This window comes from Thalassospiraceae bacterium LMO-JJ14 (genome assembly GCA_021555105.2).
In the GTDB taxonomy this organism is placed as follows: Bacteria; Pseudomonadota; Alphaproteobacteria; order Rhodospirillales; family Casp-alpha2; genus UBA4479.
The window spans coordinates 1,954,675-2,070,017 of record CP134604.1; the positions used below are offsets into that span (position 1 = coordinate 1,954,675).

General features: G+C 56.4%; 64 protein-coding genes (2 of these 64 only partly in view). 39 read left to right on the plus strand and 25 right to left on the minus strand.

The genetic code is table 11. The features are described from left to right. A protein-coding gene (locus L2D14_09405) for an AAA family ATPase (GenBank protein ID WNJ98098.1) crosses the window boundary here: on the plus strand, window positions 1-622 show its 3' portion. Its footprint begins 917 nt before the window's first position; 622 of the gene's 1,539 nt are visible here — the last part of the coding sequence; its start codon lies beyond the left edge, outside the window; it ends in the stop codon at window positions 620-622. 75 nt (window positions 623-697) lie between these two features. Then, window positions 698-1,561, plus strand: coding sequence for a universal stress protein (locus tag L2D14_09410; GenBank protein WNJ98099.1), 864 nt, complete (start codon window positions 698-700; stop codon window positions 1,559-1,561). A 55-nt stretch (window positions 1,562-1,616) separates the two neighbouring features. Here L2D14_09410 and L2D14_09415 read toward each other — a convergent pair whose 3' ends face one another. Both L2D14_09415 and L2D14_09420 read right to left on the minus strand, forming a co-directional pair. Beyond that, complete coding sequence (locus L2D14_09415; protein WNJ98100.1) at window positions 1,617-2,372, minus strand: enoyl-CoA hydratase; 756 nt, start codon at window positions 2,370-2,372, stop codon at window positions 1,617-1,619. 16 nt (window positions 2,373-2,388) lie between these two features. Next, the gene (locus L2D14_09420; GenBank protein ID WNJ98101.1) at window positions 2,389-3,306 is read right to left on the minus strand and encodes an ROK family protein; all 918 of its coding nucleotides are present in this window, start codon (window positions 3,304-3,306) and stop codon (window positions 2,389-2,391) included. A 180-nt stretch (window positions 3,307-3,486) separates the two neighbouring features. Between L2D14_09420 and L2D14_09425 the strand changes: the two genes are divergently transcribed. The 3 genes from L2D14_09425 to L2D14_09435 are packed head-to-tail and all read left to right on the plus strand — an operon-like array spanning window position 3,487 to window position 5,948. Then, complete coding sequence (locus L2D14_09425) at window positions 3,487-3,960, plus strand: helix-turn-helix domain-containing protein (GenBank protein WNJ98102.1); 474 nt, start codon at window positions 3,487-3,489, stop codon at window positions 3,958-3,960. Beyond that, window positions 3,957-4,862 carry a hypothetical protein gene (locus L2D14_09430; protein ID WNJ98103.1) on the plus strand — a complete coding sequence of 302 codons (906 nt, stop codon included), beginning with the start codon at window positions 3,957-3,959 and terminating at the stop codon, window positions 4,860-4,862. Before L2D14_09425 ends, L2D14_09430 begins: the two co-directional genes overlap by 4 nt. A gap of 33 nt (window positions 4,863-4,895) precedes the next feature. Then, window positions 4,896-5,948 (plus strand): MBL fold metallo-hydrolase, encoded by a 1,053-nt coding sequence (locus L2D14_09435; protein WNJ98104.1) that lies wholly within the window; start codon window positions 4,896-4,898, stop codon window positions 5,946-5,948. Between the two features lie 21 nt (window positions 5,949-5,969). Here L2D14_09435 and L2D14_09440 read toward each other — a convergent pair whose 3' ends face one another. Beyond that, a complete protein-coding gene (locus tag L2D14_09440) occupies window positions 5,970-6,287 on the minus strand; it encodes a metalloregulator ArsR/SmtB family transcription factor (protein WNJ98105.1) in 318 nt (105 codons plus the stop codon). Between the two features lie 179 nt (window positions 6,288-6,466). Between L2D14_09440 and L2D14_09445 the strand changes: the two genes are divergently transcribed. Then, window positions 6,467-6,694 carry a sulfurtransferase TusA family protein gene (locus tag L2D14_09445; protein ID WNJ98106.1) on the plus strand — a complete coding sequence of 76 codons (228 nt, stop codon included), beginning with the start codon at window positions 6,467-6,469 and terminating at the stop codon, window positions 6,692-6,694. Between the two features lie 21 nt (window positions 6,695-6,715). Here L2D14_09445 and L2D14_09450 read toward each other — a convergent pair whose 3' ends face one another. Genes L2D14_09450 through L2D14_09460 form a run of 3 tightly spaced genes read right to left on the minus strand, consistent with a single transcriptional unit; the run spans window position 6,716 to window position 12,323 of the window. Continuing rightward, window positions 6,716-7,861: an FAD-binding oxidoreductase gene (locus L2D14_09450; GenBank protein WNJ98107.1), complete on the minus strand. Its 1,146-nt coding sequence runs from the start codon at window positions 7,859-7,861 to the stop codon at window positions 6,716-6,718. Window positions 7,862-7,863: 2 nt separating this feature from the next. Then, a complete protein-coding gene (locus L2D14_09455; protein WNJ98108.1) occupies window positions 7,864-11,157 on the minus strand; it encodes an efflux RND transporter permease subunit in 3,294 nt (1,097 codons plus the stop codon). Continuing rightward, window positions 11,154-12,323 carry an efflux RND transporter periplasmic adaptor subunit gene (locus L2D14_09460; GenBank protein WNJ98109.1) on the minus strand — a complete coding sequence of 390 codons (1,170 nt, stop codon included), beginning with the start codon at window positions 12,321-12,323 and terminating at the stop codon, window positions 11,154-11,156. The genes L2D14_09455 and L2D14_09460 overlap by 4 nt, the downstream gene beginning before the upstream one ends. A 199-nt stretch (window positions 12,324-12,522) precedes the next feature. Between L2D14_09460 and L2D14_09465 the strand changes: the two genes are divergently transcribed. The 7 genes from L2D14_09465 to L2D14_09495 all read left to right on the plus strand — a co-directional run bounded on the left by L2D14_09465 (window position 12,523) and on the right by L2D14_09495 (window position 19,496). After that, window positions 12,523-13,161 (plus strand): TetR/AcrR family transcriptional regulator, encoded by a 639-nt coding sequence (locus L2D14_09465; protein ID WNJ98110.1) that lies wholly within the window; start codon window positions 12,523-12,525, stop codon window positions 13,159-13,161. A 56-nt stretch (window positions 13,162-13,217) separates the two neighbouring features. Beyond that, window positions 13,218-14,543: a c-type cytochrome gene (locus L2D14_09470; GenBank protein WNJ98111.1), complete on the plus strand. Its 1,326-nt coding sequence runs from the start codon at window positions 13,218-13,220 to the stop codon at window positions 14,541-14,543. Between the two features lie 18 nt (window positions 14,544-14,561). Then, window positions 14,562-15,491: a histone deacetylase family protein gene (locus tag L2D14_09475; GenBank protein WNJ98112.1), complete on the plus strand. Its 930-nt coding sequence runs from the start codon at window positions 14,562-14,564 to the stop codon at window positions 15,489-15,491. Window positions 15,492-15,562: 71 nt separating this feature from the next. Then, on the plus strand, window positions 15,563-15,832 hold the full coding sequence (locus tag L2D14_09480) for an exodeoxyribonuclease VII small subunit (GenBank protein WNJ98113.1): 270 nt from the start codon (window positions 15,563-15,565) through the stop codon (window positions 15,830-15,832). A gap of 11 nt (window positions 15,833-15,843) precedes the next feature. Beyond that, the gene (locus L2D14_09485) at window positions 15,844-16,731 is read left to right on the plus strand and encodes a polyprenyl synthetase family protein (GenBank protein ID WNJ98114.1); all 888 of its coding nucleotides are present in this window, start codon (window positions 15,844-15,846) and stop codon (window positions 16,729-16,731) included. Between the two features lie 94 nt (window positions 16,732-16,825). Continuing rightward, complete coding sequence (gene dxs / locus L2D14_09490; protein WNJ98115.1) at window positions 16,826-18,751, plus strand: 1-deoxy-D-xylulose-5-phosphate synthase; 1,926 nt, start codon at window positions 16,826-16,828, stop codon at window positions 18,749-18,751. Window positions 18,752-18,755: 4 nt separating this feature from the next. After that, complete coding sequence (locus tag L2D14_09495) at window positions 18,756-19,496, plus strand: TlyA family RNA methyltransferase (GenBank protein ID WNK01670.1); 741 nt, start codon at window positions 18,756-18,758, stop codon at window positions 19,494-19,496. On the opposite strand, the gene L2D14_09500 is transcribed toward L2D14_09495, so the two are convergent. Next, entirely contained in the window at window positions 19,493-19,828 is a 336-nt protein-coding gene (locus L2D14_09500) for a rhodanese-like domain-containing protein (protein ID WNJ98116.1), read from the minus strand. The genes L2D14_09495 and L2D14_09500 overlap by 4 nt on opposite strands. Before the next feature lie 195 nt (window positions 19,829-20,023). On the opposite strand from L2D14_09500, the gene L2D14_09505 reads away from it, so the two are divergent. From L2D14_09505 to L2D14_09515, 3 genes are all read left to right on the plus strand, one after another. Then, complete coding sequence (locus tag L2D14_09505) at window positions 20,024-20,341, plus strand: cyclic nucleotide-binding domain-containing protein (GenBank protein ID WNJ98117.1); 318 nt, start codon at window positions 20,024-20,026, stop codon at window positions 20,339-20,341. A gap of 123 nt (window positions 20,342-20,464) precedes the next feature. Then, window positions 20,465-21,787 carry a tetratricopeptide repeat protein gene (locus tag L2D14_09510; protein ID WNJ98118.1) on the plus strand — a complete coding sequence of 441 codons (1,323 nt, stop codon included), beginning with the start codon at window positions 20,465-20,467 and terminating at the stop codon, window positions 21,785-21,787. Window positions 21,788-21,795: 8 nt separating this feature from the next. After that, window positions 21,796-22,653: a DnaJ C-terminal domain-containing protein gene (locus tag L2D14_09515; GenBank protein ID WNJ98119.1), complete on the plus strand. Its 858-nt coding sequence runs from the start codon at window positions 21,796-21,798 to the stop codon at window positions 22,651-22,653. 2 nt (window positions 22,654-22,655) lie between these two features. Here L2D14_09515 and L2D14_09520 read toward each other — a convergent pair whose 3' ends face one another. Then, window positions 22,656-24,026 (minus strand): YihY family inner membrane protein, encoded by a 1,371-nt coding sequence (locus L2D14_09520; protein ID WNJ98120.1) that lies wholly within the window; start codon window positions 24,024-24,026, stop codon window positions 22,656-22,658. A gap of 168 nt (window positions 24,027-24,194) precedes the next feature. Between L2D14_09520 and fabI the strand changes: the two genes are divergently transcribed. Then, window positions 24,195-25,007, plus strand: a complete 813-nt coding sequence (gene fabI / locus L2D14_09525; GenBank protein ID WNJ98121.1) for an enoyl-ACP reductase FabI — start codon at window positions 24,195-24,197, stop codon at window positions 25,005-25,007. Window positions 25,008-25,020: 13 nt separating this feature from the next. Beyond that, a complete protein-coding gene (gene aroC, locus L2D14_09530; protein ID WNJ98122.1) occupies window positions 25,021-26,091 on the plus strand; it encodes a chorismate synthase in 1,071 nt (356 codons plus the stop codon). A gap of 7 nt (window positions 26,092-26,098) precedes the next feature. On the opposite strand, the gene L2D14_09535 is transcribed toward aroC, so the two are convergent. Continuing rightward, on the minus strand, window positions 26,099-26,704 hold the full coding sequence (locus tag L2D14_09535) for an SOS response-associated peptidase (GenBank protein ID WNJ98123.1): 606 nt from the start codon (window positions 26,702-26,704) through the stop codon (window positions 26,099-26,101). Window positions 26,705-26,797: 93 nt separating this feature from the next. Here L2D14_09535 and L2D14_09540 point away from each other — a divergent pair, with 93 nt between their 5' ends. The 3 genes from L2D14_09540 to L2D14_09550 all read left to right on the plus strand — a co-directional run bounded on the left by L2D14_09540 (window position 26,798) and on the right by L2D14_09550 (window position 35,157). Then, window positions 26,798-27,556: an SDR family oxidoreductase gene (locus L2D14_09540; GenBank protein ID WNJ98124.1), complete on the plus strand. Its 759-nt coding sequence runs from the start codon at window positions 26,798-26,800 to the stop codon at window positions 27,554-27,556. A 24-nt stretch (window positions 27,557-27,580) separates the two neighbouring features. Beyond that, a complete protein-coding gene (locus tag L2D14_09545) occupies window positions 27,581-30,910 on the plus strand; it encodes a tetratricopeptide repeat protein (GenBank protein WNJ98125.1) in 3,330 nt (1,109 codons plus the stop codon). An 89-nt stretch (window positions 30,911-30,999) separates the two neighbouring features. Next, complete coding sequence (locus L2D14_09550; protein WNJ98126.1) at window positions 31,000-35,157, plus strand: hypothetical protein; 4,158 nt, start codon at window positions 31,000-31,002, stop codon at window positions 35,155-35,157. A gap of 6 nt (window positions 35,158-35,163) precedes the next feature. Here L2D14_09550 and cobA read toward each other — a convergent pair whose 3' ends face one another. Next, a complete protein-coding gene (gene cobA / locus L2D14_09555) occupies window positions 35,164-35,937 on the minus strand; it encodes a uroporphyrinogen-III C-methyltransferase (protein WNJ98127.1) in 774 nt (257 codons plus the stop codon). Between the two features lie 115 nt (window positions 35,938-36,052). On the opposite strand from cobA, the gene L2D14_09560 reads away from it, so the two are divergent. The 7 genes from L2D14_09560 (at window position 36,053) to L2D14_09590 (ending at window position 57,644) form a co-directional block, all read left to right on the plus strand. After that, complete coding sequence (locus L2D14_09560; GenBank protein ID WNK01671.1) at window positions 36,053-37,099, plus strand: COX15/CtaA family protein; 1,047 nt, start codon at window positions 36,053-36,055, stop codon at window positions 37,097-37,099. A gap of 101 nt (window positions 37,100-37,200) precedes the next feature. Then, window positions 37,201-38,133, plus strand: a complete 933-nt coding sequence (locus tag L2D14_09565) for an exopolyphosphatase (GenBank protein ID WNJ98128.1) — start codon at window positions 37,201-37,203, stop codon at window positions 38,131-38,133. Window positions 38,134-38,174: 41 nt separating this feature from the next. Beyond that, window positions 38,175-39,662, plus strand: coding sequence for a S41 family peptidase (locus tag L2D14_09570; GenBank protein WNJ98129.1), 1,488 nt, complete (start codon window positions 38,175-38,177; stop codon window positions 39,660-39,662). A 401-nt stretch (window positions 39,663-40,063) separates the two neighbouring features. Then, entirely contained in the window at window positions 40,064-42,937 is a 2,874-nt protein-coding gene (locus tag L2D14_09575) for a molybdopterin oxidoreductase family protein (protein ID WNJ98130.1), read from the plus strand. Beyond that, complete coding sequence (locus tag L2D14_09580; GenBank protein WNJ98131.1) at window positions 42,934-43,680, plus strand: 4Fe-4S dicluster domain-containing protein; 747 nt, start codon at window positions 42,934-42,936, stop codon at window positions 43,678-43,680. Before L2D14_09575 ends, L2D14_09580 begins: the two co-directional genes overlap by 4 nt. A gap of 3 nt (window positions 43,681-43,683) precedes the next feature. Next, window positions 43,684-44,628 (plus strand): DmsC/YnfH family molybdoenzyme membrane anchor subunit, encoded by a 945-nt coding sequence (locus tag L2D14_09585; protein ID WNJ98132.1) that lies wholly within the window; start codon window positions 43,684-43,686, stop codon window positions 44,626-44,628. A gap of 149 nt (window positions 44,629-44,777) precedes the next feature. Beyond that, on the plus strand, window positions 44,778-57,644 hold the full coding sequence (locus tag L2D14_09590; GenBank protein WNJ98133.1) for a LamG-like jellyroll fold domain-containing protein: 12,867 nt from the start codon (window positions 44,778-44,780) through the stop codon (window positions 57,642-57,644). A gap of 67 nt (window positions 57,645-57,711) precedes the next feature. Here L2D14_09590 and L2D14_09595 read toward each other — a convergent pair whose 3' ends face one another. Beyond that, window positions 57,712-60,024 carry a PAS domain-containing protein gene (locus L2D14_09595; GenBank protein WNJ98134.1) on the minus strand — a complete coding sequence of 771 codons (2,313 nt, stop codon included), beginning with the start codon at window positions 60,022-60,024 and terminating at the stop codon, window positions 57,712-57,714. Window positions 60,025-60,292: 268 nt separating this feature from the next. Here L2D14_09595 and L2D14_09600 point away from each other — a divergent pair, with 268 nt between their 5' ends. The 3 genes from L2D14_09600 to L2D14_09610 all read left to right on the plus strand — a co-directional run bounded on the left by L2D14_09600 (window position 60,293) and on the right by L2D14_09610 (window position 63,381). Next, the gene (locus L2D14_09600; protein WNJ98135.1) at window positions 60,293-60,937 is read left to right on the plus strand and encodes a transglutaminase-like cysteine peptidase; all 645 of its coding nucleotides are present in this window, start codon (window positions 60,293-60,295) and stop codon (window positions 60,935-60,937) included. Window positions 60,938-61,152: 215 nt separating this feature from the next. After that, entirely contained in the window at window positions 61,153-62,739 is a 1,587-nt protein-coding gene (locus L2D14_09605; GenBank protein ID WNJ98136.1) for a peptide chain release factor 3, read from the plus strand. A gap of 18 nt (window positions 62,740-62,757) precedes the next feature. Continuing rightward, complete coding sequence (locus L2D14_09610; GenBank protein WNJ98137.1) at window positions 62,758-63,381, plus strand: gamma-glutamylcyclotransferase; 624 nt, start codon at window positions 62,758-62,760, stop codon at window positions 63,379-63,381. Between the two features lie 36 nt (window positions 63,382-63,417). On the opposite strand, the gene L2D14_09615 is transcribed toward L2D14_09610, so the two are convergent. Continuing rightward, a complete protein-coding gene (locus L2D14_09615; GenBank protein WNJ98138.1) occupies window positions 63,418-64,320 on the minus strand; it encodes a hypothetical protein in 903 nt (300 codons plus the stop codon). 45 nt (window positions 64,321-64,365) lie between these two features. Beyond that, window positions 64,366-65,244 carry a DMT family transporter gene (locus tag L2D14_09620; GenBank protein ID WNJ98139.1) on the minus strand — a complete coding sequence of 293 codons (879 nt, stop codon included), beginning with the start codon at window positions 65,242-65,244 and terminating at the stop codon, window positions 64,366-64,368. An 81-nt stretch (window positions 65,245-65,325) separates the two neighbouring features. Here L2D14_09620 and L2D14_09625 point away from each other — a divergent pair, with 81 nt between their 5' ends. Then, on the plus strand, window positions 65,326-66,732 hold the full coding sequence (locus L2D14_09625) for an MATE family efflux transporter (protein WNJ98140.1): 1,407 nt from the start codon (window positions 65,326-65,328) through the stop codon (window positions 66,730-66,732). A 2-nt stretch (window positions 66,733-66,734) separates the two neighbouring features. On the opposite strand, the gene L2D14_09630 is transcribed toward L2D14_09625, so the two are convergent. The 4 genes from L2D14_09630 to L2D14_09645 form a co-directional block, all read right to left on the minus strand. Beyond that, on the minus strand, window positions 66,735-67,082 hold the full coding sequence (locus L2D14_09630; GenBank protein WNJ98141.1) for a TraR/DksA C4-type zinc finger protein: 348 nt from the start codon (window positions 67,080-67,082) through the stop codon (window positions 66,735-66,737). Between the two features lie 2 nt (window positions 67,083-67,084). Further along, complete coding sequence (locus tag L2D14_09635) at window positions 67,085-68,383, minus strand: HlyD family type I secretion periplasmic adaptor subunit (GenBank protein ID WNJ98142.1); 1,299 nt, start codon at window positions 68,381-68,383, stop codon at window positions 67,085-67,087. After that, the gene (locus L2D14_09640) at window positions 68,380-70,059 is read right to left on the minus strand and encodes an ATP-binding cassette domain-containing protein (GenBank protein WNJ98143.1); all 1,680 of its coding nucleotides are present in this window, start codon (window positions 70,057-70,059) and stop codon (window positions 68,380-68,382) included. Before L2D14_09640 ends, L2D14_09635 begins: the two co-directional genes overlap by 4 nt. Before the next feature lie 120 nt (window positions 70,060-70,179). Then, entirely contained in the window at window positions 70,180-72,921 is a 2,742-nt protein-coding gene (locus L2D14_09645; GenBank protein ID WNJ98144.1) for a TolC family protein, read from the minus strand. A gap of 369 nt (window positions 72,922-73,290) precedes the next feature. Between L2D14_09645 and L2D14_09650 the strand changes: the two genes are divergently transcribed. Continuing rightward, on the plus strand, window positions 73,291-76,221 hold the full coding sequence (locus L2D14_09650) for an ABC transporter substrate-binding protein (GenBank protein ID WNJ98145.1): 2,931 nt from the start codon (window positions 73,291-73,293) through the stop codon (window positions 76,219-76,221). Window positions 76,222-76,251: 30 nt separating this feature from the next. Beyond that, window positions 76,252-76,695 (plus strand): hypothetical protein, encoded by a 444-nt coding sequence (locus L2D14_09655; protein WNJ98146.1) that lies wholly within the window; start codon window positions 76,252-76,254, stop codon window positions 76,693-76,695. A gap of 24 nt (window positions 76,696-76,719) precedes the next feature. On the opposite strand, the gene speE is transcribed toward L2D14_09655, so the two are convergent. Continuing rightward, a complete protein-coding gene (gene speE / locus L2D14_09660) occupies window positions 76,720-77,589 on the minus strand; it encodes a polyamine aminopropyltransferase (protein ID WNJ98147.1) in 870 nt (289 codons plus the stop codon). Beyond that, window positions 77,579-77,995 carry an adenosylmethionine decarboxylase gene (gene speD / locus L2D14_09665; GenBank protein WNK01672.1) on the minus strand — a complete coding sequence of 139 codons (417 nt, stop codon included), beginning with the start codon at window positions 77,993-77,995 and terminating at the stop codon, window positions 77,579-77,581. Before speD ends, speE begins: the two co-directional genes overlap by 11 nt. Window positions 77,996-78,312: 317 nt before the next feature. On the opposite strand from speD, the gene L2D14_09670 reads away from it, so the two are divergent. From L2D14_09670 to argS, 3 genes are all read left to right on the plus strand, one after another. Next, a complete protein-coding gene (locus L2D14_09670) occupies window positions 78,313-78,684 on the plus strand; it encodes an S-adenosylmethionine decarboxylase (GenBank protein WNJ98148.1) in 372 nt (123 codons plus the stop codon). A 74-nt stretch (window positions 78,685-78,758) separates the two neighbouring features. Next, window positions 78,759-79,604, plus strand: coding sequence for an ion transporter (locus L2D14_09675; protein WNJ98149.1), 846 nt, complete (start codon window positions 78,759-78,761; stop codon window positions 79,602-79,604). Next, window positions 79,604-81,370 carry an arginine--tRNA ligase gene (gene argS / locus L2D14_09680; GenBank protein WNJ98150.1) on the plus strand — a complete coding sequence of 589 codons (1,767 nt, stop codon included), beginning with the start codon at window positions 79,604-79,606 and terminating at the stop codon, window positions 81,368-81,370. Before L2D14_09675 ends, argS begins: the two co-directional genes overlap by 1 nt. A 6-nt stretch (window positions 81,371-81,376) precedes the next feature. Here the strand turns inward: argS and L2D14_09685 are convergent, their stop codons facing one another. Further along, entirely contained in the window at window positions 81,377-83,110 is a 1,734-nt protein-coding gene (locus L2D14_09685) for an EAL domain-containing protein (GenBank protein WNJ98151.1), read from the minus strand. Window positions 83,111-83,363: 253 nt separating this feature from the next. Here L2D14_09685 and L2D14_09690 point away from each other — a divergent pair, with 253 nt between their 5' ends. Beyond that, window positions 83,364-83,972, plus strand: coding sequence for a DNA-3-methyladenine glycosylase 2 family protein (locus tag L2D14_09690; GenBank protein ID WNJ98152.1), 609 nt, complete (start codon window positions 83,364-83,366; stop codon window positions 83,970-83,972). A gap of 10 nt (window positions 83,973-83,982) precedes the next feature. On the opposite strand, the gene L2D14_09695 is transcribed toward L2D14_09690, so the two are convergent. The 4 genes from L2D14_09695 to L2D14_09710 form a co-directional block, all read right to left on the minus strand. After that, window positions 83,983-84,729: a dienelactone hydrolase family protein gene (locus L2D14_09695; GenBank protein ID WNJ98153.1), complete on the minus strand. Its 747-nt coding sequence runs from the start codon at window positions 84,727-84,729 to the stop codon at window positions 83,983-83,985. A gap of 111 nt (window positions 84,730-84,840) precedes the next feature. Then, window positions 84,841-86,241 (minus strand): HlyD family type I secretion periplasmic adaptor subunit, encoded by a 1,401-nt coding sequence (locus L2D14_09700; protein WNJ98154.1) that lies wholly within the window; start codon window positions 86,239-86,241, stop codon window positions 84,841-84,843. Between the two features lie 12 nt (window positions 86,242-86,253). Further along, window positions 86,254-88,380: a peptidase domain-containing ABC transporter gene (locus L2D14_09705; GenBank protein WNJ98155.1), complete on the minus strand. Its 2,127-nt coding sequence runs from the start codon at window positions 88,378-88,380 to the stop codon at window positions 86,254-86,256. Then, entirely contained in the window at window positions 88,377-90,626 is a 2,250-nt protein-coding gene (locus L2D14_09710) for an ABC transporter transmembrane domain-containing protein (GenBank protein WNJ98156.1), read from the minus strand. The genes L2D14_09705 and L2D14_09710 overlap by 4 nt, the downstream gene beginning before the upstream one ends. A gap of 360 nt (window positions 90,627-90,986) precedes the next feature. Here L2D14_09710 and L2D14_09715 point away from each other — a divergent pair, with 360 nt between their 5' ends. Continuing rightward, window positions 90,987-99,308, plus strand: a complete 8,322-nt coding sequence (locus L2D14_09715) for an Ig-like domain-containing protein (protein WNJ98157.1) — start codon at window positions 90,987-90,989, stop codon at window positions 99,306-99,308. A 118-nt stretch (window positions 99,309-99,426) separates the two neighbouring features. Here the strand turns inward: L2D14_09715 and L2D14_09720 are convergent, their stop codons facing one another. Beyond that, window positions 99,427-115,343, minus strand: partial view of a LamG-like jellyroll fold domain-containing protein gene (locus L2D14_09720; GenBank protein WNJ98158.1) — the 3' portion only. It continues 5,182 nt past the right edge of the window; the window shows 15,917 of its 21,099 coding nt (coding positions 5,183-21,099); its start codon lies beyond the right edge, outside the window; it ends in the stop codon at window positions 99,427-99,429.

Consider the following 115,343-nt stretch of genomic DNA (forward strand, 5'->3'; position numbering starts at 1 on the left):
GGCTTCGCAATCAGACCCCGAAGGAGTGGCTCGCGAGGCAACTACGGCACAGCGTTATCTGGACCTGGCGGAAACCTATTTGAACGATCACAGTCCCCAGATGGTTGCCGTCGGCGGCTTGTCCGGGTCGGGGAAATCACGTCTGGCACGTGAAATCGCCCCCTATATCGGGCGTGCGCCTGGGGCGCGAGTGGTCCGCACGGATGTCGTCAGAAAACGCCTAAGCGGCACGCATCCCAATGAAAGCCTCGGAGCGGAGGGATATACCCCGGAAATGACAGTCCGGACGTATCAAACATTCATCGAACAAGCACGCGATGCGATCAACAACGGGCAGAGTGTCGTGCTGGATGCCGTCTTTGCCAAACGCGAGCAGCGGCTGGACGCCGAAGCACTGGCCGATGAATGTAAAATCCCGTTTACGGGTATTTGGGTAGACGCGCCGGAGGAGGTACGCATCCAAAGGGTCTCGACACGCAAACGTAACGTTTCCGATGTTACGGTCGAGGTCGCGCAGCAGCAGTCAGGTTATAATCTGGGTGATATGACCTGGGCGCGCATTGATAGTTCCGGAAAGAAAAGCGAAACAGTCAAGCAGGCCATTAAGGTTCTGAAAATTTAACCGACGCTTTGCGAATTGCCGCGAAAAAGCGCATGATATTAGACAACAATAATTCAAGACAGGTAGAGGTGCTCAATGGTCAATACGATCCTGTGTCCCCTGAGTGGAGCTCCGGAAAACGAACAAGTTCTGGATAAGGCATATTCGGTCGCCAAAGATCTGAAAAGCCATCTTGAGGTTCTTCATGTCGAGCCGGAAGCCAAGGAATCCATCCCGTTATTGGGGGAGGGGATGTCGGTCGCCATGGTCGAAGACATGATCAATATGGCGGAGAAGGAAGCCTCTGAGCGGGTTTCGCGTGCCCGAAAACTCTTCGATGAAAGTGTCAAACGTCATAACGCGAAGGTTGCTGACAAACCCAGTGGCGAGAAAATGATGACGGTCTCGTGGCGTCATGAGCATGGCCGCGAGGATGAGGTGGTTGCTCGCATTGGCCGCCTTAACGACCTGATCGTTGTTGCCCGGCCCGGCGACAGTGACGATGTCCTGACGCCGATGACCCTCAACGCCGCGATTTTTGAAAGTGGCCGTCCGGTTCTCGTCGTGCCGCCGGGGGCATCGGAATCCAAGCGCAAACGCATAGCGATTTCGTGGAACGGCAGCGTACAATCGGCACGGGCAGTATCGACTGCAGTGCGCCTTCTGGAGCAGGCGGACGCGGTGATGGTGCTGACCGCCGACAGCTTCAGAACATCGGGTGCACGTGGTCCTGAACTGGCGCAATATCTTGAATGGCACGGGATCGTCCCGGACACCAAGATTTTTGAAGCTCCTGCTGGAAGTGTGGGGCCGCGGCTTCTGGAAGAATGCGAGAAATTCGGTGCTGATCTGTTGGTGAGCGGGGCATACACGCACAGCCGCATGCGGCAGTTGATCCTGGGCGGCGTGACCAAGCATGTGCTCGGCCATTCCAAGATACCGATGCTGATGGCGCACTAGAAGCCAGTAAACCTTCGTTGATGAAGCCCCCGGTTCGGTTGCTTGTGGTCGCGGATTAGGTTTTCGGCCGCAATACCCGGGCCATGAATTCTGCCGGCTCGGCGCTGTTATAAGAAGCGGCAAAAGCCTCCATGCTCTCAGCGATGGCCTCGTCAATGGGCAGTTCATCCCATGACTGGTTGAGGCGTTTTTGCGTTCTGACGGCGCCGGGTGCAGAGGCGAGAATCGCCGCAACCGCCGTATCGACAGCGCCATCCAGAGCTTCCGGTTTCACCAGTTTCTCGACGAAGCCCCAGTCATAGGCGGTTTTCGCATCGATGACCTCACCGGACAGCACCAGCCAGCCGGCCCGGCCCCGGCCCATCAGGCGGGGCAGCAGCACCGCCTGAATGACGGAGGGAATGCCGACGCGAACTTCCGGCATGCAGAAGCTGGCGTTCTCACTGGCAACCCGAAGATCGCATGCCGCCGCCAGTTCCATGGCGCCGCCGATACAAGCACCCTGCAGCCGGCAGATTACCGGCACGGGGATGTCGAAGACGGCCTGAATGGCACGGCGCAGGTTATCGATGAAGGCGAATGCGGTGTCTTTGGTCAGGGACGACAGTTCGGTTATATCGGCACCGGCGGAGAAGACCTTGTCGCCCTCGCTTCTCAAAACCACAACCCTGAGATCCTTATCGGCAGCAAGGGAAGCCGCAGATGCGGCAATGCCGTTGACGATTTCCGTGTTGAAGGCATGACGCTTTTCAAAGCGCGATATGACGATTTCGGCAACGCCGTTTGGTTTCTTTTCAATCTTAACGCTCATGGATGTTCACTACTTTCTATTCGTTCGGCCATAACCAGGCGGCGCCTCTGACACCGGAACTGTCGCCGTGCCGGTTCTTGACGATGGGGGTCTCGCAGACATCCGAGAAGACATATTGCCCGAGTGCCTTCGGCAGGACGTCGTAGATGATTTCAAGGTGCGACAGGCCGCCGCCGAACACAATGATGTCCGGGTCGAGGATGTTGATGACGCCGGAAACGGCCCGGGCCAGACGGTCGACATAGCGCTGCAGGCTTTCATGGGCGAGTGAGTCACCCCTTGCGGCAAGGGCGACGATGTCATTTGCCGGCATGTCGCCGCCGCCGCCGGCCTTGTGGTCGCTGCTAAATCCGGGGCCGGACAGAAAGGTTTCGATGCAGCCGTTCTTGCCGCAATAACACTTCGGCCCCGGATGTTCGGAGAGCCCGCCAATGGCTTGCGTCCAGGGCAGGGGATTGTGTCCCCATTCGCCGGCTATGGCATTCATCCCGGCATGGGCCTGTCCGTTGATCGCCAGCCCCCCGCCGACGCCCGTTCCGAGAATGATCCCGAAGACCATCGCGCAGCCCTGTCCGGCGCCGTCGACGGCTTCGGACACGGCGAAACAGTTGGCATCGTTGGCAATGCGGACGGGTCGTTTGAGGGCGCTTTCAAGGTCGCGGTCCAGCGCATGCCCGATCAACCATGTCGAGTTGGCGTTCTTGACCAGACCCGTCCTGGGTGACGTCGCGCCGGGAATGCCGACGCCAACCGGTGTTTCCGGTGCACAGCCGGCGTCTTCGGCGACAACCTCGACAAGACCGGCAATGGCCCGGACGGTCGCGTCATAATCATCGCGCGGGCTTGCTATCCGTTGGCGCGCGCGTTCGCGGCCATCGCCGCCGAGGACGATGGCTTCAATCTTTGTGCCGCCGAGGTCAATGCCAATTCTCACCTGAAAACACTACCTCATGGAAAAGTCGGAGGGGAGACCCGGAATTGTATCAAAACCCTATATTTTGTTGGTTGTACGAGATGTGGGTTTTTTGTTAACCATTATATACAAAGATTAGTTAAAGCGGATTCGGCTTTGGCGATAACTGGGCATTCAAATGGGTATTCTGGGGTTTTCGATATGATGGACGACGTGATGCGGGCTGCGACGCCGGAAACAGACGTTCCTGCAGCCTGGGCGGCTGACATGGTTGACGTCCGGCCTGTTTTCAGAGGGCTTACGGACGGTGGCATAGCAGGTAAGGATATCGCCCGGATGTTGGGGGTTGCGCCTTCGACCGTCAGCAAATGGCGCCGTGGTACGGCCCGCCCAAACGAAGACGCCATTCAGTTTCTGACCCTGATCCTGGCGGATGTTATCGGCGCCAAGGAGCGTACCCTCGATGCCATGGACGGGGTCCCCCTGGCTTGGCGTCTTGGGCGCGAGAGCGAACTGGCTGCCATGCGTCAGTCGCTTTTGCAGCAGGAAGCCATCAATCGTGCGCTTAAACCGATTTCGCTTCGCGACGGTGCACGGATGTTCAAGGAATGGCTGGAGCGCGCGAGCACGCCCATGCGCCCGATGCGCCCGCAAAATGTGAGGGTCGTGGCGTGAGTTCATCCGCTTTCAATGCGCTTGGCCTCTCGCAGGAAGGGCTGCAGACGGCGCTCGGTATCAAGCAGAGTTACAAAAATCGAGAACCGCTGATTATCCCGGGCGATGAAGACCGGCTATTGGTGCCGGAAAATCTGCTGAACAGGGACATAGATTTGTCGGGCCTGGAAGATCCGCTGGCTTTGGCGATGGTCTGTTCGCGTGATCCGGAAGGATCAATGGCGCTGGCGGCGACGGCAAGGCTTTGCCCGCTCGGCAATTCCACGAAACTTGTCCGCGGCGTGGTCGAGATCATCGGCGAGACGTCCCGTCACGAGCTTGTGCGCGAATGCCTGAAGTATGTCACCGACCATGCGTTTGAGCCCGACAGCATCGGCAAAGTCAGGCAACATGCGTCGAAGATCGTCACGGAAAGCCGTCAGCAATATACGGCGGCATTGCGCGAAAACCTCAAATCGCTGCTGGATGGTGAAATCGCGCCCCGGCAATTCGTTCGTGAATTCTTTGAACTCACCGAAGCCGGAAATTTACGGCACGATATCCGCAAAAAACTGATTCTCAGCTTGCTGCTGTCGTCATCTGTCCGGCCGTCCATCAAGTTCCTGATGCTTGAGAATTTCGAGCGCATTCCGAAACAGGTCAAACTCGGTATAGTGTCAGCCGTACTCAAGGCAGAACCGACACGTCATACAGAGATTATCAAGGAAGAGCTGAAATACATCATCAATCAGGAACGGATCATCCGTGAAGGACATGACATTAACGGCCGTCCGGCGCCGGATTCTGTCATTTTAGCGCATAAGACCAGAGCCGCCGATTATGTGCCGGAAGAATTTCCGATGCCGTTTCCAGGCGAGCAGCATCCCGAGCGTCCCCGTCCGGCATTTGCGATGAAATCCTGACGGGACTGCCTTAACGTCTATTGCAAATCACGCTTGAGACGCTACAAACGCGCCATGACTTATGTACCCGATTACGTCTTTGACGGCGAGCCGGCACTTGGTGAAACCATCGAGGTCCTGCCGGGCATTCACTGGCTGCGCATGCCGCTGCCCTTCAAACTGGATCACATCAATCTTTGGCTGCTCGAAGATGGTGACGGCTGGGTCGTCGTCGATACCGGCATTTGCCGCGACGAAGTCAAGGCCGCCTGGGAGATTCTGTTCAGCGGAGTTATGCGCGAACGGCCGGTCACGCGCATTGTCGTGACGCATTTTCACCCGGATCATGCCGGCCTTGCCGGGTGGTTTTCAGCGCGGTTCAATGCGCCGCTGATCATGCCGCTGACGGAATGGACATTCGGCCGGATGCTGTCGATGGACAGTGAAGAGCATTCCGCGGACGCATTCGGAACCTTTTATAAACGGGCTGGCTTTACCCCGGAAATGATGAACTCGGTTGCGCGCCGTGCCAGTGGATACAAACATAACATTGCGCCGTTACCATCGTCCTTTCACCGCATTTCCGATGGGGAAAGCATTAATATTGGCGGCCGAAAATGGCGTATGATCGTCGGCCGCGGCCATTCGCCGGAACATGCCTGTCTTTATTGCGAAGAAGCGGATGTCCTGATTTCCGGGGATCAGGTGCTGCCGAAGATCAGCCCTAATGTCAGTGTCTGGCCTCAGGAACCGGAAGGCCGTCCGCTTGAACTGTATATTGATTCGATCGCCCGTCTGCGGTCCGAAGTGAGCGGCGACCCCTTGGTGCTGCCAAGTCACAACTGGCCGTTCAGGGGGGTCCATGCGCGTCTGGACGACCTGGACGCGCATCATGTGGAGCGATTGAACGAAACGGTCGATGCCCTGCATGTACCGAGCACCGGTGTCGAAGTTCTTTATCGTCTTTTCAAGCGTGAACTGGACGAGCACCAGACGTTCTTTGCCATTGGCGAGACGCTGGCGCATCTGCATCACCTTGTCGACGATGGCCGCGTCACACGTATCTGCGGGGAGGATGGCGTGGATGTTTTCTCGCGGGCGGCCTGAGCTTCGCGGGGGTTAAGCGGATTAGATAAGCTTTGCGTCCCGGAGCGCCTTCAGGACCTGCATCGCGACATTGCCATAAAGTGAATAATAGATTGTCTGTGCATGGCGGCGGGTCTTTACCAGCCCTTCCTGGCGCAATCTGGCCAGATGCTGGGATAGCGCAGACTGGCTGAGGCCGGTTACATCTTCCAATGCCGAAACGGAGGCTTCTCCACGCGACAAGTGGCAAAGGATTTTGAGGCGGTGTGGGTTGCCCATTGCCTTGAGGACGTTGCTGGCACGTTCTCGCGGATTGAAATTCAAAAATTCAGGTGATTGACGTGTCGCTAGAGTGGGCATGGTCTTCATCTTGTTGCTGTATCGACTTCATGTCGGCATTGCGAATGACTACACTGGCGGATACGTATTTGGCCAAACACAGTTTCGTGACCTGCGCGACTCAATTTTTGCCGTGCTCTTGTAAATCCCTGTGAATTAATCGAATTTACGTCTAATGGAAATTGCTCTGGGGCCGATAAATGAACACCATTCACCTTGACCTGAAAGGGCTCAATTGCCCGCTGCCGGTCCTTCGTGCGAACAAGAAAATGAAGGATCTCATGCCCGGCGATGTTCTGGAACTCGAGGTGACCGATCCTGCAGCGCCAAAGGATTTCGAGATATATAGTGCGACGACAGGCCATGAGTTGGTGAGCAATAATGAAGATGGCGGCGTATTTTTTATTGCCCTGAAAAAGCGAAGCTAGATCCAGCCAGCATCAAGTACTTCACTTCACCAGCCTCGCCGGTGATATCACGCTGAGATCGACACCTTTGTCGATTACCTCGCCAGGGTCGGGGATGTTCAAAATCCGGTGCGTTGCAAGCCTGGCCATTGCGTCCGATGTCGTGATGCCGTAACCGCCTTGCCCAGCGAGCCAGAAGAATCCCTTGGCCCGCGGGTCGAAGCCCAGCGCCGGGACGCCGTCATCGAAGAAGCTCCGCAGCCCCGCCCACTTGTTGTCGATCCGCCGTATTTGCATCGTCGTCGCGTTTTCGATGCGATCGACAGTGACGGCGATATCGTACTCGTCAGGTTGTACATCGCATGGCGGCATCGGTGTCGCTTCTTCCGGCGAAGCAAGAATGCGCCCGGCATCCGGTTTGAAATAAAAGGTTTCGTCGATGTCGTTGATCATCGGCCATGTTGAAGTGTCGTGTTCGCTCGGTGCCTGAAAAACAAGCGCCGTGCGCCGCTTCGGCTGGATCCCCAGCGGCGACAACCCGGCCATCTGGGCAATCTCGTCGGCCCAGGCCCCGGATGCATTGATGACGACTTCGGCATTCACGGTGCTGTTTCTCGTTTCGAGGCGCCATAGGCCTGAAGTGCAATCTGCAGCAAGGACGCCCGCATCCGTTAGGATGACGCCGTCTCTGGATTTGAAGCCTCTCAGATAGCCTTCGTGTATCGCCGCGACGTCCATGGACATGGCGTCAGGCTCGAGAACACCGACGGCAGCCCATTCCGGTTTCAATACAGGGACGAGGTTACTGACGGCATCACCTTCAAGATATTGAATAGTGGGAGTTAAGGCGCGGCATTGCTCGAAAAGATTGTCTGCCTTTTCGCGCCGGTGTTCGCCGCCGATCAGCATGAGCCCCAAGGGATGTAGCAGCGGATTGTCGGCAAACCCGGACGGCGGAGCATCGAAGAACGACCGCGAAGCCGCCGTCAGCGCACGGATCACCGGTGGCCCGTATGTCTCGGTATAAACGGCGGCCGAGCGGCCCGTTGAATGGTACCCGGGACGGTCTTCGCGTTCGAGCAGAAGAATATCCCTGCCGCTGCCCAGTTGTTCTGACAAGCGATAGGCGAGCGAAGCGCCGGCAATGCCCGCGCCGATGATGGCAAACCTTACATTATGTATAAGCACGTTTATTCCGCAGCGTTGGGTTCAGCCTGGGGCTTGTTCGGTGTCGGAGAGGTAATCGTCGTGCTATCGGCTGATTTGTCCTCGATAGCCGGAAGGCCGCTCTTGCGGTCATCGGCGTCCTGATCGGCCTTTCGCTGCATGCGCTCATCACGGTTGCGCTCGACAGCGGCACAGAAAAGCGACATCAACGGCGGAATGATTGCCAGTGTCAGAATTGCGGAAAGCGACAAGCCGCCAAGGACCACCGACCCAAGGCCGCGATACAATTCCGATCCGGCACCCGGGAATAACACCAGCGGCATCATGCCGAAGACACTTGTCGTCGTCGACATGAAGATCGGCCTGATCCTGTTCGAGGTGGATTCCATGATGGCGTCGGTAACGAACATACCTTCCTCGCGCATATGATAAAGCGTCTGGTGTACAAGAAGAATGGCGTTGTTGACGACAATCCCGATCAGGATCACGAAACCCAATAGCGTAAGCATGTCGAGCGGCTGGAACGTGAACTGGTTCATCACCGCCAGCCCCAGTACACCGCCGGCTGTCGCCAGTGGCACCGACAGCATGATGACCATCGGATAGACGAAACTTTCAAACAGGACGGCCATCACCAGATAGACAATAACGACGGCAATCAACAGATCGAATTTCATATGCGCCCAGGTCTGGTTCAGGCTGTCGGCCGTTCCCGTCATGCGCAACTGGACACCCGGCGGCAGTCCTTGTGCCTGCAATTTATCAATGACGCCTGTTTGCAGTGTGTCGAGAGCCGTTTCCAGCGGGACTGAATCCGGCGGTCGAATTTCAAGCGTCACGGTCCGGAGTCTTTCCAGGTGATTTATCTGCGTAGGGCCCGACGTGACAACGATATCGGCAAGCTCACTCGCAGGCAGAATGATGCCCGAAGGGGTGGAAACGGGCAGGTAGTTGATGCCCTGAGTCTCCGTTACCTGATTATCTGGCCCCTTGATCTTCAGATCGATGCGTTTGTTGCCGACGGTAATCTCGGCAACGCGCAGACCGTCGTTGAATGCATCCAGTGTATCGGAAAGTTGCCGCGCGGTAACGCCGTTATCCGCCAGTTTTACCCGGTTCGGATAAACCCGTACTTCAGGCGCGCCCAGTTCAAGTCCGGGTTTCGGTCGCAATTGCGTCCCTTCGTTTCTGGGCAGGACCTGCTCCACCAGACCGACAGCCTGTACGGCAGTGCCGAGGATGGTTTCAAGGTCTTCACCCATCACATTCAATTCAATAGAGCGCGAACCGCCGATGCCGCGCCCGAACAGCGAACGCTGGGAAATAAGGCCGAACGTGCCCGGCTCCTTGAGGGCCGCCGACTTGAGGATCGGGATCAGATCCTTGACCCGATCCGGATCGTAAGCCGATGCACCCAGGAATGTGATGCCGCGCGTGGCGACAAAGAAGAACCGGTCAACCAGCGGTGCGCCATCGGCACGTTTTCCTTCCGGGTTATTCTCGGCCAGCAACGGAATCATTTCGGCCTCGAATTTGGAGGCAATGTCTTCCGTGGTGTCGAGGTTGTAGCCTGGTGGCGGTGCAACGACGCCGAAGATCAGGTTCCGATTGCCGTCCGGCAAGTATTCGAGCTTCGGAAGCAGGGCATATGTGGTAAAGGCGCCTGCACTGCAAAGGACCAGCACGGTTGCGATCGAAAGCATTTTGCTGGCGATGACGCGGCGGGTAAACCCAATCACGAATGCATGGAAGCCCTCGGCAATATTATCGATGCCGGGGATGCGACGGCGCGTAATGCTGTGTTCGTCCGGACCGCCGAGCAGCTTTTTCGACAGTGCCGGAATGACCGTGATAGCCACCAACAGCGATAGCATCACCGACACCGAAAGTGCCACGGCGATATCGCGGAACAACTGCCCGACCTCGAGATCCATGACAAGAATGGGGATGAATACCATGACGGTTGTCAGCGCGGACACCAGGACCGCGACCCAGACCTGTTTGGCCCCGAGGTATGACGCCTCGACACGGCTATAGCCTTTTTCGCGCAATCTGAAGATATTCTCGAGCACGACAATCGCAGCATCGACGACCATGCCGACGGCAAATGCAATGCCGGCCATCGAGATCACGTTGAGTGAACGGCCAAGGAAAGCCATGGCGACAAAAGCACCAATGACGGATACCGGGATGGCCATCGAGACAATCAGCGTTGCGCCGCCCGAGCGCAGGAAAATCAAAAGGACAAACGCGGCCAGCAGGCCGCCGATGACGATGTTCTGCTGCACCAGACTGATCGAGGAATCGATGTACACCGTCTCGTCATAGACCTGGATGAGCTGAAGTTGCTGGCTCGGCAGAAGTTTATCGTTCAACTCAGTTATGGCGGCGCGGATGCCGTCCATTGTTTCAATCACGTTGGCGCCGGTTTCACGCACGGTGTTGATGGCAATTGCAGGGCGTCCGTTCACACGAATACGTGCACTCGGATCGGAGTAATCAAAAAGCACCTGCGCGATGTCGCCGACGGTGACACGGGCAACACCGACACCGGTGCCGTCGCTTTGCGAGCGAATGACGACATTTTTGACATCCTCGAGCGACGTGAATTCGCCTTCGGTGCGGACAATATAGCGGCGCTTGCCTTCATCGACGTCACCGGCGGAAACAGATGAGTTTGCGGCACGCATGGTGTCGACGACGTCGGACACCGTGAGTCGATAACGCGCCATGGCATTGGGGTCGACACGGACGACCATCTCGCGATTGGCGGCGCCATACATGTTCACACGTGAAACACCGGTTACCCGTTCAAGGCGGTCCTGAATGACATCTTCGGCATAATCGCCGAACGTGTGGATAGCCTGTTCATTGTCTCCGGTCCGTACCAACACGAACCAGGCAATCGGATTGTCTTCCGAACTGGCGGTGCGGATCGACGGCTGATCGGCTTCATCGGGATAATTGCTGACGCGGTCGAGACGGTTTGCAGTCAGCAAAAGTGCCCGGCTCATATCCTGACCGACGGTGAACTCCATCGTAATGCGCGAGCGGCCGTCCTGGCTTTCCGAGGATATCTCCTCAAGCCCTTCAATCCCCTTGAGGACCTCTTCCTGCTCGTTGGTGATTTCGCGTTCGATTTCAGCAGGTGCGGCGCCCGGCCAGATCGTTTCCAGACTGATGATCGGTTTGCGGACGTCAGGTGTCAGCTGAATCGGAATTTTGGCAAGTGCAACAGCACCGAACATGACGACCATCAGAACCGCCGCCAGAACGGCGATGGGCCGCTCAATCGATAAGCGGATCAAGCCGTTCATGATGCTTTGTCCTTTGCCGCCGGGGTATTGCTGTTTTTGATCGGCTCGCCGGGGAACAGCCGCTCGTTACCCCGAATGACGACTTCGTCGCCCTCCTTAAGGCCATTCTCAACGACAAACCGCTGGCCGATCGCCTGGCCAAGCTTGACCGGTGTAAAGGTTGCCTTGCCGTCGGCATTGAGCACGACAAGCTGTGTGCCACCGCGATTCAGGATGGCGTCCTTGCTGACGGTCACGACATCACGGATTTCGCCGGCCGGAACATAAACGGTCACGGTCTGATTGGCTGCCTTGGAGCGGACAGGGCCGGTGAAATCGGAAACAAAGCGGACGCGGCGGGTCCGTGTGCGCGGGTTTTCGTCGGGGATCACGGCGCGGACGATGGCTTTCAGTTCAGAGCCGTCTTCCATGACCGCCTTCAGTTCGCGACCCCGGTCAAGACCGTCGATCCGGATTGCCGGGACATCTGCCTCGATTTCAAGATTGTTGTCGTCAAGCAGGGTGACGGTGGGATCTCCGACGCGAAGATACGCCCCAGCCTCGGAATGACGCTCCGTGATGATCCCGTCATAGGGGGCATGAATAACGGTGTTGGCGAGGGCGATCTCGCCCAGTTCCAACTCGGCCTGGGCGGATTTCAATTTGGCACTGGCTTCGCCGACCTCGCTCTTGGCACGGATGGTTTCCTGCTTTTTGTCGCTGAGACGTGCCGGCGAGAAGGCAGGGGAATCCTTCAGACCCTCAAGCCGTTTCAATTCCTGCTCCAAAAGCTGCATACTGGCGCGGCTGGTTTCCAGGCTGGCCTGGGCGCTGGCGACATCGGCTTTGCGGCGATTGCGCTCCCAGACAAAGGAATTGTCGACGAGCAGGGCGATGACATCGCCGGCGGCGACCCGGTCGCCGACTTCAACCATGTATTTTTCAACCGGGCCGGCGACGCGCACCGCGACGACTCCCGTCTGATGGGGAACAAACCGGCCGATGACAGGGACGGTCTGACGCAGCGGTTCTGTGCGGACAGTATCCATGCCGACAGCTTTCGCCTTTGGGGCGGCGGCTGCGGGTTGCTCCTTCGCATCTTGAGCGTGCAAAGGGGGCATGACGAACATTGAAAGCGCCAAAGCAGCAAAAACCTGTCCGATATTGCGGTATCCGAACGTCGTCATCTTCATTTTCCCCAACAGGCAACCAAAGCCAGTCTAAGTGCAAAAAAATACCCTGACGGCAAGGCCAGGCAATGCGTATATGAGACAATCCTGAAATTAGACTGGACGGTCCAGTCTAATTTAATTTAGTTTAATTTCTAAGGCAATCGAATTGTGCCTTCACGTCATCACATCTGCATGCACGGGAGACTATTCAAGAGTGGCGGTTTCATTGGAAAAATCGGCAAATCAATTGTCTCCGGCATCGGCTGCAAAACATGAAGCCATTGTCTGTGCGGCAGCCCGTGTTTTCATGTCGATGGGCTACGGTGCGGCGAGCATGGACCTGATTGCTTCCGAAGCCGGTGTGTCAAAGCAGACGGTTTACAGTCACTTCGGCGCTAAAGAGGCATTGTTCGAGGAAATCGTCAGCAGTAAGTGCAAAGAATTGATGCGGGCGAACGGCGGACACGTCATGCGGGATGCTCCCCCCGAACTCATGCTTTTTGAAACAGCCAGGTTGTTTCTGACACTTGTGTTGAGCAAGGAAAGCATCACACTTTACCGGACGATATTGTCCGAATGCGAACGTTTTCCTGAACTCGCGCAGGCATTTTATCGGGCCGGACCGAAATCAGCGATGGAAAGCCTGGCGGCAGACCTCGATGTATTGGCATCGCAGGGAAAGTTGAAAATAGAAGATCCAAAAGCCGCTGCCGGCTTGTTTTTCGCCATGCTGCGCGGCGATTTACACATGCAGTGTATCCTGGCGCTGCGCGAATTACCGGGTCCAGACGAAATCTCGGAAAAAGCACGCGCCGCAACGGATGTCTTCATCCGTGCCCACCGGCCGGACTGAGCGGTTGGGTAGGGCCGTTGTAATTGTGTCGCAATTGCATTGAAAAAAATGTTTGCGTGGCCAAAATATCCCTTATGCGAATGCTTAAGCATCTGATCTTCGCGACAGCGACCTTTCTGCTTCTTTCTGGCGAAGGAAATGCAGACCTGATTGGGCACGGCGGCATGGTCAGGAGCGTCGATGTATCGACCGATGGCAAACTTGTCATAACCGGCAGTTTTGATTTCTCGGCGCGGGTATGGAATTTCGGCGATCAAAGCGAACTTGCCGTGCTGGACCTTCATGAGGGGCCCGTAACAAGCGTCACATTCGACCCGACAGGTAAGCGAGCACTGACCACGAGTGACGATTATCGGGCGATTATTTGGGATCTCGCCTCATTTACGCCAATTCACAAATTAACAGGTCACAAGCACAAGGTGATGACTGCTGCTTTTTCGCCGTCCGGCAAGTTGGCCGCAACGGGGTCGTGGGACAAATCCATCAAGATATGGGATTTGCAATCCGGCAGTGAAATCAGAGCTTTGCAAACCAACAGCCCGGTCAACGCCGTGATCTTTACTCAGGACGGAAAATATCTGCTGAGCGGCGGCCATCATCCTGTCATTGAACTCTGGAATGCCGATACGGGGGATATTGCCGGAAAGCTCGAAGGCCATTTGATGGGGGTCACCGCGTTGAGCCTGTCACCGGACGGAAAGCAACTGCTGTCGGCAAGCATCGACAAGACCATTCGGCTCTGGGATCTGGAAAAGATGGCTGAAGTGCGCAAACTCGATGTGCGCGACGGCCAGGTTTACGACGTGGAATTTTCACCCGACGGCAAGCGTGCATTAACCGCGGGTAAGGACGGCTATATCGTTGAATGGGATTTATCCAGCGGCAATCCGGTCCATGAAATCGCAGCACATGAACGCATTGCCTGGGCCGCGACATACACCCCGGACGGACGGTTCGCCGTTTCTGCGAGTTCCGACGAGCAGGCAAGAATTTGGCACATCGAGACAGGTGACAGGATCGGGCAAACCTATATCGCCGAAAACGAACCGCAGCCATGGCTGGAGAGCAATCATCCCGGGGCCAGGCTTTTTACCAAGTGTGCGAAATGCCATGCGCTAAGCGCCGACGGTCCTGCACGTTCGGGCCCGCATTTCGGGGGCCTCTTTAACCGCGAGGCCGGTGCTGTGGAAAACTACCGGTACTCTGCTGCGTTGACAGGCGTTAAGTTCCGTTGGGACGAAAAGAACCTTTTCCGGTTGTTCAGCGAAGGGCCGGACAAGATGCTGCCCGGCACCAAAATGCCGGTACAACGTGTAACCGATAACAAGCAGTTATCGGATCTTGTGGACTATCTCCGTGCCCTGACGACAAAGGGTAACTGACCCCGAAAGGGCACTTGCATGACGACTTTTCTTTATTCCCATCCGGCCTGCATCGAGCACGATCCTGGCGAATACCATCCGGAACGCCCGGATCGGCTACGCGCCGTCATGGCCGGGCTGGAGGACGAAAAATTTCAGCATCTGCATCGTGAGGAAGCACCGGTCGTCGACCTGGCCGACGTCAAGCTGGTGCATAAGGCAGAATATGTCGACATGATCATGGATAATGTGCCGAGCGAGGGGCGCGTCAGGCTCGACCCCGATACGGCAATGTCACCGAAATCGGGTGAAGCCACGCAGCGCGCTGCAGGTGCCGGGGTTGCTGCCGTCGATGCGGTTATAGCCAAGCAGGCGAGGAATGCCTTTTGCGCGGTCCGTCCGCCGGGTCATCACGCCGAATCTTCGCAGGCCATGGGCTTCTGTCTTTTCAATTCGGCTGCGGCTGCAGCTTTTCATGCCCGTGCCAAGCATGGTCTGGAGCGTGTCTGCGTGATTGATTTCGATGTGCATCACGGCAATGGCACGCAGCACAGTTTTGAGCATGTGGATGGCTTGTTTTACGGCTCGTCGCACCAGTACCCTGCCTATCCGGGGACCGGCTCCACCTCGGAACGCGGCCAGTACGGCAATGTCTGCAATGTGCCGCTGGCGCCGGGGACGGGCTCGAAAGGTTTCCGAGACGGGTATGAGGAAGTCATGCTGCCGGCGATCCGTGCCTTCAATCCGGAACTGATCATCATTTCGGCCGGTTTCGATGCGCACAAGAACGATCCACTGGCGCAACTGGAGCTGGAGACCGCGGATTACCGCTGGGTCACAGACAAGCTGCTTGATGTGGCGGACGAGGTCTGTGACGGGCGGGTTGTCTCGATGCTGGAGGGTGGCTACGACCTCGATGCCCTGCGTGTCAGTGTCATGGAGCACGTGCAATCGCTGATGGAGCATTGACAGCTTGCCCGTACCGGCCTTGACGCCTAGACTGCGCGCCGTTTTCGAATTGCCGAAAAGAGGTTGTCCGTATGGCCAAGGACAAAGCCGCAGAGCACGAAAAAATTCCGGACGAAATTGCCGAAATGAGCTTCGAGGCAGCACTCGAAGAGCTTGAGGGTATCGTGCGTGAACTTGAAGCCGGTGAAGGGGATCTCGACACCTCGATCAACGGGTACACTCGCGGTGTTTTCCTGAAGCGTCATTGCGAGGCCAAGCTCAAGGAAGCGGAAGCTCGCATCGACAAGATCGTTGTCGGCACAAACGGTGCGGTTGATACACAACCCCTCGACGACGCCTGAAGGACACCCTCATGACTGAACTCGAACGCGCGCTCGCAACGTGCGCTGAAAATATTGAAAAAAAGCTCGATCGGTTGTTGCCGGAAACCGATACGCCAGAAGCCCGGGTGATCGAGGCGATGCGCTACGCGACGCTCGGCGGCGGCAAACGAATCCGGCCTTTCCTTGTGACGCAGTCAGCCGCGCTGTTCGGCGTTTCCGAGAGCCGCGCCTATCGTGCGGCCTGTGCCCTTGAAATAGTGCACTGCTATTCGCTGGTTCATGATGATCTGCCGGCCATGGACGACGATGACCTGCGCCGCGGCCGTCCGACGGTACACAAGGAATTCGACGAGGCGACGGCCATCCTCTGCGGCGATGCCCTGTTGACGAAAGCATTCGAGGTTCTGGCCGACCCGGAAACGCACGACAATGCCAGCGTCCGTGCGAACCTTTGCCTGGCATTGGCCAAGGCGTCCGGTGAACATGGCATGGTCGGCGGTCAGATGCTGGATCTGGTTGCGGAACAGGCTCAACTTGATATTCCGGAAATTACAAGGCTCCAGCGCATGAAGACGGGGGCGCTGATTGCGGTTGCTTGCGATATGGGGGCGATGATGGGGCAGGCTTCCAATGCGGCCCGCCAGGCCCTGCACCATTATGCGCACGATATAGGATTGGCATTTCAGATTGCAGACGATCTTTTGGATGTCGAAGGTGATGCTGACGAAGTCGGCAAGCGGACAGGCAAGGACGAAGCCGCCGGAAAAGCGACATTTGTATCGCTGCTGGGTGTTGAACGAGCCCGCGAACAGGCCCATTTACTGGCAAAACAGGCGGCGGCTCACCTTGAAATGTTCGATGAAAAAGGTGAGCATTTAAAGCATCTTGCGAATTTTATCGTGACTCGACGCAATTAATTGCCGAAATACTGAAAATTCGTGTGCTTTTTTATGACAAATCTGAGAATCTGGCCGGATCGACGGACGACTGAAGACAAAAGGGACTGCACCGTTGGACAAGATTAACGAAACGCCGCTACTTGATACGATCAACTACCCGGCGGACACCCGTGACCTGTCAATGGAACAGTTGCGCCAGCTTGCCGACGAGCTGCGCCGCGACACGATCCGCAATGTATCGATTACCGGTGGCCATCTGGGTGCATCCCTGGGCGTTGTCGAATTGACGGTGGCCGTGCATCACGTCTTTAACACGCCCGATGACCGTTTGATCTGGGACGTTGGTCACCAATGTTATCCGCACAAAATCCTTACCGGTCGCCGCGACCAGATGCTGACCCTGCGACAGGGCGACGGTATCTCCGGGTTCACCAAACGGAGCGAGAGCGAATACGATCCGTTCGGTGCGGCACATTCCTCGACCTCCATTTCTGCCGGCCTCGGCATGGCGGTTGCCAGTGAGCTTTCCGGTAAAAACAATAACGTGATTGCCGTGATCGGCGACGGTGCGATGACAGCCGGCATGGCGTATGAGGCGATGAACAACGCCGGCTCCATGGATGCCCGTCTGATCGTTATTCTGAATGATAACGACATGTCGATTGCGCCGCCCGTCGGTGCCCTGTCGGCATACCTGTCGCGGCTGATCTCGTCTAAGACTTATCGTTCGGCCCGCCATCTCGCGAAAAACGTTTCCAAGCGCCTGCCGCGCCAGATCGAGACCGTTGCCCAGCGCGCCGAGGAATATGCACGGGGCATGGTGACCGGCGGGACGCTGTTTGAAGAACTTGGCTTTTTCTATGTCGGGCCGATCGACGGCCATAATATGGATCACCTGATCCCGGTTTTGAAAAATCTTCGTGACGATTCCGAAGATGGTCCGGTGCTTTTGCATATCGTCACCGAAAAAGGCCATGGGTATAAGCCTGCCGAGGAATCCGCCGACAAATATCACGGCGTCTCCAAGTTCGATGTCGTTACCGGCAAGCAGCATAAGCCGAAACCGAACGCGCCCAGTTATACCAATGTTTTTGCAAAGGCATTGATCGAAGAAGCAAAGCACGACGACAAGGTTGTCGCCATTACCGCAGCCATGCCGTCCGGCACCGGCGTCGACAAGTTCGGCGACATCTACCCGGAACGCAGCTTCGATGTCGGCATCGCCGAGCAGCACGGCGTGACCTTCGCCGCCGGCATGGCGAGCGAAGGCTACAAACCCTTCGCCGCAATCTATTCAACGTTCCTGCAGCGCGCCTATGACCAGGTCGTGCACGATGTTGCGATCCAATCGTTGCCGGTGCGTTTCGCCATCGACCGGGCAGGTTATGTCGGCGATGACGGATCGACCCATTGCGGCGCATTCGACATTGCCTATCTGGCGACGTTGCCGAATTTCGTCATCATGGCGGCCGCTGATGAAGCCGAGCTTATGCACATGACGCGGACAGCGCTTTCCATTGATGACCGCCCGTCGGCGTTCCGCTATCCGCGCGGTGAAGGCGTTGGCGTCGAGCTGCCGGAACGGGGAGAAATCCTTGAAATAGGCAAAGGTCGTGTTGTCCGCGAGGGCAAGACGGCGGCGATCCTCAGCTTCGGTGGACGCTTGCAGGAATGCATCAAGGCGTCCGAGGAACTCGCGTCCCGCGGTTTGTCGACGACCGTCGCCGACGCGCGTTTCGCCAAGCCGCTCGACGAGGATCTGATCCGCGATCTGGCCCGCAATCACGAAGTGCTTGTGACCATCGAAGAAGGCGCCGTCGGCGGTTTCGGCTCGCACGTGCTGACGTTTATGGCCAATGACGGTCTGCTGGAAAACGGCCTCAAGGTTCGCGCCATGATGATGCCCGATGAGTTCTTCGATCAGGACAAGCCGGCAAAGCAGTATGAGCGTGCCCGCCTGAATGCATCACACATCGTCGAGACAGTGATGACCGCGCTTGGCCGCGAGAGCGAGCTGAGTTCGCCCGTCAGGGCGTAATCCCATCGCCAAGGTCCGCCTGGATCAATTGCTGGTGGACCGGGGACTGGTTGAAAGCCGTTCCCGCGCTCAGGCCCTGATTATGGCCGGACTGGTCTATTCCAAGGAACGCAAACTTGAAAAAGCCGGGCAGCAGATGGCCCCGGACAGCGAGCTTGAGGTGCGGGGTCAGGACCACCCCTGGGTCAGCCGTGGCGGCTTGAAATTGGCCCATGCACTTGAGCATTTTCATATCGATCCAAAAGGCAAGGTCTGCATTGATGTCGGCGCCTCCACCGGCGGATTTAGCGATGTGTTACTGCAGAACGGGGCCGCACGGGTTTATGCTGTCGATGTCGGCCATGGACAACTGGCATGGAAGCTGCGCTCCGATGACCGTGTGAAGGTTCTCGAGAAAACCAATGCCCGCTATCTAACCAATGAACAAATACCCGAGCTTGCGGATATCGTTGTCTGCGATGCCAGTTTTATCGGCCTGAAAACGGTTCTGCCGGCGGCGCTTTCGTTGACAAAAGACAACGCCCGGCTTGCAGCATTGATCAAACCTCAGTTCGAAGCAGGGCGCGAACATGTCGGCAAGGGCGGCGTTGTCCGCGACCCGGACATCCATGCAGCCGTTTGTGAAGACATCCGTGCATGGCTTGATGGCATGGAAGACTGGACCGTCGAGGGTATCGTGGAAAGCCCGATTAAAGGTCCGGAAGGAAATATCGAGTTTCTGATCGTTGCGGGGAAATCTACTTAGCCGCGTTCGTAAGGGAACCCAGATTGCGCCCAGGCAACGATGCCGCCGTTCAGGGAATACGCCTCGTCAAGCATGCCTTGGTGCAGCAGGTAATCGGCGACTTGAAGTGAGCGCATGCCGTGCGCACACATGACGATGACTTTTTTCCCGGCTTCCTTGGGAATATTATCAAAATTGAATGAGGACATGGCGTTGTGTGTTGCGCCCGCAATGCGTGCTTCAGCCAGTTCCTGATCTTCGCGGACATCCAGCAGCACGGCGGTTCCGGCGTCGAGCCATGATTTTGCGGTGGCGGCGTCGATTTCCTGAACGCTTGGAGTAGCTGGTGGCATGGGCGCATCCTGTCTTGAAATTAAAACACTGAAAAAAATAACCGATACAAAGGCCAAGAGCACAAGGTTTCTATCGTATATCCAAAGGAAGCAATATCAACGGTGCTGGTTGGAACATTCTGCAAACGCTGTAAGATGCACTTTCGAACTCATTCTCAATATCCTGGCGAGGGGTGAATGGAGTCACGGCATTTCATGAAGGGTGAAATTCTCTTCGAAGAAGGAAAAAAAGACGACATTGCCCTGGTTATAAAATCCGGTGACGTCGTCTTGTCCCGAAACACCCGGTCCGGCTGGAGCAAACAGGTGGCGGTGGTCGAAGCGGGGGGAATCATCGGTGAAATGGCGTTGATCGATAACACGACGCACTCGGTGACGGCGATGGCCTCAAGCGATGGAGAAGCTTTGATCTTTACCAGGGAAGACTATTTGGCTCGCCTCGGTCGAACGGATAAAGTCATGTCGCTTATCATTAAAACGCTAACCCTGAGGCTTCGCTCGACGTATTCCTGAGGTCCGGCGATGAGCACTTTGAGACCCTGAAAAAAATGTTCCGATATCAGCTAGGGGCTGTCACGCGGGGACGTTTCCCCCTAAGCTTCCAAGCACCGGTTTGTTAGTTGCAGGAGTTTGTTGATGTTTCAGGATTGCCGTGGACTGGAAATCACGGCGGCGTCGGAGGATGCCGTTAAAGCCTTCGATGCGACGATCGTGTCGTATCTCGGGATTAACCCAAACGCCGGCCCGAACCTGAAGGCAACCCTCGATGCCGATCCCGATATGCCGCTGGCGCATGCCCTGAAAACCTATTTCTTTATGCTGATGGCGACCGGCCCCTTGCAGATACGGGCGCAAAAAGCAGCCGCAGACGCCCGCAAGCTTGCCGAAAATGCCAATCCACGTGAACGAATGCATATCGATGCGGCCGAACACTGGGCGAATGGACGCAAGCGGGCAGCGATCGCCATGTGGGAAGCCATTCTTGTCGGTAATCCGCTGGATGCGCTGGCGCTGAGACTAGCACACCACGGGCATTTTTATGAAGGCGACGGGCAGAATTTGCGCGATACCGTGACCCGACGCTTGTATGCTTGGTCGCCGGACGTGCCCGGCTATGGGTATGTCAAAGGCATGCAGTCCTTCGGTTACGAGGAAACGCATAACTACGATGCGGCGATCAAGGCAGGCGAAGAAGCCGTTGATATAATTTCCGAGAACCCGTGGGCGATTCATGCCGTTGCACATGTCTATGAAATGCGCGATCTGCCGGATGCCGGTATCGCGTGGATAAAGAAGAACCAGCCTGGCTGGATTACGGCCAACAACTTCCGTTATCACGTCTGGTGGCACCGGATGCTGATGCATCTGGACCGGGCCGAGTACGATGACGTCTTTCGGCTGTATGATGAGGATTTATGGGATCCGGAATCGGATGAATATCTTGATCTCATCAATGATGCAGCGGTGCTCTTGCGGCTTGAACTGCATGATCAGGATGTCGGTGCGCGCTGGGAGGCTCTGGCCGAAAAATGCAAGCTGCACAAAACCGATCAAGCACTGGCCTTCATCGATGTCCACCATGCAATTTCGCTTTCCGCCGTGGACGGTGATGATGCGCAGGATCTTCTGGATGCGATGCAGGCTTATGCTACGACCAAGGGCGACGATAATGCATACGTGACGCAGATGCTCGGATTGCCGCTGGCACATGCACTGGTCGCGCACCGCCATGGGGATTACGGTTACGTCGTCGATACGCTGCTGCCGATCCGCTACGAACTACACAAGCTTGGCGGTTCGCATGCACAACGCGATCTTTTTTCCATGGTGCTGATCGATGCGGCGCTTAAATCCAACCGGATTAATGTTGCCAGAATGCTGATTTCCGAACGGCTTGGCCGTCTGCCGGACAACAAATGGACACGCGACAAGGCCGCAGCTGCGGAGCGGGCCATCTGAATACGCACATGGCAGCAAAAGAAAAAAGTGGCGATCCTTACCGTGTTCTTGGTGTTGCAACTGATGCCAGTGCGGAAGAGATCAAGAAATCTTATCGCCGTAAGGCGCGCGAGATGCATCCGGACCTCGACCCCGGCAATCCATGGGCGGAAGAGGAATTCAAGGAACTCTCAGCCGCATATCAGATATTGTCGGATCCGGTTCGCCGTGCCCAGTACGACCGTGGCGAGATCAGTGCCGAAGGGCGAAAGCGGCGCGCAAAGTCCGCCGATCAGCCTAAGCCTGAAAAGGAAAAGCCGCGAAAATCCGGATTTGAGGGTTTCTTCCGCTCACGGTCGGCCCCGGATATCGATGGCGTTGATGTCAATTATACCTTGAATGTCGGTTTCCTCGAAGCCGCGCGGGGGGCAAACACGGAATTGAGCACCACGCACGGCGCCGTGCTCAAGGTCACCGTGCCGCCGGGAACCGTCAGCGGTCAGGTTCTGCGCTTGAAAGGGCAGGGCATGCGGGGGTTCGGTCAAGGACGCGATGGTGATGCCCTGATCGAAGTGGCCGTTGATGAACATCCTGTATTCAAATGCAAGGGTCGTGATATTTATACCGATGCCCCGGTGAACCTGGATACTGCCGTTCTTGGCGGCAAAATACAGGTCGAGACTATCGACGGCATGGTCAATGTCAGAGTGCCGGCCAATTCAAACACCGGCACAAGGCTTCGTCTGAAGGGGCGAGGTCTTGCTGATGGCGGACGGAAAAGCGGCGAACGCGGCGATCATTTCGTCACGCTGGTGCTGACCTTGCCGAAAAAAGCCGATCCGGATCTTACCGAATTTATCCGCAAACGCGCTGATAATCTGGAATAGGCTCAGCGTTCGCTGCCGACCTCCCGTACGACCGCGGTAGCACCTTCATCTTCAAGGATATCCCGCAATGAAATGCCCAGCACGCTTCTGTTGGAATTTCTGAGTTCGTTGACGCGTTCCTGCAGTCGCTGACGCCAGGGCTCGCCGCCTTCGATGATGGCATTTTCCGCAAAACCCAGTCCCAGAGCGTGATAAAGGTCGAAAAGAGTCACGGTCTCGGGATCACGGGCGAGAATCCATCGGTTTGCGGCAGTCCGTTCAACATAGTGACCGGCGCGGAGCTGATTGAGGATGCGATCTATGGCTTCGCCGCCGCCGCCGATTGTTCTAAGGATGTGACTGCGGTGAACGGCCCCGCCACCATCCCTGCTGGAGTCGAACAGGACAGCGAGGATCTGCACGGCAATGACAAAGCGCATGCTGGAGCCGACAGCCGACGTCAGCGGTTTTCCCCCGGCAGACTGCCATTCGCTGACACTCGCCGTCAGTACGGCGCCCATCAGGACCAAAAGCCAGGATAGATACATCCAGACCAGGAAAATCGGCACTACGGACATGGCCCCGTAGATATTCTGGTATGTCGGAAACGTGATGATGTACCAGCCGAACAACTTGCGGAGCACCGTGAACCCGATACCGGCGACGATGCCGCCGACGAATCCTGCCGTCATGCCGACCGGTCTGTTCGGGATGATGATGTAAAAAACCGACAGCAAAAGAATCATCATGATGGTCGGGAGGAATGTCCCGAAAAAGGCTGCGGATTCCCCGCCTGTATCGATGCCGATCCATTGAGTTGCCGCAAAGAAATAGGTGGAGAGAGAGAAACTGGCCCCTAAAAGCATAGGCCCAAGCGTCAGTAACGCCCAGAACACCAGAAGTCGGGGCACAAACGCACGGGTTCGGACGACGCGAAAGATTGCGTTCATGTCCGCTTCGATGGTGCCGAGTAGCAGAACCGCCGTCGCCGCGAGAGCGACGATCCCGACGGCGCTCAGGGTTGTCGTGTTTTGCACGAAGCGGTTGAAATAATGCTGCGTGGCATCGGCTGTTTGCGGCAGGAGATTGGCGAAAAGGGCTTCCTGCAGGGCTTCGCGCACGCCGGAAAAGACGGGGAAAGCGGCCAGCATCGAAAATGCAATCGCCGTCAGCGGAACGACGGCCAGGAGCGATGTGTAGCTCAGGCCGGCGGCCATGCGCAGACAGCGGTCTTCGGCGAAGCGATTGCCGACGAATCTCGAAAATGCCCCGACTTCGTTCAGGACGACCTCTATACCGGCGACATTTTCCTTCTCCGCTTCGTCCGGAAGGATATTCACTGAATCGTCCGGATATCCGCCGTTATGCTCATCTTCGGTTGAGTTTTCCCGCATTCGGCGCTCCATCCGATTGACGCATTGTTCGCCTTATTATATGGCAAAGCCCCTGCCGCGAAACATATTGTGCGATGACATGGTTTGATCGGAATTTTGCGTGTAGCATGTCTCCGAGGGCAGATTCCCGATGCGGGAATATGGTGAGTAAAAGACGAGGATAAAAAAATGGGTCAACCTGCACCTTTGATGCAAGGTAAACGCGGCTTGGTTATGGGTGTTGCGAATGATCGCTCTATCGCATGGGGGATCGCCAAGGCGGCACACGAACAGGGAGCGGAGCTGGCATTCACTTTCCAGGGCGAAGCCTTGCAAAAGCGGGTGGTGCCGCTTGCGCAATCCGTTGGTTCGGATCTGGTTTTACCCTGTGACGTCACGGATGCCGCCAGCATTGATGCCGTTTTCGATACCTTGAAAGAAAAATGGGGCGGGATCGATTTTCTGGTCCATGCGGTGGCCTATTCCAACAAGGAAGAGCTCAAGGGCGCGTATATCGATACCACGCCAGAGAATTTCGAACTGACCATGAACGTCAGCTGTTATTCGTTCACGGCGGTCTGCCAGCGTGCACGTCCGTTGCTCAACGAAGGCGCAAGCCTGCTGACGCTTACGTATTACGGGGCCGAGCGGGTGATGCCGCACTACAATGTCATGGGGGTCGCCAAGGCGGCGCTTGAGGCCAGCGTGCGCTACCTTGCCGAAGATCTCGGCAAGGACGGGATTCGCGTCAATTCACTGTCTGCCGGGCCAATGAAAACGCTGGCTGCCAGCGGGATCGGGGATTTCCGTTATATCCTGAAGTGGAACGAGTACAATTCGCCGCTGCGCCGCAACGTCAACATGGACGACATCGGCGGTGCCGGAGTTTACCTGCTGTCATCGCTGTCGAGCGGCGTGACCGGCGAAACGCACCATGTCGATTGCGGCTATAATATCGTCGGCATGAAAGCCGTCGATGCGCCCGATATCTCTGTCGTCTGACTTGAGCTGAGCCATGTCGCACAACACTTTCGGCCATCTTTTCCGGGTGACGACCTTCGGCGAAAGCCACGGCCCTGCGCTGGGCTGTGTCGTTGACGGCTGTCCGCCTGGGCTTGAGCTGAGCGAAAGCGACATCCAACCGTATCTGGACAAGCGTCGTCCCGGCCAGTCGAAATACACGACGCAGCGCCAGGAAGCCGATCAGGTCAAAATCCTGTCCGGTACGTTCGAGGGCAGGACGACCGGCACACCGATCGGTCTGCTGATCGAAAATACCGATCAGCGGTCCAAGGATTACGGCGACATCAAGGACAAGTATCGTCCCGGCCATGCCGATTATACCTATGATGCCAAATACGGCTTTCGCGATTATCGGGGCGGCGGACGCTCGTCGGCGCGCGAAACCGCGATGCGGGTCGCAGCCGGGGCCGTGGCGCGGAAGATTCTCGGCGACGGGATCGTTATACGCGGCGGACTGATCCGTATGGGCGACAAGGCCGTGCCGGACGGCGTGCGCGACTGGGATGCGGTCGACGACAATCCATTTTTCGCCCCCGACGCTGCGAGTGCCGGGGTATTTGCCGATTATCTTGATGGCATCCGCAAGCAGGGATCGTCCGTCGGCGCGGTTATCGAGGTTATAGCTTCTGGTGTGCCGGCAGGCTGGGGGGCGCCGGTTTATGCCAAGCTGGATTCCGAACTGGCGTCTGCGATGATGAGCATTAACGCGGTCAAAGGCGTCGAGATCGGCGCCGGCATGGATGCGGCCCGGCTGACGGGCGAGGAAAATGCCGACGAAATGCGGTTCGTGGACGGCAAGCCGGTGTTCACGTCAAACAATAACGGCGGCGTTCTGGGCGGTATTTCAACCGGTCAGAATGTGGTTGTCCGATTTTCCGTCAAACCGACGAGTTCGATCCTGTCGCCGCGCGCGACCATCGACAGAAGCGGCAATGAAACCGACATCGTCACCAAGGGTCGCCACGACCCTTGTGTCGGCATCCGCGCCGTACCGATTGGCGAGGCGATGATGGCCTGTGTGCTGGCCGATCAGTTCCTGCGCCATCGTGGCCAGTGCGGTTAGACGTCGGTTAACCGAACAAATCCGCCTGCGCCGGGGGCGGCGGCTTCTCTTCTTCGAACAGAAGATTTCCTTCATAAGGCACAAGAATGCCGGAAACCTCAGCGAAAGGCTGTGCACCCAGCCATACATCGATCGTGGGCGGGTCGAGAATTACCGGCATGCGATTGTGGATGTGCGCAATCTTCGGCGTCGGCGTGCAGGTGATGATCGTGAAACGTTCACCATCCGTCAGCCCGGCCATGCCGAAGACGGGTTCCCCCAAAACCGAAATCCGGTTCTTGAGCTTTTTGCCGCTGTCCGTCTTGCGCCATTCGAAATAGGCACTGGCGGGAACGATACAGCGTTTATCCAGCAGTCCGCGAAATGTCGGCTTCTCGCTGAGCGTCTCGCTGCGCGCATTGATCATCGGCTGCTTCGACCAGTCAACGCTAAGCCCCCACGGCTGCAGAAGGGGGATGTTCCCCATGCCGATGATCAGCGACAGGTCGGTCGGGCGCAACGCAGCCTTGTTCGGCAACGGCGGGTCTTCGTCGAGGCCGAATGCTGATGAAATGTCGCCGGGCGCGGCATTGAGTTCGAAGTTCGAGCACATGAGCCGATCATAAACATTCACGGCACCCCGTCACCGTTGGAATCATGATTTTCTATTGGCGCACAGGGCTTTCAAGCTCTGGCCAGAGGTGCCGCTTTCAAGTACCGTCTGCACATGAACGACACTCATTCAGACGACGAAGATCGCAAGACCGTTATCATCACCGGTGCCAGCCGCGGCATCGGTCATTATACGGCCCGGCTTTTTCTGGAACGCGGCTGGAACATCATCACGTGCTCGCGTGACGAAGCGCCCGAGGCCTGCAAACGCGAGCCTAAGTGGACCTGCCATATCCCGACCGACCTGGGCGATGACGCCAGCATTCAGAACTTCATCAAGGAAGCGAAAAAGGCGCTCGGCGGCCATCCGCTGCATGCGCTGGTCAACAACGCCGGCATGTCGCCCAAGACCCCGTACAAGGAACGTCTGGGCATCCTCAATGGTGATCTCGATGCGTGGCATGACGTGTTCGAGCTGAATTTCTTCGCCCCGCTGAAACTGTCACGGGGTTTCGCCAGCGATCTGCATAAGGGCAAGGGGGCGATCGTCAATGTCACATCGATTGCCGGACATTACATTCATCCGTTTGCCGGCTCGGCCTATTCCATATCGAAAACCGCGCTTTCGGGCCTGACGCGCGAAATGGCGAACGAGTTCGCGGAACTGGATGTGCGCGTCAATGCCGTGGCACCGGGCGAGATCGAAACCGAGATGGTCGGGCCTGAATACGATCTGCTGATCCCGCGCATTCCGCTGCAGCGTATGGGAACGCCGGCGGACGTCGCGGGGACGATTTATTATCTTTGTTCGGAAGACAGCCAGTACGTTACCGGTACCGAGGTTTGGGTGACCGGTGGCCAGCACCTGTTCTGATCCGCATTACCCGGGGGAAGGTTTATGGCGGTTCATGTTAAGCCGGTGAAGGTCAGCAAGGCCGCTCAGGACGGCGCTGAAAATGCGGTGCATTTCTATCGCCGCGACATCGATGCCCGGCCACGCTCTGCCGGTTCGTTTCTGGGGGCATTCGTCAAACACAGCGGCGTATCGGGTTTTTTCTGCCAGTCGCACGACCCCGAGGATTTCGACGACTTCGTCAGCCGTGTAGCCAAGGCCGATACCCAGCAGCGCGAATGCCGTTATGTCGCGCCGGGTGACCGCAAGGGCTTTCGGGATGCCCCGTTGTTACGGCTGTCCGGACCGGATATCGGGCCCCTGATGTGGCGGCGGCGCACCTTTGGGCAGCGTCATTATTCCATTGTCGGTGAAATCGAAAACCTTGGGGCGGCGGCAACGCAGGCGGCACTGTGCGATTTGCTGATCGCACCAGCGCAACATTGGGATGCGGTGGTCTACCCGTCGAAAACGGTCAAGCAGACGGCAGAGCGCCTGTTGCAAATGCAGGCGGAGTACCTGGGTTTCAGGATGGGCGGGGAACACAGCTTCGGCGGAGTTGGTTTCGTCATTCCGCCAGGTATCAATGCCGGAATGTATGAAGAAACGGCAGAAACGCAGGGTCTGCGAGAAGGCGTGCGGCGGCGGTTGGGCATCCGCGAAGAAGACTTCTGTGTGCTGACGACGGGGAATTTCGCATTCTATCAGCGTTCCCACCCGACGCCGCTGTATCTGGCGCTTGAAGCAACGGCGCGACGCACCGGCGTGCGTATTCACCTTTTGCAGGCGGGCTGGTTCGATAATGAGAAAATCGAGCGCGCCTACCGTGAGGCGATCCGTGAATTCGCCCCGGCGGTGAATGCGATTTTTCTGGATGGGCGCGAGGCTGATATCCGTGACCGGGTATGGTTCGCAGCTGATGCCTATGCCGCCTTCGACGATGCACTGAACCATGGCGTCGATACCGAAATGCTTGAGGCGATGGCCGCCGGATTGCCGGTTGTGGCGGCGGATTGGGGCGCCAACAGGGATATCGTCGCGAATGGCGAAAACGGCTATCTGGTGCCGACCTGGCTGCCGCTACCGGAAAGCGGCGGCGATCTGACGCTGGCGCCCGAAAACGAGATCATGGGGGCGGACGGGCTAAGGGCCGATACGTTTCTTGCCGGGACCGTCAGCCAGACGACGGTCATCGACATTCGTGCGGCAGCGGAAACATTCGAAGCTTTGGCCGGAGATATGGGGCACCGCCGTAAAATGAGTGCCGCTGCGCGCCAAGCCGCGCTGCAGACCTATGACTGGCCGGTCGTCATCCGGCGACATCAGGCATTATGGTCGGAACTTCGACGGGTTCGCGCCGATGCTGCGGAAATCGCACCGCCGATCCCCGGGCGTCCGGCGATCCCGCATCTGGATGATCCATTTTCCGTATTCAAGGCATATGCGACGCATGCCATCTCGGAACATGCCCGGGTGTCTTTGTCGCCCGGCATCGAACGCGGCGAAGGTGTGGCGAACCGCCTCAAGCGTATTCGCTCCAACCCCATCAATGATACGGCGGGGCACGCCCTTCTGGAACCCGATGAGCAAGATCACTGCCTGTCCCACCTGTCGGAGCGCGAGGCGGTTGAGGTCATTCAACTCGCCGAACTGCTGCCCGAAAAGCGGCGTTACCGCTTGCCCAGAACCCTGGGCTGGTTGGCGAAGATGGGCGTGGTCCGTCTGACGCCGTCGGCGCAGCCGGATAAACCCGGCCAAGAGGATGCGCAGGTCGGTGTTTCGATGGTCGATCTCGGGCTGACGGCACGCAGACAGGGGTCGGATAAGGCGGCGGCGGAATATTTTCAGAATGCCCTGGCGCAAAATCCGACCGACCCGCTTGCCAATCAATTCATGGGCGAACTATTGGCCGAAGCGCATCATCTCGATCAGGCGGTCAATTATTTTGAAAAGGCCGTTGCCGGCAATCCAACGGCCGTCGATGCCAGGCTCGACCTCGGCAAGGCGCTGTTCCTGAGGGGTGATCAGCAGGGAGGGATCGCGTATCTGCAGGATGCCGTGTCCCTGGCGCCCGAGAATGCAGACGCGCATTACCTGCTGGGCGCGGCTTACCGGCATGTGGGTGCCGCGGATGAGGCGGTCAAATCGCTGGAGCGCAGCCTGCGCCTGAGCCCGAAGCGGATCGAGGCGTTGGTGCATCTTGGGTATGCCCGAAAAAGTGCCGGCCGGCGGGCCGAAGCTTTGCAGGCTTTTAAGGATGCCTTACGGCTGGCCCCAGGAAACCTGCTCGCGCATGCCGGTGAAATGAGCCTCGCCGTCGAACGTGACGGGCGCAAACTTGTCGAACGCGATAGCAGGGCCCGCCGGGTTGCACTTCATTTCAATGGTGCGGAACAGTTCTACCCTCTGTCCGCACTGTTCAGGCAGGCACAATCCTCACATTGGCCGCTTCTCACATCGGATGGACGCGATCTCGTCGAATTCAAACCGGATGTCATCGTGGTCGGCGGGACGCAGACGGCGCAGGTGCGCGAACTGGTTCCCAATGCGCTGATTATCTCGGCACCGGTGTTTCTTGCCTCGCAAAACCGTTTCCGGGCGGCATTCGATGGCGCGGATATTGTTTGTGCGCCGGGGCAAATTGTCGGTGATGCCTGGGTTAAGCTGGGCCTTGCCGAGGCTTTGCAGGTCAGGGTCTGCGGTCATTTGCCGCTGGACCCGTTGTTCAGAGGCGATACGCTCCCAACGCCAAGGCCCCTCATGGATGCGTCGGCAACCGTGCTATATGCGCCCGGACACCGGCCGCAGCTTTCATCGGCGGGAATGCTTGGCGAGAATATCGTCGATTTGATCCGCGGTGCACGTCATGACGTCACGCTGGTGATCAAGCCGCACCCCGAAACCTTTATCCGCCAACCCAAATGGATTGAAACGTGGGCCAGAGCGGCACATGAACACGAACGAGTCTTTTTTGTCGACGACCCGGAAACCGACCTGTTGCCATACCTCAAAGCAGCCGATGTGCTGGTGAGCGATGTATCCAGCGTGGTTTTCGATTATCTGGCCGTCGACCGCCCGATTATTCTGCTGAAAAACCCGGAATATTCCGCGGACGAGGCCGCTTACGACCCGCAAGGGATCGAATGGCGTTGGCGCGAAATCGGCCGGGACGTCGCCCGAACAGAGGATCTGGCCCGTGCCGTCGATCTTGCCCTTAAAACCCCCGATGCGGGTATGGAATTGCGCACACGCTATCGTGACGCCCTGTTCGGCGAGACCATGGACGGGGCAACGGCCGAACGGATGGTTGAGTTGATATCAGAGTTATCCACTTAATACACAATATATGCATGAAATTCGGGTTTACGGCGCATCATATTGCGCCTTAACATTGATGACCCTGAAAATGCCCGGAGGTTGGGATCATGGCAGACAAAGCTGCCGGCAAGACGGACAATGCCGCCGAGAATCCGCAGAAAGGTATCGCGGACAGTCTGGATGCGATGATTACGGATGGCCATGACGTTATCCTTCCCTCATCCGGCGCGCTTGAAGACGTCCTGCTTGAGCCGCCGAGCCCATTGTGGATCCGCTGGAAACTGCTGCCGCTGGGTGCCGCCGCCGCGACGGCGGCCTGGTTCTGGTTCTCGTATCAGTTTGTCGAACTGAACCTCGGCTGGAATAATCTGGCGGCTTTGTTGCCTCATGAACTGGGCGGTCTTGCCGCCGGTGTCGCCACGCCCGTGGCGTTGTTGTGGGTCGTGGTTATTTCCTATCAGCGAGGCGCCAGCATCCAGCATGAAGCTGCCGCGCTGCGCTGGCAGATGCGTCAGATGATCTATCCCAGCGACCATGCGGAATCGCGACTGCGTGAAGTGACGGACTCGCTTCGCCAGCAGACCAAGGACCTCAACCGTGCGACCGAGGAAGCGATGCGGCGCGGCGAAGCCGTCAGCAAGCTGGTCCGCGAACGCGCACTGGAGCTTTCACGCGTCTCCGAAGATGCGGATTTACGGGCCCATGCAGTCGCCGACGCGCTGCGCCGGCAGACGGAAGATCTGGCACAGGCTAGCGATAATGCAACTGAACGCGCGCGCGATGTCGGCGAAGTGCTGCAGAAGCATGCTTACGATTTGACGGTATCCTCTGATCGGGCCTCGTCGAGAGCCGAGGACTTGACGGATGTCATCGGCAAACGCGCCCAGGAACTGTATCTGGCGGCGAACACGGCTTCGCAACGCGCGCAGGAAACTGCTTCCTTGTTCGACGATCGCACCGATGCGCTCAAGGAAAGTATGAACGAGGCCAACTCCCGTGCCGAAGATACGACAAGCACCCTGCAGGCAATCGGCGAAGCGGTACGTGACCGGATTGCCGAACTTGTCGATATTTCCGGCGAGGCGGACCGGCGGATGCGCTCCAGTGCGGCGATGCTAGGCGATAGCGCCGAAGACATGTCGAAGCGGAATACCGAGGCCTTGACGCAGATTGAGCGGATGCGTGATCTTCTGCAGCGTCAGGCCACCGATCTGGTGTCGACAGCGGACCGGGTGCAGAGCCGGACCAAGGATATCGAGGACAACCTAGCGCACCAGACGCATGTGCTGTCGAAAACCTCGGACAAGGTCGTTGCCGATGTGCAGGACGTGGGCGATGCGCTCCGTGAGGATGCCCGCCGGCTTGAAGCGACATCGCAACAGGTGACGGAACGTGTGCGAGGTACCGGAGAGGCCTTCCGCCTTCAGGCACGTGAAATGTCAGAAGCGGCAGATACAGCAGCGGAACGGGCCGAGAACGTCGGTAACGTGCTGCGGCGCGATTCAGATGAGTTGTCGACGATCACGGAACGTGTGCTTGGCGAAGTGGCGCGCGTCGGAGAGGAGATGCGCCGCCGCTCGGCACAAGTCGACGAGACGACTGAACGTTCCATCGAGCGCTTTAGTGAAGCCGGTGATGCGCTTGGCGAACAAGCGGGTAACATGGCGCGCACCGCCAACCAGAGTGTTCTGCGGCTTGATGAGGCTGGGGAAGCCCTGCGCCGCCGTTCGGCCGATATCGACACCGTTGCCGATACCGCGGATGCGCGGCTTTCAAGATTGAGCGAATTGTTAAGCGATACCGTATCCGAAGTCACTCAGTCGACGGACAAGGGGGTCGCCGACGTGACACGGGCTGCGCATGCTCTAAACCACAGTGCCTCTGCGGTCCGTCTCGGCGCTGAGGGGGTTTCCGAAGTGGCCAGAGCCACGAACGAGGACCTCGGCAAGGTTGTTGAAACCACGACACATGCGCAACGCACGATTTCGGACCTCGGTCGCCAAGCCAAGGATCAGGTGCAGGAATTGGGGGCTGTCTCTGCCAAGGCGGAGCAGGGCATCGAACGCGTCAGCGAAACCCTGCAGAACCACGCAGATAGATTGGCTCTGGTGTCGGCAAAATCAGCCAATATCCTTGCCGATGCAGGTGAAGTTATTCGTCGTGAAACCACGAATATCGATCATTCAAGCAACACCGCGAAGTCGCGGCTGGTTGCCGTCGGCGAAGACTTGAGCGAACGCTTGCGGGATTTGCTGTCGGCGTCGGATCAGGCATCGGCACAGATTGGCGCCGTTTCCGAAATATTCTCCAACAATGCCGGTCTGCTGGATAAGGTTTCAGATCTGGCGATCGAAGATATCGACAAAGTCGGCCATGTGCTTGAGAACCGGGCACAACAGGTTGCCCAGGCTTCCGACCGGGCGGCACAGCTTCTAAATCTTGTTACCGACCTGCTGCACAAGCAGTCCGAGGACCTGGGTACGATTTCCGGACGCGCTTATGCCGAAATCGAAGGTGTCGGCGATGTCATAAAGGAACGTGCCATACAGATCGATTCCGTCAGCGATACGGTGCGCCGGCGTCTTGTCGATGCCGGGGAAATCCTGCAGGCCGGTACAGGTGAATTGTCATCGGCCGCGGATCATGCAACCGGCCGTGTCGAGCTGACGGCGAATGCGATGCAGAAGAGCGCAACACAGATGCGCGAAACGTCGTCTGATGCACTTAGCAGACTCGAGGATGTCGGGCGCCGGCTGATGCGGGAAGTGGAAACCGCAACCGGTGCCACCGACAGGGCGGCAGAGAACCTTGCCGGTATTTCCGGTTCACTGAAGCAAAATCATCTCGAACTTGACAGTTCATTGGAGAAAACCCGCGAGCGTATGAGCGATGTCGGTCAAATTCTGCACAAGAGCTCGCAGGAACTGACAGGTACATACGAGTCAGCGACGGCGCATGTTCAACGGTTCTCAGATCTTTTGAATCAACAGGTGTCCGGTCTGACCAATTCATCCAACGAAGCGGCGGCGCGGCTGAGCCGTGTTGGTGAGGAAATGCAGTCCCGTTCGCATGAAATGAGTACGACTGCGGACCGGGCTTCGCAATTGATGGGGCTCGTTTCGGATGCTCTGCAGCGCCACAGCGGTGAGGTACAGCAAGCTGCTGAACGTGCTTCCAGTCAGGTTGAAACCGTAAATGTGGAACTGCGCGACGGAGCAAGGGACCTTAGTGATGCCTCGCAACGGGGGGTTCAGGAGATGGCGGAAGTCGGCCAGGCGCTCCGCGAGCGTTTCCAGGAAGTCAGCATTGTCGCCCGTAAGGCGACGGCGCAACTTGAAGAAGCGACCGACAGCCTCAAACATCGCGGCAATATTCTCGAGACGACCAGCGAAGACGCTGTCGAACGTTTGGAACGTGTCGGCGAAGTGATTGGTCAACGTGCGTCTGAAGCATCAATGGCATCCGATCTCAATGTGTCCAAGCTGACGCGGGCTTCGGAAGTCCTCAGGACGCAAATCCACGAGTCCGGCGACCGAACGGATTCCATTGTTGAGCAGTTAGAGGGCGGCACCGAGGGGCTGCGCCGTCAATTGCAGGATCTCACTACCACGTACAATCGCGCCGAACGCGGCCTTGAAGCGCTTGGTGAAGCGTTGGCACGCCGTGCTCAGGAACTTTCAAGTACGACGGATGTCGCACTTGGCAAAGTCGGGGCCTGGGACAAATCGGTCCGCTCGCACGTCGATGCACTGTCGAAGGCGACGGACGATGTGGCGCGCAAATCGCACGAAATAAATCAGGTCCTCGATAGTCGGACAGAGGAGGTGCGAACGGCTTCGAATGAAGCGTCGGCGTTGCTGGCCACTCTCACAGAACGGACTGACAAGACGAGCCTTGAGGAATTTACCCGTCAGGCAACATTCATATCAGAACGGCTGCAATCCTTGGCCGTCGATGTGAGCCGGGTGTTGGAAACGCAGGTCTCCGAAGAAGACTGGCGGCGCTTCAACAAGGGCGAGAAGGGGATATTCGTCCGCAAACTTCTCGGCTTCCGCGAGCGGGCCAAGCTGCAGCAAATCCGTCAGACTTATCAGGAAGACAGCACCTTCCGCGAATACGTTACGCGCTATCTCGAAGAGTTCGAAATGCTGCTTGATGAGGCATCCAAGCGCGACCCGAACAGCATGCTGCACGCGACGTTCCTGTCATCCGATATGGGCAAGGTCTATATGGTCCTGGCGCGAGCGCTCGATCGCGATATGTAATCTTATTTACAGGGTCGCGGCTTCGCCAAACCAGGTCAATTCTTCCGCGAGGGTCACAACACGACCGATCACGAACAGCGTCGCGCCTTTTATCTCGGCGGCGGCAATGGATTGCGGCAATGCCGACAGGGTTGTGATCAAAGTTTTCTGCGAAGGGCGGGTGCCCATGTTGATGACCGCAACAGGTGTGTCGTTGCTGAGGCCATTGGCGATCAACTTGCCGGAAATTTCCTGAACGTTGGACATGCCCATATAGACGACCAGTGTGGTTTCAGGGTCGGCCAGACTACGCCAGTCCAGATTTAACGGCTCATCGCCTTTGCTGTGGCCGGTCACGAAGCGGACCCCTTGCGCCAGACCGCGATGCGTCAACGGTATGCCGGCATAGGCGGCACACCCGGCGGACGATGTGATGCCGGGGACGACTTCGAACGGGATACCGTGGCTGACGAGATGCAGGGCTTCTTCACCACCGCGGCCGAAGACGAACGGATCGCCGCCCTTGAGACGCATCACTTTTTTCCCGACGCGGGCAAGATCGACCAGCAGATTGTTAATATCTTCCTGTGGCATGTAATGGTTCGATGCACGTTTCCCGGCAAAGATCTTTTCCGTTGAATCCGGGATCAGCGCCAGGATTGGTTTCGCGACCAGACGGTCATAAACAATGACATCGACTGAGCTCAGCAGCCTGTGCGCCTTGACGGTCAACAGGTCGGGGTCGCCGGGGCCGGCCCCGACAAGCATCACCGGATGAATACTGATGTCACTTTCGTTCATATTTTAAACAGTGCCAAAATTACGGATAAAAAAACCACACATCGGCGTTTATCGCGGATCAAGGATGGACAAACAAGGCCCGATCCTCTACCTGCTTGATCACGAAATGAGGAATATGAACGTGTCTTCCCAAGCTCCGCGCGGACAGACGGATAACGCCATACGGATCATCGGATTTTGGCTGATCACGATCTGTGTGATGGTCTTTGCGATGGTCGTTCTCGGCGGGTTCACGCGGCTCACAGAATCCGGCCTTTCGATGACAGACTGGCGTCCGGTAACAGGATGGCTCCCACCGCTGACTGAAGCCGCCTGGCAGGCTCAGTTCGATGGATACCGTGCTTCGCCGGAATACCTCAAGGTCAACGCGGGGATGAGCCTTGATCAGTTCAAGGAGATTTTCTGGCTTGAATATCTGCACCGGCTTTGGGGGCGGTTGATCGGATTGGCGTTTGCAATCCCATTCTGCGTTTTTCTGGTCAAGCGCTGGATCGGTAAAAAGTTGATGATGCGGCTGATCATTCTGTTCGTCTTGGGCGGGATGCAGGGGCTGATCGGCTGGTGGATGGTCAAAAGCGGACTTGTCGACCACCCGGATGTCAGCCAGTACCGTTTGGCCATTCATCTGATGATGGCGTTTCTTATTATCGGGATTGGCATGTGGTTTGCGCTCGATCTGCTGGAGCCAGTAGGCGAGGCCGCGCCGCAATTGCTTGTAAGGCTTTCTTCGCTGACAGTCTTGCTGGTTTTCGTGACGGCGTTCAGCGGAGCCCTGGTCGCCGGGTTGAACGCCGGTCTGATTTACAACACGTTCCCGCTGATGCTGGGGGAATTCTATCCGAGCGAAGGTTTTCAGATCAGCCCGTGGTATCTGAACTTTTTCGAAGACATCCCGACCGTTCAGTTCGACCACCGCTGGCTCGCTATTTCTACGTTCATTGTTGTGGTCATCACATGGTTTGCTTCAAGAAAAGCAGACCTGCGAACACGGCTGCGCGCCAACGTACTTTTCGCACTTGCCCTCCTTCAGGTTGCGCTTGGAATATCGACTTTACTTTTGGTCGTGCCGATCCCGCTTGCAGCGGCGCATCAGGCAGGTGCCGTGGCGCTTTTCGCCGGTTCAATCTGGTTCCGGCATGGCATAAATCACGGCTCAGCCTAGACAAAATGCAATAGACACTTGCCATACAGTGGCAGGCCGACCCACAATCTGCGATAAACTTTTCAACCGAATTTATAATGTGACAAGCAGGGAGGCCTCGGATGGGCGACAAGACATACAGACTGGTGACACGAAGCGATTTCGATGGATTGGTGTGCGCCGTTCTGTTGAAGGATTTAGGCATTATCGATGACATTAAATTTGTCCACCCGAAAGACATGCAGGACGGAACGATACTGATTTCGGACAACGATATCACAACCAATTTGCCGTATGTGGAAGGTGTTCACCTGGCGTTTGACCACCATCTCAGCGAAACCATCCGTATCGGCGACAAACCCGAAAATCATATTATCGACCCGAATGCGCCATCGGCGGCGCGGGTTGTCTATGACTATTACGGCGGTAAGGAAAAGTTCCCGAAAATTGCCGAGGACATGATGGTTGCTGTCGACAAGGGCGATAGCGCGCAGTTCTCGGAGCAGGAAATTCTCAAGCCCGCCGGTTGGGATTTGCTCAATATGCTGATGGACAGCCGTACCGGTCTTGGCCGTTTTCGTGAGTTCCGCGTTTCCAACTACCAACTCATGATGCAACTGATCGATTACTGCCGTGACCACAGTGTTGACGAAATCGTCGCCCTGCCGGACGTCAAGGAACGCATCGATTTGTATTTCGAACACGAAGGCAAGTTCAAGGAGCAGATCAAGCGGTGCTCAACCGTGCATAATAATCTTGTTGTCCTCGACATCCGTGATGAAGAGACAATTTATGCCGGCAACCGGTTCATGATTTATGCGCTGTTTCCAGAATGCAACATCTCCATCCATGTGATGTGGGGGCTGAATAAACTGAATACTGTACTGGCGACGGGGAAATCGATCCTGAACCGAACGTCTAAAACCAATGTCGGCGAATTGATGTTGAAATACGGTGGCGGTGGTCATGAAAATGCCGGCACCTGCCAGATCGATAATGACGATTCCGAGCGCGTGCTCGGCGAATTGATAGAGCAGATTAACAAGGACGGTTGAATTTGTCGTCTCGTATTCCCAGCGTGAAGCCGGTCAAACGCATGCCACGGCGCATGCCGAAAATTCTATTGGCCGGTTTGCTGGGCGTGCTTCTGTTTTCGGTGATTACGGCTTGCGTAACGAACCAGTCAGCCATCGGCCGTGTCGTTATGGCGATGAACGAGGGGGCCAGTCAGCTCCCTGAAGTTACGCGTCATGAACTTGAGCGGTTTGCCCGTGTATATGACACCTATGTCGTCGATGCATCGGATCGTGAACGGCTGGATTATTTTAACTTTGCCTACCGGCGGGTACGGGCCAATTATGTTTATGAGATCGATGATGCCAAGCTAATCAATGAAGCCATAGCCGGGGTCAAGGAACAGAAGGACGAGCCGGGCACTATGCCTGCGGAAAAGGTCGTCGAAAATGCCTTGCACCGTATGCTGAAGGGGCTCGACCCGCATTCGAGTTATTTGAATGCCGAAGAATTCCGCGACAGCTTTGCCAGCACCAAGGGTGAATTCGGCGGGTTGGGAATCCAGATCACAATGGAAAACGATCTGGTTAAGGTCATTGCCCCGATAGAGGATACCCCGGCTGAGCGGGCGGGTATTCTGGCCGGCGATCTGATCACTCATTGCGATGGCATTGCGATAAAGGGCAAAAGCCTGCGCGACGCCGTTCGCATGATGCGTGGCAAGCCCGGCGAAGCGATGACCGTCACCGTGCGCCGCTCGGGTGTTGAAGATTTTGACATCCGCATTGTCAGGGACATCATTGAGGTGAAATCAGTCAGGTATCGTATCGAAGGCGATATCGGTTATATCCGCATCACGCGGTTCAATGAAAAAACCAAGGAAGGCATCAATGCCGCGCTGAATGACATCACCGAGAAAATGGGTGCTGGATTGCGCGGCGTCGTTGTCGATCTCAGAAACAATCCTGGCGGTTTGTTGAACCAGTCCGTGATCGTCGCTGACGCTTTTCTTGAAGAGGGCAAGATTGTTGCCATCAAGGGCCGCGACGGTCGTGATGAACGGGCGTTCTATGCCGATCCGGGTGATGCCCTTGCAGGCGTGCCGATGGTTGTGCTGGTCAATCAAGGCTCGGCATCGGCATCCGAGATTGTCGCAAGTGCGCTGCAGTATCATGGCCGGGCGATCATTATGGGGCGGCGGACGTTCGGCAAAGGGTCCGTCCAGACGATTATGCCGATGCCGCTGGAAGGCGCGCTGCGGCTAACCACGGCGTTGTATTATTCGCCGGCCAATCAGACGTTGCAGGCTTTGGGCGTCATGCCGGACATAAACATCTATACGGATGCAGATGTCGACAATCCGGAAGCAGCCACGCGCGAAGCGGATTTGCCGGGTGCTATTCCGGCACAGGTTAACAGCCTTAAACGTCGAGAGCCTCGGATCGCGGAAGCGAAGTGCCCGGAAATCGGCGAAGCCAAGGATCGTATGCTCGGCTGCGCGATTGAATACCTCCATGCTGCAAGCGGGCAGGCATTTCTGAAACGCTACATTCCCGCTGGGCAGAGTTAGGTTCTTTCTCAGACCGCTAACTCATGGGGGTTCCACCCGCGACCGACGTCCATGTGACGAAGCCGGGTTCTGTAACGCACAGTAAGCCTGAGCGATTTCGCGGCGGCGCAAACAATCATCAAAATATGTTAATGTTACAATTATTATTAATTAGACTAATGAATAAACTTTTGGCAAAACCCTATGAAAGTTTTGATCCAGCACATTTATTATAGAAAGAGGATGCCCATGTTCGGTGCCGCCCCGTTTTTTTTACCGTCAAAGATACGCATGAAAATTTTGGCATCTGTTCGTTATATTATGGGCGGCTATCAGCCCAGCCGCACGTATATGCGCGGAGAGGGGCCGGCATGCCGAAAGGCAGCGTCCCGAAATGACGGTAACGACGCTGGTAGCATGGCATGAGTGGTCGGGATAACGTAGTCGATACGTCCCCCGCGGTTGCCGACGAGATTAAAACCACGACGTGCTACATGTGTGCCTGCCGTTGTGGCATTAAGGTGCACCTGAAAGACGGCCAAATCCGTTATATCCAGGGCAATAAAGATCATCCAATCAACCGAGGCGTTTTGTGTGCCAAGGGATCTGCCGGGATCATGACGCAGCATTCACCTGCGAAGCTGACGAAACCGTTAAAGCGTGTCGGCCCCCGCGGCTCGGGGGAATTCGCCGAAATCGAATGGGATGAGGCGCTGGAAATCGCCAGCGACTGGCTGGGACGCATCCGCGATACGGACCCGAAGAAACTGGCGTTTTTCACCGGCCGCGATCAGTCGCAATCGTTGACCGGCTGGTGGGCTAGTCAGTTCGGCACACCCAACCACGCTGCGCACGGCGGCTTCTGTTCCGTGAACATGGCGGCGGCCGGACTGTATTCGATTGGCGGGTCGTTCTGGGAGTTCGGCGAGCCGGATTGGGGCCGCGCGAAATATTTCCTTATGTTCGGTGTCGCCGAAGATCACGATTCCAACCCGATCAAAATGGGGCTCAGCAAGCTCAAGAACCGGGGCGCCAAGTTCGTTTCCGTCAATCCTGTGCGTACCGGTTACTCCGCCATCGCCGATGAATGGCTGGGTATCAAGCCGGGTACGGACGGTTTGTTCGTCATGTCGCTGATCCATGAACTCCTCAGAACCGGCAATATCGACGAGCAATATCTGGCGACGTATTCAAATGCGGCGTGGCTGGTCATTCAGAATCCTGGCGATGCCGATGATGGTCTGTTCGCCCGCGATGAAGAGGGGAACCCACTGGTCTGGGACGGCGAGAAGAAAGCTTGTGTTTCGGCCATGGATATCTCGGCGCACCCGGTACTGGCCGGGAATGTGACGTTGGAAGACGGTCGCGCTTGTATGCCGTCATTCCAGTTGATGGCAGCGCGCTATCTCGATGCAAAATATGCCCCGGAAGCGGTTGCGGAGCAGACGGGCATTCCGGCTGAAACCATCCGCCGGATTGCCGCCGAGATCGCACATGTTGCCTTCAAGGAAAGTATCGAAATCAATACCCCTTGGGTCGATGCGTATGGACGAAAACATGACAAGTTCGTCGGCCGCCCCGTTGCCATGCATGCCATGCGCGGAATTTCCGCACACTCGAACGGCTTTCATACATGCCGTGCCATACATCTGTTACAGACCCTTATCGGCAGCGTCGATTGCCCGGGTGGCTTCAGGAACAAACCACCGTTTCCGAAGGCGATCCCGCCGGCGCTCAAGCCAGCTGGCAAGCCCGGTACGGTGCACGCGGGGCAACCACTCGGCGGACCGCCGCTTGGATTTCCGACCGGTCCCGAAGATCTGATCGTCGATAGCGAAGGCAAGCCCGGCCGCATCGACAAGGCGTTCTCGTGGGAGTTTCCGCTGTCCTCGCATGGATTGATGCATATGGTCATCAGCAATGCATGGAAGGGTGATCCATACCCGATCGATACCCTGTTCATGTTTATGGCCAACATGAGCTGGAATTCGTCGATGAACACATCCGGCACCATCGAGATGTTGACCGATGTCGATGAACAAACGGGAGAGTATAAAATTCCTCGGATCATTTATTCCGATGCTTATTATTCGGAAATGATCCCCTATGCAGATCTGGTGCTTCCGGATACCACATATCTGGAGCGCTGGGACTGTATTTCGCTTCTCGACCGTCCGATTTGCGAAGCCGATGCGGCGCAGGATGCCATTCGTCAACCGATCGTTGAACTTGATCGCGATGTGCGCCCGTTCCAGACCGTGCTACTGGATCTTGGTGCACGGCTCAAACTGCCGGGCATGACAGATGAGGACGGCAAACCCAAGTATCCGGGCGGTTATCCGGATTACATCGTCAATCATGAACGCGGCCCGGGTATAGGCCCGCTTGCCGGTTGGCGTGGTGAAGACGGCGATCAACATGGCAAGGGGGCGGTCAACCCAAACCAGTTGGAGAGATATATCGAGAACGGCTGCTTCTGGTCGCACCATTTGGATGATGACCAGAAGTTCTTCAAGTTCGCCAACAAGTCTTATTTGGAATGGGCTAAAAGTGTCGGCTTCATCGGCAGCAGTGAACCTATTGTGCTGCAGATATATTCCGAGGTTATGCAGAAGTTCCGCAATGCCGCACGTGGTCATGGCGATATCCAGCCGCCGGAACGTGAACGCGCGCGTATCGATGCTTATTTCGACCCGATGCCGATCTGGTATCCGCCGTTTGAGCATTCTATGATCGATCTCGACCAGTATCCGATGCATGCGCTGACACAGCGGCCAATGCATATGTACCATTCATGGGGTTCGCAGAACGCATGGCTGCGGCAGATTACCAATTCCAACAAATTGTATATGAACGCTGACGCCGCGGCAGAGCTTGAGATCAAGGACAACGACTGGGCCTGGGTTGAAAGCTATCACGGTCGCATCCGTGTCCAGGTAGCTTTGATGGAGGGCGTTGAATCCTCGACAGTCTGGACCTGGAATGCCATCGGTAAACGCTCGGGGGCGTGGAATCTGGACAATGATGCGGGCGAATCAAAGAAAGGCTTCCTGCTCAATCATGTGATATCAGAGCTATTGCCGCCACGCGAAGACGGGTATCGGTACGCCAATGCCGATCCGGTAACGGGACAGGCGGCGTGGTACGATCTCAGGGTTCGGGTCCGCAAGGCCGAAGCGGCGGAAGAGGCCGAGAGTTTCCCGCAGTTCGAGCCGACTCATAAGCCGGCCGGGCTCAAGTCGGTACCGGTTAAGCTGAGGTATGGCGCGGACTTCCGGAAAGGGCGCACGTCATGACGATGCTGCCCGCCACGACGCAAAAGAAACTCGGCCTGGTCATTGATCTGGATATCTGCGTCGGGTGCCATGCCTGTGCTGTAAACTGCAAGGAATGGAACTCCGGCGGCCATGCTGCGCCGCTGACCGATAAAGACCCGTACGGCGCGAAGCCGATCGGTGTATGGTTCAACCGCATCCATACCTTTGAAGCCTCTCCCGGAGAGGGGGAGCCATCGCGGACGGTGCATTTTCCAAAATCTTGTCTGCATTGCGAGGACGCGGCCTGTGTCACTGTTTGCCCGACCGGCGCCAGTTTCAAGCGCGAGGAAGACGGCATCGTGCTTGTCAACGAGAGCAAGTGCATCGGTTGCAAGTTATGCAGTTGGGCTTGCCCTTATGGCGCTCGTGAGTACGACGCCGACGAAGGTGTGATGAAGAAGTGCACGCTTTGCATTGACCGGATATATAATGAGAACATGGATCAAGTAGATCGAGTGCCGGCGTGTGTATCCACGTGTCCGGCCAGTGCCCGGCATTTCGGCGATTTCAGCGATCCTGATTCCGCCGTATCCAAGCTTGTCGCCGAGCGCCAAGGGTACGACCTGATGGCAGAAATGGGCTACAAGCCGACCAATAAATATTTGCCACCACGTCCACGCCGCAACAAGGCGGACGAAAATGGTATGCCGAATGAATTGCCAGCTACTCCCGGTGCCGACAACCCGATCCTGCGTTGGATCGACCGCGCGCTTTCGAGGTAAGTCATGCACCCAGCATTTTCCGTTATTTTCTTTACGACGGCATCCGGCGCCGGTTACGGCATGTTGATCGTCCTCTCGATGATGGCGTCGTGGCAGGTGGTGCCACTGGATAAAACTTTTGGCATTGTCAGTTTGGGGCTAGCATTTTTGCTTGTGACGTCGGGCTTGCTGTCCTCGATGTTTCATCTCGGTCACCCCGAACGGGCATGGCGGGCGCTGACGCAATGGCGTTCAAGCTGGCTGTCACGCGAAGGGGGGCTGTCCGTCCTGACGTACGTTCCTTGGTTTGCACTGGCCTATTTCTGGATTGTCGAGGGTGACTTGTCCGGGCTCGGCGGCATATCGGCGGGCATGTCCGCAGCGCTGGCATTGGCAACGATTTTTTCAACGGCAATGATATATCGCAGTCTGAAAACGGTACATCAGTGGTCGAACAAGTGGACGGTCTCGGTATATTTAATTTTGGGGCTTTCATCCGGTGCCGTCTGGGTCGCTGCATTGCTTTCGGTGACGGTTGGGATCGACAAACCATATCTTGCCTTTGCAGCGGTTAGTCTTCTGGTCGCCTGGCGTGTGAAACGGATGTACTGGCGGTTTATCGATACCACGCAGCACCCTTCAACGCCGAAATCGGCCACCGGGCTCAAAGGGGAAACGATCCGGCTGCTTGATGGGCCACACACGGAAGAAAACTATCTGCAACAAGAAATGGGCTTCAAGATTGCCCGCAAACATGCCGCGAAATTGCGCCGCATCGTGCATTTGTGCGCTTTCATGGTGCCGGTGCTGCTGCTGGTGGTGGCCTATCTGTTGAGTGGGCCGTCGGTTGTCGTGGCCTGCTTTGTTGCCGCAATATGCATGAGTGCCGGTATTGTCGTGGAGCGCTGGCTTTTCTTTGCCGAAGCGCGCCATGTGGTATCGCTGTATTATGGTGCAGAAACGGCCTGAATTAAGATCACGATTGTGATCTTGATGCTTGGACATGTTGACCGGATGCCGGATTTCGTCGCATATATGTCCTTATAAAAGAACAATAATAAATATATTCAACCGCAGTGAACGACGAAAAAGCGTTATCGTTCATAGGGTTGCACAAAATGGCTGATGAAATCCTGGCTGGCGGCGAAGCCGTTCAAACCGGTGAAAATGCGTTCTCAATTGATGGTTCGCAAACCGGTGATATTAATCTCCCCGAAAATTTATCTGTAGCTGATGCAGATTTCTCCTTTGAAGGAGGCGATCTCGTCCTGACCTTCCCGGATGGCACGACCGTCACGGTAGAGGGCTATCAGGACAATCCCAACCCGCCTACGCTGATGTCCGCAGACGGCGCCGAAGTCGGCAGCGATGTGGTTTCAGCGATGGCCGATGCCGGCGCGCCTGCTGGCGGCGATGCCCCGGCCGGCGAAGGTGCTTTTGGTTTCATTCAGCCGGAACAAGCAGAAGCAATGCAGGCCGCTGAACAAAGCAGTGGCAACGTTACCGATAGCCCTAATGTGATCACCGGCACGGACGGTGAACCGATCGGCAACATCGAAAGCCTGCAGGGCGAGGTTTTTGCGATTCGTGTCGATGGAACGCGGGTGCGGCTTGAGCTCGGCGATCAGGTATTCCAGGGTGATATTCTGGAATCCGGCCCGGAAGGGAACGTCGGTATTCTGCTCGCTGACGAAACCACCTTCGCCATGGGCCCCGAAGGCCGCATGGTTCTTGATGAAATGATTTACGATCCGGCAACCCAGCAAGGCTCTGTGTCGATGTCGGTGTTGCAGGGCGTGTTTACTTTCGTTTCCGGCCAGGTCGCGAAAACAGACCCCGACGCCATGACCCTCGACACACCGGTCGCAACCATCGGTATCCGCGGTACGCAGGTCGGTCTCGATATTCGGGATGGCGAAAGCTTGAATGTCCACCTGATGGAAGAACGCTTCGGGTTTGTCGGTGAAGTCGTCGTCGTCAACGATGCCGGTGTTCAGGTTCTAAACGATGCCAATGCCTTTACCTCAGTAGCCAGTTTTGACGCTGCGCCGTCGCCGTTCCAGATCGTCGGTATTGAAGACATTCTGTCATCTTATGCCGATGAAACCCTTCGTTTCCTGCCGACCCGCAACAGCGAAGGCGAGCGCACCAGCGCGAATACTTTTGATGAGAACCAGGAAGTCGATGGTGAAAATCGTGAATCCCTCGATTTTTTGAATGATTTCCAGACAGATGCCGGTGGGCCGCAAGAACAGACGCCAGCCGATACGATCCGCGTTACAGGCGAACTGCAGGACCTGAATATCATCGAACAGGCGCGCGCCGATTTGAATGACGACAACCCGTTTATTGATGAGGAAAGTGCCAAACAGGTCAATGAAGCGAAGGCTGAAACTGTTGTCGAAGAAAACGTTGAGGAGATTGTTGAGGACGATGCAACAGTTGTACTTCCGTCCGACATTCAGGACCTCATCAACGCCGGTACTCTTAAAGGCGTAACAGTATCCGCTGACGGCAGAACCGTTACGGGCTCTGTTGATGGCGATTTTGACGCGACCGGTCTTGATTACACCTTTGTTCTCACGGGCGGCGAAGGCGATAACGTTATTACGACCGGTAGCGGTGACGATACCCTAAGCGGTACGGGAGGCGATGATGTCCTCAATGGCGGCGCTGGCGACGACACTTTCATCGCTTCGCCGGGCGCTGGCGACGACACCTATATCGGTGGCGAAGGCAATGATACGATCACCTTTGCGGCATCAGACGATGATCTGATTATCAACCTCACCAACGGAACGGCCCGTGATGACGCCAATTTCGGCGGGATCGGCAATGACACGATCATCGAGATCGAGAATGTCGTCGGCGGCAGCGGCGATGACATCATCATCGGCAATGAATTTGCTAACGTCCTCGAAGGCGGAGCCGGCGATGATTTCATTGATGGCCGGGACGGTCAGGACACGGCGGTGTTTTCCGGTACTTATGGTCAGTCGACGATTACGATCGTTGATGGCGTGTTACGTGTAACGGGGCCGGACGGCACCGATACTATTGAAAATGTTGAGAATTTTGCCTTTACCGAAAGCCCCAACATCGTTGTCGGTCTCGAAGACACCGCCATGAGTATCGATATTGTGGACCATTTGCCGGCAGCGGCGAACGCGACATCGATTGTGGTGCGTGGTCTACCGGAAGGCGCACAATTGCTGCCTGGCACGGAACTCGAAGACGGCTCCTGGCTGCTCGAAAGTGGCGATCTCGAAGGGCTTACACTCACAGGCGCAACGAATTCAGCCGAGGATTTCAGTCTCAGCATCAGCGCGTATAACACCGACTATCTCGATGCCGTAACCCAGGCTGCGGAAAACTATCTGGCAACGCAACTCGATCCGGAAACGGATGAGCCGCTGCAGACGCTTGAGGAATTCCTTGCTGACGGCGGTTCGGTGCTAGAACTCGCAAACGGCGAGGCGCAAGCATTTCTGACTGGCGAAGCCGGATCGGGGGTGGTTGCTGTCGAGGTCATCGGTATTGTCGATCCGTTCTCGATTACGGTCGATGGGATAGAACTGACAGCGGATGGCTCGGCATCGTCGATTACCTTTGCTGGCACTGAAGATCAGGAAGTCGCGCTCAACATTGCAGGCGCATTGACGGACACCGACGGCAGCGAGGTGATTTCCGTGAGCATCAGCGGTCTGCCGACGCTTGAAGTCCAACAGGTTACTACCCAAGTGCCGTTGCTGGATGAAGAGGGTGAGCCGCTGTTGGGTGAAGATGACGAGGCGCTTTTCGAAGAGGTCACCTCATGGGAACCGGTCACCGACGACGCAGGCAATACCGTTGGGGCGCACCTTGTTTACACGGATGCCGGTGGCAACGACGTTATTCTGCCTGCCAACGATACCGGTACGTACGAACTGACTGGCGCACAACTGAATAACCTGCGACTTGTCGGGGCTCCGGATGACAGCGCCGATTTCAGCCTTGAAATCACGGCGCAGGTTCAGGATGGCGAATCCACTGCCACCGTTTTCGGTTCGGCCACGGTCGAGCTTGCCGCCAAGGCCGATGTGCCTACGGTGAACGGCGGTGCTGAAGCAGGCATTGAAGATCAGCCGGTTAATATCAGCTTCGATATCGATAAGAACGATATTTCCGAGCATATTACCGATGTGACGCTGACCGGTATTCCGGAAGGTTCCAAGCTCAGCATTGCTTATACCGATCCCGATACGGGCGAAACATTCCCTCTTCAAATCCCGGTTGTCGGCGGTGAAGCGAATATACCGCTTCAGTTCCTTGGCGCCGATATGTCGACCGATGGCCTTGTTTTGACGCCACCGGCACATTTGAGCGGCAGTTTCGATCTTCAGCTTGAAGTGACCTCGACCGAGCCGACGAACGGTGATTCTGCAATTAACTTCTTCGATATTCCGCTGACGTTGACGGCCGTTGCCGACGAGCTTGGCGTGACAATCAACGATACGACCGTCGTCGACGGTGATGCGTTGAGTATCAATACCGGTGAGGACGGGACTTTTGCACTGGATATCAGTGCCTTGACTGCGGATACCGATGGTTCTGAGGTCATTTCAGTAACGATTTCAGGCGTGCCGTCCGGGGCCGTGCTCTCCGCCGGTACGGAAAACAGCGATGGCTCGTGGACACTGACCCCCGAGGAATTCGATGGCCTGTCGATTACGCCGCCAGTGGATTCAGATGAAAATTTCGACCTCACGGTGACTGTGACCAACGTCGACAACAATGAAGATACGGTCACATTGGAAGCAACCGTTTCTGTAGACGTGGAAGCAATCGCTGATGCTGCCAATCTGAGCGCAACGGATGCCGCCGGCATGGAAGACACACCGATTGCACTCGATATTGCATCGTCGTTGAACGATACGGATGGCTCGGAAACACTCTCGATCACGATTTCGAATGTGCCGGACGGTGCGACTCTGTCTGCCGGTACTGACAACGGCGATGGTACTTGGACGCTGGATCCGGCTGACCTTGGCGGTCTGACGATCACGCCGGGTTTGCATGTGTCGGGTGAATTCAACCTGACCGTGACTGCGACCACCACCGAAGCCGCGAACGGCGACGAATCCGTCGTCTCGCAACAAATTGGTCTTAGTATTACACCTGACCCGGATACGCCGGTCGTCAATGTAACTGCCTTGACCGGAAACGAAGATACGGACATTCCGCTGAATATTGATGCCGCTCTGGTCGATCAGGACGGCTCAGAAACGCTCAGCATCTCCATTTCTGGTGTGCCGGACGGAGCCGTGCTCAGTGCCGGAACCAACCTCGGCAACGGTGTGTGGGATATCGATCCCGCCGACCTCGCGAATCTGACAATCACGCCGCCTGCTGACAGCAACGTCGATTTCACATTGCAGGTGACGGCGACGGCGACCGAGAGCAATGGCGAGTTCATCGAAACCACGGCCGACATTCCGGTCAACCTGCTGGGTGTCGCAGACGCGCCGAACCTGGATGCGGGGGAAGCGCTGGGTCTCGAAGACACGATGATCCCGCTGAATATCATCACGTCGCTGAACGATACTGACGATTCGGAGACGCTCAGCATTACCATCGAAAACGTTCCCGATCTCGCCATCGTGTTCGTCGGTGGCGAGCGCGCCGACATGGTTGATGGCGTGATTACGCTGACGCCGGATCAACTGGGTGACGTCAAAATTTTGCCGCCTGCTGGATCTGACGAAGATTTCGATCTTTTGATCACCGCTACCACCACGGAAAACGATACTGCGGAAAGCGGCAACGGGCAGGGAGTATCCAGCGTATCCGGTACACTGAGCGTAATTGTACAGGAAACCGCCGATCCGCCGGCACTGATGCTGTTCGATACGGCAGGCAATGAAGATACGCCGGCGCCGCTGAACATCGCGGCGATCCTGACGGATGCAGATGAAACGCTCAGCGTCACGGTGAGTGGTATTCCGGAAGGTGTCACGCTTTCCGCTGGGACCTACAACGATGCGGACGGTACATGGACGCTTGAAGCCGGCGATCTTGCCGGGCTGAGCATGACCATGCCTGAGAACTATTCAGGTGACTTTAATGTCAGCGTCGAAGCCACTTCGACGACTGACGACGGCACGTTTGCGACGACGTCCGGCTCCTTCAATGTGGCAATCGCCGGTGTCGCGGATGATGCCGATCTGAACCTGACTGACATCAGCGCTGATGAAGGCACAGAAATTCCGCTGAACATCGATGCCGGGCTGGCCGATACGGATGGTTCGGAGACACTGAGCATCACGGTATCGAATATTCCGGAAGGTTCGATTCTGACCAATGCGCTGGGCGACGTCCTCTCGATTGTCGACGGCTCGGTTGAACTGACGTCAGGTCAGCTCGAAGGCCTGACAATGACGACCCCGCCGGGTATGGATACGGATTTCACCCTGCAGGTAACCGCGACCACCACGGAAAACGATGCGGACGCCACGGCTAACGGGCAGGGCGTTTCAAGTGTCAGTGGCGTGATCAATATCGACATGAATGCGGTTGCCGAAGTGCCGACGCTGGTGCTTCAGGATGCATCCGGGAACGAAGATCAGCCGATTGCGTTGGATGTATCGGCCATCGTCGCCGATGCGTCGGAAACGCTTTCGATCACGATTGCCGGCGTGCCCGACGGCGCCATGCTATCCGCCGGATCGAACAACAATGACGGTACGTGGACGCTGAGCCCAGCGCAGCTTGAAGGTCTGACCATTACGCCGCCGACCGACAGCAACGAGAATTTTCAGCTTGAAGTTACCGCGACGTCGACCGAACAGGATGGCACGTCCGCCAGCGCAACCGGCTCGATTAGTGTCGGCGTCACCGGAGTTGCGGATGCGCCAATACTGAATACGTCTGATATTAGCGGACTGGAAGATGGTGCGATTCCGCTGAACATTTCAGCAAATTTAACCGATACGGATGGCTCAGAGGACTTGTCGATTACCATTGCCGGTGTTCCCAATGGTGCTCAGCTTTCTGCCGGAACGAAAAACCCCGATGGGTCCTGGACCCTCAGTGGTGCGCAACTGGACGGTCTGACCTTAACCCCGGCTGCAGACACGTCTGGTAATTTCTCGCTGACGGTCACGGCGACATCCACCGAAAATGACGGTGACAGTTCCAGTGTCACGGGGCTGATGAACGTCAGTGTCGATGCCGTTGCCGATGCCCCGACCCTTATCCTGCATAATGCGGCCGGCTTCGAAGACGATGCTATTCCGCTAGAGATTTCGACCGCCGCCACCGGCGGCGACGAGATTGTCGGTGTGACGATCAGTGGTGTGCCGAACGGGGCATCGCTTTCCGCCGGTATCGATAACGGGGACGGCACATGGACCCTGACCGAAGCTCAGCTCGACGGTCTGACCATTACGCCGCCGGACAGCTCGAACGCGAACTTCAACATCGGTGTGACGGTCACCTCGATGGACGGCGACGATTTGGCCGAAACGAGCCAATCGCTGAGTGTCTCAGTGACCGCGGTTGCCGACAAGCCGACCCTCAATGTGCCGTCGCAAATCATTGCTGACGGCCTTGATGCCGTCGATCTGGATATCCAGAGCGCACTCAACGATCTGGACGGCTCGGAAAGTCTGAGCATCAACATCTCGAATATTCCAGATGGCGCCATTCTGAATATCGGCGACACCATCCTGAATGTCGTCGGTGGCACCATCGACCTTGATCCATCGCAGTTGAGCGGCCTGCAGATCACGGCGCCGCCAGGCTTCGACGGGAATTTTACCCTTCAGGTTACGGCGACGGCGAGGGACACGGATCCGGACAGCGATATTCCGACCGGTTTGGAAACCAGCATCAGCATCGGTTTCATTGATGTTGAAGTTGACGGTGTGGTCATCAACGATCCGGATGCACCGGAACTGAACCTTGAAGATACACAGGGTTTTGAAGACTCTCTGATTGCGTTGGATATAGACGCCAACCTGACGGATCCGTCCGAGACGCTGTCACTGACGATAACCGGCGTGCCGGCTGGCGCATCCCTGTCGGCAGGTACGGATCTGGGTAACGGGACCTGGTCTTTGTTGCCGGAAGAAGCCGCCGGTCTGACGATCACGCCGCCCGATGACAGCAATACCGATTTCGATCTGACGGTTACCGCAACCTCGACGACCGACGATGGCGAGGTCGCGACGACGACCGGCACCATTGCTGTTGATGTCGTCGGCGTTGCTGACGATCCGAACCTGAATGCTTCCGTTGGCGAAGGGGTAGCGTCCGGAGAAGGTATCCGCGATATCCCTGCTTTTGAACACGGGCTGTCAAATGTCGTCATGTACCTTGACGATGGAAATGGCAACATCGAGAAGGTCCGCGTTGAAGACTTCCCGGGCGGGGAAGGCGAAATTCATGACGTCAACGATATCGACCTCCTTGGGTTCATCAGTGAAAATTATCCGGGTACGGAACTTGTCGCCCTGACGGTTAAGGCCGGGAACAATGGCGGCCCGCTTGTCGGACCTGGTGAAGGTGAACTGTTCCTGATCGATCCGGGTGTTGCCGCCAGTGGTTTGCCGCTGCTGGACAGTGTTGATGAAACGCTGAGCTTTGACAATTCGTTCGCAGATCACCTTGGCGGCACCGTGAGTGACGGTATGACCGCATTCCCGCTCGATATTTCTGCTTCACTCAATGATCTGGACGGGTCTGAATCTCTGTCGATCACGATTACTGATTTGCCGGCCGGTGTAACACTGTCGGCGGGTGAACAGGTGGATGATAGCACCTGGGTCCTGACCGAAGCGCAGCTTGATGGGCTTCAGATCAATGTTCCTCAGGGTGTTGATCCGGATTTCGATTTCGATGTGACGGCGACGGCCACAGAAAATGACGGCGATACGGCTAGCGTCTCGACCACGGTTGGTATCGATGGTGACGATGAAGCCGAAGCACCGGATCTTGAAGTCAGTGCTGCTGAAGGCAATGAGGACAATGCTATCGCACTCGATATTTCAGCGGCCCTTACCGATACGGACGGCTCTGAAACGCTCAGTATCACAATTTCGGGTATGCCGAACGGGGCTGAACTGTCCGCAGGTACCGATAACGGCGATGGTTCTTGGACGCTGACGCCAGAGCAGCTTGCTGGCCTTACCGTGACGCCGCCGGAAGATTCCGATGTGGACTTCACGCTGAGCGTTGAAGCAACGTCTGTTGAGCAATCCACGGGTGACACCGCCGTAACCACAGGCACGATCCCGGTAACGGTGAATGCCGTTGCCGATGCGCCGAATGTCGCTGCCGGTGACGGTGACGGCGATGTCGGTCAGACCGTGCCGCTGGATATCCAGAGCATCCTTACCGATACCGACGGCTCGGAAAGCCTCTCCATTACTATTTCCGGTTTCCCGGAAGGGGCGAGCCTGAATGCCGGTGTGGATAATCAGGATGGGTCTTATACCCTGAATGTTGCCGATTTGGACGGTCTGGCGATTTCACTGCCGGATGGAGCCAGCGATGATTTCGACCTGTCTGTGACAGCAACGTCTACGGAACTGTCAAACCAGGATCAGGCATCCAATGTCGTCACGGCAGCGATCAATGTCGATCCGCTGGCCAGCGATGACCGCAACGTCGTTGAGATCGGTGAAGTTACCTCTGGCAACGTGCTTACCGGCGATGGTGACAGCGTTGATCCAAGCGGTGCTGCCGATGTCGGTTCCGAAAGCGGCAATAGCGTCGTTGATGTAAGCTTCGGCGGCGTCACCAAGAGCTTCACAAATCCGGAAGACGTGCAAAGTGACGCGGATGGCAACTTCATCGAAATCGCCGGCGATCACGGTACCCTCAAGATGTACGCGGACGGATCATACGATTATGCCGCCGACGAGAGCGAGGCGGTGTCGCATGTTGCCGGCCTTACCGGTACGGCAAACGGTGCCGCCGTTGAGGAAGCGTGGTCGGGCGTGCAGACCTTCGCCTTTGACTTCGGAACTTCGTATCTGAATGCAAGCGGGCAACTTGATCCGTCTCTGGCCGATGCCGAAATCTCCTTTGCTTCCAATGGGATCGGTGTAGAGGGGACGCAGAGTGGCATGCCTGCACCCGATCAGATCAACCATGACAACGATACCGGTCAGAGCGAAGCGCTCGGCATGAATCTGGGTGGTGAGACCTCGTCGGCGACACTGACGGTGTCGAACTTGTTCAATAATGAGGACGGTGGCGAGCAGGGTGTATGGCAGGCATTCGATGCCGACGGCAACCTGGTCGGTGAAGGTGTGCTGAATGCATCCACCGTCGATTACAGTGGATCCAGCAATGTCGGTACGGCAGAAATCGCACTGCCGGACGGCGCGCCGTTCCAGTATCTGGTCTTCACCGCAACCGATACCGGTGGCGATAACAATCAAAACGACTCGAGCGATTTCTTTATCCGTGCGCTGCAATTCGAAACGAATGCGGCGGAAGGCGGCGAAGATGCCTTTACCTATACGATGCAGGATGCCGATGGCGACACCGCGACGGCTACGCTGAGCATCGACGTTTCCGAAGAACAGGACACGACTGCGTCCGATCCGACACTCAATGCCACCGATGCTGCCGGTCTCGAAGACAATGCAATTGCTTTGGATATCGCAGCCGGTCTTGGCGATCTGGATGGTTCCGAGACGCTCTCGATCACCATTGCGGGTGTGCCGTCAGGTGCGGAACTCAGCGCCGGGACATTGGTCAGCGAAGGTGTCTGGTCCGTTCCGCCGGGCAATCTTGCCGGCCTGACGATCACGCCGCCCGACGATAGCAATGAAGATTTCGCATTGACGGTGACGGCGACTTCGACCGAAGCCAACGGCGGCGATACGTCAACAACGACTGCTACCATCAATGTCGACGTGACCGGCGTCGCCGATGCGCCGACACTGACGGCCAGCATTGGCGAAGGTGTCGAAACCTCGACCACAAGTGACATCACCATCACAAACATGGGTGAAATCAGCGCCGGCTATAACAACAGCTATGGCTACTACGTGAAGGACGAAGACGGCAATCCGGGCGAAGGCATGATTATCTGGTCAAACGCCAAGGAAGACATCGGCGATACCTTCACCATCGAAGGCGTTGATCCGGACAGCATCGGCTTCTTCGTTATCCCGAACGGCGGTAACGAAAACGGCAATCTTGGCAATGAAACGCCGGTGAGCTTTACACAGGATGAGAACGGCAACTGGCACGCGGTTGACGCTAACGGCCATACGCTCGGAGAGGCTGGTCCGAGTGTGCTGTTCGACGACACGGCTCTGAATAACAACAACACCGACTACACAACCGATAATGCGGTCGGAGGCAACCAGAATTGGGAAGATCTCTACGGTGGCGGCGATAACGACTTCAATGACGTTAACGTGAATGTCGAGGTCACGAACAGTTCTACCGGTGGCATGGTTGAATACCCGCTGAATATCACCTCGTCACTGACCGACACGGACAGTTCGGAATCGCTTTCAATTACCGTGGCCGGTTTGCCGGAAGGTGCCGAGCTTTCTGCGGGGACACAGAACAATGACGGCACGTGGACTCTGACGCCAGGGCAGCTGGCTGGTCTGACGCTGGCAGTTGCTGCCGGAAGCGCCGATTTCGATCTGTCGGTATCCGCAATGTCGACAGAAAACGACGGTGATACGGCCGTGACTTCGACAACCCTTGCTGTTGAAGTGCCGGCGTTCGATTCAACGGCGGACGGCGTCAATCTGACGGCCGGCGATGTCAGCGGAAACGAGGATACGGCAATTGCGCTCAATATCGCATCTTCCCTGAATGACACGGATGGTTCCGAAAGCCTGTCGATTACTATTAGTGGTGTGCCGAACGGCGCCGTACTCAGCGCCGGCACCAACAACAATGATGGCACCTGGACGCTGGACGACGGCGACCTGGACGGATTGACCATCACGCCGCCGGCCGACAGCAACGAGGACTTTACCCTTAGCGTGAGCGCAACGGGTACGGAAGGTGAAGGTGGCGAGACCTCAATCCAGACCGCCAGTTTTGACGTCGACGTTGTCGGCGTTGCCGATGGCGCCTCGGTTTCGGCAACGGCGACGTTGGCCGAAGGTCACAGCGGTGGCGGCTCCACGCAAACAAACGGTCAGACCGGATCCGGTTCAGGTCATGGCTCTGGCAGTGGTTCCGGTGAAGGCAGTGATCTTGTCGCCTTTTTTGAAGTGACCGAGAATGACGACAACGGTGAAATCAACAACAGCGAAGGCCGCAACGATGGTGAATTGCATGGTGTTACATTAAACCATGACAGCGACGGCCCGAGCGGTTCGTCCGCCGTGTTCGATGGCAACAACGATTACGTTGAAGTCGATCATCGCGGCAGCATGGAAATGGACTCCGGCACCTTCGTGCTTTGGTTCAACACCGAAAATGCGGACAGTAAGCAGGGTCTCTTCTCGAAAGATTCAAGCGGATATGACGGCGGCGGCCACCTGACGGCATTCGTTGACGACGGCCAGGTGCAGGTTCGTATGCAGAGCACCAATTCCAGCTTCATGGTACAGGGTGGCGACATCAGCAGTGGCGCCTGGCACCAGATGGCGTTTTCGTTCGGTCCTGACGGCATGCGGTTGTATGTCGATGGCAATCAGGTCGATAGCGACAACTATTCCGGTGGTATGTCGGGCAATGAAGAGCCACTTGTTTTTGGTGCCAATCAGTGGGCGAGCGGCAATGAAGTTGCCAACAATCTTCAGGACTTCTTCCGCGGTCAAATGGACAAGATGGCCGTATATGACCGGCCGTTGACGCCGACGGAAATCGCCAATCTGCACGATGATGGTGTGCAGCAGATGACCAACAGCGATGGCGAGGCACTGGTCTATGACCTCGATATCGAAGGCAGCCTTGTTGATGTCGACGGTTCCGAAACCCTCTCGTTCGAGGTCCGGGGCCTGCCCGATGGTGTCGAACTGTCCGCCGGACAGAGCGACGGCAACGGGACGTGGATGCTCGGTACCGGTGATCTCGAAGGTTTGACCATGACCGTTGATTCGAGCGTCAGCGAGAACTTCTCTATAGAAGTTGTTGCGATCGGTACGGAAAATGACGGTGATTCGGCTGAATCTTCGGTTGTTGCGCTTGAAATAGAAGTTGATATCGACGATCCGGTGGAAATCAATGGGACCTGGCAGAGCGAAACCCTTGAGGGTGGTAGCGGTGCCGACACGATTTCCGGCAATGGTGGCCATGATCAGCTTTATGGTGCTTCCGGCGATGACATTCTGAATGGCGGCGACGGTAATGACTCGCTGTTCGGCGAAGCCGGCGACGATGTGATGGACGGTGGTACCGGCCACGATTACATGTCGGGCGGTGCTGGCAACGATACGCTCAGTGCCGGTGACGGCGACGATACGCTAGATGGCGGTGCCGGTAACGACGACATGTTCGGCGGCTCGGGGCATGACGTCATGCTGGGTGGTGACGGAAATGACAACCTTGTCGCCGGTGACGGTGATGATCGTCTGTATGGCGGTGAGGGTGACGATAACCTCGATGGCGGATCCGGCCACGATCGTCTTTATGGCGGTGATGGTAATGATGTGATTAGCGGCGGATACGGAAACGACACTATCGAGGGCGGTCTGGGCGATGATGTGCTGACGGGTGGCACGGGCCAGGATCGCTTCGAGATGGATGCCCAGAGCGGCCACGACATCATCCAGGATATCATGGATCAGGATACCGTTGTCTTCGAAGGTCAGGAGTTCCATGCCGACGACATGATCTTCAACGAGAACGAAGATGGGGACGTGGTCGTATCCTTCGCCGGTGTAGAAGGCCAGTCGGTGACGCTGAACGGCGTCAGCATGGACGACCTGGACCGCAATGGCGATGGCGATATCAGCGACGGATACTCGATTACGGAAACCGACGGCCAGGTATCACTGACTATCGACACGAATTAATTTACAAGCTTATCAGATGCGAACGCCCCTCCGGCCGATTTGCCGGGGGGCGCTTTCATTATGAGGGTTATTCCGCGGCGTCTTCGATGGTGGGGTCGACCCGGAAATGCGCCCAGCGCCGCATGCCGCCCCGGTTTTCCAGATAGTTGATCAGAGCCGTTACCGGCTTCCTGTCGAACTTGCTTTCCGACATTTCCATCATGATATCGGAAACTTTTCTGAACGGCATGGCGCCGCGATAGGCGCGTGGACTGACCATGCCGACAAAGGCATTGGCGACGGCCAGAATCCGCGAGGTATGAATGATTTCTTCGTCCTTAAGGCCAAGCGGCCCTTTGCCGTCCCATGTTTCGCCGAACTGGCGGATGGTTTCCACAACTGGACCTTCGAAGGTAACGTGTTCTATTAAATCGACCGTCGTCAGGTAGGCATTAGAGACAAGCATCCGTTCTTCATCGGTCAGGTCCTCGGTCTTCATCAGCAATTCTTCAGGGACGAAAATCTTGCCGAGATTCATCAGGCTGCCTGAGATGTCGACGGTGCGCACGTCGATGTCCTCCATCCCCATTTCCTGAGCGATGGCGCGAGAAACTTCGGCAACGCGCGATGAATGGTTTGCCGAGAACGGATCGCGGCGGTCGACGACGCTGACCAGGGTATCGATCAGCTCCTTCATCATCTTTTCGGATCTGAGGCGCGCCAACTGTAATTCGGTGATGTCGTCGATGACCAGAAGACAGCCCGGCGGATAGTCGCGGTCGCCACGAAGTGGCAAGCCGTCTACCTTGACCATCTGATAGGCATTGTCGTCATCGGGATCGGTAATTTCAGGGTCGCCGAATTCGAACAATTTCTGCTGGCGTTCGAAATCATCGATGACTTTTTTCACAAGCCCACCGTATTCCTGTGCCTTTATCGGGCCGATAACGCTGGCCATGGTCTTCCCCTTGATATCCGTGATGGGAATACCGTTGGCCTCGGCAACAGGCATATTGGCAAATGTATAGACGGTGTTGCGGTCGACGGCGACGATCTGCGTCGGCTGGTTGTCGGTAACCATGCGCATGAACTTGGTCAGGTTCTCGAAACGCTCCAACATGACCTGTGCGCGATGCAGGGCTTCGGAAGCGCGGGCAGAGGCTGCGTTCTTCCAGACGAACAGGATCGTCAGGGAAACGATGACGATGATCGCGATAAACACACCGAGGATGAAGTTCAGCCGATTTTCAATCGGCCCCAGCGCCTCGTCGCGCGAGACCTTGCGGACCAGTATCCATGGTATCTGCGCAACTTCGCGAGATACCATCAGCACGCGGTCGCCGCTGTAATCAAGGTTGTTGACGAAGCTTCCCGGAATATTGATGGCTTCGGAAACCGCAAGGTTCGGCGATGCCAACGCCATGGTGCGTTTCAAGGCCGCCGTGCCGTCGCGTAGCGGCGACAGGTATTCGACCTTGCCGCCGGACTTTCTGACCAGCAGCGTTTCGGCGGTTTTCGTCAGCGTGCCAGGCTGAACGAGCTGGTCCCAAAGAGATGCGTCGATAAGGCGTATGCCGATTACAGCGCCAATCCCCTTGGCACCGGCGCCGCCGTCCTGCACGGCATAGACCGGCAAAGCAAAGCCGATGGTGGGTTCGCCGCTGGCGCCCAGATACATGTCGATAATAGCAGGGTCGCCATCGAGCGCCTTGCGCACAGCTTCCTTGATGCGCCCTGTGATCGGCGGCATGTCTGGCGTTGAGATGATCGGTTCGGCATTCTTGTCGACGAGCCCAAGGCCGGCAACGCCGACACGTTCTACGTTGGCGGCAATTTCGCCGACCGGTGGCGGTGCCTTGAAGGCCGTGCGCTCGGCCGTCGCTATCAAAAGATTTCTGAGGAATCCATGCGAGGCGCTGGCACCGATACCGGCACCCCCCGCGCCACTGCCATCCAACCCTTGAAGCAGCGAGTCGGCGGCTGAAAGTTCACTCGCAGGCGCGGCGCTCGGGTCGGTTGCGGGGGCAGCAGATGCCAGTTCGGACATGTAAAGTTGCAGTGACGCATTTTGCGTCAGTTCGCGCATTACCTTGAAATTGTCATCGATCCAGTCGTTGACGGCGCCAACCCGCGAATCGGCAACAATGCCGAGACGGACCTGCCAGGCTTGCGTCTCGCGCTTCAGTTCCTCATCGACATAGACTTTTGCAAGGATTGCCGCGCCGATAATCAGTGTTGCGATGAATGCTACGCCGGCGATGAAGAACTTGTTAACTTTACGTGGAGGGAGCGCATCGTTCGGCAATTCCTTCTCATCGGTCGCGCCGGCGGATGCACCGTCTTGCTTGTTCGGTTTTTCTGTTTCTTCTGTCACTTTCTTGCGGCGAAGACTTAACGCCATGCCGTACCCCCCAGATGATCGATCAGATTATCGTCCCGACGCATCAGGCATGATAACCGGTTATAAAGACAAGCGGAATCCCTTCATTTGCAGGCAAGCAGGTTGTGTTTCTGCGCACTTTCATGGATTTGCGATTGGGTATATATTCGTAGCTATGAGAACAAAATTCTCTTTTGTAATCAATAGTCTGCACCATGCTGCATATTGTGTGGCAGGTAATCGCTGCAAGGCCCTATGGCGTTATGTTTTGGTGGCTTCCATCATCACTATGACCGCCGTTGCAAGCGTGTCTGCCGCTTCAGCGGGCGAATCGCCACAACCGAGCTTTTTTAACACTGTTGAGGTTCGTTCGAAAAACCTGTCGCCGTTCAAGAAATGGCTGTCCGCTCTGGCTCGTTATTCCAAGGAGGCGAAGGCTCCGGCCAGGGTCCCCTGTCCGCCGGGCGATGAACTGCATATCTGCAGTTACGACGACTGGACGAACTTCCTGAAAACACTGAAAGGCAAGGCGCCGCTGGTGCAGTTGAACGAAGTCAACAACCGTATCAATCAGGCGAAATACATCACTGACTCGGCAAATTGGGGAAAGAGCGATTACTGGGCGACCCCGGCGGAGTTTATGGCCCGTTTCGGCGATTGCGAGGATTATGCAATCCTAAAGTATCTGTCGCTCAGAAGGCTGGGCTGGAAGGAAAACGACCTGCGCGTCGTCGCCGTCAAGGACCTCAACCTGAAGGTCGGCCACGCTGTTCTGATCGTGTTCTTCAAGCACCCTAAAACCGGGCAGATTCTGCAGCTTTTACTGGATAACCAGATCAAGACCATCGCCAACGCGGCAAGCATCCGCCATTACCAGCCGGTTTTTTCCATCAACAAGTACTTCTGGTGGCGGCACACGCCGGTCACGGGATGATAGGAACGTTCAGGGGTGTCGTGTATCAAGTCGCACATGTTTTATGATTAGAGCCCCTTCATTCCATGTCCAGAGTACGCTACGTGGCAGCGGTCGGGTGGCTAGATGCGGCCAGTCCGGGACCGCTAAATTGCCGCAGAACCGGCTTTTGCACGGAATCCGCTGGAATTTCCGGGGTTAATCACTACATTCCGGGATGTTAACCCGGAGACAATATGACTGACTTAGCGCGCGAAATCGCGTCCAGACGCACCTTCGCCATTATTTCACACCCCGACGCCGGTAAGACGACGCTGACGGAAAAGCTGTTGCTGTTCGGTGGCGCGATCCAGTTGGCGGGTGCAGTCAAGGCGCGTGGCGAGCAACGCCGTGCCCGGTCCGACTGGATGAAGGTTGAACGCGAACGAGGGATCTCCGTCGCTTCGTCGGTGATGACCTATGACTATGCGGATTGCACCTTCAATCTTCTGGACACGCCGGGCCACGAGGATTTTTCCGAAGATACCTATCGCACCCTGACTGCGGTCGATAGTGCCGTCATGGTGATCGATGCGGCGCGCGGGATCGAGACGCAAACGCGCAAGCTTTTCGAAGTTTGCCGCCTCCGGAACGTGCCTATCACGACGTTCATCAACAAGATGGACCGCGAAGCGCGCGACCCGTTCGAGCTTCTGGACGAGATCGAGCAGACTCTGGCCCTGGACGTTACGCCGGCAAGCTGGCCGATCGGCATGGGCCGGGATTTCCTCGGCTGCTATGACCTTTTAAACGACAAGCTGGTGCTGGTCTCGCGCTCCAAGGGCGAGCGCCCGGACGAAGGCGAGCCGTGCAACGGTCTTGATGATCCGAAACTGGATGAGCTGCTGCCCGATTACGCCGTCGCCAAATTGCGTGAAGAGGTCGAGATGGTGCGCGGTTTGTGTCCGGAACTCGATGAGAAAGCCTATGCCGCCGGTCACATGACGCCGGTCTATTTCGGCAGTGCCATCAATAATTTCGGCGTGCGCGAACTGTTGAACGGTCTGGTAGAGCGTGCACCGAAACCGCGTGCGCAAGAAGCTCGCGAGCGCGTGGTCGAGCCTGACGAGCCGAAGTTCACCGGCTTCGTCTTCAAGATACAGGCGAACATGGACCCCAAACACCGTGACAGAATCGCCTTCGTACGGGTCTGTTCCGGGCGCTTCAAACGCGGCATGAAATTGAAGCATTCGCGTTCGGGGAAAATTCTCAACGTGCATAACGCCGTGCTGTTTCTGGCACAGGACCGCGAGCTGGCCGAAGACGCGGTTGCAGGGGATATCATCGGTATTCCTAACCACGGCAACCTGCGCATCGGCGACGTGCTGAGCGAAGGTGAGGATTTGCATTTCACCGGAATCCCGAGCTTTGCGCCGGAACTTTTGCAGAAGGTCCGCCCGGACGATCCAATGAAAGCCAAGCATCTGGGTCGGGCCTTGCAACAATTGGCGGAAGAGGGGGCTGCCCGTGTCATTAAGCCGTCCGTCGGTGCCGACTGGATTGTCGGCGTGGTCGGAACCCTGCAGTTCGAAGTTATGGCCGACCGCATCCGCACCGAATACGATATTCCCGTCCGTTTCGAACCTACGGAGCTGATGACCGCACGATGGGTCGGCGGCGAGCAACAGATGTTGAAGAAGTTTCTGGACGGCAACAGGGCTGCTGTCGGTGTCGATCATGACGGAGAGCCGGTGTTTCTGGCGCGGAATGCCTGGCACCTCAACAAGGCGACGGATGATTGGCCTGACCTGCAATTCATGAAAACCCGAGAACAGATCGTTTAACAATCGTATGATCCGCAGATGAAACCGAATATAGAGTATACCCGCCTGTCAGAGGAAGAATCGCACAAGCTGTTGCTCGAAACCCGCGCGGCGCGCCCAAAAGACGAAGCAATGTGGGTGTTCGCTTTCGGATCGCTTATGTGGAACCCCTGCTTCGATCATGATGTTCAGGCCCCGGCGATGCTGCGCGGTTATGACCGCAAATTTCATATCTGGACGACACGGGCGCGCGGTACGCCGGATAACCCGGGGCTCGGTTTGTGCCTGGAGGATTGCTCGGGCATGTGCCGGGGGGTTGCCTACCGCCTCGTCGAAGATGATGTCGAAACCGCTTGGGAGCGCCTGTGGGAACGCGAGATGGGCAGCGGTATTTATCGACCGTCATGGGTTTCCGTGGAAACCGAGGATCATGGCCGTGTTGCCGCGCTGACGTTTATCGTCAATCGCGACCATCCACATTACGCGGGGCCGATGCCGAGCGAACGCATGGCAGCGATTATGGCGGGGGCGCAGGGAACCTATGGGCTGTGCCGCGATTACCTGGCCGGCACGATAGAAGAGATGCGCAAGCTGAACGTCATCGATCCTGAGTTGGATGCGTTATTGGCACAGGTGGATTCACTGGAAAGCGGTTCGGACTAAATTCAGGATAATACTGCGCTGCTTATTAGCCAGCGATTACCTGCACTGGGCGTCGGCGTCGATCTGGAATTCGCGCTTGTACCATGACGGCTCAATCGCAAGGCCGACTACACCGGTCAAATTCTGCTTTTTCGAAACACGGAAGGTTTTGGCTTCACCGGCATTAAGCTGCATTCGCCGGGCGCTGATCAACTGCCTGTTCGGCCCATCCATGCGGAACATGGAAAAGACCCCGGTACTCGGCCAGTCGCTTCCGGTGTTGGTAACAAGGAAAACGCTCACTCCGTCCTGGCAAAGGGACGTGATCTTCACGGAAATCGGCTTGATGTTCAGGCTGGCAACTTCATTTTCAAGGGTCACGATGGATGTATTTTTACCCAACGCATACTCCTTGGCTTTGGCTGTTTCCGTCGCGGCGGGGGATTGTTTCGCCACCGCCGTTTTTGCGGTGGCCTGAACCACAGCCGTTGTTTGCGGGGCAATGCTGCCGGCAGCGGTTGCGAAATTGCTCAAAGCTGCCATCGTCTGTTCTTCGGCAAGGCATTCCGCAGCGGCAAGCCACTGCTTGGATACATAGACATATTTGGCGATGTCCACCGGACTAGCCGACTTGGATTTTCCGCTGACCTTCAGAACAGCACCTTTACCGGCGCGTTGCAGGTTCTGCAGTTGCTGCAGATTATTGTTCAGGGCTACCAGATACGGGGCCCAATCGCCGCCATGCGCTTTGTTCACGTAGTTCTGCACCTGCGCATGCGTAAAGTTCCCGAGGTATTCGCTTTTCGGGAACGGATCGCACGCCGCGTGCGCCTGTGACGCCGCGACCAGGAACATGAAAACTGCAATAACGGAACGGCAAAGCGCCATTTGATACACCTCAACTTGAACAACGAGGCGAAATCTACATCTGGTTCCTGACGGTAGCCTGACGAAGTCCATTGTTTTTGTATCAAAATGTAACAACCAGATTTCGTAAACGATTGATTAATCTTTAATTTTTCGTTCACGATGGATGATGTAAAGGCCTGATCCTATAATGATGCCAGCCCCTATATACGTCCATATATCCGGTAGGGTCCCGAACAGGGTAAAGCCGATGATTGTCGACCAAATCAGGTTTGAATAGCTGTAAGGCGCTACCTGAGATGCCTCGGCATGGGTAAAGGCCTTGATCATGCAGAAATGGCCCAACGTGCCGAAAAGCCCGGCCAGTGCCATGACACCCCAGTCGAGGGGGGCAAACATGACAAAATGAAACGGTACGATCGCGCTCATGATCATGGCACCGAGCAGAGCGCTGTATAAAAGCGTTGTCAGGACGGAATCCTGCCCGCTTAACGCGCGTGTGCTCAGTTGATAGCAGGTATAGCAAGCTGCGGCTCCCAGCACCCAGAACGCGCCCTCAGCGAGCGCACCTTGTCCCGGACGGATTATGATCATGGCGCCGATGAAACCGACCAGCACCGACATCCAGCGGCGAATTCCGACTTTTTCCTTGAGCACGAACGGGGCCGCCGCTGTCAGCATCAAGGGGGCGGTAAACATGATGGCGCCTGCTTCGGCAACCTGGATGGTGCCGAGGCCGGTAAAGAAACAGAGTGTCGCGCCAAGCAGAAACAGGGAGCGGATCAGTTGAAAGGGCAGGCTTTGCGTTTTCAGAAGCTTGGGGATCTTCGGCGCCAGTACCACGCAAAGAATGACCACTTGAAAGAAATACCGGCCCCATACCGTCTGCAACGTCGGGTAACTTGCGACAAGGTATTTAGCGCACGTATCCATGCTCACAAACATCAGCATGGTCAGCAACATCCAAAAGATGCCTGCACGTGTATCGTTTTGGGGAATATTGCCCGCGTCAGCCATGCGGAGAACTCTACGCTTCCATAGAGATAAGTCAGTAAAAAGGTAATGCGTTTTCAGGACATTTGCTGTCTAACGTCCTGCATGGATACTGAACAGCCGCAAATCCGCACGCGTATCGAGATCGAAGGCCTTTCGGGCCGTTTGCGCCGTCATGGTACGGAACTCGTCCGACTTGCGGCGCCGATTGTCGTCTCACGTTCCGGTTTCCTGTTCCTTGTCATGGCGGATACGGTCATGACCGGGCATTTCAATGCCGAGGATCTGGCGTATCTGGCCATCGGACTGGGTCTGATCATGCCGATGATGATCACGTCGCTGGGTATGATCATGGGAACGCTTGTGCTTACGGCGAATTCGTTCGGTGCCGGACGCCTCAAGGATTGCGGCCCCGTTTGGCGGCGCTCGCTCAGTTATGCGCTGATATTGGGCGGCTTTTGCGTTGCCATCGGTTTTTTCGGTCGTGAACTCCTTAACCTGACCGGGCAGACTCCTGACGTTGCCCTGCATGGCGGCGAGATCATGTGGATTATTTCACTGGGCCTGCCCGGGCATCTGCTGTTTCTCAGTTCCGTTTATTTTCTGGAAGGGATCGGTCGCCCCAGCCTTGGCATGGTTATCATGGTCGTGGCGAATATCCTGAACCTTGGTCTGAACTGGCTCCTGATCGACGGGCCATGGCTCAACGATCCCATGGGGGCCGCAGGGGCTGCATGGGCAACAACGATGGTCCGTTGGTTTATGGCCGTCAGCCTGGCCCTCATTGTGTGGAATTTGCGCGGGCATCAGGCTTTCGGTATTCGCGATCCGTTGAGCGGCGGATTTCGGGCATGGCAGGAACTCCGGCGGATCGGCTATGCCATCGGGCTGAGTGTCGGCGTTGAAAGCCTGGCATTTGCCTGTCTCAACACTTTCGCTGGATGGCTTGGCAAGATGTCACTGGCGGCGTACGGGCTGACACTGAATTTGATGGCACTGGCATTCATGCTGGCCATCGGCATTGGATCGGCGACCGCCGTCAGGGTCGGGATTGCCTTTGGACGCGGTGACATTCCCGATGCGGCTTTGGCCGGCTGGACGGGACTTGGCGCCAATGTCGTGATCATGATGATGGCCGGTGCCGTGGTGTTCGGTTTTGATAGTACATTGGCGGCTTTCTATACCGACGATCCTGATTTGCTGGTCGAGGCCATCGTAACCGTCGGGTTTATCGCGTGGATTTTTATTCCGGACGGTGGACAGGCCGTGATGGCGAATGCACTGCGCGGACGCAAGGACGTATGGATGCCCAGTGTCATTCAGACCGCGAGCTTCTTCGGTGTCATGGTGCCATATGGATATGTATCCGCTTTTGTCTGGGAAAACGGCACGGTCGGACTTTTTCACGGCATTCTGGTGGGATGCATCGTCTCGCTTGGCTGGTTGAGCCTGCGCTTTCACCGTCTTGCGATGCAAGATATCGCTGAAGCAAAGATGGCTGATGCGCAGTAGAGTCAGGCGTGACGTTGGCAGTCAATGCAGTTGGGCGCGCTGGGATCGTTTTGCAGCCGCTTGAGGGCAATATCCTCATCGCAGACGGTGCAAAAACCATACTCGCCGGTTTCGATCCGCTCCAGGGCTGCATTGATCCTTTGCCGTTCAATGTCGCGCCGGCGTTCGGTTTCAAGCTGCATCGCCTGTCCTTGTAGGGCGTCCATACGCGAAACCCGGCCGACGGATGTCTGATCCAGCTCGACAGGCTTCCTGGACTCGGCGGAGATATCCGAGAGCGCGTCCAGTTCTTCCCGCATTTTTAGCAGACGTTTTTTGAACTCATTGATCTGTTTTTTGCTCAAAGACACGGTCATCGCTCCCTGAGTGCATCCTGCATGCGCCCGACAAGTGGGTCGAGAATATATTCCATCACTGTCCGCGAGCCGGTCTGGATCGACGCGATGACCTGCATGCCCGGAAACAGGTCGTAGCGGAGCTTGCCGTCTTCGAAGAAGCTCTTATCGGTTGAGATACGCACCTTGTAGAATGGTCGGCCTTCTTCGGTGACCAGTGTATCCGGCGATACCCGTTCGACGGTGCCGCGCAAATCGCCGAATTTCGCGGCATCGCCTGAGGCCAAGGTCACCTTTGCTGTCTGTCCGGCACGCACATAGCCAATATCCTGGGGCGGAAGCTGTGCCTCGATAATCAACCGGTCATCGGCGGGTACGATATCGACGACCGTTGTTCCGGCGCGGATCACACCGCCGACGCTGACCACATGCAAGGTCTTGATGATACCGTCGACCGGCGCGCGAAGAGTGGTGCGGTTCAGGTTGTCTTCTACCTTGCGCACGCGTTGCGACAACTCGTCCATTTCGCGGGTGACTTTATCCAGTTCGGTTTGCGTTTCTTCACGGAACGAGGCCCGGATGGTTTCCATGTTCGAGCGCGCCTCGCCTAGCGCTGCGCGAAGCCGGGGCAGGGCGGCTTCGGATTCGTCGATGCGGCCGCGCAGATCGGCCCCTTCCTTGAGCAGGTTGAGGTGCAGCATGCGGTTGGTGAGTTCCTGCGCCAGCAGTTTTTCGGAAATCTCTATCTGCTCGGTGATCAGTTTCAGGCTTTTCTGGGCACTGGTGCGGCGCGCCTGCACTTCCTTGATTTCCAGTTCCCGCTGACGGATGGCATCTTCCTGCGCTCTGATTTGTCCAAGCATGCGTTTTTTTCGGGTCTCGAACAGGCCTATTGCCTGGCGGATCAATTCCGGCTCCGCCTTGACCAGAGCCGGCGGGAATGCGGGTTTGTCATCCCCTGCCAATTCAGCCTTGTAACGTGAAATATCGGCGAGCAACGAGCGCAGACGAATTTTGAGTTCCTGCACGTCGGCACCACTTTGCGTCTGTTCCAGTTCGACAAGCGGCTGCCCGGCAGTGACGAGGTCGCCTTCGCGGACCAGTATGGCGCGCACGATCCCGCCTTCCAGATGATCGACGGATTGCACGTTGGTCGAAGGTGCCACCTCGCCGGTGGCGACCGAAACGATATCCAGTTCGGCATTCGTCGCCCAAATCGAAAACGCCAGAAGGGCGGCAATGCAAAGTCCCAAGAACATGTGCGTGCCGCGTTTGACCTCGTCGTCTTCCGGGGACGTCTGGATTTCTTCACTCATGATGCGTTCTCCGCGCGTACCACACGCGGCTTGTTCTGGCGCAGGACCGGTGTCGGCTTGCTGTCGAGGTCAAGGATCAGGGTTGCTGCGCTGACGATCTTCGGATTGCGGGAAAAGGCGATAATCGTCTTGCCGCGGCGCGCCATATCGATCAGGGCGGAATAGACGAAAGCGGTCCCCTCATCGTCCAGGCTTTCCGTCGGCTCATCGAGCACCGCCAGCTTGCCGCCGATAAACATGGCGCGGGCAAAAGCAAGCCTGCGGCGCTGTCCGAGCGCCATGTTCAACCCGCCATTGGCAAGCACCCTATCCATGCCGTCAGGACTTTCGTCGACAAACGGGCCAAGCCCCACTTCGCGGACGATGCGCATTAACGTCTCTTCGCTTTGCCCCGGATTAGCGGCTTCCATATTGGCCCTGAGCGAGGCATTGATGAATGTCGGCTCCTGGGGAAGATACATAAGTTGAGACCGCCACCAGCCGGGGTCGAGTTGTTTCAGGTCGACGCCATCAGCCAGAACCTGTCCTCTTATCGGGTGCAACAGACCTGCGGCGATTTTTGCCATTGTCGACTTTCCGGCCCCGTTGGACCCTGTCACGACCATCACGCCGCCCGGCGGTAATTTGAAATTTAGACCTTCGAACAGCGGGGCATTCGCCCCCGGATAGGCGAATGACACATCACGAAATTCGATTTGGCCATTGAACTGGCTGAGCTTGGCGCCCTTTTCCTGTTCCACCGGTAGGGACGCGAACTCGCGTACCTTGGCCAGGGCATTTTCGGCTTTGGCGAAGCTTTCGCCGAGTTGGGCGAACTTGATCATCGGGCCAAGCGTGCGTGCGGAAAGGATATTGGCGCCGATCAAAAGCCCGACATCCAACTGGCCACGCACGACAAGCCAGGCACCGGTGGAATATATGAACACACTCATGAGTGCCTGTGCGCTCTGCGTCACCGATTGCACGAGTGCCTGCCTGCGGGCAATCAAGGCACGCAACAGGCGGGAGCGTTCACTAGCCTTTGCCCAGGCTTCAGTGACGAGGGAACGGCCACCGAACGCACGCACGGTATCCGTCGCCGTATTGGCGTTGCTCAACAGGCCGGCCACTTCGTTCTGTGCGCCGCTGAGGGTCGCCATCGGACCGCGAAGACTGCGTTGTGATTGCACCGCGAACAGGAAAATCACGATCAGAAAACCGATGGCGATCATAGCCAGATGCGGGCTGAGCAGAAACAGGGCAACAGCGAATAGAAGAGCAAACGGGACATCGATGACGGCGGTAATGTTGCCGGGTGTATAGGCGTTCTCGACAAGATCCAGGCCGCGCACGACTTCACGCCGTTCGCCGGCGGGGATTCTCATCAGCGCCATGCTTTCAGCAGTCGTCAGGATGCCAAAAGCGCCGGTCGACAATTCGTCGTCCTTTTTGGCGCTGAGACCGCGCGCCAGCTTCATTCGGGCCTGCCGGAAGCCGAGTTCCAAGGCGATTGCAATCAGGACTCCCGAGGCCAGTGCGGCAAGCGTTGCATCGACACCCTGGCCGACATAGCGGTTCAGGACCTGAATGACGAACAGTGGCGAGGCGAGTGCCAGAATATTGGCAAACAGGGACGCCGCGACGATTTCGGCGGTTAACCCCGGCTTAATCTTCAGGCGTCTGAAAAACTCACCCATGTGCTTGCCTGTTAATTGCTCCGAAAAGGGACACTACGTCGTGTAAGCCGTTAGCCGTTATTATTTCAGAAAAAACAGCAAATTAACATGCAGGTGAGATATTGAGGCGCAGCACGGCGGCTACCTGTCCGAGAGCGTAAGAGGATCGATGGTGACCGGTTGATACTCCATATTTTGCAGGATTTCACCACCGGTGCTGAACAAATCCCCTAAAAAAGAAATTATGTTTGGTTTGTTCTCTTGCTGATCGACTTCGGAACCAACAACTGCTTTGCGGGATACGGTTTCAGTTGCCGAGCTTGATTGGGGCGCCGTAGCTTCTTCCACAGCCTGCTTGAATGTCTGGCTGGAAACTGGCTTGGACTTCCGGGCGTCGTCAGCAAGTTTGCGCTGATGTGCGGCTTCGAGGAACTCGAGCAGGTTGAAATTCGAACCGGTTTCATTGCTTTCGGCTTTGATCGAAGACTTATCAGCCTCGATGTCTTCGACAGATGCAGCAGGGACGGATGCGACTTCGACAACAGCGGGCGCTGCCTCAGCTTCGTCAATTAGCGGCACAGTATCTTCATATTCATCCGCTTTGTGTTCCTGTTTGGCGGTCTGCTGTGATTGCTCAAAAAACGAAGCAACGTTGCCAAACAAGGTGGAAATCGGGTCTTCGTCACTGATTGTGGCGGATGTGCTGGATGTTTCAGCAGACATTTCATCCATCACGGCAGTGTCTGATGCGAGTATATCGCTGCTTTCGATGGCGGAAGCGGGAACCGGCGTTGCCTTTGGCTCCAATGGCGCGGCAACGCTTACCTCTGTCGACGGTGATGACGAAGTCGAAGCCTGGTCTGCCAGAGATGCCAGATGGGCAGCTTCAAGGAACGTGAAGACATCTTTTAAGAACGTGCTGCTATTCCCGGTATGCACCTGATCATCAGAAATCGTTGCCGGTGTTTCCCGGGGGGAAACCTCGGCAATTTCGGCATAATCTGCTGCCGGCGACGTATTATCGCCTATGGTCACATTGTCGCGTGTATCATCGGCTTGAACAGACTCTTCCGCTTCGATGCCGGCATTAACATCTGTGGCAGTAGCCTTGGCATCGACACTAGTATCGCTGTCAGCAGGCAGGGTTTGCCTGACGCCTGCGATGATCAGCGCCGAATTATCGCTGCTGGCAAATTCATCATCGTCCATGGCTTCGACAGCTGTAAATGTATCCGCATGGGCGTCAAAATCGGCAAATGAATCATAACGCGATTTTGGTTTAGGCGGATGGTTCGGCTTTGACAATGCCGCACCGGATTGTGATTGGCCAAAGGAAACGATGGTGTCCGGCAGGGCCGCAACATCGGGGGATTCGATCTTTTGGAACAAAGCATTCAGGTCTTTGACGGAGCGGCCGCCCGCAACGGTCACGTCCGGCTCAATTTCGCTGTTCTGCCGGCCCGTCGCAGGGGTCACCGGCAGAACCGGTGATGGTGCCGGTATTTCGGCGGCGGGCGCCGAAGCCGGAAGTTGCCCCCGAGGGGCTTCAATGCCCTTGGATCCGGTGATGACGTCATATTCTAGCTGCCCGGTCGCTGCCAAAAGGCCGTAGGCGGCGATCAGGACGTCGGTTTCCGCCGAAAAGGCATCGGACTTGGCATTGATCAGGTTTGTTTCACCGGACAGCACATCGATCAGCGAGCGCCGCCCGAGTTGGCGTTCGTTTCGCGCCAGTTCCAGGAAGGCGGCGGCAATATTGGCCTGATTGTTCAGGTGCGATGCCGTCTGCTTGGCCGTATCGAGCTGCTGCCAGGCATTGCGGACCTGCTCTTCGATATTGCGGCGGGTATCGGCGGCGGTGAAGGTGGTTGCGCTCAAATCACTTTTTGACGCCTTTAATGTATTAACGGCCGTAAAACCGAGATTGAAATCAAACGTCATCTCGACCTTGGCCAGAGTTTCCTGTTCGGCACCGATGGTGCCGCCGACGTTTTTCTTGAATTTGCGTTCGCTGCTGGCTTCGATTTTTGGGAAGAAATTGTCGGCACGGGCAATGCGGACATCCTCGACGGCAATATCCGCGGCGAGAATGGCATTCTTCAGGGATGGATTGGATTCAAGTGCAATATCAGTGGCTTGTAGAAGTGTCTGCGGTAAATACGATGCCGGGAATGGAACCTTTTCCAGAGTTGACAGATTGTCAGGCCTGCGTCCGTAAACAGCTTGAAAACGGTTCAGGGCATTGATCAGTCCACCTTCGCTCTGGGCGCGGCGGGCCTGGGCACCTGCAAGCTGGGTCTTTGCCTGCAATACGTCCGTTGAAAAACCAGAACCCAGAACCACAAGCGCCTCTTCGAGACCGGTTTGACGGCGGATGTTCTCTTCTGAGTCCTTGGCAAAACCAAGGGCTGCGTTTGAACGGATGACGTTCATATAGGCGGTGATGGCTTCCAGGATCAGCGACTGGCGCGTTTCAATAAGGCCATATCGGGCTTCTTCGACCTGCAGTCTGGCTTTGTCGATAGCGGCGTTTGTGGAGCCGAAATCCCACAAAAGCTGGGTTAGCGAGATATCCCATTCATGAAAGCCGGTGCTTGAGTCATCACCGTTGTCGTTTTGCTGTTTTTCATGGCCTGCATTCGCGGTCTGGCCAAGGGTCGGATACCAGTCCCCCAATGCTTCGCGGGCACGGTTTCTGGCTGCCGAAAGACGGGATTTAGACGCCCGGACACGATCATGGTTTTCAATAACGTAGGGCAGCAGAGCCTCAAGGCTCTCGGCCCGCGCGCCGGCCGGAGACAATGCGCATAGCACAACAGCCACCAAAACGATGGCGCTCACCGCGTACGCAGCCGCACTTACTGAAGGAATCCAGTCCTTCATAACTTCATCCTGCCCTGCCTCTCTGGTGCCTGTTATGAACTTTTTGTCATGGCAACGAGAGGTTATTTGCTTCTTTTTTCAGCCTGAGACAATTAAGCCATCTCTGACGATCAGTATTAAAACACACATACACAAGAGGTAAACAGCCAGCTTTTTAAACCTGACCTGATACCTGCATTCTATCAAAGCGTGAGTAGGGAATTTAATGCAAGTGCCGTTTGAGTGCTTTACCAAATTTTACATACGCATAACAATCGGCCAACAAAGCATTGCAATTAGGTGGGTCGCAGTTTTTTGGCAATTCTGTTAATCTGAACCACTATCCGAAGCAGTGATTCAGTCGGGTTTGTGTCGCGAACGGGGGAAATCGTGGAGTTTCTGAAACAGCTGAGCAAAAAACAGCTCTTCGGTCTCATTTTGGCATTGCTGGTGATTATGACGATAATCGGCTCGATTATCGCCAATTTCACCTATTTATCCGACGATGAGGACAAGACAGTCCGTATTGCCGTCGTTGCCCCTCTTAGCGGTCCATTAGCGGTAAACGGACAGTCCCTGACGCAGGGGGCTGAATTGTATGCCGAAGGCATAAACGAAGCCGGCGGCATTCGCGGCGGGCGCGTCATCATTGATGTCTATGATGACAAGAACGATCCGAACGAGGCGCGCCGTATTGCAGAGGACCTTGGAGCCAATTCTTCCACGCTTGCCGTGATTGGCCATTGGAGCGTCGACACGACCAGGGCGGCAGCGCCGGTTTACCAAAAACATAACCTGCCGATGATTGCGCCAACGCCGCTGGATCGTGACATTGTCGAGGGAAATCCGGCCATTTTCTCGAGTGTATATGACACCAATCATGAAGCGGCTTTCGTCGCCAACTATACGAGGAACGTTCTAGGCCAAAAAACCGCTTCTATTATTCATGATTTGTCACCGCGCGGCTTACACATGGCGGATACATTTGAAGAGACCTACAAGCGCTTCGGGACGCGCATACGCTATAAATGGGGATTTGACAGCAATAGCGCCGATCTGGATCAACGGATTGAGGAAATTGCCGCCGACTTGAAGCCCAAACTGGATGTCGGCACGGTATTCATCGCTGCAGAGGAAGATGTTGCCGCCAAGGTTCTACGGTCGCTTCGCGAAGCCAAAGCGAGAAACCCGGTGGTCGGTACGTCCATTTTGGCAACACGGGCCTTCCAGAACGCGCTTGGCAACGATGGTGAAACGATTGCCAGATATACGAACGGCATCGTGGCCTCGACGCCTTTGTTGTTCGATACCGCCAACGAAGAGGCACAGGACTTCAATTCCCGTTATCAGAATAAGTTTGGCGCCACATCCGACTGGGTTGCTGCCTATGCCTTCGATACCACGCATTTAATTGTCGAAGGCTTCAAAGCCGGAGCGCGGGCCGAAGAAGAGGAGATCGTTGCCGGTGGCCGCCGCATGATCCGTGAGAGGCTTGCCGCAGCCATTGATCCCGAGACGGGTATTCGCGGCATTACCGGGGTTAAGACCTTCACACCCGATGGTGAAGCGAAATCGCCGGTCTTCATGGGGCGTTATGACGGCCGTGACATGGTGTCGGCACTGACCCAGTTACAACCTATCAAGGCCGGTGTTGCCGCCAACTTCATTGAAGAGCTGAAGAAGGGCAAGGTTTTGTATGTGAACGACCGGTTCATGTACAAAACAAACGTCGTCTATACCGGGTTGCAGGTGAAGGAAGTTACCGACCTGGATATCGAAAAAGGTCAGGTGACGCTGAATTTCCTGCTTTGGTTCCGATACAGTGGCGATTTCAAACCGGAAGACCTGATCTTTTCAAATGCTGTTGAGCCGATCGTTCTCGATACACCCGCCGCCGAGCAGATTTCACGAGGCCTGAATTACAAGCTTTTCGAGGTCACGGGGAAGTTCAATTACAATTTCTCAAAGGTTAAGCGGCCATACGGCACGGTGCTGATCGGATTTGATTTCGCGCACCGCTTTCTGAACCGCAACAACCTGCAGTACGTCACCGACGTACTTGGTATCGGTTTGGCCGGGAATACGACCTTCCAGACCATTCTTGAGCGAAATCAGGTAATCAGTGAAAAGCTGGACTGGGATATCGACCGGGCCTGGGTGTCGCAGGAAATTGTGCCGGTCGGCACACGTGGCGACCCAACCTATGTCGGGCATGGGTCCGTAGATCCGCTGTTTTCGCGCATCACTATGGGCATTTTGACCAGCCCGGCGCGCATTAATGTCCGGGATTTCGTGCCGGAGGAATACTTCGTCTATCTGACAATCTTCGGCGTACTCGGAACGGTTTTTGCTGTGCTTATGGACAGGAAAAAGCACGGCCGCTTCTGGTCAGCACAATCGTGGATGCTGCGGCTTATGTCATGGCCAGTGCTTTTGCTTGCTGGCGGCAGCTTGCTGCTTGATTTTGCGGTGCAGGAACTTCAGGCAGGATACGTCGATATGATTGTGCTGGTCTACGACTGCCTTTGGTGGATCGTGCCGGCACGTATATGCGGCATTGCGCTTGAGCGGTTCCTTTGGGTGCCGCTGGAACAGCACACGCGGCGCATGGTGCCGAACGTTATACGTATGTTCGGCTCGCTGAATATCTACATATTGGCGGCATTCGGCATTATTGCCTTTGTCTTTGATCAGAAAATCACCAGCCTGCTCGCCACTTCCGGTTTGCTGGCAATGATCATCGGTCTGGCAATCCAGGCCAATATCTCGAATGTCTTCTCGGGGATCGCGATCAACATAGAACGCCCCTTCGTCGTCGGTGACTGGGTCAAGATAGGCGACCTGGAAGAAGGGGAGGTCGTCGATATTACATGGCGGACCGTTCGCGTGAAATCACGGAACGGCTTTACCATCTCGGTTCCGAACGGACAGGCCTCGGAATGGCCGGTGCACAACTATACGGCGGGTAAGGTGACGCGATTGTCGTATAACCTGAATGTCGATCCGGATGTCGATCCAAGAATTATCGAAGACGTATTGATGCGTGCCCTTCTCAAGTCCGAAAATCTGGTTAAGGAACCGAAGCCGTCTGTCCGCTATAATGGGACAGTCGATGGTTACAATGATTGGGGCGGGCAGTTCTCGATCCAATATTGGATCGCAAATTATTCCATGCGCGAACAGATCGCTTCCGATGTTTGGGATAACGTCTGGGATGAGCTTGAAAAGGCGGGGTTGTGCGGCAAGGTCAGTCAGGTGGCTGATAATTCAGGAGAAGCAGCCGCCGGCACACCAGAACCGCAGTCGCAACCGGCACAGTAAATCGTAACGGTCCGGAATCAGGAATAATCGATGTTTCTTGAGATCTTGAATAACGAACAACGTGAGGCGTTTCTGGTGCTCGCCAGCCGCATTGCCATTTCCGACGGAGAGGACTCAGCCGAGGAAATAGCAGCCATTGAAAATTTGCGCCAGGAAATGGGGATTGCTGGCGAAATAGATATGAAGAATGTGCTGGCAGACATCGATGTGTCGGCTTTCGATACGCACAAGTCCAGGGTGGTTGCCGCTTTGGAATTGTTAAGGTTGGCTTATGCGGACGAGTATATGCACGAGGCGGAAATTGCCGAGGTGCGGGAAGTCTGCGAGGCCATGGGCTTCCCTGAAGAATGGCTTTCCACCATGGGCGAATGGGCGACCCGCTTCAACGAAGTGGAAGGTGAGGAACAGGAAGGCGAAATGGCGGAATACCGCGATGCGCTGATTGAACATGCGCACCAGATGATGGATGTCTGAAGCCGCTTTTTCGAGCCTGGCAGCTTAATCGATAATTTCTGAAACGTAGACAGGCAGAGCAAATGCCCCCTTGTGAACGGCGGGGGTATAATAGCGTGTCGTGATGCCGGCTTTGGCAAATCTCTCTACAAGTACCGCCAACTCGACTTGTCGAAGTTCGGCATTATCACTGGCCCAGCCGAAGGCCATGGGCCCCCCGACATAGGTCGGTATGGTTGCCATGTAGCATGAGGCATCGTTGAAAAGATGCCGAAGATGCGTGACCGTGTGCTTTAATTCGTCGGGCTGCATGAAAGGCACACCGTTCTGCGTGACCAGAACGCCACCCGGTGTCAGGCACTTTTTCGCGTTCGCATAGAACGTATCCTGGAACAGGACCTCACCAGGACCGATGGGATCCGTGCTGTCGACGATGATCACATCGAAGGTATCATCGGTATCCTTCACATAGGCAGCGCCGTCAGCGAACACGAGGTTGGTTCGCGGGTCGTCAAAAGCGCCCCTGGCGTGGTTCGGCAGGTGAAGTTTGGACAATTCGACCACACCGGGGTCGATTTCAACCATTGTGCAATGCTTGACCGAGGCATGGCGCAGGACTTCGCGCAGCATGCCGCCGTCGCCGCCGCCAATGATCAAAATACGCGTGGCAGCGCCATGAGCAATGATCGGCACGTGTGCCAGCATTTCGTGATAAATGAACTCGTCGGCTTCGGTCGTCTGGGTGACGCCGTCCAGCATCATCATGCGACCAAAGGTCGGATTGCGGAAAATCACCAGCCGCTGGTGATCCGTCGCGCTGTCAAAATAGACTTCGGTGCTTTTATATTCTGTTTGCCAGCCGGTATAGAGCGTTTCCCTGAATGTTTTCTCGGTCATCTCTCTATTACGCGCCACGGCCCCGCATATGCTCCTCGACCGCAATCCTCTCGGGCGAGAATGCTTCGCGAAGGATCTCGATCGTGGCATGCGGGTTGGTTTCGCCGCACATGAACACATCCAGCGCCGCATAGCCGCATTCCGGCCATGTATGGATGGATATGTGGGACTCGGCCAGCACTGCAACGCCGGAAATGCCGCCATTCGGCGTGAAGTGGTGCAGATGGATGTGCAAAAGCGTGGCACCGGCGGCATCGACCGCCTTACGCAGCGCGGTTTCAACATGTTCCAGTTCATCCAGACGGTCGGCGCCATAGACGTCGATGATCAGGTGCGTGCCAGCGTAGCGGACGCCATCACGGATGATGAAGTAATCCTTATCTTCGTTTCCTTCGGAAACGGAAGTCGGGGTTACGGGTTCCACGTCAAGAACTTGAAGCTGGGTCTTAGACAATTCAGTGACCTTTCCCACCACAACCCGGTTGATCCTTTCAACCGGCTGTAACAAATTCGAAACCAAGACGCGGGTTTTAATCCCTAGTAAACCTCGGATGCAAGAGGAATCTTGTGACATTCACAGTAGGTCAACGCCGAGTAAAACGGTCTGAAATGATTACACAAATTGCGGTTTTTTTTATTATTGATCGCAAATACAAAAAGGCGTAGAAAACGCGCCATCATTCGTGGGACTGGTCCTGCTTTTTTGTAACCCGAATTTGCGGAGTTAAGGCTATGTGGGGTATGCATCTCACCGTTGACGTCGCCAACTGCAATGAAAACCGTTCCGACGCTGAAGCCATCGCGCGCTTCGCTAAGGATATGGTTGAGCGGATCAACATGAAGGCCTTTGGCGAGCCGTGGATCGTCCATTTTGCCAAGGAAAACCCGCAAGCGGCCGGTTACACGCTGACGCAGTTGATTGAAACCTCGAACATCACCGCGCATTTCTGCGATTATACCGGCGAGTGCTATTTCGATGTCTTCTCATGCATGGAATTCGATGTCGACGAAGCCCTTGAAGTCATTGCCGAACATTTCGGCTCACGGGACTGGGTTTATAACTGTATCGTCCGTCAGGCACCTGAAGCCAAGCAGATCGCGGCAGCCGAGTAATTCCTGATTGCCCGCCCGACAGGCGCCTGCAGTCGCGTTGACAGCAGGCGCGGGGCGGATTACGAACCACAACCATGAACGATAGTGCACCCGAACAGAACGGCATGCGCGGCAAGCTTCTATTGCTTGTCGACGGACAGCTTTTCAACAACGTCATTATCGGGATTATCGTTTTCAACTCGATTGTCATCGGCCTACAGACATCGGATAGGGTCGTCCACTCGGTTGGGCCGTTACTGGATATACTGGACACTATCTTTCTGACGATCTTCGTTGTCGAGTTGATGATGCGGATCGTTTCGTACGGTGCCGGTTTCGTAAAGCGACCATGGAGCGTTTTCGATTTTATCGTTGTCGGTGTTGCGTTGACCCCGGGGGCGGAGGCGTTTTCCGTCGTTCGTGCCCTGCGTATCCTGCGTGCACTCCGTCTGATCTCCCAGGTGCCGACGATGCGTGTCGTTGTCGAAGCGCTGCTGCGCTCGCTGCCGGGACTGGGATCGACGGCCATCCTGCTGCTTTTGATCTTTTATGTCGGTGGCGTTATGACGACAGTTCTGTTCAAGGCGGCGTTTCCGGAGTTCTTCGGCGATCTTGGGGCTTCGATTTACAGCTTGTTCCAGATCATGACGCTTGAGAGCTGGTCGATGGGAATTGTCCGCCCCGTTATGGAAGTTTATCCCTACTCATGGCTGTTCTTCGTGCCTTTTGTCATCATAACGTCAATTCTGGTCCTCAATCTGGTCGTTGCGATCGTTGTCGACAGCATGCAGTCGGCCAAGGAAATGATGGCAGAAGAGGGGCGCGCCGAGCGTGAAGCCGCGGGCGAGCCCGCAGAAGCAACATTGGAAAGTATTCAAATGGAAATGCGCGCCTTGCGTGATGAAGTCCGTGCTCTCAGGGTAGAGCAGGGTGAAAGCTGATGAATTTGTTTAGGGCGTTCCAAGCTGACATTGGCAAGATTATTGAAAAACTCGTCAAGGACGGGGCTCTTCCGGAAGGCATGGATACTTCGAAAATCACAGTCGAGCCGCCACGCGACCCGTCGCACGGTGATATTTCCACGAATGCCGCCATGGTTCTTGCCAAGCCTGCCGCCATGAAACCCCGGGATATTGCCGGGCTGATTGCCCCCGGGATTGAGTCGCTTGAAGCGGTTGATAGGGTGGATGTTGCCGGTCCGGGGTTTATAAATGCGACCCTGACGGATGCGTTCTGGCATAAGCGGCTGTTGGATGTTCTCAAATCCGGAACCGATTACGGGAATTCCGATATCGGTGACGGGCAGAGAATTAACGTTGAATATGTCTCTGCCAATCCGACAGGTCCGCTACATGTTGCGCACGCACGCGGTGCCGTTGTCGGTGACGCGCTGGTTAATTTGCTACGCAAGGCCGGCTTCGATGTCACATCGGAATACTACATTAATGATGCAGGTAATCAGGTCGACCAATTAGCCCGTTCCGCGCACCTTCGTTACCGCGAGGCGCTGGGGGAAAATATCGGCGAAATCCCGGATGGTCTTTATCCTGGTGAATACATGATCGAAATCGGCAAAGAGCTTGCCGATACACTGGGTAATAGCCTTATCGATGCACCTGAGGATGAATGGATCGATACCTTCCGCAACGTTGCTATCGAAAGATTGATGGACCAGATCAAGGATGATCTGTCGGCGCTTGGAATTTCGCAGGATGTATATACTTCCGAACGCGATCTTGTGGCTGCAGGAAAGGTCGAACACGTTCAGGAGCTTCTGGAAGCGCGCGGTCTGATTTACCGTGGGGTTCTGGAGCCGCCGAAAGGAAAAGCCGCCCCTGAAGACTGGGAACCACGCGAACAGACTCTGTTCAAGGCCACCGAGTTCGGTGACGATATCGATCGTCCGCTCAAAAAATCAGACGGTTCGTGGACGTATTTTTCTAATGACATCGCCAATCACCTCGACAAGTTCGACCGCGGCTTCAGAACCATGATCGATGTCTGGGGGGCGGATCACGGCGGCTATGTGAAGCGTATGCAGGCAGCGGTCAGGGCTGTGACCGGGGGCGAGGGGGAGCTGGAAGTTAAGCTGTGCCAGATTGTCCATCTTAAAAAGGGCGGTGAGCCGTTCCGGATGTCAAAACGCGCTGGCAATTTCGTGACGTTACGCGACTTGATCGATGAACTTGGAGAGAACGGCAAGGATGTCGTTCGCTTTATCATGCTGACTCGCAAGAACGACAGTCAGATGGATTTCGATCTGGACAAGGCCCTGGAGCAATCTCGCGATAATCCGGTGTTTTATGTGCAGTATGCTCATGCACGCTGCCACTCAGTGCTCCGCAATGCCGCCGAGGTGGTGGACAGCGCCGGTTTGGCACCGAAAAAGCTCGCTAAGGCCGATCTGGGCCAGCTTGGCGACCCGTCCGAGATAGAGATAATCCGCATGTTGGCCAATTGGCCGAAGACGGTAGAAGCAGCGGCGGAAGCACAAGAACCTCACCGGATAGCATTCTATCTAAACGATCTGGCTGCCCTGTTTCATGGTCTGTGGAATAAGGGTAAGGATAACGCTCGCTTGCGTTTCATAGATGACAACGATATCGAGGCAACGCGCGCACGACTGGCGCTGGTCGTTGGTGTCGCGACTGTTATTGCTTCCGGGTTGCAGGTTATCGGTGTCACACCGCTCGAAGAGTTGCGCTGAGAATTCTCAGATCTTTCCGCTGTTAAGGCGATCCATAAGCGATTGCCCGCCTTCGTAAAACTCAGCCGGCTGACTATCGGGCTTCGGTAGTTCAAGCTGAATGCCGGGAAAGGCTTCTTCGGTCGGCATAGGTTTGCCGAAGTGCCATCCCTGCCCGAGTTCAATGCCGCACTGGCCAAGGAAATCTGCGAGTGCCTTGTCTTCGACCATCTCAGCTATGGTTTCTACTTCAATTTCACGGCATAGCGTTGCCATGGATGCTAGGAAGGCTTTACCTTTCTTCGTGGCAACAGCACGTTTAACGACGGGACCGTCGAATTTGACGGTATCGACGTCAAAGCTGTTCAGGTAATCGAAGCTGGCTGCACCAGCGCCGAAATCATCCAGTGCGACCTTGAAGCCCATGCGACGGAACCGCTGAATAGCTTCATTAACGCCCTGAAGATCTTTAATCTCGGCCGATTCAGTGATCTCCAGGCTGATGTGTTCTTCAATACCGTAACGTTCAGTCAGCAGTTTTTTGAGTTCTTCACAGAAATGAGGGTCGCTGATCGAATGCCCTGATACGTTGATGGCAATCGGGGTGAATGGACCTACAAGTTGTGCAGCTTCAACAGTCAATAAAGCGCGTTTGGCAACGGCCAGATCAAAATCCGGAATGACGCCAATTTCTTCCGCCAGGGTGATCAGCTTAAAAGGCGATTCACCGGCATCGTCACGAAACCGGGTTAAGGCTTCGAAGTGGTGGAAATGACCGTCCTTGAGGGATGCAACCGGCATATAGACAAGATCAAAGCTGCCGTCGGCGCAAATTTTCTTGAAGCGTTCGATATCCTTGACGTTTTCGGCCATTCTCTTTTCAAGAATTTCGTTGAGATCGCCTTCCGGCATTTCCCCGTCATGTTGGGTGAATTCCTGCAACGAATAGAGCATTGCTTTTGCAAGCTGTTTGTCATCCATGCCACCGGCTTTAGCGTCGATGGTGGCAACCTTGGGAATCAGGGATTTTGCGTTTGGCGCGACAATGCTCATCGCATTGGAGATTTTCTCACTCAGGCCGAGGGCATCGACGTCTTCGCCATGAACGATAGAGAAGTTTTCACCGTCAATTCGACCCGCTGTATCGCCGCCAAGGGATTCTTTGCTGAGGGTTTGGCCAATGGCCTTCAGGACTTCGGCTTCCTCGGCACTACCGACAACAATGCCAGCTTCGGCAAGGTCGCCGATGTTGATCATACTGACCTTGGGTTTGCCGCCAGCCGCTTCATAGGAGCGAACCCTCTGCGTTGCGGCATCGACGAAGGCCTCGTTACTCAGAACACCTGACTCAGTATCCCGGTCTTCGGGGCTCCGGCCGATCGGGATCGTCTGTTTTGGTGCGATCTTAATGGCGAGGAAATAATCGTTGTCGAAATCAGGAACACGATAGCCGGAGATCGCTATTTCCGCGTTTCCGCTGGTCTTCGTAATGGCGCGGACGATCAGGTCGTCAACCCGTGCATCACGGCTACTAACCTTGAAGATATCGCTCACAATTGAGCGGTCTTCCGGGTGAATAATATCCAGAAAATCAATGCCAACCAGTTCCGCATCGCTTTTTCCGAAAAAGGCATGTGCGGGGCCGGTGCAAAATTTCACCTTTAGGTCCTGAGAGACTTGAAAGAGTATATCTGCACGGCAAAAAGCAAGCGCAGCAAAGCGCCCAAGATTTATTATGTGTGCGGATTTTTGCTTATCCAAGGTGCTTATCATTTCCTGATTTCGATAAGGTCATATGCAATAATTCTAATATGCCTATAAAGGTTATACGACCAGCGATAGGTAAAGTTAAGAAACGTTTTGAATCAATTTGTGTCAACGAAACTTCATGAATTTAAGGGTTAAAAGGATGTCAAATCAGGTTGAAGGATGAACCTTTATTTTCAGTTTTAAAATAGTGCTTCTTTAGTTTCGGGTTGATAGTGTTCCCGATATGAGAGGATTCTGCAATGGATTGAAGCATATCCGCGAAACGTGTCCGCATATGCGTGGTGCGGTTGAACTGTATGGTAGCCCGAGATCGAGAAAAAGAGAGCCGGGATTTGCGACGCTGGTCCGGATTATTATCGATCAGCAGGTATCGGTTCAGGCTGGGGCGGCAATCTGGAACAGGCTGGAAACGGCTTGTGGGTCGGTTACTCATGATACGGTGCTTTCCCTTGGCGAGCAGGGGCTCCGCTATTGCGGTCTGAGCGGTGCAAAGGCGAGGTACGTCAGTGGTATTGCACAGGCAATCGGTCAGGGTGATTTGGATTTGAACCGCCTTCATCGCTGCCGCCAAGACACAATATTCAATGAACTGACGAAGCTTAAGGGGATAGGCCGTTGGACAGCGGAAATTTACCTGATGTTCGCGCTGGGCAAACCGGATATCATGCCCGTTGGGGATATTGCCCTGCAAGCTGCGGCTGGAAGGTTGCTGGGCATGAACGAACGCCCAGGCCCAGCCGAGTTGGAAGATATTGGTGAGCGCTGGCGACCTTACCGAAGCGTTGCGGCAGTCATGCTGTGGCATTTTTACAAGAAAATGCCGGCGGTAGGTTATCACCAGTCGCGCACCTGATTTCGCTCTCTTACAGATTGTCCTTCAGAAAATCCGTGAAAGTTGCCCAGGATTTTTCATCCGCAACCTTTCGGTAACGGTTTGATTCAAAAACTGTAAAGGCGTGTGGTGCGCCGGAATACACCTCGATTTCATATGTCACACCTGCCGCTTCGAGGCGTTTTGACAGGTCAGCGACATCATCCATGGTGATCGATGTATCAGCACCGCCATGCGCAATGAAAAGTGGGGGCGTGTCGCCGCTGTAATCCTGGCCTTCGGGCGTAGACAGGCCGCCATGGAAGGTTGCATAGCCGGCTATATCCTTGGCCTTGCCGGACCGGGCAAGTTCCAGCGTTGCCGCGCCGCCGAAGCAATATCCCATAACGATGGCCTTGCCTCCGTTCAGTTTGCGTGCCTCAGCAAGTCCGGCCAGGATCAGGGACCGCATCTTTTCGCGATCTTTATACAGCCTACCCGTCTCGGCTTTTTTGGCACCTGTTTCTGTTGGACGGTTGCCTTTACCGTAAAGATCGAGGGCAAAGGCGTCATAGCCCAATTTGGAAAGCATGTCGGCGCGCTTGTATTCGTAATCCGTCAAGCCGTCCCAATCGTGAATGACAAGCACAAGTCCCTTTGAAGCCCCCATGGCCGGCGCTTTATAGCCTTCAAGAGCCATATCGCCTGCACTATAGGTGACCTTTTCGCCGGCTATTGCAGTCGTGGAAATAACTGCTGACATGCCGAGTGCGAAAAAAGAAGAAAGAAGTCCACGCATCGTCGTTTCCTCCGTTGGAAAAAGAATACGATGTATACGTAGGATCGGATTCCATTTTTTTAAGCGGAATTTAAAACAGCCCGGGAAATTAAATGAATAAGGTGCCTGCGATCAGCGTTCGCGGAAGCTTTCTGACAAGGCTTTTACTACCGGTTTCAGGAGGAATTCGAGCAGCGTTTTTTTGCCTGTCTTGATGTCTGCGATAACTTCCATGCCTGGCAGCACCCGGTTCCGTTCCGGATCGTCGCCGACATAGTTTTTTGCCAGCTTGATCCGCGCCCGGTAGAAGGTACTTCCTTCTTCATCCTGAACCGTTGTTGCAGAGAAACCCTGAATGATGCCGTCGATGCCGCCGTATCGCGTGTAATCAAAGGCAGTGACTTTGACCGTCGCTTCCTGGCCAACGTAAATAAAGCCGATGTCCTGCGTGGAGATGCGCGCTTCGACAAAAAGTGCCGCGTCGTTCGGGATGACCTCAAGAACAGTGGAGCCGGGGGCAATCACACCGCCGACTGTTTCAGTTTGCAGTTCCTGGGCAATGCCGGTCACGGGTGAGCGTATATCCAGGCGCTGAATTTGATCGGATTTGAGTTCTATGGTTTCCTTGAGTTCCGCAATTTCACCCAGCACCTGAGCATATTGCTCACGCGTGTCCATGCGCGAGCGGGATTCCATTTCCTCAAGGCGACTTTCGGCCTCATCGATTGCGTTTTGTGCTGTTTTCTGTTTGCCGACCAGTTCTGCCAGCGCACCTTCGGCCCGAGCCAGTTCACGCTGATCGTTCAACAAGATGACCTTGGAAATCAGTCCCTTTTCCTCAAGGGTTTTCCGCATGCCGACCTGTTGCTTGAGGATCTGAATCTGCCGTTTGTTGCCAGCAACCTGATCTCTCAGGAGTTCAAGTTCATTGCGTCTCTGACTCAGTTGATCTCGCAGGACTTCGGCTTGCGCTTCAAGTGCTTCGCGCTTCGCGGCCAGGACTTCGACCTGGGTTTTGGCAAGCGTACGGTAACGTGGTGCGACTTTGCTGAGATCGAATTCCTCGCCGCTGATGACAGCCGCCAGCTGCTGTGCGCGGAGTTCCAGATTCGACAGACGTGTGACCAACTGATCGCGTTCCGGGACGATGCCGGCATCGTCAAGCCTGATCATGACCTGGCCTTGCTTGACCAGATCGCCTTCGCCGACAAAGATTTCTTTAACGATCCCGCCTTCGAGATGCTGTATGCGTTTGACGGAACCGATTGGCGAGACCTCGCCGGATGACACAACGACTTCGGTAATTTCGGTGATTGCCGCCCAGGCGATGAAAAGACAAACCATGACGCAAACGAAAAACCCGGCGAGGCGGATAAGATGACTCGGGCCACGTTCTTCCAGCATCAGCGATTGCGCCAGTGCGCCGCGCCCGACGAGGAAGCCTTCATCGGCGATCATCGGTGCGCCGGGTATCGGTGGCGGCGGACCCTTCGGTGCCGGGGCCTGGGCTTTCCTTGGCGTGTGCGTGTCCATCTTCAGTATCCCTTATTGAGCAGCATCGGCCGCTTTCGCCATTTCTTCCGGAGTGCCATCGAATGAGATGGAACCTCTGTTCATAACGATGACGCGATCGGCTTCACGGATGTATGACGGCCTGTGCGCAATGATGATTACGGTGCGATTACCGCGGTATTCGCGGATCAGATCGATAATGCAGTGATCGGATTCCATATCCAGCGCATTTTCAGGTTCGTCCAGCAAAACGATCGGGGCATCGTTCAAAAGTGTGCGGGCAATCGCCAGACCCTTGCGGAACCCGGCGGACATTTGCTTGATCGAGTGCTCAGTGAAATAGGTTTCCAGGCCGTCCGGCAACTCCTGCACATCGTCATAAACCCCGGCTTTTTCCAGCGCCCGGTTCAATTCGCTCTCGCTTGCAATGGGATTGGAAAGGCGCAGGTTCTGGGCAATCGTCCCGGAAAAGAGATCGGTTTGTTGCGGCAGGTAGGCGATGGACTGACGTAAATCGATGGTGTTGATCTGACGTGAATCCACGCCGTCGATAAACACAGCACCGGCTTGTGGCTGGTATAAATCTGCAATCAGCTTGAGGATTGAGGATTTCCCGGAGCCGTTTGATCCGGCAATGGCGACAACCTCTCCAGGCTTGATGTCGAAACTGACCCCCGCCAAGGCCGGGTCGTGGTTCGGTTGGTAGCGAATGACAACGTTCGAGAAAGTGATCCGGCCCTTGAAGCGGCTCCCTTCGGTCACGGTGTGCGATGTCGACGTCACGCGGCTTTCCGTCGGTTGCGCCATAAGCTGATCGACCCGCATCATGCCGTTTTTGACTTCCTCAAGCTTGGTCATGGCGACGAAAATCATTTGCATCGGCGACAGGATACGCCAGACGAACGCCATGCTGGCAATCAGACCGCCGACGGTCATGCCGCCGTTGGCAGCCGCGATGGTGCCAATGGTCAGCGTGCCAGCGCCGGCAAGGATCATCATGAGCTGACCGAAGGTCTGCACCATGTTCGAAACGCGTGCGTTCTTGAGCGAGGACAGGGCGAGGCGGGTAGAACGTTCACGATAACGGTTCATCCACAAGTCTTCGGCGGCCTCTGCCTTGATCGAATGGGTGTTTTGCAGCAGTTCCACCAGAATGCCCTGCGCATCGGCGCTGCCTTCGATGTTCAGTTTCACGGCGGCTCGGGCATAACGGATGATTATGGCGCCGAGAATGCCGAAAATGATCATAAAACCGATCGGTACCAGGGCAATCCATCCACCAATGAAGGCGATGGCGATAATGAATATGAAGACGAATGGCATTTCCATGAACGCCATGGCCAGCGGACCGGAAAAGAAACCCCGAATACCCTCGAACTCGCGCAATCTCGCGATTTGCATGCCGACGGTGGCGCGTTCCAGCCGTGCCAGCGGCATATCGAGGATTTTGTCGACAGTTGACGAACCGACGATCATTTCAAATCGACCGCCGAGATGCGCCAAAAGCGCACCACGTATCAGTCTCAGGAATATATCGCAAAGCAGGGCAAGCCCGATGCCGACACCCAGAAAAACAAGTGTCTGCTTGTCACCCGTGGCGATGACTTTGTCATAGACAGCCATGACGAACATCGGTGTTGCCAATGCCAGCATATTCAAGAGGAATGTCAGTAACAAAAGCTGACCTACATACCCTTCGAAACGGCGGGCTACGGTTTTCAGCCAGCTTCCATCCTGAATGCGAATGGAACTGCTACGCTGGTTCTTGGCAAAGAAATAGGCTGTGCCTTTTGGCGAAAGACCGCGAGGATTTCGAATGCTTTTACGCGATGTGCCGTCGAAAATGACGACATCCCCATTACCGGCCAGTGTGATGACCTGAACGGCACCATTATTGGCTTCAAACAGGCAGGGCAGTAATCTTTTATCGATGCGTGAACGTCGGACTCGATGCCGCGTTGATGTATAGCTCATGTTGGCCATGGTGTTTCTGATGGCCTGAACGGACATTTCGTCCCAGTTGCCGGTTAATGACTCGGCAAGCTGACGTGGTGTGCCGACCCACGCCATCGCATCCAACAACGGAGCAAGGCATGCCGCCGCCGGTGTGAGTTTATTGTTGCCCGCGAGTCGGGCGATTAGAAATCCTGCACCACTCATTTCGCACCTCCGGTTGCCGGATGGAAGGTGGCCGTCCGTCGTGGTTTGGGTGGCTGCGGTTTAATGGGGGCGTCGTTAGGTGTTTTTGTTGCGCTTGAAGCTCTTGGAGCGGCGCGAAACGTTGCAGCCGCTGTCGGCGCAGGTTTCTTTGATGCTGATACGACAGGCTTTGTCTGCACCTGTGCAGAAGCGGGCTTGGTTGCATCTGGTGCGGGTTGCTTGGCCTGTGACGCAGGTGTGGGGCGTGCCTGAGGTTGTGCAACGGGATTGGCCGCAGTCTGTGTGGGACGCTTTGCCTGCGGTGTTGCTGTGGGGCGTACCTGTGGTCTTGCCTGGGGTTTGAGGGGTGGTTTGACCGGTGCTGGTGCGGGTTTAGCGACAGGTTTGGCTTTTGGCTGAGCTTCCGCCTTCGGCACAGGGCGAGCCTGAGGCTTTGCTTGAGGCTTTGCTTGGGGCTGTCTATCCGGCCTGGCCTGCGGCTTCGAAGCAGCATTCTCGCTTAGCGATTTTTCGCTAGGCGCAGGTAACGCAGGATTCGGTTTGGCGAGTTTAGGCTGCTCTTCGCTTTCCGGCAGTGGCTGCAGATCTCCATGTGACATCACGTAACGTTTGTCGGACATCCGTAACCAGGAAGGCCTTGAAGTTACGAGGATAACAGTGGTCCTGCCACGTAAGGAATTGATGTACTCCATCAGCGTTTTGTCGCTGTTGGAATCGAGGCCATGGTTTGCATTGTCGAACAACACGACCTTGGGGTCGTCGATCATGGCCCTGATCACGGTGATGCGTTGGATGAAGCCGGCCGGAAGTACGCCGCCGGCACCATCACCGACATGCGTTCCATAGCCTTCCGGCAAGCGTTTTATTTCATCATCAAGGCCGAGCTGACGAGCGATTTTAATGGCCTTGCCGATATACTTGCCGCCGCGAAAATACGTCATATTGTCAAGAATACTGCCGGAATAAACATCCGAGTCAGCCGTCAGAAAGGCCATTTGGCTGCGGTAACTCTGGCTTTGATGTTTCGCCAGATCCTGCTTGTCGATAAGAACGGCGCCTTCTTTCGGCCGGATTAGCCCCATCATCAGTTTAAGCAATGTGGATCGACCCGACGAGTTGTCACCGTCAATGCCGATCATTTCACCGGCGTTGACCTTGAGGTTAAGGTTGTTGATCAGCGGCTCTTCCATGCCTTCGTAGCCGAAGGTGACGTTTTGAAGCTCAAGATCCCCTTTGATCTTGGGCATTTCAGGTAAATGCGTCATGTCTTCAGCAGGCAATTCAAGCACGGATACCGCATTGTCGCAGGCGACCCGGATCGATTGGAAATTGGTCCACAGACCCATGGCGGACTGCAAAGGCTGCATGGCGCGCCCGGACAAGAGCGTGCAAGCGGCCAGTTCACCAGCGCTTAATCCACCATCGATAACGAGGATGGCGCCCATGCCGATGACGCATGCCATATTCAACTGCCCGAAGGTGCTGCCGAGACTTTGTGCGATAGAACTTTGCATCGCTACTGAGCGAACGGCGCGTGCCGACATTTCCTGTAAAGGATCAAACCGGCGTTGCAGCAGGTTCTTGAAGGCCTGAGCCTTGACCGTATGAATGCCATTGATGATTTCTATAAGGAAGTCATAGCGTCGATTATCCACCTGGCTGCGGATATCGACGGCACGCCGCAGATTGCCGCCGACGATAATCGCCATGATTCCGAAGAGCGTCAAAAGGACCAGCGGCACGGCGACCATTACTCCGCCGAGGAACCAGATCATGCCAAGAAAGAAGACCGCGAATGGCAGATCGATCAGTAATGTCCCAAGCTGACTTGAGTAGAAATCCTTCACGACGCCAATGGCATTGACCTTGTCTAGGTAGGCCCCAGGTGTGTCGTTTTCATAGATATCCTGTGGTGTGCGCAGAATGTGATCGACGGCAGAAACGCGTGCCAGATGTTCGAAACGGGCACCAGTATAGGTGGTTATGGCGGCGCGGGCGGTTTTCAGGAAGAAATCCAACAGCATGACGGCGATCAGACCAACCACCAGAAACTGCATCGTCGTCAGCCCGAGATTAGGCAAAACGCGGTCATAAACCTGCAGGATAAAGATCGGGAGACCTAAGGCGAAAATGTTGACGAAAAGGGACATGAGCACCAGCTCAGTCCTGTACCACCGGACCTGCGGAATACTCTGCTCAAGACGTTTGATTGTACGCCAAGTTCCGCGTTTGTTATCGCGGCTCATTAAATTTCCCCCGTTCGCACAAACTCGACTGCATTCAACAATCGAATTGTTAACGTCTAATAGAATCAGCGCAAATTCCGAAAGTCCACTTAAAATAAGTAACTTATTGTTACGCTTCTTGAGCCCTGTATCACAATTGCTTCAACATCAAACCAGATTCATACGAATAGAAAATCAAGCAGCAATAATTCATTGCGATCAGTGCAAATAAAAGACCTGCGGCCTGTAACATCATGTAACCAATTATCACCGCTAACGCGCGCTTAGCTATGGTAGATTTCCTCTGTCTCCAAAGTTAAGTTTTACTTTGCAAAGGTGGGACGGACCGAGAACGCGCACACTTAAGTGGGAGCTGCCAAAATGGCGGAAACGACGGGAAGAGACGGATTCGGCGAAGAGGCTGAGGCGGATCAGGCAGATGACTTTTTTAGTGGCGGGTCCGGCGATGGCGCGCAATCGCGCAGAGGCGAGTCGCTGGATGAAATACTTCGTGATAGCGCTTCCAATGATCGACGTGATGATTCTATTTCCAATATTCACACCGGTAGCAAGGAAGACCATATCAGCGTTATCGAAGATGCGCCGCCAGAGGGGGCGCCGCCGCCGTCAGCGCCGATTATCGAACCCGGTCAGTACACGCCAGGTGATCCGCCGCCGCCCATTGATCCGATTGATGTCGAACAGGAAGCTGGCGGCGATTACCAGAACGAAGAACGCGGCCTGAATTTTGATTTTCGCGAAGGGCAGTTCCGCGAGGACCGGGTCTTCGAAGATGTCAGCCGTCCAGAGGATGAAGAAGAGATTCGCCGTGAGGGCGATTCAGAGGATAACGGCACCGAAGAACTGATTGTTCCGCCGCAAAAACCCGACGAAGAACCACCGACGATCCCGAGTGAAGTAGACGACAATCCCGAAACGCCGGTTGCCCGCAATGCAGTGCTCGACGAAGACGATCTTGCTGGTGGTACTGATGGCGCTGGTCCGCGAGCGATCACGCAGCCGCTGGTCATCGATTTCGGTGACGACGGTGCGGGGACAGTTCGTTTACAGATTCCAGAGGAATTGCGAGAAATTCAGGCAGGTCCGGATGGCACGACTCTGGATGTGCAGTTGTCCGATGACGGATCGCAGGTGACGGCAGTCGATTCCGAAGGGCAGCCTGTCTTTACGGTCACCCTTAATCAGTCCGGCGGCAGCTTCAGTTATACATTCGAACTGCAAGGGTCCATCAATCACGGCGATGCCGAGCAGATCGATTTCCCTATCGGTATCGCGGTCACCGACAGTGACGGAGACCTCGCTGTCGGGCAATTCTCGGTCGGCGTGGTCGATGATGTGCCCGTTGCCCGTGACGATGAAACTTTACGGATGGAAGAGGGCGGCAATGCCGTCGGCACTGAAAATGGTGCCGATAATCTGCTGGCCAATGATGAGGTGGGCGCCGATGGCGCCTTGATTTTCCAGTTCACTTACACCGACGAGAACGGTGAAGAACAAACGGCGCGCGCCGGTGAAACTGTCGATACCGAAAACGGGACACTGACAGTCAGCGCCGACGGATCGTGGACATTCGAAGCAGATGAGCGGATCGATCATGACGGCGGCGAGGTTGTGGCCGACAGTTTTACATATTCAATTGTCGATGCAGACGGAGACACCTCATCGGCCACGCAAACGATTGAAATTACCGATGATGGCCCGAAAGTCAGCTTCCCGCCGGGACAAGACGATTCCGACGGACAAGGTGATCTTGCGACCTTGTTCGAGGACGATATTGCCGGGGGTAATGCATCCGTGACGCAGGCGCTTTCCATCGACTTCGGTGCCGATGGCGAGGGCAGTGTCGCGCTCAGCGTGCCGCAGGAACTGGAAGACATGAACCTGACGGCGGACGGCCAGCCGGTGGAGTATGCATTGTCCGATGACGGACAGTCGATCATTGCCACGGCTGATGGCGAGCCGGTGTTTACGATGTCGCTTTCTGAAGAAGGCGGCGAGTTCAGCTACACTTTTGAACTCCAGGGGAATTTGGATCACCCGGATGCCGGATCGGATGTGCTTTCAAACCTGCCGTTTGGTCTTTCGGTGACGGATGGAGATGGGTCGACAGCGACCGCAGAAATTAAGATCAACGTTGTCGACGATCAACCTGAAGCGGTCGGCGAAGCGACGCTTACAATGGAAGAAGGTAGCGGCACCATCGGTTCGGATGAAGGTGGCGCAAACCTTCTGGCCAACGACGATGTGGGCGCCGACGGCGGCGAGATCACGTCGTTCACGTACACGGACGAGGCCGGCAACGAGCAGACGGCGGATGCGGGTTCGACGGTGGACACCGAGAACGGCTCGCTGACGGTGAATGCCGACGGCTCCTGGTCGTTCACGGCCGACCCCAATACGGACCATTCCGATGGCGCGGTCACGGACGGCTTCACGTATACCATTACCGACGGCGACGGTGACACCTCCCAGGCGACACAACGCATCAACATTACTGACGACGGGCCGGAAATCCCCAAGAACCCGCCCTCTGGTAACGATGACGGACCGGATCTGGGCCGGGCCGATCTGGTGGTCGACGAAGACGACATGGGCTCTGCGACGCAGGCGATTGAAGTGGACTTCGGCTCTGACGGGTTTGGCTCTGCGAGCCTGAGCATACCGCAGGAATTGCAGGACATGAACCTGACGTCGGGCGGCGAGGCGATCAGCTACGCCGTCAGTGACGACGGTCAGACGATCACGGCATCGACGCCGGACGGCGCAGCGGTGTTCACCGTAACGCTGGACGCGAATGCGGAGACGGGAGATCTATCTTACACGGTTAATCTGCAGGGCAACGTTGATCACGCCGAGAGCGGTGCGGGCGACGATCTGATGTCGAACCTGCCGGTGACGCTGACGGTGACCGACGGTGACGGCACGGAAGCGAGCACCAATCTTGAGATCGGCATCCGGGACAATAATCCGGCAGCCACGGACGACGCGGCGGTGAGCCTCGACGAAGGAGGCGCCAACCTGAGCGTCAACGCGGAGAACGGTCTGCTCAGTAACGACGATGTGGGTGCGGACGGCGGCCAGATCACGTCGTTCACGTACATGGATGAGACCGGCAACGAACAGACGGCGGACGCCGGGTCGACGGTCGACACCGAGCACGGGACGTTGACGGTAAACGCGGATGGGTCGTGGAACTTCGAGAGCGACGCCATTGTCGATCATTCGGACGGAGCGGTCTCTGACGTCTTCACCTACACCATCACCGATGGGGATGGGGACACGGCGACGGCCAGCCAGTCGATCAATATCACTGACGAAGGTCCGAAGATCGTGCCACCGGATGGCGAGCCGGGCACGGACGGTTACTCGATTACGCTGGACGAAGGCAATCTGGGCGAAAGGACGGCGACGCTCAGCGGGCAGATACTGAATATCGACTTCGGGGCAGATGGCGAGGGTAGTGTTGCACTTTCGATCCCGCAGAAACTCGAGGACATGAACCTGACGGCGGATAGTGAGCCGGTGACGTTTACGGTAAGCGAGGACGGTCAGAGCATTACCGGCACGACGCCGGACGGCAACCCGGTGATGATGATCACGCTATACGAGGACGGCGGGAATTATTCCTACAGTGTTGAGCTTAGCGACAACCTGGATCACACCGGCGTCAACGGTGAGACGATCTCCGATATTCCCGTAACCCTGACAGTCACGGACGGCGATGGGGATACGGCTTCAACATCTTTGAACGTTAACGTCATCGATGACGCACCTGAGGCCGTTGATGACGGGACCTTTAACGTCGCTGACGGCGGGGTGGAAATCGGCACCGATAACGGTGCGGATAACCTGCTCTCGAATGACGATCTGGGCGCCGATGGGGCCGAGATCACGTCCTTCACCTATACAGACGAGAACGGTGTGACGCAGATCGCGGATGCCGGGTCGACAGTCGATACGCAACAGGGGCAGCTGACCGTGAACGCGGACGGGACCTGGTCTTTCGAGAGTGATGACCAGATCGAAAGTGCCGACGGTTCGCCGGTCATGGATAACTTCTCTTACACGATCACGGACGGTGATGGGGATACGTCAACGGCGAACGTAACTATCAATGTATCCGACGGGACGTCCGAGCCGCCTGAACTGGTCGTCGGCGATGCGGAAGGTTACGAAGACTACGCCATTACGCTGGATATCGATGCCGGCCTGTCGGATGCCGACGGTTCGGAAAGCCTTTCGATCACGATTACGGGTGTGCCGGAAGGCGCATCGTTGTCGGCCGGGACGGATAATGGTGACGGCACCTGGACGCTTGAAGAGGGTGATCTGGACAGCCTGACCGTTACGCCGCCCACGGATTCCGATGCCGACTTTGATCTTTCGGTGTCCGTGACGTCGACGGAAAGTGCGACTGGAGAGACCTCGACGGTAACGGACTCGATTTCAGTCAAGGTCGATGCCGTGGCCGACGACACAACGGTCGGCGGCAGTGCCGAAGCCGAAGGTATCGGCAGCGGCGGTCATGCAGTCACCGTCAACTTAAATGCCAGGTTCGGCGATTACGAAGACGGCTCGGAAAGCCACTTTGTGCTCGTTGAAGTTCCGGAAGGCTGGGACGCCCCAGAAGGCTCGACGATTGTGAATGGCAGCGATTTCGACAGCCTGCCGGACAAGCAGTTCATCAAGATCGAGGTCGACAATGCCGATCTTGCCGATAACGACGGCTCCGCGCAGGTTTTGGTAACCTTCCAGGTTCCGGATGACCAGGCTTCGGGGGATATCAACTTCGATGTCTATTCCGGTGCGGTAGAAACGCCGGAAGATGGTGAAATCACGCTGGATAACAATACCAGCTTCAGCGGTGCGCAGGTTACGGCAAGCTACGAGAACGGTGCGCCAACGGTGGAAGCCGGCGAGGTTCGCCTGGATGAAAACAATCTGGGTAACGGCACGACATCCGCGAGCGGTGATATCAACATTGATTTCGGTGCCGATGGCGAAGGCACTGTGACGATCGGTGTTCCGGCGGAACTGCAGTATATGCGCCTGACCTCGGGTGGCGAGGAGATCACCTTTACCGTATCCGAAGACGGCCAGTCGATCACCGGTTCGACGCCGGACGGCAGCCCGGTGATGACGATCACGCTGAACGAGGACGGTGGCGATTATTCCTATACCGTCGAGCTTCAGGCGCCGGTGGACCATGATGGCGCCATTGGCGATTTGATCAATGACATGCCGGTAACGCTGACCGTTACCGACGGTAACGGCGAGTCCACGGAAACCACCCTGAACATCGATATCGCCGATGCGGCGCCGGAAGCGGTCGATGACGGGACGTTCAATGTCACGGATGGCGGGGTGGAAATCGGCACCGGTAACGGTGCGGATAACCTGCTCTCGAATGACGATCTGGGCGCCGATGGGGCCGAGATCACGTCCTTTACCTATGCCGACGAGAACGGTGAGACGCAGACCGCGGATGCCGGTCAGACCGTTGATACGAAGCAGGGGACGCTGACCGTCAACGCCGACGGGACCTGGTCATTCGAAAGCGACGAGCAGATGGAAAGTGCTGACGGTTCGCCGGTCATGGACAGCTTCACCTACACGATCACGGACGGTGATGGGGATACGTCTTCGGCCACTGTTTCGATCAATGTGACAGATGGCACGGCGCAGGAACCGGAACTCGTCGTCGGCGATGCGGAAGGTTATGAAGACAACGCCATTCCGCTGAACATCGATGCGAGCCTGACGGACACCGACGGTTCGGAAAGCCTGTCGATCACGATTTCCGGCGTGCCGGATGGGGCGACGCTGTCGGCCGGGACGGACAACGGTGACGGCACCTGGACGCTTGAAGAGGGTGATCTGGACGGTCTGACCGTCACGCCGCCAACGGATTCCGATGTCGATTTCGATCTTTCGGTGTCTGTGACCTCGACGGAAGCATCGACCGGTGACAACAGTACCGTCGAATCGACGTTCACGGTCGAAGTCGATGCCGTTGCCGATGACGTGGGAGTGTCCGCGGAGATCAAGGCGACCATCGTGCCGGGCGAAGGTGACAGCGGCGAGCCGGAAACGGTCAAGATCGGAATCGACAACTACGATGAAGGGGATGCTGGCTTTACCGTGTCCGGCCGTACACTTGATAGTAACGGCAACCTCTCCGAAGGGTCGACTGACAATATCAGCGTTAAATCCAGCGGTTATCCGACCGGGTTCGGTGTGAAAGGCGATGCTTCCAATGGTGCCGACAGCGAAATCGGCTACGAGGACGGCGAGTCCGAGCAGGTCGTGATCGACTTCGATAGCGATGTATCCGAAGCCAACGTCACCATCGCATGGCAAAATCCGAATGAGGATTGTCGAATCACGCTGTATCGCGACGGGGAGCCTGTCGGCGAAGTTGTGATCGAGGGGGGCACCGACGGCGTCGACAGCCTTGGTACGTTCAAGGCGGACGATGGCGGATTATTCGACCAGATCGTCTTCGAGGCGACGGGTGAAAACAGCGATTTCCTGGTGCACGAAATCTCGTTCGAGGTTGCCCCGCCAGCACCGGATCCTGTCTGCGAGGTGGTGATAGACGTATCTGCCACGTTCGGGGACTACGAGGATGGATCCGAAAAGCACTTTGTCTTCGTTGAGGTGCCGGAAGGGATGACGCCGACCGACGAGAATGCCCAGACCGTCGAAGGTAACGCCGACAATGGGCTGCCGGACGGGCAAACCTTCGTCGTGGTGCAGGTTGATGCCGCCGACATTCAGGCAGGCAACGGTTCCGTGACTCTCCCGGTGTCATTCACGGGACCTGTCCCCGAGGACGGTGACAGCATCGACGCAAACGTGTTTGCAGGCGCGGTCGAGACAAACCTGGACGGCGGCGAAATCACCTTCGACAATAACATGACGTTGAAGGGCACTACGGTGTCCGCTGATACGGGCGACATCACCGTTTCATATCCGGAAATGGACATCGACGATGCATCGGGCCTCGAGGATACGGCGATCCCGTTGGACCTGAACATCAGCCTGACGGATACGGATGGTTCGGAAAGCATGTCCGTTACCATTTCCGATGTGCCGGAGGGCGCGATGCTTTCGGCCGGTAAGGATAACGGTGACGGCACCTGGACGCTGAAAGAAGGCGATCTGGAGAGCCTGACCATCACCCCGCCGCATGATTCCGATGTCGATTTCTATCTCAAGGTGGATGTTGCAGTCACAGAAAGCACCACTGGAGAAACCAAGACATTCTCCGAAGACGTCAAGGTTGAGGTTGTTGCTGATGCCGATGCGCCGACACTGGATGCAAGCCTTTCCGTCAGTGAGGATGGCGGAAATGATGGAGGTGATACAGTAGGTAAAGGGCAGCACAATAACCGCGGCCACGGAAATAACGTCGATGGTGTTGACGATGATAACCCGGGCCAGGGTGGCGGCGGACCAAATGCACACAAGGAAGGCGATAACTTCGATGAAGATGAAGGCCAGCGTGGCGGGGACGGTGGGGCAGGTTCCTGGCGCGGCGATGGCAACGGCTCCGGTAAGCATCACTCAGGCTCTGGTGTCGGCAAGGGGCATTCGCAAGCCGCTGGAGATGATCAGCACGCCGGCGGGGGCGATGATGGCTCCACGACATACGACCTGGATATCGAAAGCGCACTCAGTGATATCGACGGCTCCGAAAGTCTGACCATTACACTTGGTCCGGTACCATCAGGCGTCAGTTTCTCGGCCGGGACCGATAATGGCGATGGCACATGGTCACTTGAAAGCAGTGATTTGCAGGATCTTCAGATGACCGTCGATGCAGGTGTGAACGAGGACTTTGACCTGCCGATAGTCGCTGCTTCAACGGAAGCGGAGAACGGTGACAGTGAATCAGTCAACATGAGCCTCAATGTTGAACTGCCAGAAGATCATGGCACGCCGGTTGAGCAACATGACAATCCTGATCATGGGACAGGACACGGGACCGGGCATGGCACTGGCCATAATACGGGGCATGATACTTCTCATGGAAAGGACGGGAACACCAGCCATGGCAAGGGTGGCGATACCGAACACGACAGGGGCGAGAAAACCAGCCACGGCAAAGGCGGTGATACTGATCATGGAAGAGATCATGACAGGGGCCACGGCAAGGGTGGCGATACCGACCACGGCAGGGATGGTAAAACCAGCCACGGCAAAGGCGGTGACACGGATCATGGAAGAGATCATGACAAGGGCCACGGCAAGGCCGACGATACCAGCCATGGCGGTCAGCATGGGAACAACGGCTTCGGCAATGGCGACCAGGATGCCCCGGGGGGCTCTATCGATCACAATAATGCGGAAAATGCCGGGGGTGGCGATGGTGACCGTCTGATGGCGGCGTTGGAAAAATTTTCCAATTCCGAACCGTTAAATGATGGCGGTGGTGGCGATACATTCCGGAATGTCGGTGCCGGTCGCGGTGGGGGCGGCGATGAGGGTAACTGGTTCGACGAACAGCAGCAGGCCGCAGTTGATGACGATATCTTCGGTAAGACCGAACTAGAGCAGAAAGAAGAAGAGGACCAGAAAGCTGAAGAAGCCCAACGTGAAGAAGAAGAGGGCGGTATGCAGATCCCGGTCGAAGACAATGGCGGCGAGGCGGATTTCGAGGACCATAGTCTGGTCTGATCAGCGAATACCAGACATCAAACGAAATGCGCCCTTTAATTGGAACGCCTTTTTTGTAAGGGCACAAATATTGCCGGGCTGGACTGCTTCAGGATTGCGGCTGATTTCCCAGAGCGCTTTACGGTACGTCGATATGTATGGTTTCAACCGTCTGGTTGCCGTCACTGTCGGTAATCGTGACGTTGAAGCTGTCGTCGGCATTGGTTGTATTGATGTATTCGAAGCTGCCGTCGCTATCAAGATTAAGCGTGCCGTTGGCCGCAGAACTGACGCTATAACTGAGGGTGTCGTTGCTGTCGGCATCGGCACCAAGGATCAGGCCTTTGTAGGACGCGCCGGCGGAGATGCTGATGTTGTGTAGATTCTCGTGCGTGCCGCCGATGATCGATCCGTCATGGTCGTTCCCGGATTGATCCGTTGCTATGTGTCCGACACCTTCATCAAAGGTCCAGTATCCGGCCAGTCCCTGCTCAGCTCCATTGAGCTGTTTATCATAGGTGTTGGTAATTTCAGTTGCCGTGCGCACGTCGTTCCAGACCCGGACTTCTGCTATGGAACCATTGAAATATTGGCCGAAGACACTTTTCCCGATGCTTGCTACACCGCTTGTCACGTCAATGCTTGTCGTGCCGGTTTTATCAAGTGAGCCATCAACATAAAGGCTTATGGTGCCATTCATGCCGCCTGTGAAGGATGCGGCGACATGATGCCATGAGCCGTCGGCGACGGTGGCGTTGCTCATGGTCCCAACCGAACCTGGGTTGTGCAAAGCAATTTTTCCGCCTGTGATGAAGAACAAACTACTGGCTTCAGTATCGGTATTGTCGCCAGCAGCAAAAACGTACTGATTGTTGGTCACGTCACTGGTTTTGATCCAGGCTTCATAAGTGAAGGCGTTGGTTCCCGGTAACAAATTGGCATCGGATCCTAAATCGACGTAATCGTTAGAGCCATCCAGTGTGATTGCATAATTCGTCGGCAATGTCGGGTCCTGGCCGACACGAATAGAAACCGTTTCCTGCTCGGTTTCGGCGCCGGCGGCGCGGAGCGTAAAGGCGTCGGTGCCTGAGTAGCCTGCATTCGGGACGTAATTCCAGACGCCGGTTGTGCTATCTATTGTTACGGTGCCGTTTCCAGCGGCCGTCTGAACTGTATACGTTGCCGATGTATTGGTGTCGCTCGCGGTAAGCTGTCCGGTGGCGATGGTATCTTCGCTGATACGCATGCTGTTGGTGCTGATGTCCGGTGTCACGTCGACAATTGACGCACCGTTATTCAGCGTCAGATCATTACTGCCGGCATAATCGTTCACGGCACCGGAACCGTTATCGCTGCCGCGCCAGTAGGCGTTGAGACCGGTCTCGGAACCGTTGAGTTCCTGGTTCATGTATTGCTGAATTTGTGCGGTCGTAAGATCCGTGCCCCAAATACTGACCTCGGCCATGTCGCCGTTAAAGTTCCGGCTCGACCCACCGTCGCCAAGGGTGATTGCGCTGGCTGTTGTGTTGATCGTCACGTCCAGCTCATCGTCATCGTAAAGCGCCGTGACAGTGCGTAATTGCACACCATCCTGATAGACCCTGAGATCACGTAGCTTGTTACTACCCGACGGTAGCACCATTGTATAATGATGCCATTGTCCATCGTCGGTTGCAGTTTCCGGGAGGAAGGTGATAGCGGCGCCACCGATATCGATAGAAACACCCTTTCCGCCCTCAAGGCTGCTGCCCGGTTGGTCCCAACCATTCAGCCCGAAAATCAGGTTCAATCCTGATCCGCCACCGCCATAGGATACCATCGACTGTGCGCTGTCGCTGGAGGTTTTGGCCCACAGCATTATGGTTCTGGCTGCTGCACCACTGGGGCCGAGGGTCGTTGTCGCCGTCGAGGCGCTATCGTTGGTGCCGTCAAAATGTAATGCCTTGTCTAGGAAGCTGACGGATATGCCGCCACCAGCACCGCTGTCAACAACCTTGGCGCCGTTCGTCAATGTGCCGTCGTTGCTGTTTTCCCTGTTGCCGCTGCCGCCGTCGGTCATGGTAAAAGCACTGTCGCGAACCGTGTTTCCGCTGACGTCGTCGAATGTATACTGCGTCAGCAAGTTAGTCGTGTCGTAGTCGTAGGACCGAGACATGCCATCGCGAATTTCGGCTTCAGTGCGGGCGTCGCCCCAGACACGAACGTTGTCGAGTTGTCCGTTGAAATGCTGCAGCGGTGAGTTGGCACCTTCCTGATATGCGCCGATCGTCAACGGGTTGCTGTTCAATGTTGGTGTGCCGGTGATTCCGGTGGCAGAGGCTTCAAGGATGCCATCCACATAGAGTTTCATGGACGAACCGTCGTAGACCCAAGCACCGTGATGCCAGACGCCGTCATTGACATTCGATGTCGATGTTATGCCGTTTGTGCTCAGACCGTTGGTGGCGGTTGCCAGCTTGCCCTGATAAATAGCCATCGAATAACCGTTCAGGGAGGTGTTTACACCCTTGGAAACAATCCGCCCCGCCTGCAATTCGTCGCTGCTGCCGTGGGCCGATGTCTTGAACCAGGCTTCGAGGGTCCATGTTGTCGTATTTAGCGCGGCGTCATGGGCGACGGTAACGTAATCGTTCGTGCCATCCAGTTGCAGCACATCGCCGGTCGGGCCGGTGGCGGCGACGCCGGGGTCGTTCCCGTTGTCGATGATCTGCGCGTCGTTCCCGTTGTCGGCCATGTCGCGGACAACGCCGTTCTCGATATCCTCAAAAGTGTAATAGGCGACGAGGCTGTCCTCGGAACCGGTCAGAGTCGTGTTGAAGTTGGCCTTGATCTCGTCGCCGGTCCGTGCGTCGTTCCAGATGCGGACGTCGGCGACGGCGCCGTGCATCGGGCTTTCGTTCGACCAGTTAGATTGTCCGATGTAGTTATTGGTGCGGACCACGTCCTGCGCGACCTGCTGGCCGGTGGTCGTCTTGACCAGTTCGCCGTTAATATAGAGGTGTCCGTTTCCGTCGCCGTCGTTGACACCCGCGACGTGCACCCATTCGCCGGTCGGCGCCGTCGTGTCGGATTTGACAGAACTGCTTGTTGAGCCATTGCGCGTATCGAATGAGAAAACATCCGAACCCGGATCGATGGCCAACAGCAGGTTGTCATCATTTTCGCCCTGGCCCAGATCGATGATCCGCATCCAGTTGTTGTCCGTGAAGGCGGCCGGATTGTAATAGACCCAGGCCTCCATCGTATAAGCGCCGGATATGTTCTCCGACATCGGACCGATGTCGACGTAATCGTCGACACCGTCGAATTGCAGGGCTGATTGCGTCGGAGACACGGTGGCCTCTGTCGCCGCCGTGACGGTCAGTGTGATGGTCTCGTCATCCGTGCCGGACGTGGCACCCGTAGCACGGACGGAAAAGCTGTCAGAGCCGATGTAATTGGCATTCGGTGTATAGGTCCAGTCGCCGGTATCGGAATTCAGACTGACGGTGCCGTGATCCGGCTGATCTGTAACGGTAAATGTCGCATCGCCCGTAACGTCGGCGGTGGTCATGGTGCCGGAGAAGGTATCGGCGGTCGACAGGCTGACGGTGTTTCCTTCGATGCCAGGACGCGGATCGATGATTGTTGGATTGCCATTGGCGGTACCGGTGTTGGTATTGGAGCTGCTGTCGGTAATCGAATTGGTGCCGTCGAATTCCTCAAAATTATAATTTAGTGTCAGGCCACTCTCATTGCCGGTCAGTGAGTGATTGTAATTGGCAGCAATCTCGGCTGCTGTACGCACATCGTTCCAGATGCGGAAGTCCGAGATCGCGGCATCTGTATCGGCGTTGGCGGTGTAGAGAGGATGGCCGATATAAGCACTTGTCGTTGTAATTTGCGACGCATCAAGTGTAACGGTGGCGCTGGCAAACTTTTCACCATTTATGTAGATCGTCGCGATATCGTTTGTGGAATCTATGGAAACGGCAACATGGGTCCATTCGCCGACGTTGATGGTTGGACCGACGACGGTTTGTTCGCCACCCGATCCGCTTGTGCTGATCGAGAATCGTGATTTCCCAGTATTATCCTGAATGACGAAGGCCATATAGTCATTAGGACTTGTCGTCGGGGATTCTCCGAAGTCGAAAAGCCGTTGGAAGTCTGCACCGCCACCCCATTTAACCCAGCTTTCAATTGTCATGTCGGCTGAATTTGTTGCGCTGCCGGGAATAGAAACATAATCGCCGGTGCCGTCGAGACTGATGGCGCTGACCGGCAGGTTGATGGAATTAATGCCGTCACTGACTTGAAGTGTGATGTCGCGGTTGTTGGACGTCCTGTCCTCAATAGTAACCCCGTCGGCGCTTTCCATAGTAAAGTAGGCGGCCAGGTTTGCTTCCGATTCGGAAAGCTGTTTGTCGTAGTGCGATGCGATTTCATCTGTCGTGCGAGCGTCCGACCAGATGCGAAGATCGTCCATCATTCCCTTGTAGGACGGGTTCGTACTGTAATTGTCATCGCCGATCAGTAAATCGACGGTACTGGCAAGTTGCGACTGAGTTAAAGTGGCCGTGCTGACGGGCGATCCGCTTGCCACGCCATCGACGTAAAGTTCAATTGTATTAGCCGTGTCATTGTAGACAGCCGCTATGTGGTGCCATCCGCCGTCATCAACATTAGTTGTGTGTCCGACAGCGACAAACGAATCATTGTCACCTATATAGAAGATAGGTGTATTCCCATTGTCCTGAAGGCTGAGTTTCCAACCATTGTAGACGCTCGCATTCGGCTGGTTCATTTTATCCAGAATGCCTGCATGCGGGCCGTTGGTGTTGCCATTGACCCATAACTCGACAGTAAAGCCGCTCGACGTTGCATTGAGGGCGTTGGTATGCGCGATGGTGCCTGCCACGCTGGCACCATCCATTTGCAGGACGGCGCCGGCGATGTTCGGATCATGATCGGCGCTGACCGTAACGGTAATCGTCTCCTGATCGATAAAGCTGCCGTCGGTCGCCTGAAGCTGGAAGCTATCGGAGCCCGAGTAATTAGCCCCCGGGGTATATGTCCACTCGCCGGTCGATGAATTGATGCTGACCGTGCCGTGCTGGGCCGCCGTAGTAACGGAGTAACTCGCAGTACCGACGACATCCGACGCCGTCATGGTGCCGGTGGTGGCGGTGTCTTCGTTTGTGACAATGCTGGAGGCGAGCAGATCGAGGCCGCCGTCCGAATAGCTCGGCCCCGCCGCATCGTTCGGATGATTGGCGAGGGAATAGGTCGGGCTGTTCAGCGCCGTCCCGCTGTTCGATCCCGCGCTGTCATTGCCGGTACCGTCCTCGAACGTGTAGTTGGCGACCAGCGTGCCCGACTGGTTGCCGGTCAGCGTTGATTGGAAGTTGGCGGCGATTTGAGCCGCCGTACGCGCCGTGTTCCAGATCCGGACATCATCGATATGACCGTTGAAGTACTGACCCGCCGTGCTGCCGCCAGCATTGATGGCATAACCGATGCCGAGATTGCCGCTGTCTTGCTTCGGTATTGCCGTCACCGAAAGCGTATTTTCCAGTTGCCCGTCGAGGTAGATCGAAACCAGATCGTTTGTGTTATCGAAGACTGCGGCAAAGTGATGCCATGACCCGTCGTTGACTTTGATGTCGGTTTTGAGCGCCGTGCTACCACCCGCATCGTTGTTGAAGCGAAGTTCTGCATATCCGTTGGGGTCAACGTCTATACTGTATTGCATGCCGCCATCAAGACTATCGGCATTCTTGAACAGGATGCGCTGATAGTCGCCAGGGCTGGCTGAGGTCTTGAACCAGCTTTCAAGAGAGAACGAGCCCGTTGTGCCGAAGTTGAGCGACGCGTCATCGGATACGGTATATCCCTGATTGGTGCCGTTGAGCGTCGCGGCGACGGACGTCACCTGCAGGTCGTTGTTGTTCGACGTGACATCGTTGACGGACGTGCCGTCGCGATCCTCGAACGTGTAATAGGCCTGTAGCCCGGTTTCGTTGCCTGCGAGTTTCTGTGTGTAGTTCTCGCGGACTTCCGTTGCTGTCCGCGCCGTCGACCACATTCGCACATCGGCAAGCCTGCCGTTGAACGCGCCAACCGTCGAATTAACCGGATTGTAGCCGCCGATGGCGACCTCGCCGACCTGGATATCGTATGTCACGCTGTCGACGGACTTCACCAGTTCGCCATCAACATAGAGTTTTAGGATATCCGTACCGCCGTCGTAGACAACCGACGTATGGTGCCAGTTGCCGTCGTTGACGGTCAGATCGGCAGCGTTGATAAGCTCGCTACCCGGATTGGAGACGGCCAGCTTGCCGTTGCTCAGGTACAGTTTAAGTGAGCCGTTCGTGACTTCGCGACCGAGATCAAGAAGGCCGCCCGTGGTCGAAGTGGTCTTGAACCATGTTTCCATGGTGAAAGAACCCGTACCCACCTGCATGCCGGACGGTGTGGCTGTCAAAACGTCATCAACGCCATCGAAGACGGCCGAAACTGCGTTGACCTCGTTCGATGTGACATTGACTGCCTGTACGTCGACGGTGATCTGTTCGGCATCGGTTTCGCCGCCGCCGGATGCGGTGACATAGAACTGCACCTGGCCGTTGAAATTGTCGACCGGCGTGAATGTCCAGCCGCCAGTGCTGTCGATATTGACCGTGCCCTTGTTGGCGATGGTCAGGGACGTGGTGGCGGAATGCGAGGCACTCGAATTCACACCGAAGGTTGCGGATGTCGGCACGACATCGTTCGTGGTCATGGTGCCGCTGGCGGTGTGGTTTTCCTGTACGGCGACGCTCAGGCTATGGATAGCAGGCGTGCTATCGACGAAAGTCGGATCGTCCGTGCCGACCGTATTGCTGGCGCCGAGCATGGCGTTATTGTTGCCCGCCGTGTCCGTGACTGTTTGACCAGAGCTTTCGTTGAATTCGTAATGCGCGACCAAGGCACCACTGGCATCGCCGGCGATGGATTGGTCGTGATAATCCGCAATCTGCTGGTCGGTACGAACCGTGTTCCAGACCCGCACATCGGCAATGTCGCCAGTGAAGGTTCTGGTCAGGCTTGTGCCGTCGGTGTCGATCTGCGTGCCGATCTTGAACGTCGCATTGGTTGCGGTCGCGGCGCTGACCACGTCGAGGGTATTACTGTAGGTGCCGGTGGAAACTGCTTCACCGTTGATGAAGACGGTATAGGTACGTTCGCTGACGTCGCGCGTGACTGCGACGTGGGCCCATTCGTTCGCAGAGAGCGTGGCGACAGTCGTGATACCGGGCTCGGAACTGCCGTTTTCATGGAACGCATTCAAGGTGCCGTCAGATTTCAGATTCAGACCGAACAGGTACGTGTCGGCGGGGATGGCGTCGCCGTTCTTGCCGCCAAGCGAGATCAGCGCCTGTGTGCCGCTGATGGCATCCGGTTTGACCCAAAGCTCAACCGTCATGTCGCCGTCGAGTTGCAGTTCGTTGCCCGTGCCAGAACCTGCATTGATGAAATCGCTGCCGTCGAGCGATATGGCTTTTTGCGGCAGGTTGAGAACGTCCGCGCCGTTGGTCAGCGTGCCGGTCAGGTTGTTGCCGGAACGGTCGGTCACCGTCGTGCCGTTTGTGGTGTCGAACGTCCAGTTCCCGGCGAGGCCATCGCCGGTCGACACCAGCTGATCGTAGTTGGCCTGTATCTCGTCAGCTGTGCGCGCGTCGTTCCAGATGCGGACGTCGTCGATCATGCCGTTGACGTAACGCCCGGCATCGTCGCGGCCGATGTAAAGCGGTCCATTGTTGACGCCATCGGTGGTGAAGGCCTGCGGGTCGCTGACCCGCTCGCCGTTCACATAGAACGTCACGTTGGTGCCGTCGAAGGACGCGGCAACATGCGTCCATTCACCGGCCTGAACGATGCCATCGGATGTCTTTACTGTCGCCGACGCCTGCGAGAAAACCCCGATGTGCCCGTTCTCGACGAAGAGACGGTAGTTGACGTTGCCGCCGCTAGACTTGTCGATGATGTTCTGGAGCGCAGTCGTGCTCTCGAGGTTGATCCAGGTCTCCATCGTGAATGCGCCGGAGAGATCGAGCGCCGCGTTATCTGCCACCGTGACGTGGTCGTTCGTGCCGTCGACAACGAGTACACCGCCGTTCGTGACGGGGGAACGCTGCGCCGCGTCGGCGTTGATCGTGACGTTAATCGTCTCGCTGTCTGTGGTGCCGTTGGCGCCGGTCGCGGTCAGCACGAAGCTGGCCGAACCGTTGTAGTTTTCGTGCGGCGTGTAGGTCCAGCGGCCTGTGGACGTGTTCAGCGTTACTGTGCCGTGCGCGTTCGTGGCGTCGACGGCGAAGGTGGCGGAACCGTCGGCGCCGCCCGAGTTCATATTACCCTGAACGACCTCGTTTTCGTCGATCGTGATCGCGTTGGCGTAGATGTTTGGCGAAACATCGACGCGATTGTAATCGCCGATCGCGGTGCCATCGTACGTGCCGGAATTCGCGGTGTTGGTGACGGTGCTGCCGGACGTTTCCTCGAACGTATAGTTCGCCAGTAGGTTTCCGTCCTGATTGCCGGTCAGGGCCGTGTTGTAGTTCGCCTGGATTTCCTCGCCGGTACGCACGCCGTCCCAGACCCGGACATTGTCGAGCTTGCCGTCGAAATAGTGGCCCGTCGACTGCGCCGGATCCGTCGTGGCGATGAACAGGCTCGCAGTGCCCAGAAAATCACCGTCAAACTGTTCCACTGCAACCAGTTCGCCGTTCAGGTACAGGCGTGCGACATTGCTGTCGGCATCGTACGTGCCGGCCCAATGGTTCCAGACGTCTGTGCCGTCGCCGTTCGGGCCGGTCGTATCGGTGTAATCGATCCGGTAGTTGCCGGTGTTCTGATTGAAGCTGTAGCGGAACGTGTTGCTGTCCATGAAGCCGGCGTGGAAGAAGTGCTGGTTGCCGCTGGTACCGTCATTGCTGGTGAGCGCCAGATCAATGTTTGCGGTCGAGTCCCGATAGGCATCGAATTCCCAGCTAAACGATTTGTTGGCGAGATTGATGCCGCTGGTAGAGACGTAATCGCTGCTGCCGTCGAATTCCATCGACGCACCGAGTGTGTTGTTGACGCGCGCGTTACCGGCAAGCGTCGCATCGTTGTTGTTCGACGTTGCGTCCTGCACCGTCGTACCGGTGGCGTCGTCGAAGTTCCAGTATCCGGCGAGGCCGTTTTCGGAACCTGACAGCTTCTGGTCGTAGTTTTCGCGGATTTCATCGGCGGTGCGCAGATCGTTCCAGACGCGCACGTCGTCGATCAGGCCTTCGAACTCCTCATCAATTGCCGGGCGGCCACCAATGGCGAAGGCGCCGGTGCCGGACGTGATGGAAGTCGGGATGAAGCCGTCCGTTTTGGTTGAAACCAGTTCGCCGTTCGCGAAAAGCTGAACCGTGCGTGCGCTGGCATCGTAGGTGAGGGCCAGATGTGCCCAGGTATCAACCGATACGTCGTAACCGGTATCGGTCCAGTTCCAGGTTCCGCCCGGGCCATTGAAAGCAAACTGAATGCTTCCGTCGGCAGCGCGGCTGAGCAGATACGCATTTTCTTTCCCCGCGATAACGCCGCCCAGGGGACTGGCGCTGCCGGGGCCTTGCGGATTGATCCACGCTTCGATTGTCAGGTCGCCCGTGATGTCGAGGGCATTCACATCGCCGACGTAGGCCCATGAATTATTGCCGTCCACTTGAAGCACGCCGTCGTGCGCTTCGAAGTTGGTATCGGATTTGATGGTGATGGTGATGATTTCGTCATCGGAGAAGTTGACGCTGTTATGTGTCGAGGCTGCCCGCAGGGTGAAGCTGTCCGAGCCGTAATAGCCGTCGGCCGGATCGTAGGACCACGCGCCGGTCGAGCCGTTGATCGTGACGCTGCCGCCGTTTGCCGTCGTTAAGGTCGTCGTGCCGCCGACGATGGAGTAGGCGGGTGTGCCCGGTACGTCGATGCCGGTCATGGAACCGGCGGCAACTTCGCTAGACTGAATTTCAATGGCATTGCCGTGCACGGAAGGCTCGGACCCGCTGGCCGGGTCGACGATGTTGGCCCCACCCGTCAGCGTGCCGTTATTGTCGCCGGCGATGTCCTGAACCACGTTGCCGTCAGTGTCGTCGTCGAAGCGATAGTACGCCTGCAGATTGGTCTCGTTGCCTGCCAATTGCTGGTCGTAGTTGTCGCGGACTTCCTCTGCCGTGCGAATAACATTCCATATCCGGACTTCCTCGATCTGCCCTTCAACGTAATCGGAATGAACGGGACGGGCGCCTATGGTCAGCGGATTGCTCGTGGTGTAAATGGTCGTCGGAATGTTGGCATGGGTCATCTCACTTACAAGGTCGCCGTCGGCGTACAGTTCAATCCGTCCTGCGCTTTCGTCATAGGTCAGCGAAAGATGCGTCCAGGTATTGAGTGCCAAATCATATCCAGTATCGACCCAACTGAACGCATTTGAGGCGCTGGCGATGGCGACGTTAATACTGCCGTCTGCAAAACGGCCAAGGGCGAACTGCCCTTCCTTGGCGATGATTGGGCCGCCGGTCGTATTGCCCAGATTGCCGGTGCCGGAAATATTGACCCAGGTTTCGACCGTGAAATCGCCGTCCAGGGCGTTTTGGGTTGCGTGTGCGACCGTGACGTAATCGTTGGTGCCGTCGAGGCTGAGCGCGCCATCGGAGATTTGCACCGCATTGCCGTCGTCAACGCTGTTGATGGTGACGGTGATTTGCTGGTCGTCGTTGAAGACGGTCCCGTCTGAATCGGTACCGGAGACGCGCAGCGTAAAGGTGTCGGTGCCGTAATAATTTTCAACTGGCTTGTAGGACCAGGTGCCGTCCGTGTTCATGGTAACGGTGCCGTGTTGGCCGTTCGTCTGTGCGGAATAGGTCGCCGTGCCCGGTACGTCATTGGCCAGCATGTGGCCGGTCGCGACCTCATCTTCCTGAATGACCAGCGTCGTCGCGGTGGTGTCGTTATCAAGATCGATCCACGTCGCGCCGGAAACCGTCGCATCAGGCGCCTGTGTGCCACCTGTGGCGTCGTTGGCAGCGGTCGAGCCCGTGCCTTCGGCAAAGTCGTAATAGCCGACCAAGCCGCTGGTGGCGGGATCGATCTCGTTGCCGAACTGGTCGGCAACCTGCTCGTCGGTGAGTTTGGTGTTGTAGATCTGGACCGGGCCGACTTCGCCTTTCCAAGGGGTCCAGTACGCATCCGGACTGTCACCGATCTGCAGGTCTTGTCCGCCCCAGTTCCACGCGGCAGACGATTGTACAGAACCGACGAGCTGTCCGTCGACGTAGACCTTGTTAAGACCGCCTGCAGCCTGATCGTATACGACCGTCACCTGGTGCCATGCGCCGTCAATGACGCCGGGGTTGGAGACACTGATCTCGGCGTTGAGGCTATCCGCGTCCTTGCCTTGAACAAGAACGTCGCCGTCCGGCTCGACGGCAATCAAAAGGCCGTTATAAGACGTTGTCGCGTCGTGACGACCCATGAGGATGGCGCCATTCGTCGGGTTGGCGCTCGTGTCCCACTTGAACCAGGTCGACCATGTACCCTGCGCGCTGTTCAGGCTGGTATCGTTAGCAATGGTGATGACGTCGTCGGTGCCGTCGAACGACAGTCCGCCCTTGAGATCGTCGATGACCTTGGCGCTGCCGTTGATCGTCAGGTCACGGTTATTGCCGGACTGATCCTGCACCGCTGTGGCCGATGTCTGATCGTCGAACTTGTAATAGGCCTGGAGATTGGTCGTGCCGCTGGCGACCGGTTGGTCGATGCCGTCGCGGATCTGCTCCTGTGTCCGTGCCTCGGACCAGATCTTGACTTCGTCGAACAGCGCATTGGTCGGTTGCGATCCGCCGTCAAGATCAATACCAAGGCGCAGTGCCTGCGCGACATTAGTGAGTGTCATGGTACTGTTGGCCTGTGACGCCACCAGTTCGCCGTTGACGTAGGCTTTGAGAGTGGACCCGTCGTGCGTGAAGGCGAGGTCATACCAGGTGTCGGTTTGTAGCGTGAAGTTGCTGCTCGCGGATGAGCCGGTGGACGCGTAGAAGTTCAGCTTCCCGCTGGAATCGACGTAGGGCACGTAGCGCGCGTTGCCGCCTGTTGTGTCGTAAATCGTCAGAATGCTCTGCGTGGCAGCAGGCAGTTCGGCGAAGTTGACCTTGAACTCGATCGTAACCTGATTTGAGATCGTGTTTGTGCCGATCGATCCGCTGGCGTGCGCCCCGGACTCGCCTTCCGTGTGCAGCACGCCGTCGTTGATAACGATGGAGTTCTCGGCATCATTGTTGACGGTGACCGAGATCGTCTCGCTGTCGAACGTCGAATTGTCGCCGCTGGCGGTCAGATTGAAGTTGTCCGTGCCGTACCAGTTGTTGGCAGGTTCGTAGGTCCATGCACCGGACGACGTGTCGATGGTCACGGTGCCGCCGTTGGCGGTTTCGACTGAAACCCGGCCATCCGCATCCGCGGCGCTGGTCGTCTTGCCGGTGACGGAGACGGAGTAGGTGGGCGTGCCCGCGACGTCGTTGGCCGACATCTCACCCGAGAGAGTTGCGTTTTCTTGTATCTCGCCGGATGTGCCCTGAATGGTGGGCGCCGTCGCCACCAGGGTCGCGTCCGTTCCCGCGTTATCGACAATGGCGAGATCAAGTGTGCCCGAAGTATCCAGGAGGTTGCTCGAAACGACTTCATCCAGAGGATAATGCGCGATCAGCTTGCCGCCCTCGTTGCCGGTGTAATTCTTATCGACGTTGTCGGCGACTTCGGCGACGGTCCGGGCGACGTTCCAAATACGGACGTCGGAAATCTGACCGGTGAAATCATTGCCGCCACCGAGGCCAGTGCCGATGCGGAAAATGCCGCTTGAAAGGTCGAAAGCGGCAAGCGTTGTTACGCCGACCACTTCGCCATCGACAAAAAGCCGGGTGATCCCCGTCGAGTTATCGTACGAAACGGCGAAATGATGCCAAAGCCCGTCATTGACCGCGGTCGTGCCCTTCACATCGGCAGCGTTGTCACCGGTCGACCGGTTGAACCCGAGGCTTCCGTCACTTTCAATTCGAAGCGCCGTGCCATTGCTGGTCGTCGAATTGCCCGAGTTTTCACCGATGCTCATCATTGTTTGCACGCCGGCTGCATCGGTTCTCACCCGCATTTCGTAGGTAAAGCTGCCGGAGCCGGTCAGGACGGAATCCCCGGCAACCAAATCCTTCCGCAACGTGTCGTTGCTGCCGTCGAAGTTCACTGCGTGGAGCGGAATGGAAATGATCTTCGTATCGCCGGCCAGTGTCCCGTCAAGCGCACTACCGGTCGCCGTCGCCTTGTTGTCGAGAGTGCTGCCGTCCGGATCATCGTCGAAGCGGTAATAGAGCGTTAGGTTATTCTCGTTACCGGCAAGCTGTTTCTGGTAATTGGCGGAGATTTCGTCGGCGGTGCGGGCATCGGACCAGATGCGGACCTCGTCGATCTCAAGAAGTTGGGTTTGGGAGTCGCTGCCGATACGCGAAGCGTCTTCCGGTATCGTCAGCGAATAGGTTGTGGTTGTTTCCAACTGGCCGTTGACGTACAGCGAGATGTTGGTGCCGTCATACGTGACAGCGACGTGGTTCCATGCCTGGTCGTTGACGGATGTCGTGCTGACGACGTCGGTCCCAGCATACGTATCGAACTTGAGTTTGCCGTCTTCTAAGAACAGGAACGCGCCTTCGCCGGCGGTATTGGAATCGCCGAGCATGATTAGGTCCATGCGACCGGCGGTCGTGTTGCCCGTCCGTATCCACGCTTCAGCCGTGAACGCATTGGACCCGAACGCCAATTGGGATTTCGATCCCAGATCGACGTGGGCGGCGTTACCGTCCAGTTGCAGTATTCCATCCGGCATGCCGACCGAGTTCTCGTCTCCGGCACCGGCGACGTTTACCGTGATGGTCTCGGAATCGCTGCCTGACGTGGCGCCGGTGGCTTTGAGCGTAAAGCTGTCACTGCCGGCATAGTTCGTGGCCGGGGTGTAAGTCCACTCACCCGTGCTGGAATCGATCGTTACCGTGCCGCCTTTGGTCGTCGTGAAGCTGGTAACCGTCGTGGAGCCGTTGTCGATGCCGTACGTCGTGGTGCCGACGACGGTGTTGTCGTGCACCATCTGGCCGGTCGCGGCCGTGTTCTCCGCCGTGTCGACGGTATTGCCGTAAATCTGCGGTGCGGCATTCTCGGCAGGGTCGACGACCGTCGGTTCCGCACTGTCGCCAAGCGTGTCCGACGCGCCGAGGCTGCCGTCGTTGTCGTTGGAGGTCTGGTCCTGAACGGTGCCGTTCTGAACATCATCGAACTGGAAATAGGCCTGCAGATTGGTTTCCGAACCAGATAGCTGCTGGTCGTAGTTCTGACGAATATCCTCGGCGGACCGTGCTTCGGACCAGATACGTACTTCGTCCAGCTTACCGTCCAGATAGCGCCCCTGTGTATCCCGGCCGATCAGCAGCGGGCCATCGTTAACGGTGCCGATTTCGCTCACCGTTGCCGCCCCGGCGAGTTCCCCGTTCACGTATATCTTCAGGCTGTTGGCAGCGGCGTCATAGGTATAGGCAACATGTGTCCATGAACCGGCGGAGACCGAAGCGCCGCTCGGCGCAACAACGCCGCTTTCGGGTGACCAGAACTGCAGTTGCCCTCCAGACTGGATGCTCAAGCGATAGTTGGTGTCGTCGCCCGAAGTCGTTCCCTTATCCAGGAGAGACTGTAAGTTCGTTGTGTTGTCGAGATTGACCCACATCTCGGCGGTGAAGCTGTCGCCGCCAGCAAAATCGAGCGAATTGCTGTCCGCCACCTGTACGTAGTCGTTACTGCCGTCGAAGTTTAGATGCTTGCCGGCGACTTGAACGTCCAGATCTGCATCGACGCTGAAGCTGAGCTGATGGACGTTGACCGCGCCATTGGTGTCGGTGACCTGCACCGTGATCGTGTCGCCGCCGTGATATCCGCTGGTCGGCGTGTAGGTCAGCGTGCTGTCCGTCGAATTATCCGTGAAGTTGCTGATCGCGCCGTGTTCCGGCTGATCGAGCAGCTTGAACGTGAACGGTCCCGTCAGGCCGGTCGTCGGCAGCGTTACGTCGACGCTGCCGTCTTCGGACAGCACGATGTCGTTGTCGATCTGGATATTGTCGAAGCGGACAACCTGCTCGCCGCCGGAGCCTGTGTCCTCGCGGCTCGTCAGGACGACGTAGTTGCTGCCCGAATAGTCCGTCGTGTCGGTGGCGGTGATGGTGGCCGTGTTGGCGCTGTTGCCGACCTCGGTCACGGTCAGTCGGACCATCGAGCCGTCATCGTAGACGTCGAACGTGTATTCGGTGTCCTTGCGGAAATCGATGGAGCCATTGCCGGAGTTGGCAACGGATGTCAGCGAGCCGTTGACGAAGCGATCGATCAGAATGCGGTCATCGCCTTCGACGGCAGAGAAGTTGAGGCCATTGCTCGGCAGACCGTTGGCGTCTGTCGACGACGGATCGGTCCGGGTCATGACGTGCATGAACCCGCCCGTGCCGCTGTCGAACATGAACGTGCCGGTGACGTGAACTGGATCGGTCGCCGCCGGTTTGTGCTGATCAGCGGTGCGCACCAGTTCGCGGTTCTGCACGACCAGCTCGCCGGTGCTCGTATCGACATAGGCGATGTCGTTGGAGCGGCTGTCCCCGTGCGAGCCTTCGACCACCGCCCATTCCGTCGTGTTCGGCCCAGGGAACAGCAACGTTGTGGTTGTCGTCGTGGTGCCAGAAATGGAGCCGTTGTTGGTGTTTGAGGATCCATCCGTGATCGTTGAGCCGGAAATGTTGGCTGCGCGCCAATAGCCGACCAGAGTAGACTCGCCTGCGGGGTTCGAGAGGTCAGGGAGGTGCTCGGCCGCGATTTCCGAGTCCGAGCGTGCCTCGTTCCAGATGCGAATATCGTCGATCAAGCCGGTAAAGAAATCGCCGTTGGCATTTTCGTTGGACCCCACTCTGACCGATCCCGTGACGACGTCCTTCG

Bases quoted from the DNA above. Each gene is read 5' to 3' on its own strand.
- L2D14_09625 (WNJ98140.1), top strand. From the start codon at position 65,326: ATGGATACTGAACAGCCGCAAATCCGCACGCGTATCGAGATCGAAGGC.
- L2D14_09475 (WNJ98112.1), top strand. From the start codon at position 14,562: ATGACGACTTTTCTTTATTCCCATCCGGCCTGCATCGAGCACGATCCT.
- L2D14_09635 (WNJ98142.1), bottom strand. From the start codon at position 68,383: ATGAGTGAAGAAATCCAGACGTCCCCGGAAGACGACGAGGTCAAACGC.
- L2D14_09585 (WNJ98132.1), top strand. From the start codon at position 43,684: ATGCACCCAGCATTTTCCGTTATTTTCTTTACGACGGCATCCGGCGCC.
- L2D14_09460 (WNJ98109.1), bottom strand. From the start codon at position 12,323: ATGACGACGTTCGGATACCGCAATATCGGACAGGTTTTTGCTGCTTTG.
- L2D14_09410 (WNJ98099.1), top strand. From the start codon at position 698: ATGGTCAATACGATCCTGTGTCCCCTGAGTGGAGCTCCGGAAAACGAA.
- L2D14_09640 (WNJ98143.1), bottom strand. From the start codon at position 70,059: ATGGGTGAGTTTTTCAGACGCCTGAAGATTAAGCCGGGGTTAACCGCC.
- L2D14_09550 (WNJ98126.1), top strand. From the start codon at position 31,000: ATGGCAGACAAAGCTGCCGGCAAGACGGACAATGCCGCCGAGAATCCG.
- L2D14_09445 (WNJ98106.1), top strand. From the start codon at position 6,467: ATGAACACCATTCACCTTGACCTGAAAGGGCTCAATTGCCCGCTGCCG.
- L2D14_09560 (WNK01671.1), top strand. From the start codon at position 36,053: ATGAACGTGTCTTCCCAAGCTCCGCGCGGACAGACGGATAACGCCATA.
- L2D14_09590 (WNJ98133.1), top strand. From the start codon at position 44,778: ATGGCTGATGAAATCCTGGCTGGCGGCGAAGCCGTTCAAACCGGTGAA.
- argS (WNJ98150.1), top strand. From the start codon at position 79,604: ATGAATTTGTTTAGGGCGTTCCAAGCTGACATTGGCAAGATTATTGAA.
- aroC (WNJ98122.1), top strand. From the start codon at position 25,021: ATGTCGCACAACACTTTCGGCCATCTTTTCCGGGTGACGACCTTCGGC.
- L2D14_09570 (WNJ98129.1), top strand. From the start codon at position 38,175: ATGCCACGGCGCATGCCGAAAATTCTATTGGCCGGTTTGCTGGGCGTG.
- L2D14_09545 (WNJ98125.1), top strand. From the start codon at position 27,581: ATGGCGGTTCATGTTAAGCCGGTGAAGGTCAGCAAGGCCGCTCAGGAC.
- L2D14_09415 (WNJ98100.1), bottom strand. From the start codon at position 2,372: ATGAGCGTTAAGATTGAAAAGAAACCAAACGGCGTTGCCGAAATCGTC.
- L2D14_09595 (WNJ98134.1), bottom strand. From the start codon at position 60,024: ATGGCGTTAAGTCTTCGCCGCAAGAAAGTGACAGAAGAAACAGAAAAA.
- L2D14_09605 (WNJ98136.1), top strand. From the start codon at position 61,153: ATGACTGACTTAGCGCGCGAAATCGCGTCCAGACGCACCTTCGCCATT.
- L2D14_09695 (WNJ98153.1), bottom strand. From the start codon at position 84,729: ATGCGTGGACTTCTTTCTTCTTTTTTCGCACTCGGCATGTCAGCAGTT.
- L2D14_09655 (WNJ98146.1), top strand. From the start codon at position 76,252: ATGTTTCTTGAGATCTTGAATAACGAACAACGTGAGGCGTTTCTGGTG.
- L2D14_09615 (WNJ98138.1), bottom strand. From the start codon at position 64,320: ATGGACTTCGTCAGGCTACCGTCAGGAACCAGATGTAGATTTCGCCTC.
- L2D14_09600 (WNJ98135.1), top strand. From the start codon at position 60,293: ATGACCGCCGTTGCAAGCGTGTCTGCCGCTTCAGCGGGCGAATCGCCA.
- L2D14_09675 (WNJ98149.1), top strand. From the start codon at position 78,759: ATGAACGATAGTGCACCCGAACAGAACGGCATGCGCGGCAAGCTTCTA.
- L2D14_09700 (WNJ98154.1), bottom strand. From the start codon at position 86,241: ATGGACACGCACACGCCAAGGAAAGCCCAGGCCCCGGCACCGAAGGGT.
- L2D14_09670 (WNJ98148.1), top strand. From the start codon at position 78,313: ATGCATCTCACCGTTGACGTCGCCAACTGCAATGAAAACCGTTCCGAC.
- L2D14_09645 (WNJ98144.1), bottom strand. From the start codon at position 72,921: ATGAAGGACTGGATTCCTTCAGTAAGTGCGGCTGCGTACGCGGTGAGC.
- L2D14_09575 (WNJ98130.1), top strand. From the start codon at position 40,064: ATGAGTGGTCGGGATAACGTAGTCGATACGTCCCCCGCGGTTGCCGAC.
- L2D14_09710 (WNJ98156.1), bottom strand. From the start codon at position 90,626: ATGAGCCGCGATAACAAACGCGGAACTTGGCGTACAATCAAACGTCTT.
- fabI (WNJ98121.1), top strand. From the start codon at position 24,195: ATGGGTCAACCTGCACCTTTGATGCAAGGTAAACGCGGCTTGGTTATG.
- L2D14_09520 (WNJ98120.1), bottom strand. From the start codon at position 24,026: ATGCGGGAAAACTCAACCGAAGATGAGCATAACGGCGGATATCCGGAC.
- L2D14_09500 (WNJ98116.1), bottom strand. From the start codon at position 19,828: ATGCCACCAGCTACTCCAAGCGTTCAGGAAATCGACGCCGCCACCGCA.
- L2D14_09455 (WNJ98108.1), bottom strand. From the start codon at position 11,157: ATGAACGGCTTGATCCGCTTATCGATTGAGCGGCCCATCGCCGTTCTG.
- L2D14_09480 (WNJ98113.1), top strand. From the start codon at position 15,563: ATGGCCAAGGACAAAGCCGCAGAGCACGAAAAAATTCCGGACGAAATT.
- L2D14_09510 (WNJ98118.1), top strand. From the start codon at position 20,465: ATGTTTCAGGATTGCCGTGGACTGGAAATCACGGCGGCGTCGGAGGAT.
- L2D14_09620 (WNJ98139.1), bottom strand. From the start codon at position 65,244: ATGGCTGACGCGGGCAATATTCCCCAAAACGATACACGTGCAGGCATC.
- L2D14_09485 (WNJ98114.1), top strand. From the start codon at position 15,844: ATGACTGAACTCGAACGCGCGCTCGCAACGTGCGCTGAAAATATTGAA.
- L2D14_09440 (WNJ98105.1), bottom strand. From the start codon at position 6,287: ATGCCCACTCTAGCGACACGTCAATCACCTGAATTTTTGAATTTCAAT.
- L2D14_09715 (WNJ98157.1), top strand. From the start codon at position 90,987: ATGGCGGAAACGACGGGAAGAGACGGATTCGGCGAAGAGGCTGAGGCG.
- L2D14_09705 (WNJ98155.1), bottom strand. From the start codon at position 88,380: ATGAGTGGTGCAGGATTTCTAATCGCCCGACTCGCGGGCAACAATAAA.
- L2D14_09565 (WNJ98128.1), top strand. From the start codon at position 37,201: ATGGGCGACAAGACATACAGACTGGTGACACGAAGCGATTTCGATGGA.
- L2D14_09505 (WNJ98117.1), top strand. From the start codon at position 20,024: ATGAAGGGTGAAATTCTCTTCGAAGAAGGAAAAAAAGACGACATTGCC.
- L2D14_09515 (WNJ98119.1), top strand. From the start codon at position 21,796: ATGGCAGCAAAAGAAAAAAGTGGCGATCCTTACCGTGTTCTTGGTGTT.
- L2D14_09610 (WNJ98137.1), top strand. From the start codon at position 62,758: ATGAAACCGAATATAGAGTATACCCGCCTGTCAGAGGAAGAATCGCAC.
- cobA (WNJ98127.1), bottom strand. From the start codon at position 35,937: ATGAACGAAAGTGACATCAGTATTCATCCGGTGATGCTTGTCGGGGCC.
- L2D14_09425 (WNJ98102.1), top strand. From the start codon at position 3,487: ATGATGGACGACGTGATGCGGGCTGCGACGCCGGAAACAGACGTTCCT.
- L2D14_09580 (WNJ98131.1), top strand. From the start codon at position 42,934: ATGACGATGCTGCCCGCCACGACGCAAAAGAAACTCGGCCTGGTCATT.
- L2D14_09540 (WNJ98124.1), top strand. From the start codon at position 26,798: ATGAACGACACTCATTCAGACGACGAAGATCGCAAGACCGTTATCATC.